The following is a 113276-nucleotide window of genomic DNA, read 5'->3' as shown; positions in this document are numbered from 1 at the left end:
ATGATCGATGGCAAGCGCGAACGCGTCGAGCTGCGCGAGGGCGACGTATTTCTGTTGCCGCCACATGTGCGTCATTCGCCACAGCGCCCTGAAGAGAACAGCGCTTGCCTCGTGATCGAACGCCAGCGGGCGCCGGGTACGATAGACGGATTCGAATGGTATTGCCTGAACTGCGATGGCCTTGTGCATCGCGTCGAGGTGCAGTTGAAGGACATCGTCGAGGATCTGCCACCGCTCTTTGCAGGGTTCTACGAATCGCGGGAAAAGCGCACATGTCCGCATTGCGGCGCCGTACACCCGGGCCGCGACGCGATATGAGCGGGTTCGGCGCCCGCTAACGGCACCGCCGGGACGCCGCTGCTAAGATCGAGCTTCACGATTCCCTGATCGACGGCGCCATCATGCATCGCTATCCTCTCAGCCAGATAGGACTGAGCCGCAATCTGAAACTCAGTCAGCTGCTCGTATTCGACCGCGTGATGGAGACCGGATCGATCCGGCGCGCCGCGACCGACATGGGCCTCACGCAGCCCGCCGTGACGAAGGTCATTCAGGAACTCGAATCGTCATTCGAAGGTGTGCTGTTCGAGCGTCATAGCCGCGGCGTCATTCCGACCGATCTCGGCCGTGTCGTCGGTCGGCGTGTCAAGTCGCTGATCGCCGAGTTTCGGCACATGTCTGAAGAACTCGACACCTTCCGCTTCGGCACGGCGGGGCACGTGGTCATCGGCACGCTGATCTCGGCGTCGGCTCATCTGTTGCCGGCTGCGATCGCGCGTTTGAAGTCGCGTGCCCCGGACGTGCTTGTCACCGTGCGGGAAGGGCCAACCGCGCAGCTCTTTCCCTTGCTTGCGACCGGCGAACTCGACATCGTCGTCGGCCGCCTGCCGGAGGTCGAGCTGCCGATTGCCGACGCATTCCCGCTCACGCATCACAAGCTCTTTGACGACTCGTTGGCCGTCGTTGTCGGCAACGGGCAGGAAATGGCTAGCGCATCGATCGGTTCGCTGCGTGATCTTGCGGACGCGCCGTGGATTCTCCCGACGATGGAGTCGCCGCTGCGCTACGCGGTGGAGCGCATGTTTCGCCAGGCAGGGCTCAAGCTGCCCGCGGATATCATCGAATCGCTTTCGGTACTGACCAATCTCGGCATCCTGCTCGAGGCTCCGCGTGTGGCCGTCATGCCGCGTGTAGCGGCCACGCGCTTCATGCGGGCTGGTTTGCTGCGCATCCTCGACATTCCCGAAAGCGGGTCGTTCGGCACCGTAGGTTATTCCGTGCGCTCCGACAAGGAGCTGAATCCGGCCTGCGAGTCGTTCGTCGAGTGCCTGCGCGAGGCTGCCAAGGCATCGGCATAGTCGCCGTGTGAGTCTGCGCCGGTGAGTTCGCTATTCCATGTTTTTATATCGGCAGCGCAAGTTTTGATTATTCAGCGCACGGAGGCACTCCTACACTGACTGCACATCAATCAGTCAGCAGGAAGGCCCATGAATGCCAACTCCCGGGCACGCGCTGCCTTACCGACGCGCCTGCGCCATTTCATCGACGGCGAATTCGTCGACGGCGCCGATACGTTTGCCAACCTGAGCCCGATCGACGGTCGGGAACTATCGCGTGTCGTTGAAGCGGACGCGGCTGCAGTCGATGCCGCCGTAAAGGCCGCGTGTCGTGCGCAGCAGGGCCCGTGGCGTCGCCTGAGCGCCGCGCAACGCGCGGACTGGCTGCATCGCATCGCCGATGGGATTCAGGCGCGTTTCGACGATTTCGTCGCGGCCGAAGTCGCCGATACGGGTCGCCCCATCACCCAGGCGCGCAGCCTGGACGTCGCACGCGGCATCGCGAACTTTCGCACGTTCGGCGATCTCGTGCGGACCGCGAGCGGCGAATTCTTCGAAACCTCGACGGCCGACGGCGAGATGCTCAACTACGTGACGCGCAAGCCCCTCGGCGTCGTCGGCGTGATTTCGCCGTGGAATCTGCCGCTGCTGCTGTTCACATGGAAGGTCGCTCCGGCGCTCGCAATGGGCAACTGCGTTGTAGCGAAGCCTTCGGAAGAGACGCCCACTTCAGCCACGCTGCTCGCGGAAGTCATGCGCGATATCGGCCTGCCGCCGGGCGTCTTTAACCTGATCCATGGTCACGGCGGCAGCGCGGCCGGCGAATGGCTCACGCGTCACGCTGGCATTGACGCAATCACGTTCACCGGCGAGTCGAAGACCGGCAGCACGATCATGAAGGCTGTGGCAGATGGCGTAAAGAACGTGTCGTTTGAACTGGGCGGCAAGAACGCGGCCGTGGTGTTTGCCGATGCGGACTTCGACGCGGCAGTGGATGGCGTGCTGCGTTCGAGCTTCACGAACGCGGGGCAGGTGTGCCTGTGTTCCGAACGGGTCTACGTCGAGCGGCCGATCTTCGAGCGCTTCGTCGCGGCGCTCAAGGAGAAGACGGAGATGTTGAAGGTCGGCTCGCCGTATGAGGCGGGCACGACGACTGGGCCGCTGATCTCGAAGGGTCATCGCGAGAAAGTGCTCGGCTATTTCAAGCTCGCCGCCGAAGAGGGCGCGACGGTTGTGACTGGCGGGGGCGTGCCGCAGTTCGGCAACGATTGCGATCACGGCGCGTTCGTTCAGCCGACGATCTGGACCGGTCTGCCCGACACCGCACGCTGCCTGACCGAGGAAATCTTCGGGCCGGTTTGCCATATCGCGCCATTCGATACCGAAGAGGAAGTGGTGCGCCGCGTAAACGATAGCGCCTACGGCCTCGCTGCCTCCGTGTGGACTACGAACCTTAGCCGCGCGCACCGCGTCGCGCCGCAATTCGAAACCGGCATCGTGTGGGTCAACGCCTGGTTCGTGCGCGATCTGCGCACGCCATTCGGCGGCGCCAAGCTCTCGGGTTTCGGTCGCGAAGGGGGGCGCCATTCCATGGACTTCTACTCCGAGCTGACCAACGTTTGCGTGAAGGTGGCGTGATGACGACCCAGCTTCAGGCACTTCAGGTCATTGCGGACACGCTCTGGCAAGCGCAGCACCAGCAGCCGTTCGGCGCAGTGCAGCCGGTTCGCGAGGCGATCGCCGCCCTCGATGGCGACCCGCTCTCCAACGCTTACCGTGTACAGCAGATCAACACGCAGCGGCAACTCGAAGGTGGCGCGCGGCTCGTCGGCCGCAAGATCGGACTGACGTCTGTGGCCGTGCAAAAACAACTCGGCGTCGATCAGCCGGACTTCGGCATGCTGTTCGATCACATGGCGTATGGCGATGGTGAAGAGATTCCGTTTGCACGCACGCAGCAGCCGAAGGTCGAGGCCGAGATCGCGCTGATTCTCGAACGCGATCTGAGCCACGAACGTCATACGATTGCAGACATCATCGGCGCAACCGCATACGCGCTGCCGGCAATCGAAGTGGTCGGCAGCCGCATCGCGCAGTGGGACATCCGCCTCGCCGACACCGTGGCCGACAACGCTTCGAGCGGCCTCTTCGTGCTCGGCAACCGGCCGGTCAAGCTCGAAGCGTTCGACGTTGTTAGCTGCGGCATGGTCATGGAGCGCGGCGCGGACCCGGTGAGCGTTGGCGCGGGCGCGGCGTGCCTCGGCAATCCGCTCAATGCCGCCGTGTGGCTCGCGAACAAGATGGTTCAGGTCGGCGCGCCGCTGCGTGCCGGCGACATCGTGCTGACCGGCGCGCTTGGCCCCATGGTTGCAGTCAATCCGGGCGACGTGTTCACCGCCCATATTCAGGGCCTCGGCGCCGTCCGGGCGCAGTTCTCCAATCAAACGGAATCGGCATCGTGAAAGACAACTCTCGACTCTCCGTTGCCGTCATCGGCTCGGGCAACATCGGCACGGATCTGATGATCAAGATCCTGCGCCACAGCAAGCATCTGGAGATGGCGGCGATGGTCGGCATCGACCCGAACTCCGATGGTCTTGCGCGTGCTGCGCGCCTCGGCGTGGCGACCACGCATGAGGGTGCGGAAGGGCTCACGCGCCTGCCGTGCTTCAACGACATCGACTTCGTGTTCGACGCGACGTCGGCCGGCGCGCATGTGAAGAACGACGCGCTGCTGCGCACGTTCAAGCCGTCGATTCGCGTGATCGACCTCACGCCCGCCGCAATCGGCCCGTACTGCGTGCCGGTCGTGAATATCGACGCTCACATTGAAGCGCTCAACGTCAACATGGTGACGTGTGGCGGCCAGGCCACGATTCCGATGGTCGCGGCGGTGTCGCGCGTCGCGAAGGTTCTCTACGCTGAAATCGTTGCGTCGATCAGCAGCAAGTCGGCGGGCCCCGGCACGCGCGCCAACATCGACGAGTTCACCGAAACGACGTCGAAGGCGATCGAAGTGGTGGGCGGCGCGGCGAAGGGCAAGGCCATCATCGTGCTGAATCCGGCCGAGCCCCCGGTCATGATGCGCGACACGGTTTATACGCTCTCCGAAATGGCCGATCGCGCGAAGGTCGAGCAGTCCATCGAAGAGATGGTCGCGAAGGTACACGCCTACGTGCCGGGCTATCGCCTGAAGCAGAAGGTGCAGTTCGACGAGATTCCCGCGAACGCGCCCTTGAATATTCCGGGCCTCGGCAAGTTCAGCGGCCTGAAGACCTCGGTGTTCCTCGAAGTGGAGGGCGCCGCGCACTATCTGCCCGCTTACGCAGGCAATCTCGACATCATGACTTCCGCCGCGCTCGCCACCGCCGAACGCATGGCGAAGACGCTTCTGAGCGTGGAGGGATAAGACCATGAGCAAGAAACTCTACATCTCCGACGTGACGCTGCGCGACGGCAGCCACGCCATCCGCCACCAGTACTCGATCCAGAACGTGCAGGACATCGCCCGCGCGCTGGACCGTGCGAAGGTGGACAGCATCGAAGTCGCTCATGGCGACGGCCTGCAGGGCTCGAGCTTCAACTACGGCTTCGGCGCGCACAGCGACCTGGAATGGATCGAAGCCGTGGCCGACGTGGTTACGCATGCGCAGATCGCCACGCTGCTCCTGCCCGGCATCGGCACGATTCACGACCTGAAGGCCGCGTACAACGCGGGCGCGCGCGTGGTGCGTATCGCCACGCACTGCACGGAGGCCGACATTTCGAAGCAGCACATCGAATACGCACGCGAACTGGGCATGGACACCGTGGGCTTCCTGATGATGAGCCACATGACCACGCCGGAAAACCTCGCCGTCGAAGCGAAGAAGATGGAAAGCTACGGCGCGACCTGCCTCTACGTGGTCGATTCGGGCGGCGCGCTCACGATGAACGACGTGCGCGACCGTTTCCGTGCCGTCAAACAGGTGCTCAAGCCCGAAACGCAAACGGGCATGCACGCGCACCACAACCTCTCGCTGGGCGTGGCGAACTCGATCGTGGCGGTGGAAGAAGGCGGCGACCGCGTCGATGCGTCGCTTGCCGGTATGGGGGCGGGCGCGGGCAATGCGCCGCTCGAGGTGTTCATCGGCGCGGCGGAACGCATGGGCTGGAATCATGGCACCGACCTCTACGCGCTGATGGACGCCGCCGACGACATCGTGCGCCCGCTGCAGGACCGCCCGGTTCGCGTGGACCGCGAAACGCTCGCGCTCGGCTATGCGGGCGTGTATTCGAGCTTCCTGCGCCACTCGGAATTGGCCGCGAAGAAGTACGACCTGAAGACGGTCGACATTCTCGTCGAACTGGGCAAGCGCCGGATGGTGGGCGGCCAGGAAGACATGATCGTCGACGTGGCGCTCGATCTGCTGGAAGCGAAGCAACGGCAGCCGGCGAGGGTGGTGGCCCAATGAATATCGAACACGCAGCACGTTATCTCGACGATGCGGCCCGCGAGGCGCGAGCCGTCGAGCAACTGAGCACCAGCACGCCATTCCCGATCGAAGACGCCTATCGAATCCAGCGAGCCTCGATCGCGCGCCGTGAGGCGCGAGGCGAGCGCACCATCGGCGTCAAGCTCGGCTTCACAAGCCGCGCGAAGATGATCCAGATGGGCGTGGACAGCCTGATCTGGGGCTGGCTGACCGACACGATGCTCGAGGAGGACGGCGCACCCGTCGATCTCGACCGCTTCATTCACCCGCGTGTGGAGCCCGAGGTGTGCTTCGTGACGAAGCGCGATATTGACCGCCCGCTCACGGCGCTCGAAGCGTATGCATACCTCGAAGCCGCTGCGCCCGCGATGGAGATCATCGACTCGCGCTACGAGGCGTTCCGCTTCACGCTCGAAGACGTGATCGCAGACAACTGTTCGAGCGCCGGCCTCGTCATCGGACCGTGGTCTCGGCGCTTCGACGGGCTGCGCAATGCGGGGGTGCTGATGCGCTTTGACGGCCGGGACGTGCAGATCGGCTCGACGGGCGCGATTCTCGGTGACCCGTTGCGCTCGATCGTGCAGGCTTCCCGTCTCGTTGCCAACGCTGAAGTTGCGCTGCCGGCTGGCTCGCTGATCATGGCGGGCGCTGCAACGGCCGCCCAGGCCCTGACGCCCGGGCTGCACGTGCAGTGCGTGATCGGCGGTCTCGGCCAGGTGGAATTCACGACGCGCCGCCACGGTTGAGCAGCGCCGGATAGACCTCAACATACGAAGCGGCGAAAGCCGGAGTTTCAGGCAATGACATTGCGAATCGACATCCATTCCCACTTCTTTCCGCCGATCACGCAGGAGGAAGCCGCGCGCTTCGACGCGCGAGACGCACCGTGGCTCGCGCTCGATGCGAGCGGTGAGACAGGCATGATTATGAGCGGCGACCGGCCGTTCCGTCCCGTGACGCGCCCGCTGTGGGATCCCGTAAGGCGCATTGAAGAGATGGACGCACTTGGCGTGGACGCGCAGGTGATGTGCGCGACGCCCATCCTGTTCGGCTATCGCTATCCGGCGCAGACGGCGCTGGAATGGGCGCAGCGCATGAACGACCGGGCGCTCGAACTGTGCGTGACGGCGCCGACCAGGCTCGTCACGCTCGCGCAAGTGCCGCTGCAGGACGTCGACCTGGCCTGCGCCGAGGCGACGCGCGCGTTTGCGGCCGGCCATCGCGGCGTACAGATCGGCAATCACGTCGGCCCAAAGGATCTCGACGACGAGAGCCTGATACGGTTTCTCACGCACTGTGCGAACGAAGGCATTCCCGTGCTCGTGCATCCATGGGACATGATGACCGACGGCCGCATGAAGAAGTGGATGCTCCCCTGGCTTGTCGCGATGCCGGCGGAGACGCAACTCGGCATTCTCTCGCTAATTCTCTCGGGCGCCTTCGAACGCATTCCGCGCTCGCTGAAGCTGTGCTTCGCGCACGGTGGCGGCAGCTTCGCCTTCTTGCTTGGCCGCGTGGACAACGCATGGCGCGAGCGCGACATCGTGCGAGAGAACTGCCCGCAGCTGCCCTCGTCGTATGTGGACCGCTTCTCGGTCGACAGCGCGGTGTTCGATCCGGGCGCATTGCAACTGCTCGTGAGCGTCATGGGCGAGGAGCGCGTGCTGCTCGGCTCCGACTATCCCTATCCGCTCGGCGAGCAGCGGATCGGCCACTTGATTGAAGCTCACCCGGGCTTCAGTGCGCGTGCCAAGGCGCTGCTGAGTGGCGAGAATGCCCAGAAGTTCTTCGGTCTGGCAGCGTTGGAGGCGGCCGCGTAACCGTACCAGTGTTCCGCAATCGAACAGGAGAGCCCCGCTATGCGGGGCTTTTCGTGCTGGGATGATCGATTGAGAAGTTCATGTTCGGATTCGTGATATGGAATCCATATAAATTTCGGGATCGAATGAAGCGCCAGGAATGCGCACATCTTCATCTTCCGTACACCGCACTATCAGTTTCTTTAATGGTGCCCCGCGCCTGATTTGATTTCCTGAATGTGTCACTACACTCGTTTTCAGCGATACGCCGATTTTGATGGCTATCCAGGGTTTCACTCTTCCAATCTGGAGACATCCCGTGAGAGACAACCATGCTCATATGAGCGACTACTTAGGCCGGCTTTGCGCCGGTCTTGCGCTCTGTCTGTTTTCAGTGGCGCCGGCCATGGCGCAATCCACATCCCCCGAAAAACTGCCCCACGTAGCGGTGCTGGCAACCGGCGGCACGATCGCGGGTACTGCGGGGAGTGAGACGCAGACAACGGGCTACAAGCCAGGCGTACTGACGGCTGACGCGCTTCTCAAATCGGTCCCGTCACTGGGCAAGATTGCACAGGTGTCCGGCGAACAGATTTCGAATGTCGGAAGCGAGAACATCACCAACGATATCCTCCTGAAACTGGCGAAGCGCGTGAATCAGCTTCTTGCTCAACCGGACATCGCGGGTGTCGTGGTGACCCACGGCACCGATACCCTCGAGGAAACGGCCTATTTTCTTGATCTTGTCGTCAAGAGCGACAAGCCTGTGGTGGTCACGGGATCGATGCGGCCGTCGACGGCCATCAGTGCCGATGGTCCGAGCAACCTCCTGCAGGCAGTCACGGTTGCCGCGTCGCCGGAGGCCCGCGGTCACGGCGTAATGATCGTGCTGAACGACCGGATCGGCTCGGCTCGCTACACCACGAAGACCAATGGCACGACGCCGGATACGTTCAAGGGAAACGACGCCGGCTACCTGGGCACGCTGGTGGACGAGGTTCCTCACTTCGAGACGTCCGTGTTGAAACGCAATACCACTGCAACGCCGTTTGACGTGTCGAAGCTCGATTCTCTGCCGGAAGTCGATATTGTCTACGGCTATCAGAATGACGGCGGTTACATGTACGACGCCGCAGTCGCTCACGGAGCAAAGGGCATTGTCGTCGCAGGCGTTGGAGCAGGCAGCGAATCGCTTCTCACTCTTCCGTCAATCAGGAAGGCGATCGCCCAAGGGGTGATTGTGGTCCGCTCTTCCCGGACAGGGGGCGGATTCATACCGGAAGATCCGGCCTATGTGGGTCTTCTCGGTGACGATCTGAACCCCCAAAAGGCCCGCATTCTCCTGATGCTCGCGCTCACGGCGACCAAAGAGCCGTCGAGCATCCAGGCAATGCTTCACGAGTTTTGAATCGCTTTCGCCGGCTGAGGGACGGTGAAGATGATTCGTTCAGGCGCGACGGTGCTGCCAAAGCACCGCCGCGCCGCGTGCCGTTCCAGGAGACCCCGGAGCCGGCCCCCGGTCCGAGCCTCAACCGGTTGGCGTACGTTGAGGCGATCTATTTCAACCTCCGCGTGACATAGTATTAGAGTTATTGATACTGACACCGGACATGCTGTTTTCTTGAATCCCACTCCCTACACTGGTTTCAGAAGGCGCAGGAGGCGCCTCGCTGATAACCAGAGTCCAGGAGACGAAAGTGAGCAAGCAGATATTGATGGAGGACGTTCCGCTGCGCGGTTTCCACTTGCGCGTGGCGTTCAGCGGTACAGGCGGACAGTTCAGCGACGGTTTCGTGCTGGGCATCATCGGCATCGCGGTGAGCATGGCTGCAGGGGCTCTTCACCTGAACGCGCTCTGGATGGGAGCACTCGGTGCGGCGTCCCTTGCCGGCCTGTTCTTTGGCAGCATGTTTGCCGGTCCCGTGGCGGACAGATACGGCCGGCGCACCATTTTCGCCTTCGACATGCTGCTCTTCGCGGTGATTTCCGCAGCGCAATTTTTTGTGACGTCGCCGACCCAGTTGCTGGTGTTGCGCGTGCTGCTTGGTCTGATTCTCGGCGCCGACTATGTCGTGAGCAAATCGCTCGTCACGGAGTTCTCACCACGCCGCTATCGTGGCCGCCTCCTGAGTGTGCTCGCAGCAGCCTGGGCGGCGGGTTACGTCTGCGCGTACCTGGCCGGGTTTGCCCTTCGCGATATCGGCCCCGACGCATGGCGGATCATGCTGGCCGCCAGTGGACTGCCGGCACTGCTGATCCTGCCGTTCCGTCTCGGCGTACCCGAGTCGCCCATGTGGCTGATGAAACGCGGCCGGAAGGACGAGGCACTGGCAATCATCCGCGCAAAGTTCGGTCCGGAAACCATCCTGCCTGCACCGGCAGCCGCGCCCCAGCGACGTCGTGGTGCCTGGTCAGAACTGTTCTCGGCCCGCTGGAGAAGAAACACGCTGGTCGGCTGCGTATTCTATACGTGCCAGGTCATTCCATACTTTGCGCTCGGAACCTTCTCTCCGAAGGTACTGCAAGCCTTGCAGGTCAAGGACGGCTTTGTCGGTGGACTTGTCTATAACGTACTGCTGTTCGCCGGAGCAATCTTTGGACTGCTGATCGTTGACAGGCTCTCGCGCCGCGCGTTTCTCATTGGCAGCTTCTATCTCGCAGCGATCGGACTGGCGGTGCTCGCTTACGCCGGATTCGGGCCGCTCGGCACGATACTCGCGTTCGGCATTTTCGCCTGCATTCTCTCGGCGGCGGCGAACCTCGAATTCGTCTATCCGCCGGAGCTTTTTCCGACCCACCTGCGCGCGTCAGGCGTCGGGCTGGCCGTTGCCTCCAGCCGGTTCGGTTCCGCGATCAGTACGTTTCTCCTGCCCGTGGCCGTGCAACAGGTTGGCATTCACGCGGCGCTCGGTGTGTGCGTGGCCGTATTGGTGTTCGGTGGCGTGTTCTGTCATTTGTTCGCACCGGAAACGGGCAAGGAAAGTCTTTCGGATATGGGTTCTGGCCAGGGCGGCAACGAGCCCGCGGTGGACGGTGCCCAGAACGTGAGCCTGCACACAGTGGGACATCGCCACTGAAACCCTGGCGTCCGGCGCTCCCACGTTGGCGCACTCATGGCAATGTCTGCTGACCGTAACTATGGGAGAGCCCATCGTGTCGCTCAACAAGCCAATTGATATGTATGCGGTGCAGGTCTTCGTCGCCGTGGCGGAGGAAGGCAGCATGTCCGGGGCGGCCGCGCGCATGGGCATCTCCCAATCGGGTGTCTCGCAGATCGTCCGCCAGCTGGAAGACGAGCTGGGGGTCGTGCTGGTCAATCGCACGACCCGTCCCCTCGCGTTGACGCCATACGGCATCGCATTGAGGAACCGCGGAGCGGTACTCAGCGAGGAGATCGCCAATCTGAAGGCGCAGGTCGTCGAAGCGGGGCGGGGAATCAAGCCTGATCTTCGCATCGGATTTGTTGACTCGTTCGCGGCCACCTGTGGCTCAGCTTTTACGAAGCGGCTGCTGGAGAAGGTATCGCAACTGTCTATCCGTACGGGATTGAGCCCGCAGCAAGGCGAGGCGCTGCTGCGGCGCGACCTGGACCTCATCGTCACGAGCGACGCGCTGATCGACGCCAATGACGTAGTGCGGTTCCGGCTCCTGTCCGAGAAGTACCTTGTCATCACGCCCCGGGATTTCCGCAAGTCGGTCCGAAGCGTGGAGGACATCCGGGCCCTGGCCGACGCATTGCCCATCGTGCGCTTTAACCGGAAGTCACAGGTCGGCATGCAGATCGAGCGCTATCTGCGTCGAATTGAGGTGCGCACACCGACCCGGCTGGAGCTCGACAACGCTGACGCGCTGACTTCGATGGTGGCCGAAGGCATCGGCTGGGCCGTGACCTCGCCGATGTGTCTGCTACAGGGTGCAGCCTACGCGGACGGGGTGACTCGCCACGTCGTCGACAGGCTGGGCCTCGAACGGTCGCTGTATCTGGTGGCGAGGCGCGACGAATACAGCGCCTTTTTCGAAGATGCATGCGATACGGCATCCGAAGTGATCGAAACATCGTTTCTCCCGCGAGTGAAAAAAGCTCTCGGTCAGGAAATTGAACAACTGATTGATGTTGGAAACAGGAACTCAAATGAACAGTCAAGCCAAAGCTGAAACGCGTATCGAGCGCGACTACGTTGGTGCAGTCGATATTCCGGTCGAGAAGTTGTATGGCGTCAACTCGGTGAGGGGCGTCGACAATCTGACGGTTTCTCCTCTCAGCATTGCCCACTATCCGGCGTTTGCGGTGGCTTTCGCGCAGTGCAAATGGGCGGCCGCGCTCGCGAATCGGGACACCGATGTCATCACGCCGGAACAAGGCGATGCAATCAGCCGTGCGTGCCAGGAAATCATCGAAGGCAAGTTTCGTGACTCACTGATCGTCGATTTGCTCGAGGGCTCGGGTGGCACGTCGACGAACATGAACTTCAACGAAGTGATCGCCAATCGGGCGCAACAGCTTTTGGGTCACGAGCCAGGCTCGTACGACGTGATCCATCCGAACGACCATGTCAACCGCTCGCAGTCCACGAACGACGTGTATCCAGCCGCGCTGAAGATTGCGACGTACGCGATGCTCGGGCCGCTCATTGCGAAAGTAGAGCAACTGGCTGAGCAGTTCGATCGCAAGACGATCGAGTTTGCCGACGTCCTTCATCTCGGCCGTACGTGTCTCCAGGATGCGCAGCCGATGCGTCTCGGTCAGCTTTTCGGCGGATATGCGTCGCTTACGCGACGTCTCGCGGAAGAACTGATGGCGGTTCGCGACAAGCTGCGTACGCTGCCGCTCGGTGGTACGGCCATCGGTACGGGCTTTGGTGCGCCGGCTGGGTATCGATCCGCTGTCTATCAACATCTCTCGGAAATCGTAGGCGTTGGCTATGTCGCGCCGGCAAACTCGTTTGACGCGATGCAGAATATGGACGTGTTCTCGCGCGTTTCAGGCGAACTTCGCACCTGTGCGGCGTCCATTGCGAAAATTGCATCGGACCTGACGGTTCTCTCCTCCGGCCCTGTGGGCGGAATTGGGGAACTGCGCCTGCCGGAGGCGCAGGCCGGCTCGTCGATCATGCCGGGCAAGGTGAATCCTGTGCTGCCGATGGCCCTGATCCAGTTGAGTTTTGCGGTTATCGGCAATGATGTCGCGGTGGCTCAGGCGGTCCAGTATGGGGAACTGGAAATCAATCACTTCGAGCCCGTGGTGGCTTCCCGTGTGTTCGACAGCATCATGCTGCTGACCAACGGCATCGAGCGGTTTGCGCAGAAGTGTGTCGCCGGCATCACCGCCGACGTTGCATGCAATGAGCGACACTTGATGGACTCGATGGCTGTGGCGACAGCGCTCGTACCAAAGCTTGGATATGCTCGTGTCAGCAAACTGGCGCGACAGTCGGTTGCGGAGGGTAGGCCACTGGTGCAGATTCTCGACGAATCTGGGCTGCTGTCGCGCGACGATACCCTGTCGCTGATCGATGTGGCCTCATACCCGGTATTTGAGCCGAGGTGATCGGCTGGCTGGCCGCGCGAGGCGGCGGCTGGCATGACAACATTCTGGATTGAACGGGAAATGATGGAAAGGGACGAATTGCTGGCACTGCTCGAGCAGCAGGACGTGCCGTTTGAATGCGAGTTCCACGAACAGGTGCTCAACATGGCGGATTCCGGAGCGCTCAAGCTGTCGCTTGACGGCGCACGCTGCAAGAATCTTCTGCTGCAGGACAAGCAGGGCGGTTTATACCTCGTGGTGACGACTGCACATAAATCGCTGGATCTGTCCGCAGTTGCGAAGACGCTGAACAGCAAGCGGCTGTCGTTTGCTTCGGCCGATCGTCTTTTTGATCTGCTTGGGGTTAGGCCTGGCTCGTTGAGCCCACTGGCCCTGGTCAATGACGGCGCTCATCATGTTCGCCTCGTGATCGACAACGACCTTGAGCACGAACGGGTCTTTCTGTTTCATCCACTCGATAGCACAGCGACGATCGCGTTGTCGAGGCGAGACCTCGAAGTCTTTCTGCAGCGCATTGGTCACGCCCCGTCGTGGCACGCCCTCGGAGAGAGACGACCGGCTTGAAGCGCCAGCTCATGCTGGCAATGCTCGCGATGTCGGGGAAGGGCAAAGCGGATCACGCTTGCCGGAATTGCCGGACCGTTATGGTGTGGTCAAGGCGCAGGCGCTGACCGCCTTGCTGGTGCCGGGCCCAGCCCGACGACCCCACTCAGCAGTCCCTCGAAATACCGCCACACTTGTTACTCCCAACCTCCGATTCCCGGTAGCAAACTACTCACGTCACCCAACGAGCGACGCGTAGCGGACGCCATCGCGCCGCAGGAATTTGCCCAATTCAGGAGGTCGCAAAAGCCATGAGTTCATCAGCCGAAAACGGAAGGAAAGGCGGACAGCCAGCCATGCTCAGTCCGCCGGTCGTCTCGTCGCAGGCGTGGGAAGAGGCGCGTCAGCAGTTGCTTGTGAAAGAAAAGGCGCTGACCCGGGCGCGAGACGCCCTGGCCGCCGAGCGCCGCCGAATGCCCTGGATGGCGGTGGAGAAGGCATACGCATTCGAAGGGCCTGCGGGCAAAGTCAGCCTGCTGGATCTGTTCGACGGCAGGCGTCAGCTGATCGTCTACCGCGCATTCTTCGAACCGGGCGTGTTCGGCTGGCCCGACCATGCCTGCCGGGGCTGCTCCATGGTGGCCGACCAGGTCGCCCACGTCGCCCATCTGAACGCCCGCGACACCACGCTCGTCTTCGTCTCGCGTGCGCCTCAGGCCGACATCGCGCGGCTGAAGGCGCGCATGGGCTGGGAGATACCGTGGTTCACCATCACGGACAGCTTCGACGCCGACTTCGGCGTGGACGAGTGGCACGGCACGAACGTGTTCTACCGCGACGGCGAGCGCGTATTGCGCACCTACTTCATCAACAATCGCGGCGATGAGCAAATGGGGGGCACCTGGAACTACCTCGACATGACGCCGCTGGGTCGCCAGGAGGTTTGGGAGGACTCGCCCGAGGGCTATCCCCAGACCCCAACCTACAAGTGGTGGAACTGGCACGACAGCTACACCGCAGACGCGCCGCCCGACAAGAAGTGGGCCGAGGTGTCGGACGCAGGCGAGGCTGCGTTCCGCAAGCAGCACAAGGACGGAACGCCTTGAGCGAAACCTGTTCGGCCGGGCATATGCCTCAAGCGGCAAGCGCTGCATCGACCGCGGCCAGGTACTGCTCGAAGCCTGCCTGCTGCAGCACGGTTCGCACGCGCGCGAGCTCGCCTCGCGCGGCTTCGTCCGCGGGGGCCTGGAGGACGCGCGCGAGCGCGCGTCCGCGCGCCGCGAACAGCTCGGCCCAGGGCAGCGGTTCGCGCTGCGTGTAGTCATCCAGTGCGTTCGCATAGCGCAGCACGCCGGCCGGATCGCGGGCCGCCAGCATCGCTTCGATCGCGTCGCGGTAGAACCAGAGATGGTTGTGTCCGACCGCACCGAGGCGCAGGAGGTCCGCGCCTTCTGCCAGCAGGCGCGTGCGCTCGTCATGCTCGTCGACCGCGCAGGCGAGGGCGCTCAGATTCTTCGGCGCGGAGAACTGCGTGCCCACCTCGCGCGAGATCGCAAGCGCCTCGCGCAGCGCCTTGATGGCTTCGCCGCGGCGTCCATCGGCGAGCCAGACACGCCCCTGCATTTCCAGGTTCTGCGCTTCGAACCGACGCGCGCCCAATTGCAGGATCACGCGCCTTTCCTGCTCCAGATGGACCTGCGTCGCCGGCATATCGCCTAGCTCGTAGCAGGCGAACACGCCGAGCGTCTCGCCCAGCAATTGCGCGCGCGGCTGCCCGATCAGCGCGGCGGCGCGCACGGCGGCAACGGCGTCTTCGCGCGCCTGCCGCGGCTCGTTCAGATAAATGCGGCTGAAGCCCTGCATCGAAAGATTGGCGACTTCGATCCGGCCGCACCCGTGCTCGCGGCTCAACGCCACGCAATCGCTGAAATGGCGGAACGCGGTCCGCATCCGGCCTTGCGCGTAGGCGGCATCGGCCAGGCCGCCGAGCGCCCGGGCCTCGGCCTCCGGCACGCCGAGGCGCCGCGCGTACTCGAGCCCGCGTTCGTGCTCGGTGCTGCAGGCATCGATCTTGCCGAGCGGAAAGTAGATATTGCCGCGCAGATAGTGAAGGCTCGCGAGCTCGGCCACCCGGTCGTCGCGTTCCGCGATCCGCTGCGCGGACTCGAGCAGATCCAGCGCTTCGTCGAGTCCTTCGCTCACCCGCAGGCCTTCCGCGAGCCCGAGCTGGCAGCGGCACAGACTGGCGTCGTCGGGGGCGGCCGCGAGCGCCGCGCGCCAGGTCGCGATCGATCCCGCGATGTCGCCAAGGTCGCGCTGGAGCTCGCCCTTGCAACAGCTCAGGGTGTGGCGGTCCGTTTCCGACTGCGCGATCTCGAGGCCCCGCTCGGCGAGTCGCAGCGCGGCCTCGAGCAGGTGGGCCGTGCGCTGCGCGAGCGCAGCGGCCAGGTAGGCCTGCGGCGCGCGTTCGTCCTCGGCGCGGTCGAGATGCTGGGCGTGCAGCGTGGGGTCGCCGTGTGCGAACCAGTCGGCCGCGCTGCGGTGCAGCTCGCGCCGGCGCGCGCGCAGCAGTGTCGAATAGGCGCTCTCCTGGATCAGTGCATGGGCGAACAGGAACTCTTCGCCCTCAGGCAGCACGAGCGCATTCGCGAGCAGGCCGTCGCAGACGTAGCCGGGGTCGTCGATGAGCCGCCGCAACAACGCGATGCCAAAACGCTGTCCGATCACGGCAGCCGCCTGGAAGGCCAGGCGGTCGCGCGGCGCGAGCCGGTCCATCCGCGCGAGCACGAGGCTGCGGATCGAGCCAGGCACCGCGTTGCCGCTGCCTTCCTCGGCGTTGCGCAAGAGCTGCTCGAGGAACAGCGGGTTGCCGCCCGCGCGCTCGATGCAGGCGAGCGCGACCCGCTGCGTCGCGTCGATGAAGTTGCCTGCGAGGCTCAGCGCTTCGTCCTGGCGCAAGGGCCCGAGGTCGATCGTCGCGAACGGGGTGTCGCGGCAGCGCGCGCGCCACGCCGCATCGATCGGATCGCCTTCCACGCGCGAGGTCGTCACGAGCAGGCCGGGGCCGTTCGCGATGCCCGAGCCGAAGGCCGAGAGATAGTCGAGCACTTCGGGCTCGGCCCAATGCAGGTCTTCGACGACGATCAGCGTGGCAGCCCGCCTGCAGGCGTCGCCGGTCAGTCTAGCGGCAAGCGCCTGCTTGCCACGCTTGCGCGCGCCGTGGTCCATGGCGTCGTAGACGGTTCGCCATTCGTCTGCGAGCGGCAGGTCGATGAGGTCGTGGAGAAACGCGAGCTGTTCGGCTTTGACGATGCCTTCGGCGGCGAGCCGCGCGGCGGCCGCGCGCCGCGCGTCGCTCGATGCGCCGGCCGGCAGGCCGAGCAGGCTGCCGGCGATCGTGTGCACGGGATCCTGCCCCTTGCCTACGCCGAAATCGAGCACGAGGCCCCGATGGATCTCGAAGCCCTGCGTCTGCGCGTAGCGGCGCATCTCGTCGACGAGACGCGTCTTGCCGATGCCCGCTTCGCCGCGCACATGGACGATGTGGCCGGCCCGCCTCGCGATGCACGCGCGGACGATTCCGTGAAACTGCTCGAGTTCGGCCTCTCGTCCGACGAAAAGGCTCTGACCCGTCTTCGCCGATTCGCCCGCCGGGTCGCTCGAAATCGCGCGCAGCCGCCACGCGCGGACCGGCGTGTCGATGCCCTTGAAGCGCTGTTCGCCGAGCGCGTCGCAGACGGCGGCGTCGCCGAGTGTGCGCGCCACGTCATCGGCAAGCCAGGTCTCGCCGGCCGCTGCGGCGACCTGGAGCCGCGCGGCCAGGTTCACCGGACTGCCGGTCACGGTGTAGTCCCGCGCGTCGACGCAGCCGAGCGCGCCGGCGACGACCTCGCCGCTCGCGATGCCGATGTGGGCCTGCAGCGTGCGCGCCGCCTGCGCGCTCAGTTGCGTCAGCGCCTCGTGGATGTCGAGCGCCGCGCGCGCCGCGCGCAGCGTGTCTGTCTCGTGAGCGCGGGGCGCGCCGAACAGCGCCATCACCGCGTCGCCGATATGCCTGTCGGTCGTGCCGCCCCAGGCGAGCACGATGCCGTCGACGAGCGCCGTGAAGCGTCCGATCAGCGCGCGCACCTCCTCCGGATCGAGCGTACGCGAGAGCGCGGTGAAGCCGCAGAGGTCGGCAAACAGGACGGTCACCTGCCTGCGTTCGTCCGCGGGGATCTCCAGCGCGTGGGGTGCGTTCGGCACTTGCGCCACGGGCAGAGCCGCGCCGGGCGGGTTCGGCGCAGCGGCAGCGAGGATCCGTTTGCGGTGGCCGAGCGACTGCACGCCGAGTTCCCGCAGATCCGCGTCGGTCAGCTGCGCGAGCAGCGAGAGATCGATATCGTTTGCCGCGAACGCGTGCGCGTACTGCTCGAGTCCCAGGGCGCGCAGCCATTGCTCAATATCCATGTTCGCCGCCTGGATCCCATGCCGGTTGCCCGATGCGAACTGCCCCGAGCCCGTCGGGGATCGTGCCGGTGAATATCCAGTGTAGGCGCGCACCACGGGCCGCGTACGGCGTTTGACAGGCTTTCCGGCGCGGACGGATACTGGATCGCTCCCCATCGCGCCTCGCGCATTCCACCGGGAATTCACGTGAAGCCGGGCAAGACCGTTACCGTCGCCGACGTCCCGCCGCGCTCGCGCGTCGCGGCGCTGCCCGGCGATCTGGCGGCCGGCGCAGTGTCGGCGCTCGTCATGCTGTGCTACGCGATGAGCCTCGGCACGATGATCTTCAGCGCCGATCTGGCCCGTTACGCCATGCTCGGCGTGCCCACGGCCCTCGTCAGCTGTATCGTCACGGCGCTCGTGATTGCCTTGACGAGTTCGATGCGCCTGAACATCGGCGGCCCGGACAGCAATGCGGCGGCGTTTCTCGCGGGTGTGGCGGCAGGCGTCGCGAGCAGCGTGCGTGCGGACGGCGGTTCCCCGCAGACGCTCCTGCTCACCGTACTGATCGCCATCGCGCTTTGTTCGATCGTGACCGGCATCGTGCTCTACGCGATCGGTTCCTCGAAGCGCAGCCGCTCGCTGCAGTTCCTGCCTTACCCGGTCCTCGGCGGTTTCCTCGCCGGCACGGGCTATCTGCTCCTCGCCGGCGCGTTTCGCGTCATGACGGGCGAGTCACTGCAATGGCGCACGCTCGCGGTGTTGACGCATCTTCACTGGCTCGCGTGGCTGCCTGCGCTCGTGGTAGGCGTGCTGGCCACGATCCTGATGCGCAGCTGGAAGCATGTTGCAGCGCTGCCGCTCACGCTGGTCTTCGGCATCGTTCTTTTCTACGTTCTGCTGCGCGCCGCGGGCCTGTCGATCGACGAAGCGCGCGCCATGGGGCTGCTGCTGCCGCGCGCGGCGCTGCGGCTCACCGGGCTACCGGGGTTGCACTTGAGCGCGCAGCTCGGGCAGGGTGGCATCGACTGGACGGCGATCGCCGCACACCTGCCGGAGAGTCTCGTGGTCACGTCGGTTTCGGCAGTCACGATCCTGATGAATTCGACGGCAATCGGCGCGGCGACGGGCGAGGAAGTCGATCTCAACCGCGAGATGCGGGCCGCGGGGCTCGCCAATCTCGCGAGCGGGCTGTTGGGCGGAATGGTCGGCTATCAGTCGTTCAATCGCTCGATGCTCAACGCGCGCGTAGGCGCGACGAGCCGGATGGCGGGCGTGTTCGCCTCGCTCGCGTGCCTTGTCGTGCTGGCGGCGTCGCCCGGTTTCGTCGCGCTCTTTCCCGTGCCGGTGCTCGTCGGCCTCCAGCTTTTCATGGGGCTGCGCCTCATCATGCAGTGGGTTGTCGGCGCCTGGGCGAAGCTCGCCTGGTACGAGTACCTGCTCGTGCCCGTCATTCTCGGCACGATCGCCGCTTGGGGCGTGCTCATCGGCGTGGGCGCAGGCGTGATTGCGGCGTGCGTGATGTTCACGCTGCTCTACGGCCGCGTGAGCTGCATACGCATGGAGTTCGACCTTCGCACCCGGACTTCGAATGTCGAGCGCAATATCGAGGAGACCGAAGCGTTGCGCGGGCTCGGCGCACAGGTGTGCGGCATGTGCCTGCAAGGGTTTCTCTTTTTCGGCACGGCCAATTCGATCCTCCAGCGCATACGAGTGCGCCTCGCCGCGCGCGATCCGGTGCGGGTTCGATTTGTCGTACTCGATTTCGCGTCGACCCAGGGCATGGACGCTTCGGTATCGATCAGCTTCGTCAAGCTGCGGCAGCTCTGCGCGGCGATGGACGCGGACCTGATCCTGACCGCGCTGCCGCCGCGCTCGCGCGATCTGCTGACGAAAACCGGCACGCTCAACCTGCGGATTCGCGAATTCGACACGCTCGATGCGGGCCTGGAGTGGGTGGAGGACCAAGTGCTCGCGTCGACCGCGCTCGCACCGAAGCCAGGTGACGACCTTCACGCGCTGCTCGCGCCGCATTTCACGGCCAGCGCGCTGAACACGCTCTCCACGCGGCTCGAAGTGCAGGATCTGCAGGCGGGCCAGGCGCTGTTTCATCGCGGGGACCCGGGCGACGCGCTGTACCTCATCGAGCGCGGGCGGGTTGCCGTTTCGCTGCCGCTCGGAAACGGGCGGTCGGTGCGGGTGCGCGTTTGCCTGCCGGGCACGGTCATCGGGGAAATGGCCGTATACACGCAGCAGCCGCGCAGCGCGGACGTGTTCGCCGAGGCGCCGACGCGGGTGCGCAGGCTGTCGCTGGCCGCGCTCGTTGCGCTCGAGCAGGACGACCCCGCAGCCGCCCAGCAGTTTCATCGCTTCCTGGTGAAGGTCATTGCGTCGCGCCTCGCCTTGGCCACCGAGGCCCTGCGCGCGGCCTACTGAGCGGTGGACGGGGGTTCGTGTCAGACTGAATTGTGCGGCGCGTCTTGCAGACCTCTTGCCGCAACGCGCTCCGTCACACCTTCATGCGGGTGATCGTCGAGCGATATCCGCGACGTTTCCGGCAAGGACATCCCGCCAACCAGTGCCAGCAGCGAGACGGCGATCAGGTAGAAAGCGGGCGAGATGTTGTTGCCCGTCGACTCGATCAGCCACGTGGCGACCAACGGCGCCGTGCCGCCGAAGATCGTATAGGCGAGGTTGTAGGTGATCGCTGAAGCCGTATAGCGCGTCCGGGTCGGAAAGATTTCGGACAGCAGTGCCGCGGTGACCACACCCGACAAGACCGCGCCGAGCGCAAGCAAGCATGCACCGGCGATCGCCGATCGAAAATCCCCTGATCCTCCCAGCGCGAAAGAGGGGTACACCGCGGCGATCAGGATGGCGCATGCCGTGAAGACGGTTTTTCGTCTTCCGACTGCGTCCGAGTAGAGGCCGGCGAGCGGGCAGATGGCCGCGGCGAATACGAGTGCGATGACCGTCACCAATAAGGCGCTGGCCCGGCTCAGATGACCGACGACCTGCAGATACGTGGCGAAGTAGGTCGTGAAGGTATAGAAGGAGAGCGCAGTCACGGACACGAAGGCACCCAGGCGCACGATCACGCTTGCCTGGGTCTTGAGCGTTTCGCGCAGTGGGGCGTGCGCCAGGTCGTGATCGTGTTCGACCGCGGCAAACGATGGCGTCTCGCCGAGGCGCGTGCGCAGATACAGACCGACCAGGCCAATAGGCGCTGCGGCGATGAAGGGGATTCTCCAGCCCCAACTGCTCATCGCCTCTGGCGACAGCATGGCGTCCAGTCCGGATGCCACCACGGCGGCGCTCGCGAACGACAGGAACGTGGAGACCGGCAGAAAGCTTCCGTATCGCGCGCGCTGGTGCTTCGGCGCGTGCTCCATCAGATACGCGCAGGCGCCGGCGTATTCTCCGCCGGCGGAAAAGCCTTGCACGCAGCGGACGATCGCGAGCAGCAAGGGGGCGAGCATGCCGACCGATGCGTAGGTCGGCAGGAAGCCGATGACCGTTGTGGCACCTGCCATGATCAAGATGGTCAGGGCGAGCGTTTTCTTGCGGCCCACCCGGTCTCCCACCACGCCGAAGAAGACGCCGCCGAGCGGCCTGAATGCAAAGGCGACGGCGAACACCGCGAAGGTCTTCATCAACGCGATCGCCGGATCGCCATTCGGAAAGAACTGGCGAGTCAGCAGTGTTGCCAGAAATCCGTACACGGCGAAATCGAACCATTCGACAAAATTGCCTACCGCAGCGGCAACGATCACCTTGCGAAGCGTCTTGGGGTCCACTTTGGGCTGATACGCTTTCATTCTCTGGCCGTCCCTTGTGCGTTGAATAAGGCGTGCGTGTCACCCTGAATGGCGAAAGCCATCAGAGGCGAGCGGTTTTACGCTGAAGTCGCACGGTGATGATTTGCACAGTTAACGCGACCAGAAATGTCGTTCCTAGAACGAAGCCGACATGATGACGCGCTGGAAGCGACATCAGAATGTGCTGTCGCGGGATGGCAAAACGACGTCGCGTTTCGAATGTTTTTTTCGACGGCGGATAACGTCAGATTTGATTCACTAGCCGGTCTCGCAATTGTCGCCGCAGCACTTTTCCAACCGGCGTTTTCGGCAGATCGTTCACGAAGACCACTTGCTTGGGCACTTTGTAGGCGGTGAGGCTCGTGCGCGCAAATTCGATGACTTCCGACTCGGCCAGCCCCGCCTCCTTTTTCACCACGAAGGTCTCGTGAACTCCGCGGCCGGGCGCGTGGTCATGGCGGTCCTGAAGGTGATCGCACCGGCAATCGTCCAGTCCGGCACGAGCTTTTTCTTCTTTCGAACGACGTAGTCGACAAGGATGGATTTCGGGAAGCTCTGCATCTCCGCCACGCGCGCGACGATCACGTGCTTGATGTCGACATGGGCGAGCGCCTGCTGGAGCGTGGCCGCGGAAACTTCCATGACTACGATCGCCCGCGCACCGGCATCCTTGATCAGATTCGCCAGTTCCGGCGCGGTGTAGAGCGGGTTGACGTTGACCACGGTGAGCCCGGCCCGGAGTGCGGCGAACATCGCGATGGGCTGTTGCAGGGAGTTTGGCAACATCAGCGCGATGCGGTCGCCGGGTGTCAGCTGAAGGTCTTTCTGGAAATAGGCGGCGAGGCGCGCGGAGTACTCGTTCAGCTCGCGATAGGTGAGATTCACGCCGAACTGATGAAAGGCGATCCGGTCGCCGAAGCGCGCGACGGCCTGTTCCAGCATAACGGCCATCGAGGGGTAGTCTTCGAGGTCGATGTCCGCCGCCACGCCAGCGGGATATTGCGAAAGCCAGGGCAAGTTTGACATTTCGTGCTCCGCTGCGGGACTGCTTCGGCGTTCGCTGCTTCTAATTTTGGAGTCCTGGCGTATTCTCGCTGCGGCTTGCCAAGTGTGCTGTAGCGCACGTACGCGCACGATCGGATGCGCGTTCCCGCGCGAAGCACGACGGCTATTCGACGGGAGCCGGCTGAACGTTGATTTCCAGAGGTTCGCCGGGCATTTGCGACGCGGGCGCGACGTCTTCTTCCGGCGTCGGCTGGGCGGTCTGAACGGCGGGCGGTGGGATGCTCTTGCCCACGACGGGCGCCTCGGCGACGGGCGCGGGCGCTCTGGGCTGCGCGCTATGGGCGCTGGTCATGCCCGTGCCGACGTTCGAGCCCGTGCTGTTCGCGCTTTTGAGGAGACCGTGCGAATCGAACAGGAACACGGCTGCGGACGAGTGGGTGTCGGCACCGGCGACCAGCGAACCGATGAACGGGATATAGCTTTCCGGATGCGGACGCGACGTCACGTAGGTGTAGACGAGCAGCGTCGAGCCGTCGTCCAGCGCGGTTTCGACCGACGCCGGCCCGAGCGCGACGATCACGTCCTGCAGCGTCGTGACGCCGTGCCTGAAGTTTGCCATCTGTTCGGGCCTGACCTCGACGCCGGCCGTTACGCAGCCGGCGAGTAGTGCGCCGCACAGCAGCCCGGTGACCACTTCGCGCTTCATGTTGTCTCGCCCCCTGACAGGAATTCTAGGACGAAGGAGACTGGCCGGCAGAAGTAAAGCGATCGGCGCCAGCCTTCAGACCACGCCGAGCCACTCTTTCAGTTGTACGGCGCGTGAGCGGCTCACCGGCACGACGCTGCGTTCGCCGTCGTCCATCACGAGGTTCACGCTGTCGTCGGCTTTGACGAGTTCGACCGCGTACGGCAGGTTGACGATGTGGCTGCGATGCACGCGCAGAAACGTATTGCTGTCGAGCCGCAACTCGAGGTCCGCGAGCGACAGGTTGGAGAGGTAGCGGTCGTCCTTCGTGACGATCGTCGTGTAGTGGCCGTCGCCCTGAAAACGCACGACGTCCTTCAGGTCGATCAGGATCACGCGGTTCTTGCGGTACACCGGAATCTTGAAGAGCCGCCGCGGCGGCGTGGGCGCGCCGGCGAGCGACTCCGCCGTGGGCTCAGCCGACGGCTCCGTCGTGAGGTCGGTGAGGTCGTAAAAAATCATGCAAGTGCCGCAGGCGCCGTTCATGTCCGACATGCGGGACACCTTGAGCATGAGAATGCGGTCGGGAATGTTGATCATCATCGCGACCGGCGGGGGCGACTTCACGGGGCAGCCGCCAACGTCGCGCGACTGCAGCAGGAAGCGCAGCTTGTCGCGGCTCTTTGCCGGGTGCAGCTGCACGACATCGATGCCGAACAGCTTGTCCTGGGCTACGCCCAGCGACTGCTCGCCCGCCGGTCCGAGAATCTGCAGCGCGACGTCGTTGAACGCGCTGACGCGCCCCTGTGCGTCGAGCCACACCACGCCGGGATTGAACTGCTCGAGGCGGTGCTGAAAGGTCTCGGCGCGGCGCGCGTCGGTGGTCGGCATGGCGTGCTCGAACGGTTTCATCCAGGGTTCTCCCCGATGCTGCCGCGGCGTTGTGCGCGGCGTCTGCGGCGGCGGGACGCTGCCTCCGTTTTATGTCCTTTCCCCTTTTCACGCAAGTTTTCCGGCACCCGGCGCAACCACGCCGCCGTTCGAGAAAACCCGTTGAATTGCTGCGTTGCATTGTGAAATCCTGAACTTCAGCGCAATGACAACAAGGTGATCAGTGTGATTCCCCGCCCATTCGAATACCACGCTCCACAAGCCTTGTCCGAGGCGTTCGCGCTGCTCGGCACACACGGCGAAACGGCGAAGCTGCTCGCGGGCGGCCATAGCCTGCTGCCGATGATGAAACTGCGCTTCGCGCAGCCCGATCATCTGATCGATCTCGGCCGGCTGGCCGAACTCAAGGGCATCCGCGAGGAAAACGGCACACTATGGATCGGCGCGATGACGACCGAGAACGAGCTGATCTGGTCCACGCTGCTGCAAGCGCGCTGTCCGCTCATCGTCGAGGGCGCGCGGCAGATCGCCGACCCGCAGGTTCGCTATCGCGGCACGCTGGGCGGCGATCTTTCGCACGGCGATCCCGGCAATGACCATCCCGCGCTGATGATCGCGCTCGATGCGTCGTTCGTGCTGCAAGGCGCGGCGGGCGAGCGCGTGGTGCCCGCGGACGATTTTTTCGTCGGCACCTATGCGACGCTGCTCGAGCCCGGCGAGATCATGACCGCCATCCGCATTCCCGTGCCGCAGCCCGGCACCGGCTATTGCTACGCGAAGCTCAAGCGCAGGACCGGCGACTTCGCGACCGCGGCGGCGGCCGTCACGTTGCGCCTCGGCGGCGGTAACGTCGAGCACGCGCGCATTGCTCTGACGAATGTCGGCGACACGGTGATTCGCGCGGTGGACGCCGAGCAGGCCCTCGTCGGCAAGCCGTTCGACGCACGCGCGCTCGACGAAGCGGCGCGGCTCGCGATGGCGGCGTGCAATCCGGTGGAGGATCTGCGCGGCGACGCCGACTACAAGCGCGCGATGACGGGAGAGATGACCCGCAGGGCGCTCAATACCGCCTACGAGCGGGCCGCGAACGCAGCACGCCCCTGACTCACGGAGAACGCGAAATGGCCAGCAAAACCATGGTGTCGTTCAGCCTCAACGGCAGCGAGGTCGACGTCGTCGTCGAGCCGCGCGAACTGCTGATTCACACGCTGCGTGAAAAGTGCCAGCACACGGGACCGCATATCGGTTGCGAGACGTCGCATTGCGGCGCCTGCACCGTCGATTTCAACGGCATGTCCGTGAAGTCGTGCACGCTGCTCACCGTGCAGGCGCAAGGCGCTGAAGTCCGCACGGTCGAAGGCCTCGCCGAAGGCGGCGCGCTGCATGCGCTGCAGGAGGGCTTCATGCAGGAGCACGGGCTGCAATGCGGATTCTGCACGCCGGGCATGCTGATGCGTGCGTACCGCTTGCTCCAGGAGAATCCCGATCCCACGGAAGTGGAAATCCGCTACTGGATGGCGGGGAACCTGTGCCGATGCACGGGCTATCAGAACATCGTGAAGGCCGTGCAATACGCGGCGCGCAAGCTGCGCGGCGAAGCGGTCGAAACCTCGCATCCGCTCATCGAAGCGGGCGCGGCACACGCGCACTGAGCGCCGGGAGACACGCCATGAACAATCCCGACGCCAATCTCGAACGTCTCGCCGCGCTCGAAGGCATGGGCTGCTCGCGCAAGCGCCGCGAGGACCCGCGCTTCATCCAGGGCAAGGGCAGCTACGTGGACGACATCAAGATGCCGGGCATGCTGTTCGGCGTGATGGTGCGCAGTCCCTACGCCCATGCGCGCGTGAAGCGCATCGACAAGTCGCGCGCGCTCGCGCATCCCGGCGTGCACGCCGTGCTCACGGCGGATGACCTCAAACCCCTCAAACTGCACTGGATGCCGACGCTCGCAGGCGACGTGCAGGCGGTGCTCGCCGACGAAAAAGTCTGCTTCCAGAACCAGGAAGTCGCCTTCGTGGTGGCCGACGACCGCTACGTCGCCGCCGATGCGGCCGAGCTCGTCGAAGTCGAGTACGAGGAACTGCCCGCGCTCGTCGATCCGATGAAGGCGCTGGAACCCGACGCGCCCGTGATTCGCGAGGACATCCGCGACAAGGACAGCGGCGCGCACGGTGCCCGAAGGCATCCTAATCATATTTTCACGTGGACGATGGGCGACCGCGACAAGACGGACCGCATGTTCGAGAACGCGGAAGTCACGGTCAAGCAGGATATCGTGTATCCGCGCGTGCATCCGTGTCCGCTCGAAACCTGCGGCTGCGTCGCGTCGTTCGACAAGGTGCGCGGCGATCTCACGGTCTACATCACGTCGCAGGCGCCTCACGTCGTGCGCACCGTGGTCGGGCTGCTGTCGTCGATTCCGGAGTCGAATATCCGCATCATTTCGCCCGACATCGGCGGCGGCTTCGGCAACAAGGTCGGCGTGTATCCGGGCTACGTGACGTCGATCGTGGCGTCCATTGTGCTCGGGCGTCCGGTCAAGTGGATCGAGTCGCGCAACGAGAACCTCTCCAGCACCGCGTTCGCACGGGACTATCACATGACGGGCGAGCTGGCCGCCGACAAGGACGGCCGCATCAAGGCGCTGCGCGTGAATGTGGTGGCCGACCACGGCGCGTTCGACGCGTGCGCCGATCCGACCAAATGGCCTGCCGGCATGTTCCATGTGTGCACGGGCTCGTATGCGATCCCCAATGCGTTCGTGAGCGTCGACGGCGTGTACACGAACAAGTTTCCGGGCGGCGTCGCCTACCGCTGCTCGTTCCGCGTGACCGAGGCCGTCTACCTGATCGAGCGGATGGTGGATGTGCTCGCGCAGAAGCTCGGCATCGACAAGGCGGAGATCCGCTTGCGCAACTTCATCGGCCGCGACCAGTTCCCGTACACGACGCCGCTTGGCCTCGAATACGATTCGGGCGACTACGAAACGGCGCTGAAAAAGGTGCTGGCCGCCGTCGATTACAACGCGCTGCGCAAGGAGCAGGCGCAGCGCCGCGCCGACCCCGATGCGGAGTGGCTCATGGGCATCGGCGTCGTAAATTTCACCGAGATCGTCGGCGCCGGGCCGTCGAAAATGTGCGACATCCTCGGCGTGGGCATGTTCGATTCATGCGAGATCCGCGTGCATCCGGACGGCTCGGCCATCGCACGCATGGGCACGATCACGCAGGGCCAGGGGCACCAGACCACCTACGCGCAGATCATTGCATCGGAAGCCGGCATTCCGGCCTCGAAAATCACGGTGGAAGAGGGCGATACCGCCACGGCGCCATATGGCCTCGGCACCTATGGCTCGCGTTCGACGCCCGTTGCGGGCGCCGCGGTGGCGCGCGCCTCGCGCAAGATTCGCGAGAAGGCGCGCCGGATCGCCGCTCATCTGCTTGAAGCGAGCCCGGACGACGTCGAGTTCGATCTGGATCGCTTCGTGCTGAAGGGCTCGCCCGATCAGTTCAAGACCGTGAAGGAGGTGGCGTGGGCCGCCTATCACAATGTTCCCGAAGGGCTGGAGATGGGCCTTGAGGCCGTCGACTATTACGATCCGCCCAACTTCACGTTCCCGTTCGGCGCCTACGTCTGTGTGCTCGACATCAACCGCTATACCGGCGAGATCCGCGTGCGCCGCTTTTACGCGCTGGACGACTGCGGCACACGGATCAACCCGATGATCATCGAGGGGCAGATTCATGGCGGCCTGACCGAAGGCTTTGCCGTCGCGCTCGGACAGGAACTGCCGTATGACGAAGCGGGCAATCTGCTCGGCGCGACGCTGCTCGACTACTTCGTGCCGACAGCCGTGGAAACGCCGCATTGGGAAACGGACTTCACGGTGACGCCTTCGCCGCATCACCCGATCGGCGCCAAGGGCGTGGCCGAATCGCCGCACGTGGGCTCGATTCCGTGCTTCACGTCGGCCGTGGTCGATGCCTTCGCGCATCTCGGCGTTACGCACATGAATATGCCGCACAACGCGTATCGCGTGTGGCAGCAGTGCCGCGAGCTTGGCTTGACGCGGCCCGTCTGAGTCGAAGCGAGAACGAATGAGGAGTCCGGAATGAAAGTCGTACTCGACAAGGCATTTCCGCTCGACGCGAGCGCGGAGCGCGCCTGGGCGCTGATGCAGGACATCGAGGCGGTGGCCGGCTGCATGCCGGGCGCGAAGATTACCGAGCGCATCGACGATACGCACTACAAAGGAACCATCACGGTGCGGCTCGGGCCGGCGACGATGGCGTTCAAGGGCGACATCGAAGTGCTCGCGCTCGACGCCGCAGCGCGCAGCCTGCATCTGCTCGGCAAGGGCACGGATTCGACCGGCAGCTCGGCGGCGACGATGGACCTCACGGCCAGCGTGCAGCCCACGGACGAGACCTGCACGCTGGCCGGCAAGAGCGAGGTGACGATGAGCGGCAAGGCCGCCGCGCTGGGTGGGCGGCTCATGGGGCCGGTGTCGGAGCAGCTGCTCAAGCAGTTCGTCGCGAACTTCTCGGCGCGTCTGAGTGCCATGGCGCCGCCGCAAACCGCCCCCGGCGCTGCCGGAAGTGCGGCCGACGAGCCGGAATCGCCGCTGGTTTCCCGGGCGGCTGGGTCGCCTGCGCAAGCCACCGAGCTGAATGGCATTGCGTTTGTCTGGGCCATCATTCGCGACTGGCTGCGCGGGCGCTTCACGCACAAGGCGCAAGGCCGCTGAGGGCCGTCATGACGTCGACCGACCGCATGCCGGATGTCCTCGCGCTGCAGGCGAAGCTGGCGGCCCACCGCTTCATCGTGGAGCGCAGCTTCGCGGCGGCACTGCTGCTCACGATGGAAATGCGCCGTCCGCTGCTGCTGGAGGGCGAGGCGGGCGTAGGCAAGACCGAGGTCGCGAAGGCGCTCTCGCGACTGCTCGACGCGCCGCTGATCCGCCTGCAATGCTATGAAGGGCTCGACGCGCACGCCGCGCTCTACGAGTGGAACTACGTCCACCAGTTGCTCGCGATCAAGCTCTTCGAGCAGGACACGCGGCCGCTGCGCGACAAGGAGCAGGACATCTTCTCCGAGCGCTATCTGCTCAAGCGCCCGCTGCTCGAAGCCATTACGACCACGCCCGCGCCCGTGCTGCTGATCGACGAAATCGACCGTACCGACGAGGCGTTCGAGGCCTACCTGCTCGAGCTGCTGTCGGATTTCCAGCTTTCGATTCCCGAGCTTGGCGTGATCCGCGCGACCGAGCGGCCTTATGTGATCCTGACCTCGAACGGCACGCGCGAGATCTCCGACGCGCTGCGCCGCCGCTGCCTCTACCAGTACGTCGACTACCCGTCGTTTCAGCGCGAACTCATGATCGTGCGGACCCAGGTGCCCGAGGTGCCGGAGGCGCTCGCGGCCCAGATCGTCGAATTCGTGCATGCGGTGCGCGAGATCGCGCTGCGCCGCAAGCCCGGCCTCGCGGAAACGCTCGACTGGGTGGCCGCGCTGCTGCGCCTCGGCGTGAGCGCGCTCGACGAAAACGGCGTGGACCGCGTGATGGATTCGCTCGCCGCGCTCGTGAAAACGCGCGAGGATCAGGCCAGCCTCACGCGGCCCGTGGTCGAAAAACTGGTGGCGGCATGCTGACCGGCATCGACAGCACGCTGCCCGGCGCAGCGCGGCACGATCTTGCCGATCGCCTCGTCGCGCGCTATGCGGGATTCGCGGGCTGGCTGCGCGCGAACGCGTTCGGCGTGACGAACGCGGACGTTGCTGCAATGCTCGAGGTGGTGCAACGCATGGGCCAGACAGAGCGCGACGTGCTGCGCTGGAGCCTGCGTGCGCTGCTGTGTGCGCGCGCGCAGGAGTGGCTGCGCTTCGACGAATTGTTCGACGCGTACTTCCTCGCGCCGAACCGGCGCAAGCTCGCCGAAACCCGCGCCGGCGGCGCCGGGCCGCTTGCGCGCGACGACACGGCCTGCGGGCCGCCCGATGCGAGCGAGGGTACGCCGGTTTCGCTCGCGGGACGCGGCAACGGCGCGGCGCAGGAAGGCGCCGCCGCGAACGAAGGCGCCACGCCGAGAGAGTCGCTGGCCCACGCGGATTTGCGCCACCTGAACGATCGCGACGAACTCTTCGCCATCGACGCCGCGATCCGCCGTTTCGCCCTGCGCCTGCGCGGCATCCAGATGCGCCGCGAGCAGCGCGCGAGTCTCGGGCGCACGCTCGATCTGCAATGGACCCTGCGGCGCAGCGTCTCGCGCGGCGGGCTGCCGGTCGAGCTCGGCTGGCGGCGCAAGCGCCGGCAACGCCCGCGCGTCGTCATGCTGCTCGACGTGAGCCGCTCGATGAGCCTCTACAGCTTCTTTTTCCTGCGGCTCGCGCGCGTGCTGAGCGGGCGTTTGCCCGACGTCCACAGCTTCATCTTCCATACGCGGCTCATCTGCGTCGACGAAGCATTGCGCGACCCCGATCCGCGCCGCGCCCAGGAGCGCCTGCACCTCATCTCGGAGGGCTGGGCCGGCGGGACGCGGATCGGCGAGAGTCTCGCCGGCTTCAATGCGCACTACGCACCGCGCCTGCTGCATGCGCGTACCGCGGTCGTGATCGTCAGCGACGGCTACGACGCCGGCGACGTGGCGCAGCTCGGCGAGTCGCTCGGCGCGATCCGGCGGCGCTGCCATTCGCTCGTCTGGATCAATCCGCTCGCCGATCGTCCCGGATTCGCACCGGTCAGCGCGGGCATGCAGGCCGCGCTGCCGCATCTCGACCTGTTCGCCGGGGCCCGCGACCTCGCGGGTCTCGAACGGATCTTTCCTCAAATTCTCGAGGCGCTGCAATGAATGTCCATGCCGAATCGAGCGAAACCCTCCCGGACGCCGCGGATCTGCTGCAGCTCGAGCAGCGGCTGATCGATGCGGGCGCACCGTTCGCCGTCGTCACCGTGATCCGTGCCGCGCCGCCAACCTCGACACACGTCGGCGCCCAGGCGCTGGTGGAGGCCGACGGCGCGCTGCATGGCTGGGTCGGCGGAGGCTGTTCACGGACGATCGTCATCGAGGCCGCGCGAGAGTCGATCCGCACGGGGCAGCCACGGCGCGTGCGGATCAGCAACGAGCCGGTGGCAGCCGAGGCCGAAGTCGAGGCGCACGCCATGCCGTGCGCGAGCAACGGCGCACTGGAGCTTTTCATCCAGCCCACCGTGCCCGCGCCGCTCGTGGCCGTGCTCGGCGCCACGCCCGCGGCGCAGGAAGCGTGTGTGCTCGCACGGCGCGTCGGGTTTCGCGCGAGCCTGGCGGCCGACGTGGCGCGCGCCGGGCAGCCGGGCGTTGACGCCGCCGCGCTGGATCGCGCCGGCACATCATTTGTGCTGATCGCGACGCAAGGTGAGCGCGATGAGGATGCGCTTGAAGCCGCGTTGCGCAGCGCCGCCGTGGCGGTGCTCCTGATCGCGAGTCACAGAAAGGCCGAGCGGTTGCGCGCAGCCATGCGCCTGCGCGGCATCGACGAGGCCCGGCTCGCGGCGCTGCACGCACCGGCGGGGCCGGCGATCCATGCGCACACGCCGCAGGAGATTGCACTGGGCGCCGTGGCGGGACTCGTCGCCGTGCGGCACGAGACGCAGGAGGTGGCCGAGGCCGCGGCGCCGCGCGCCACGATCGCCACGGAAGCCGTACCGCCCTTGCCGCCGTGCGAGGCGCTCGGCGTGCCCGTGGCAGAGGCGGAGGCGGGGTGCTACGTGAACCCCGTGTGCGGGATGAGCGTCGAGATCGCGAAGGCGAAACACGTTGTCGACTATCGCGGGCGCAAGGTGTACTTCTGCTGCGACGGCTGCAAGTCCGAGTTCGAGCGCGCCCCCGAGCGCTATCTGGACGTCGCCTCTGGCGCTGCCGGTCGCCCGGACGATCCTCCCACGGTGGCGCGATGAGCGGCGCGGCGTTTTCGGCGGTCGTGCTCGCGGCGGGCCTGTCCGCGCGCATGGAGGGGCGTCACAAGCTGTTGCTGCCGGTGGGCGGCGAGCCTGCCGTGCGGCGCGTCGTGCGCGCGATCGCTGCGGCACGACCCGAGGAGGTCGTCGTCGTGACCGGGTTCAACGCCCGGGCCGTCTTCGAAGCGCTCGACGGCCTCGACGTGCGCTTCGAGAGCAACCCGCGCTACCGGGAAGGACAGATGACGTCGGTCGCGAGCGGCGTTGCCGCGCTGCAGGCGGCGTGCGACGCGGTGATGATCTGCCTCGCCGACCAGGTGCTCCTTGAAACGGCCGACTATCGTGAGCTGATCGAGGCCTACGCGTCGATGCCGTACGGTTCGATCCTGGTGCCGATGTTCGACGGCGCACGCGGCAATCCTGTCGTGTTTGCGTCGAGCTATTGTCCCGAGGTCGTGGGCGGCCGCGTGAATCCGGGCTGCCGTAAGCTGATCGCCGAACACAGCGGCGAGGTGTTTCTCCACGAGGCGGCGCACGATCGCTTTTGCGTCGACATGGATACCCCCGCCGATTACCTGAGCGTCCTTGCGCGGGTGGAGAGCCGCACGGCACGCGTCGATCCTTGATACCCCGGCTCACGCTCGAAACGACTGGTGTGGTTGAAGCATTGTGGCGCTGCATTCACAATGGTCGCCAGGCGTTTTCCCACCGCGTGAGACGAGGTCGACTCCATGATGAACGGGCTGCAAGAGAAGTTCGCGTACGTCAACGGCATCCGCATGCACTACGTCGAAAAAGGCACGGGCCCGCTCGTGCTGCTCTGCCACGGCTGGCCGGAGTCCTGGTACGTGTGGCGCTGGCAGATCGATGCGCTGGCGGCCGCGGGCTATCGCGCGGTTGCGCCGGACCAGCGCGGATACGGGTTCAGCGACGCCCCGGAAACCATCGAGGCTTACGATATTCTGAACCTGGTCGGCGACCTGGTCGGCCTCGTCAAGGCTCTCGGCGAAGAGCGCGCGGTTCTGATCGGGCATGACTGGGGGGCTGCCGTCGCCGCTTACACTGCGCTGCTGCGCCCCGACCTGTTTCCCGTTCTCGGCCTGCTGAGCGTGCCTTACATGCCGCGACGTCCCGTGCGTCCATCGGTGCGCTTCGCGCAGATCACGCAGGAGTGTCATTTCTATCAGGACTATTTTCAGTTGCCGGGACGCGTCGAGCGCGAACTGGAAGAAGATGTCCGCCGTTCGATGCTCGGCATTCTGTACACGGCGTCGGGAGACCCGGTGGTAAACGGGCAGCCGGCCAATTTCGCGACCTTTCCGAAGTCGACTCGATTCGTGGACAACCTCACGTTGCCCGACCAGCTTCCGCCGTGGTTGACCGAGACGGATCTGCAATATTTCGTCGCTCAGTTCGAGCGGAGCGGGTTTCGTGGGCCAATCAACTGGTATCGGAATATCGATCGAAACTGGGCGCTGACCAGCTTCCTCGACGGCGCCCGGATCATGCAGCCCACGCTCTTTCTCGCGGGAGAGCTAGACGGCGTCGTGAAGATGGCCGCGAAGGATTACGACGCGCTGGAGATCAACGTTCCCAATCTCTGGAAGAAGCACCTGATTGCGAAGGCGGGTCACTGGGTGCAGCAAGAGCGTCCGGACGAGGTGAACGAGTTCATCCTGAGCTTCCTCGCCGGAACGGTTCACGCGCTGGCCTGCGGTGCAGCCGAAAGCCAGCCGAAAGCACCGGCTGGCAAGTTCCAGTAAGTCGAGGCGGAGCAGCCTTGCGCGTCAGTGTGTGGCAACGCTGACGGCGACGATTTCGTATCCGGGGTCGGCGTGCTCGGACGCCGCCTTTTCGGCTTCCTCGTATGAGACGAAGGACTTGGCCCCGCCAATCTCCGGCGCCATGCCAATATCGCCGTCCTCTGCGCAGCAGAGGTACTGCTCACCAGTCTTCACCACGTAGACAGTCGTCATGATTCCCTCCATGGTTCGCGGGGGAACTTCCAGTCTAGCAGGTCGAAACCGCGCCCGACGGCGGGCCGATTGCCTTTACGCTATCAGCTGGAACCTTCGATTCTATTCGCTTCACGATGGACGGCAACCCCTCCGTTGTTTCGAACCCAACACCGGCCTTCGTCGCCGGCAGATTTGTTCCGGATGTGCAACGATAGGCGTGCAACTCGCAGCTGTCTGAAGAGTTGGACAACCCAACGGGGAGGGTAGATGAGAGAACACGCCGAGACGCTATTCGTCGCTTCCGAAGACATTGCAACCGCGTTGAACCTGCTGGAGAGCATCGAGGTCGAGGTCGGATTCGACAGCGAGGATCCCGAGAGCATCGAGCAGGCGATTCTCGCCGTCGAGGAGGCGATCGATACTCGCCTGAAGGGCCATCGCGGCGACGCACGTGTCGAATCAGCGATCCTTCGCGTCAAGTTCGATTTCCGGTGCGCAATACTCGATCAGGCCGCATCCGATGATGAGGCCGGCAGCGTCCAAACCCTGCATTGAAAATATCGGGGAATCCGGCGCCTGCTTGATTCCAGCGGGTGATTGGCGCCGCGCTCGGCGCGCCGCCAATCACCCGGCAACGGACTTTACATGTTGTTACCCTCGCGCAGCGGACGTCCGGGCGGGCTTTGCTTATACTGCCGCGCAATTGCCACTCCTCCTCATGCTTGTCGTGCCCGCAGCGGCGGCAATGCGAATCCACCGTGACGTTCATGCTCTCTACCAAGTCCGCCCTCACCGCCGCGCTTGTCGCGGCAGCCAGTCTGTCGTTGTCCGCATGCGTTGCCCCGGGCTACTCGCCGTACGGCGCGCAGCAAGGCTACCAGGGCCAATATGCGGCGCCTGCGTACAGCCAGCCTGCTTACGCACAACCGGGCACCGTGCAGCAACCCGCCTACGCGCCGCCGCCCGCGCCGCAACAGCCGTATGACACGCAAAGCAACGGTCAGTACGGTGCGCAGTACAACTCGCAATACGGCAACCAATATGGCACGCAGTACGGCACGATCTCGAGCATCCGGCCGTTGAGTAACGCCACGGGGGCTTCGGGCATCGCCGGAACCGTGGTCGGCGCGCTGGTTGGCGGCGTGCTCGGCAATCAGGTGGGCGGTGGCCACGGCCGCGACGCCGCGACCGTCATCGGCGCGCTCGGCGGCGCTTATGCAGGCAACCAGATCGGCCAGCAGATGGGCCAGCCCGCAGGATTCCAGATCGACGTACAGCTGAGCGACGGCTCGACCCGCGCGTTCAACGTGCCGACGCCCGGCGACCTGCGCCCGGGCGACCGCGTGCAGGTCAACGGCAGCCAGCTGGCGCGCTACTAATTCCGGTCGATGTTGCATACCTGAAGGTGTCCTGACTATCTCGCTGGCGTCGAGCAGGAAAGTTGGCGAGCGCCATACCGTGGCTTGTCCGAGGAGCGATGTTACGCAAGCTGACAGAAAGCTTTCTTGAGCAGGTGCCAGTTTTCACTTCTGTCAGGTCCGCAAAAGATCCTCAAGTGTTGTGAGCTCCATGCCGATATGCCGGTCGTAGTCGCAGCGGTATCACCCACCGCGCGACTACCCGCAGTCACAAAAAAGCTCACATTTGGGGACAGAATTGGGCAAATTCCGGATCAGTACTATCCTGACCGCAGTGCTGACGCTGCTGGTCGTCTTGATTGGCGTCAGCAACCTCATGGCCCTCAAGGGGGTGCGTGAAACTGCGGCCTCTGTCGAGGCGATGAGCCAGGCGACCGTCGAGGTGACCGACGTGACCGAGGCGTTTGCCGCCACGCAACGCGCTCGCGTGTCGATCTCGGCCGCACAGAGCGCGGCCCAGATCGGTCAAACCGCGGTGGCAAAGAACTTGACGGAGACCGTCGACGCCCGGCTAGCGCAGGGCCAGGCGCGCATCGAGGCGTTCGCGAAGATTCCGCGCTCCGATCCGGACGACCGGGAACTCGCCCGCCGTATCGTCGAGACCTACAACGCGCTGAACGATTGCGTGCGCAACGAACAGAAGGCGCTCGCGGCCAACGACATGGCCACCTTCAATCACATCAGCGCGATCGAAAGCATCGCGGCATCGCGCGCGTTCAACGACGAGATGGACAAGTTCGTCAAACGCGCCACCAAACGCGGCCACGCGGCAAAAGAGGCCGCGAATGACACGACGTCGTTCCTCCAGATCATGATTGCGGCCTGCCTCGTTATCACCGTGGTGGTCGCGGTGGCCGCGCGCCGGGCGCTGTCCCGCGTCGTTCAGAAACCGCTGCAGGCCCTGGGCGAGCATCTGGACCGCGTCGCCCAGGGCGACCTGACCGCGCGCATCGGCGAACACGGCCACAACGAAATCGGCATGCTTGCCTCGGCTGCGAAGCGCATGCAGGAAAGCCTCGTTGGCGTGATCGGCACCGTGCTGGCGTCGACCGTGTCGGTCAGCACGGCTTCGAAGCAGATCGCGGCGGGCAATCTCGACCTGTCGTCGCGCACGGAGCAGCAGGCCGCGTCGCTGCAGGAGACGGCCGCGTCCATGGAAGAACTCACGTCGACGGTGCAGCAGAGCGCCTCGAACGCGCAGCATGCGAACGATCTCGCGGCGTCGGCGTCGGAAGCGGCGGGTAGGGGCGGCGCGGTGGTCTCCGAGGTGGTGGACACGATGAAATCCATCAACGAGTCGTCGCGCAAGATCGTCGACATCATCGGCGTGATCGACGGTATCGCCTTCCAGACCAATATTCTTGCGCTCAACGCCGCCGTCGAGGCGGCGCGCGCCGGCGAGCAGGGACGCGGCTTCGCTGTGGTGGCCTCCGAGGTTCGCAGTCTCGCGCAGCGCTCGGCGGCTGCCGCAAAGGAAATCAAGGCGCTGATCGACGACTCGGTCTCTAGAGTCGACACAGGCAGCGCACTGGTGGCGCGCGCCGGTTCGACGATGTCGGAAATCGTCGAGAGCGTGGGGCGCGTGACCGGCATCATGGCCGAGATTTCAGCGGCCACCCATGAGCAGACGGAGGGTATCGAACAGGTCAACCGCGCGATCACCCAGATCGACGAAGCGACGCAACAGAACGCGGCGCTCGTCGAGCAGGCGTCGGCGGCGGCGCAATCCATGCAGGATCAGGCGCGGCTGCTCGAAAGGACGGTGAGCGTGTTTCACCTCGCCGCCTGAGCGATGACACCGCTGCGCTCGCTCAGCGGGCGAGCGCAGCGGGAGTGCGAATAAACCAGGGTTCTAGAGCGGTTCTTCGTGTGAAGCGGAAGGACCGACGTATTCGTAACGCGCGGTGTTCACGTGCGAGATGCGAAGCTCGACAGGCTCCTGGTGATACGAGTACGCAATGCGCCGCACTTCGAGCAACGGCGTACCGGGCGCCACCTCGAGGAGTTCACTCTCGAACTCGTTGGCGGTCGCGACGCGCAACCGCTCTTCGGTCCCGACCACGTTGATGTGGAACGCGTCCTGGTAGAAGTTGTAAAGCGTGCTGGGCCGCTCGCGCAACGCGGCTTCGGTCAGCCCCGCGAAACGCTCCTCGGCCACGGTGATGCTGTCGATCATGACCGTCTCGCCATGCAGCGCCAGGCGGTTCACGAACGAGAAGACCCGCGCGTTCGGTACGATGCCGAGAATCGCGGCGACTTCGCGCGTCGCCTTGGCCTTCGTGAACGACACGAGGCTCACCGTGGGATAGCTCTTCTCGCCGTCCTGGCGCACGACCCGGAAAAACCGGAAGAAATAGCGATCGCGCTGGTGTTGCGCGACGAACGTGCCGAGTCCCTGATGACGCACGAGAATGTTGTCCGCCACGAGTTCGTCGATCGCCTTGCGCAGCGTCCCGATCGACACGCCAAAGCGCTCGGACAGGCGCTTCTCCGAAGGTATCGCCTCGCCGCCTTTCCATTCCTTCGCCGACAGCGCGGCGAGGATCCCGTTTTTCACTTCCTTGTATCGCGTTCCCCCGATGACGGGCGTGCTTGCCGCGCCCGCCGCGTGGGCTGCGCCGTTCTTCAGCGTGTTCATGGCGGTGTTCCCCCTTCCTTGTACGTTCCGGACTTTGACGCGATTTTACTTCATCTGGCTTATCCAACACATATAGATGATATGGTTGACATGGATGAATGAGCTGTCTATGATGCGCAGCATGGCCACGCGCCAGACCCCCCGTGAACAAAACTGGAGACACTCAGATGAGCCAGGCAGCTCAAGCAGCACAGCAGGCTGATTCAACGGCGGCCCATGCCGATCCGGCGCGCAGGACGATTCACATCGTGCTGCACGAGGCGAAGGACACGGTCGGTGTCGCGGTCGTCGAGGGCATCAAGGCGGGCACGCAGCTGAACGCGTGGATCATGGACGAGGACGAAATCGTCACGGTCCCGGCGAAGCAGGACATTCCGATCGGTCACAAGGTGGCGCTCAAGGACATGGCCGTGGGCGACACCGTCTACAAGTACGGCGTCGATATCGGCAAGGTCGTGGCGCCCATCAAGGCGGGTGAGCACGCTCACGTTCACAACATCAAGACGAAGCGCTGGTAAGGCGCAGGCGAGCCAGCCAGTCGAACCCCTCCCATTCAGAGAGAGACACCATGAGCGTGATTGACCAGAACACCATTTTCCGCGGCTATCGCCGCTCGAACGGCCGCGTCGGCGTGCGCAACCACGTCATCATCCTGCCCGTCGACGACCTGTCGAACGCCGCCGCGCAAGCGGTCGAGCACAACATCAAGGGCACCATGGCGCTGCCGCATCCGTACGGCCGCCTCCAGTTCGGCGCAGACCTCGACCTGCATTTCCGTACGCTGATCGGCGCGGGCTGCAACCCGAACGTCGCCGGCGTGATCGTCATCGGGATCGAGGAAGGCTGGACCAAGCGCGTGGTGGACGGCATCGCGAAGTCGGGCAAGCCGGTGATGGGCTTCGGCATCGAACTGCACGGCGACCATGACACGATCATGCGCGCCTCGAAGGCCGCCAAGGAAATGGTGCAGTGGGCGACGACGCTCGAGCGCGAGGAATGCCCGATTTCCGATCTGTGGGTGTCGACCAAGTGCGGCGAGTCGGATACGACATCGGGCTGCGGCGCGAACCCGACGGTCGGCAATGCGTTCGACAAGCTCTACGGACTCGGCACGACGCTCGTGTTCGGCGAGACCTCGGAGCTGACGGGCGGCGAGCAGATCGTTGCGGCGCGCTGCGCGAACGATCAGGTGCGCGAGCGCTTCCAGTTCATGTTCGACCGCTATCAGGACATGATCAACCGCTGGAAGACCGACGATCTCTCCGAGTCGCAGCCGACGAAGGGCAACATCGCAGGCGGCCTGACCACGATCGAGGAAAAGGCGCTCGGCAATATCCAGAAGATCGGCAAGAAGTGCCGCGTGGACGGCGTGCTCGACAAGGCCGAGGAGCCGACGCATGCGGGCCTGTGGTTCATGGACTCGTCGTCGGCGGCGGCGGAGATGGTGACGCTGTGCGCGGCCTCGGGTTTCGCCGTGCACTTCTTCCCGACAGGGCAGGGCAACGTGATCGGCAATCCGATCGTGCCGGTCATCAAGATCTGCGCGAATCCGCGCACGGTGCGCACGATGAGCGAGCACGTCGACGTCGATGTGTCGGGCTTGCTGCAGCGCGAGCAGAACCTCGATCAGGCCGGCGACAAGCTGCTCGAATCGATGCTCGCAACGGCGAACGGCCGCTGGACCGCGGCGGAAACGCTGGGCCATCGCGAGTTCGTGCTCACGCGTCTGTTCGAAAGCGCCTGATCCGCGCAGGCAACACCCCGCAAGCCCGCCTGAGCGGCGGGCATTGCGAACGCAGTTTCCCCGCAGTTCCATCACAGTTGCGCGCACCGCGGCGCAAAGCGCCGTGCAGACACGGCCACAAAACCGGACCACGGAAGTCCGCCCACGGTGCGCGAAGCTGTATCACCAGGCAGCAGCGAGTGGAGGAGACACCACCTTGCGCGTGCTCAGACATCTCTATGCCCAGGTCCTGATCGGACTTGCGGCCGGTATTCTCGTCGGCTATTTCTGGCCGCACTTCGGCGTTGAAATGAAACCATTGGGCGACACGTTCATTCGCCTGATCAAGATGCTCATTACGCTGGTGATTTTCTGCACCGTGTCGCTCGGTATTGCACGGATGGAAAACCTCAAGCATGTCGGGCGAGTGGGCGTCAAGACGATCGTCTATTTCGAAGCCGTGACGACGCTCGCGCTGGTCATCGGTCTGGTGGTGGCGAACGTGCTGCATCCGGGCGAAGGCCTCAATATCGATCCGGCTACGCTCGACACGCAGGCCGTGAGCCACTACGTGAGCGAAGCGCATGCCGCGGCGTCACAAAGCATCCTCGAAGAGATCGTGCCGAACTCGGTAGTCGGTGCGTTCGCGCACGGCAACCTGTTGCAGGTGCTGCTGTTCTCGGTGCTGTTCGGCGTGGCATTGTCGATCATGTCGCGCAACAGCCGGTTCCTGTCGCGCGTGATCGAGCAGAGCGGCGAGGCGCTCATGCGTATCGTCGAGATGATCATGCGGCTCGCGCCGCTCGGTGCGTTCGGCGCCATGGCGTTCACGGTGGGCAAGTATGGCATCGGTACGTTGCAGCAGCTCGGTCTGCTGATCGTCTGTTTCTATCTCACCAGTATCCTGTTCATCGTCCTGGTGCTCGGCACGATCTGCCGTTGGGCCGGCGTCGGTTTGTGGCCGCTGCTCAACTATCTGCGCGAGGAACTGCTGATCGTGCTCGGCACCTCGACCACGGAATCGGTGCTGCCGCGCCTGATGGACAAACTCGAGCGCCTCGGCTGCCCGAAGCCCATCGTCGGTCTCGTGCTGCCGACAGGCTACTCGTTCAATCTCGACGGCGCGGCCATCTATCTCACGATGACGTCGCTTTTCATCGCCCAGGCCACCAACACGCATCTGTCACTGCTGCAGCAGCTCGGCCTGCTCGCCATCCTGCTGCTGACGTCCAAGGGCGGCGCGGGCGTTGCGGGCGCGGCGCTGGTGGCGCTCACGGCCACGCTCTCCACCCACAACATCATTCCGGTTGCCGGCATCACGCTGATCATCGGCATCGACCGCGTGCTCAACGAAATTCGCGCGATCGTCAACATGATCGGCAACGCGGTGGCGACGATCGTGGTCGCGCGCTGGGAGGGTGTGTTCGACGCCGAGGCGGCGCGCAAGGTGCTGGCCGCGCCGCGCGCCGCTCAAGGCGTGAGTGATGCGGAGTCCGAAACGGCCGGCAGCGTCAACGAAAGCAAGCCACGCGCTTACGCACAGGAACGCCCAAATTGAAGAGCGATCGCAAGAAAATCGTCATCAGCGAGTTCATGGATGCGTCGGCGGTGGATTCGCTGCGGCGTCATTTCGACGTGTACGCACACGCGTCGCTCGTCGACGAACCCGAGCGGCTGCGCAGTCTGCTGGCGGACGCCGACGCGCTGATCGTGCGCAACCGCACACAGGTCACCGCCGCGCTGCTGGACGACGCGCCGCGCATGTCGGTGGTCGGGCGGCTCGGCGTCGGGCTGGACAATATCGCGCTCGGCGTATGCAGGGAACGCGGCGTGCAGGTGTTTCCGGCAACGGGCGCCAACGCGGCAGCCGTGGCCGAGTATGTGATCGCCACGTCGCTGATGCTGCTGCGCGGCGCGTACCTGTCGAGCGCGGCTGTTGCACAGGGGCAGTGGCCGCGCACCGCGCTCTCGAACGGGCGCGAAGCGGCTGGCGGCACGATGGCCGTGATCGGTTTTGGCGGCATCGGGCGGCTCGTCGCGCAGCTGGCGCGAGGTATCGGCATGCAGGTAGTGGGCTTTGATCCGCAGATTCCGGCGGATGCGGCCTGCTGGCAGGAGACGGGCACCCGGGGCATGTCGTTCGACGACGCGCTGCGCGCTGCCGACGTCGTGACTGTTCACGTGCCGCTCGTCGAGAGCACGCACAATCTGCTCGGCCCGGCGCAACTGCAGATGCTCGAACCGCATGCAGTCCTGATCAATACGTCGCGAGGCGGCGTGATCGACGAAAGCGCGCTGGCCGAAGCGCTGACGCAAGGCCGCCTGGGCGGCGCCGCGCTCGATGTGTTCGCTGACGAACCGCTCAAGGCGGGTTCGCCGCTTGCGGACGTGCCCAATCTGATCCTCACGCCGCATATTGCGGGCTTGACCGTGCAGTCGAACGAGCGCGTCAGCACGCTGGTCGCGTCGCGCGTGATGGATGCGTTGCTCGCGGGCGAGCATGACTCAACGAAAACGAAGGAACTCTGACATGACGCGGATCTCGTCCGGTGATCTTCACGACCTCGCCACGTGCACGATGCTTGCCGCGGGCGCCACGCCGCGCACGGCCCAGGCCACCGCGCGCGCGCTCGTCTACGCCGACGAACGCGGCCTGTCTTCGCACGGCGTCGCGCGTTTGCCGATGTATGTCGCGCAGTTGCGCAACGGCCGTGTCGACGCGAAGGCCAGCCCGTCGGTCGTCGAATCGCGCAATGCCGCGGTGTTGATCGACGCGGCGGACGGCATGGCGTTTCCGGCTTGCGAACTGGCTGTCGAAACGCTCGTGAAGCGCGCGCGGGAACACGGCAGCGCGGTCGTGAGCGTGACGCGCAGCCACCACCTTGGCGCGGGCGCGTGGCATCTGGAGCCGGTCGGCGCGGCCGGCATGGTGGGGCTTGCATTCAGCAACACGCCCGCAGCGATGCCGGCGTGGGGAGGGCGGCATGCCGTATTCGGCACCAATCCCGTGGCGGCCGTGTTTCCGCGCCGCGACGGCAAGCCGCTGATGATCGATCTGTCGTTGTCCAATGTCGCGCGCGGCAAGATCATGGTGGCCGCGCGCGAAGGCAAGCCAATTCCCGAGGGTTGGGCGACTTCGCGCGACGGCCGGCCGACAACCGATGCGAAGGCCGCGCTGGAAGGCATGATGCTGCCGTTCGGCGGGGCGAAAGGGGCGATGCTCGCGCTCATGGTCGAATTGCTCGCCGCCGCGCTGGCGGGGGCGAACTTCGGCTACGAGGCGGGTTCGTTCCTGACCGAAGAGGGCGAGAAGTCGCGCGTGGGCCACCTGTTCTGGGCGATCGATCCGGGTGCGCTGGCGGGCAATGCCGCCTATCTTGCGCGCGTCGAGGCGTTGATCGAAGTGATGCTGCAGGACGCCGATGTACGGTTGCCGGGGCGACGACGGGCCGGTCTCGCCGATACTGCTGCGCGCGACGGCATCGACATTCCCGACGCCCTGCTCAATCAGTTGAGAACGTTGGCGGCGTGAGCGCGTGCGGCGATCGCCGGATGGGTCAGGCCGCCGTGAAGTAACTCTTGATCGCGTCGGTGAATGCGGTACGGCTGTGCCTCGCGCGTTCGAGCAAGCCAACGTGGCGCCGCACGTCGACGCCGTCGAGCGACATGACGCGGATGGCGCGATCGTTGGCGAAGTCGACGTTGGCGAGTTCAGGAACGATCGAAATGCCGAAGCCCTGGCGCACCAGCGCGACGATCGCTTCGACGGAGTTCAGCTCCATCGCTTCGTTGACTTCGACCTTGCACTGATCGAGCACATTCTGCACGAGGTGTCCGGTCCATGTGCTGCGGTCGAAGCGCATGAACGGCGCATGGCGGAGGATGTCGTCTTGCTGCGGCGGCAAATCGAAGTGCGGGGCCGTTGGCATGATGAGGATCATCGGTTCCGAATACAGAGGTGTCCAAAGGAGTGTGGACGCGAGGGGATGCGGAGACTGCGTGACGACCGCCGCATCGAGTTCGCCGACTTCGACCTGGTGCGCAAAATCGCTGGACATGCCGGCGAGCAGATGCACATCGAGGCGAGGATGGTGTTGGCGTATTGACCATAAGGCATCGGCGAATGCGCCCATCAGCGCGGAGACGAGTGCGCCGATCACGACCGTTCCCGACATTTCGTCGCCGCCGGCGGCGACCTCGAGAAGTTCGTAGCGGCGAACGATTTCCTCGATCTCGGGAATGAGTGCGCGGCCAACGGGATTCAGCACGGCAGCGCGTGCGTTGCGGTCAAAAAGCTGAACATTGAGATCGCTTTCGAGCGCGCGAATCTGCAGGCCGATGGCAGCCGCCGTGAGGCCGACCTTGTTGCCGGCGGCGGCAAAGGTGCCACATCGCGCGACGGAGAGAAATATTTTGAGGGTGCGAATGGATGGCATTGCTCGCGTTTCGCGGAGAAGACATGCTCGCTTCGATCCCTGAAATTTTACGCAACCTAAAGTATTTCCTGGTCTCAGGAAAACCATTACTGCGTTTATCTTTAGCAAGCCGCAAGCGACAATGGACGCAGCAGCGCGGCCAGATTTTCTGGGCCGGCGCAGTCAATGCATCCCCCGCATGCCCCCCACAACCCTGAACGTCGCTCCGGGATCCTTCATCAATGACAGCCTGGTTGAATGCGCAAATCGCCGCTGGCGCCATCGGAATCGGTGTCAGTTCGATCGCAGTGGCGGGAGCGGTCGTGGCGATCGCGTATCTGGTCTACGGGCTGACGGGTTTTGGTTCGTCGATCGTTGCCATACCGTTGCTCACGCAACTGGTGCCTCTGCGCACGGCAACACCTGTGATGCTGGTGCTGGATCTCGTTGCCGGGATGCTCGTGGGCATGCGCAACCTTCAGTTTGTTCAGACCCAGGAACTCAAAAGGCTCGGGCCATGGTTGTGCATCGGGCTTCTGCTGGGCGTGAGCGTGCTGGTTTGCGTGCCGGAAAAGCCGCTCGAACTCATTCTTGGCGTGTGCCTTTTGGCCTACTCGCTCTGGAAGGTCATGTCCCGTGGCGAATTTCGTGAGATCGGCGGACGCTGGGCCCTGCCATTGGGCTTCTTTGGCGGATGCCTCACAGCAGTATTCGGTACCGGCGGCCCGGTTTACACGATTTATCTGGCCGGCCGTTTGCGCGATCCCGACCAGCGACGTGCAACGATCAGCATACTCATTACCGCCACGGCGATCGCCCGGCTCATTCTCTTCTCCGTTTCCGGACTCTATCGAAACCCGGCTGTCCTCCCGCTCGCCAGCTTTCTGTTGCCTTGCGGCGCGGTGGGATTGTTCGCCGGTGCGAGGCTGCGCAGCGCCATTTCGGCGCAACGCGTCCTCACGCTTCTCTGGATCGTTCTTATCGTCGCGGCAGTCAATTTGATCATTCGTTCCGTACCGGCGTTGTTCGGCTAGGCCACTTCGTTACCCATGCCGGTTCACACCCGATTCCACTTGAACAAGGAGTAGACGATGATTCACGCGGTGTTGCATGAGCGCGAAGACACGGTTGGCGTTGCCGTGGTCGAGGGCATCAAGGCGGGCCTGGCGTTGAACGCCTGGATCATGGATGACGACAAGGTAGTCGCGATCGTCGCCCAGCAGGACATTCCGATCGGTCACAAGGTGGCGCTCAAGGACATGGCCGTGGGCGACACCGTCTACAAGTACGGCGTCGATATCGGCAAGGTCGTGGCGCCCATCAAGGCGGGCGAGCACGCTCACGTTCACAACATCAAGACGAAGCGCTGGTAAAAGCGGCAATCAAGATTGAATGCATGAGACGGCCTGGAAATATTCGCCCGGCAGAGGCGATCTCCAGGTTGTTGCCACAACTGGTCAGAGTGCCGGGTCTGCGCGGCCCGGCAACTTTCTCGTCAACGTCGCGTGCACGCGGCGTGAGGCGAGATCAAGGAGACACCATGTTGCGTCGTTTTTGCAGGCACATTTATGTCCAGGTCCTGATCGCCATCCTGATCGGGATCGCCGTCGGACATTTCTTCCCGACGTTCGCCCAGTCCCTGAAGCCGTTATCGGATGCGTTCATTCGTCTGATCAAGATGATTACGCCGCCGTTGATCTTCACCACGATCGTATGCGGCGCCTCGCAGATCGGCGAGATGCGCACGCTGGGCCGTATCGCGGGCAAGACCATTATCTATTTCGAGGTGGTGACCACGCTGGCCTTGCTGATCGGCATGTTGATGGTGAACCTGATTGGCCCGGGTGTCGGCATGAATATCCAGCCAGGCACCGCCGATGTACACGTGCTGGCGCAATTTCAAACGGAAGTGCATCACGGCGGCGGCCTCACGGGCTTTTTCCTCAACATCATTCCTTCGAGTTTCCTGAGTCCGTTTGCTTCGGGCGACATGCTGCAGATCGTCGTGATTGCCTGCTTGTTCGCGGTGGGCTTGTCGTATATCGGCGAGAAGGGGCAGCCGGTCCTGACGTTCTTCGACGCGGTGTCGGCGGTGCTCTTCAGGATTGTGGGCTTCATCATGAAGCTCGCACCGCTCGGCGCGTTGGGGGCGATGGGCTTTGCAGTCGGGAAATACGGACTGTCGGCATTGAATTCGCTCGGCATGCTGCTCATCACGATCTACGTGGCGACGATCTTTTTCCTCGTGGTCGTGCTGGGCACCATCTGCCGGATGAGCGGTTTCAGCCTCCTTCGGCTGGTCAATTATTTGAAGGGAGAGATTCTGCTCGTGCTTGCCACGACGTCGTCTGAATCGGTGTTCCCGCAATTGATCCGCAAGCTCGAAGGCATGGGGTGCCCGAAACAGGTCGTCGGTATCGTGATGCCGATGGGCTATTCGTTCAACCTCGACGGGACCTGTGTGGCGCAGGTGATTTGCGCGATGTTTATCGCGCAGGCCTATAACGTGCCGCTGTCATGGACAGACCAGATCGGGCTGATGGTGCTCTCGATGATCAGCTCGAAAGGCGCAGCTGGCGTATCGGGCGCAGGTTTCGTCACGCTGCTCGCCACGCTCACGGCGTTCAAGCAGATTCCCATTGAAGGCGCGGCCCTCATTCTTGGGGTGGACCGTTTCATTTCGGAAGTGCGCGCCGTCACCAACATGATCGGGAACGCCGTTGCCACGCTCGTGGTGTCCGGACTCGAAAAGGAACGCGACAACGCGCAAATGGCCACCGTGCTGAAGCTGCGGCGCGTGCGCGGCGAGGCATAGGAAACCTTTAGCTGAACGCCAGAATTATTCGATTTTTCTTGACGATGAATTGTTGAACAATCGATGTACGAAATCCGTTCAATCGTACTGCGTCAGCAGCTATTCGAGAGGCATCGTGGATACCGACAAACTTCGAGTCAGAGTCTGGAGAAGTGTTACGCGTGGGCTCGTCACTTACGAGGTCCCGCGTTACGAAAGTCAAACGGTCCTGGACGTCGTGACGTTCATTCAGCGGCAACTGCAGCCCGACCTCGCATACCGGTTCGCGTGCCGCGTGGGCATGTGCGGATCCTGTGCGATGAACGTCAACGGCAAGGCGCGCTGGACCTGCCGCACGCACGTGTCGAAAGTCGCGGTGAACGACGAACTGGAGATCGCGCCGCTCTCCAATCTGCCCGTCATCAAGGACCTCGTGACCGACATGAGCGACTTCTTCGACAAGTGGAGCCGGGCCAAGGGGCAGTTTTCGGGTAGCCGCTCGCGCCACGACGATTTCGCGAGAGTGAGTCCCGAGAGCGCGCAACGAAAGGCGGCGGACGCCGGGATCGAGTGCATAGGTTGTGGCGTGTGCTATTCGTCCTGCGACGTCGTGACGTGGCGCCCGGATTATCTGGGGCCCGCCGCGCTGAACCGTGCGTGGACGCTCGTCAACGACGAACGCGACACGCAAACGCTCGAACGTCTGCGCGCCGTCGCTGGCGACGCGGGCTGTCACTCGTGTCATACCCAGGCCACGTGTACGGAGCGTTGCCCCAAGCAGCTCTCGCCGACAGCGGGCATTGCCGGCCTCAAGCGGATGACGATGAAGGCCGCGCGCGAAGGAGACCTGTAATGCAAGCCCTCTCTCTTCGCACTCAGGCTCGTCTTTGGTACTGGCAGCGCATGAGCGCGACGGTACTTGCGCTCTGCGTGTTCGTTCATCTCGGCGTCATCATCTGCGCCGTCCATAGCGGCTTGAGCGCATCGGCCATTCTCGGCCGCACGCGCGGAAATCTGTGGTTTGGCGCCTTCTATACGGTATTTGTGATGGCGTGTGCGGTCCACGTGCCTATCGGCCTGCTCAGAATCTCAGAGGAGTGGCTGCACTGGCGCGGAAAGGCTGCACAGGTCGCCTGTCTCGCATTTTCCGCTGGCCTCGCGCTGATGGGTTTGCGCGCCGTTTATGGAGTCGTATCGTGATGCGAAAGAACGACTATCGCGCCCGCACGCATCCTGCCTGGTGGGCCTTTCTCGTGCATCGTCTTTCCGGTCTGGCGCTGGCCTTGTTCCTGCCGGTTCACTTCTGGGCGCTCGGCCATGCCATTACGGGCGAGGCTTCTCTCGATGGCTTTCTTCGTGTGACCGACCAGCCGCTTTTCAAGTTTGGCGAATGGGGACTCGTGGTCCTGCTCTCGCTTCACATGATGGGGGGGATTCGTCTCTTGCTGATTGAATTTCTGCCGTGGACCGGCTTGAGAAAGAACTGGCTCGCCTTCGGTTTGGGGGCAAGCACCTGTACGGGCCTGGCTTTCCTGCTCGCGCTCGTGCATTAGCCCCGTATAGCGGAAATCCACGCTGCACGACAGCCCCGCAACTTTTTACCAATCCGGATGAGACGGCCATGAAACTCGATCTCGACGTCGTCGAGGAAGCCTCGAAGGAACTGTATATCCGCGCCCTCAAGTTGCTCCCGCCCGACGTGAAAGAGGGCATTGAAAGGCTTTCCGCCAGCGAAACGTCGCCGGTCGCGCAGCGGGTTCTCGAAACGATGCGGACCAATATCCGTGTCGCCGAAGATACGGAGAACCTGCTTTGCCAGGACACGGGCATCCCGATTTACAATGTCGCGCTTGGGCGCAACGTCGAGTTCGACGGCTTCGCATTGAAGGCGGCGATTCGCAAAGGGTGCGAGCGCGCCACGAAGGAACACCCGCTGCGTTCGTCGGTCGTGCATCCGCTCACGCGCAAGAACAATCACACGTCGTGCGGCATCGAGGTGCCCGTCATTCACGTCGACTTCACGGACGAGAACGAGACCGCAACCATCGAGATGGTGCCGAAAGGCAGCGGCTCGGAGAACAACTCTTTCCTGAAGATGGCCGTGCCCGCCGAGGGTATCGATGCGATCAAGATGTTTGTCGTCGACTGTGTGATCTCGGCAGGCGGCAAAACGTGTCCGCCGACGATCGTGGGCGTAGGTCTCGGCGGCACGTCCGATCTATCCATCGCGCTAGCCAAACGTGCCGCGACGCGCGCGCTGGGCACCACGTGCGCCGACCCCGAAGGCGCGGCACTCGAACGCGAATTGACTGAGGCCGTGAACCGTCTCGGTGTCGGCCCGCAGGGTCTCGGGGGCGATAGCACGGCGTTTGCGGTGCATATCGAACTGGCGTCGACGCACATCACGATGAATCCCATTGCGGTCAACATGCAGTGTCATTCGGCGCGGCGCGCGAAGGCGCTGCTTACCACAGACGGTCTCACTTACGGATTCTGAAATGGCTCACTACGACCTCTATACGCCTGTCGACGAGTCGCAGATCCGCAAGCTGCGCGTGAACGATACGGTGACCTTGCATCAGACGCTGTTCGGCATCCGCGACGCCACGCAGATCCATCTGTTCGACAAGGGGCGCACGACGGAATTCGACCTGCGCGGGCACGCGGTCATTCACACGGCGCCCAACGTGCGCAAGGTCGCTCCAAGCAGCGAATTCCCGGCGGGATATCAACCGGTCTGCATCGGCACGACCACGTCGGACCGCATGGAACGCTTCACGCGTCCGCTGATGGAGCAGTACGGCGTACGCATGATCGTTGGAAAGGGCGGCTTGCGCGAAGGATCGAAGTCGGCGTTCCAGGATCTGGGCGGCGTCTACCTGGCGATTATCGGCGGCACGGCGGCGCTCGAAACGACATGGATCGAGAAGATCGAAGCCGTCGATCTGGACGACCTCAATCCGGAGTCGCTCTGGAAATTCAGGATCAAGGGCTTCGGCCCGCTGCTCGTGGCCATGGACAGTCACGGCGGCAGCCTGTACGACGAAGTCAGGGGCGACACCGCCTCGCGACGGGCCGACGTTCTCGAAAGCCTTGGAGTACCGACAAAATGAATATCGAGCGCGTCAAGACGGATATCCTGATTCTCGGCTCGGGCGGCGCCGGTCTCTTTGCCGCGCTGCACGCGCACAAGCAGGCGCCGGACCTCTCGATCACGGTTGCCGTGAAAGGGCTGCTCGGGAAATGCGGCTGCACACGCATGGTGCAGGGTGGCTATAACGTCGCTCTGGCGCCCGGCGATTCGGTCGAGCGTCACTTCATGGACACGATTGAGGGGAGCAAATGGTTGTCCAACCAGGACCTCGCCTGGGCGTTGGTGAGCACGGCGGTCGAGCGCGTGCGCGAGCTCGAAAACGAGCTCGGCTGCTTTTTCGACCGTAACCCCGACGGGTCGATTCACCAGAAGGCGTTCGCGGGTCAGACGTTCGACAGAACGGTCCACAAGGGCGACCTGACCGGCATCGAGATCATCAACCGCCTGGCCGAGCAGGTGTGGAGCCGCGGCATCCATCGCCTCGAAGAGCATCGGGCCATCGAATTGATCAAGACGCGCGACGGCAAGCATGTCGCGGGCGTGTTGATGATCGACATGCGCACGGGCCGGTTCGTATTCGTGCAGGCGAGAGCGGTGCTGCTCGCAACGGGCGGCGGGCCGACGATGTACAAGTTCCATACGCCGTCGGGGGACAAAAGCTGCGACGGACTCGCGATGGCGCTGCGCGCGGGCCTCACGCTGCGCGATATGGAAATGGTGCAGTTTCATCCTACGGGTCTGCTTGCCGGCAGTCACACGCGGATGACCGGAACCGTGCTCGAAGAAGGACTCCGCGGGGCAGGGGGGTACTTGCTGAACGGCTCGAAAGAGCGGTTCATGGATCGCTATGACAAGCGCGGCGAACGCGCCACGCGCGACATCGTTTCGCGCGGCATCTATTCGGAAATGCGTGCGGGGCGGACTTCGCCCAATGGCGGCGTGTACATCCAGATGAGCCACCTGGGCCCGGACAAGGTGCGCACGCAGTTCAAGGGCATGGTGGAACGTTGCGCGGACTGCGGATTCGATCTCGCGGGCGGGCTCGTCGAAGTGGTGCCGACCGCGCATTACATGATGGGCGGCGTGACGTTCCACACCGACTGCGGCACCGAGTTGAGTGGACTCTTCGCGGCGGGAGAGGACACGGGTGGCGTGCACGGAGCGAACCGGCTGGGTGGCAACGGCGTGGCGAACTCCACGGTGTTCGGCGGCATCGCAGGCGACAACATGGCGAGGTGGGTCAAAGCGCAAGGTGAATATCGCGAACCCGATTCGCTTGCCATCGAAGGTGCCATCAAGGAAGCCGAAGTCCCTTTCTCCAAGAACGGAAAAGGCCTGGAGAGCATCCGGGAAGCGCTCTACGAATGCATGTGGACGCATGTCGGGATCATTCGCGATCGCGACGGGCTCTTGCGGGCACGCCAGGTCCTGGCCGAACTTCACGAACGGTTGATGCTCACCGGCGTGGTGGACGGCGATCGCGCATTCAGCGCGCAGTGGCACGACTGGCTGAACCTGAAGAATCTGATTGCAGTTAGCCAGATCATCACCGAGGCAGCCCTATCCCGCGAGAATTCGCGGGGCGCGCATTTCCGTGAGGATTATCCGGAAGCCGGCGATCTGGAGAGGTCCGCTTACACGACGATTCGCAAAAGTGGAGGAGAGGTCGAGATCAAACAGGAGCCAGTGACATTTAGCCGGGTACGGCCGGGAGAAACGATTCTTTGCGAGCAGATGGCGCAATGAGGGGTGCCGCGTGGCAAGCGCATTTCCGGAAACTGCTTCGCTGTCCACCTTGAATCGAGCCACGGCCGATCCACACTATTTCAAACGGAGACAACGCAATGCCCCCCAAATTCGTTCGCACGCTTCGGCGCGGGCTCGTGCTCGCTGCCGCACTTTCCGCTGCCCTGCAAGTGCAGTCGGCCGCTCATGCAGAAGACGCGTGGCCTTCCCAGCCGATCCGGATCATCGTTCCCTTCTCTGCCGGCGGGTCGACCGATGTGCTGGCCCGCACGATCGGCCAGGGATTGGGGACGCTCTGGAAGCAGTCCGTGGTGATCGACAATCGGCCCGGCGCGGGTGGCATGATCGCCGCCGAAGTCGAAGCGAAGTCTTCGCCTGACGGCTACACATTGATGCTGGCTTCGGGGAGCATGTTCACCGTCAATCAGTACATCTACAAAAAACTCCCTTATACGGCCAAGGATTTCAGCTATATCACGACGGTGGCGAGTAATCCGATGGTCGTTGCCGTGGCGCCCTCGCTGCCCATTTCGAATGTGAAGGAGCTGATCGCCTACGGGAAAACGCAACATCCCAAGCTGAACTTTGGTTCAGCCGGTATCGGCAGCCAGGTTCACATGGCCGACGAAGCGTTCTCGGGCGCGGCGGGCATTCCGATGGTTCACGTGCCCTATAAGGGCGAGGTGCTTGCGCTGAACGATCTGATGGCGGACCGCGTGCAGGTCGTGTTGCCCAACATCGCTGCGGCCATGCCCTTCATGAAGGGCAAGACGATCAAGGTGCTCGCCGTGACCGGCGACCACCGCTCAGCTGCGTGGCCCGATATTCCGACTGTGAGCGAAGCCGGCTTGCCCGGTTTCAATGTGACCGGCTGGTTCGCACTCGTGGCGCCGGCGGGCACGCCCGCGAACGTCATCAACAAGATTCAGCAAGATACCGTGAAGGTGCTCGCACAGCCCGCCACGCGCCAGCACCTGGCCGTGCTCGGTATGGACCCGGTAGGCGACACGCCTGCCCAACTTCAGGCCAGGATCGCCACGGAATCGGCGAAATGGCAAAAGGTCGTCAGCGCGAGCCATATCGGCGCGAATTGAACTTGATCGTTGATTGCTGTTGTTGCGAAGCCCGCCGGATGCGACGTCCCGGCGGGCTTTTTCATTTGCTTGGCTGATTATCGGCCCCGTATCGCAAGCGCGGCGGCCGAGCCGAGGTCAGGACTGAATCGGACGACGATTGACGGCCGCTTTCAGATCGCTGATGTCGTCGTGCAACTCGAGCATCCAGCGTGCGGTAGCGGCGATCTGGCGTTGAATGCGTTCGAAGGTATCAGGGGAAGTGCGAACGGGCGAGGAGGGGGTATTCACGAGCAACGGGTTTTCAGTTAGGTAGTAACCCGTATTGTACTAGCGTTGAAGCGAACAGGTGATCGCACATGACCGATGCTATGGCCTGCTTACAACAAAATCCCGGGCGGTATTACGCCAACCGGATCGACTTTACCGCCCGGACAGTTTGCAGCCGAGCGGTCTTTCTACTGCCCCGTTAAATCGCTGCTGGCCCGGGGCATTTCGGCGCGCGCTCCACCCTGGCGCACGCGTTCTTTCTTGTTCGCGCGGCGGCGGTTTCGTTGTGCCGATAGCGTGACCATCACGACGAGCAACAGCGATGTAATGAGGAATCCGCAGCTGATGGGCCGCTCGATGAAAATGGACATATTGCCGTGCGAAATGAGCAGCGCGCGGCGAAAGTTCTCCTCGATCATCGGTCCGAGGACGAAGCCAAGCAAGATAGGCGCGACTGAAAAGCCAAGGTAATTGAACACGGTGCCGATCAAGCCGAACGCCAGGACTTGCCACACCTCGAAAAGGCTGTTCTGGGTGCTGAATACGCCAACGGCAATAAAGAACATCGCAGAGGGAAACAGATACCGATAAGGCAGTCTGAGCAATTTGACCCACACGCCGATCATCGGCACATTGAGCAGCACGAGAAGAATATTGCCGATCCAGAAGCTAGCAATGAGGCCCCAGAAGATATCGGGGTGCTCCGAGATCAACTGTGGGCCAGGCGTAATGCCCTGAATAATGAGCGCACCGAGAATCAGCGCCATCACCGGGTCGCCGGGTATGCCGAGGCTCATCGTCGGAATGAAATCGACCTGCGTTTTCGAGTGCGATGACGCTTCGGGCGCCGCGACGCCGGCGATCACGCCCGTGCCGAACGCCTGGGGATTCTTTGAGAGCTTGCGCTCCAGCGCATAGGCCACGAACGTCGTGATCGTCGGGCCGGTTCCCGGCATGGCGCCGAACAGCGCGCCCACGGCCGTTCCTCGTGTCATTGGCCAGAAGGTGGCTTTGAGTTCCTCGCGCGTGGGGCGCATGTCCTTGAAGCGCACGCTCAGCGACTTGCTCGATACCTGCATTCTGTTGACGTTGCACAGGAAGTCGGCCACGCCAAAGAGCCCCATCGCGATCGCAACCAGTTCGAGCCCGTCGTTCATGTCGGTCAGGCCAAACGTGAAGCGGAACGTGCCCGTATTGACATCGGTGCCGGCCATGCCGCAAAGCAAGCCGAAAAGCGTCATGGCGATGCCTTTGAGCGCCGAGCCTCTCGACATTGTCGAGCCGGCGAGCAGACCCAGCAGCATGACGGAGAAGATCTCCGAGGGGCCAAACTTGAAGGCCATTGCCGTGAGCAATGGCGAAGCAAAAATCATCAGGATGATGCCGGTCGACGCCGCGAAGAACGAACTCAACATCGTGATGCCGAGCGCCGCGCCGCCTCTGCCGGCCTTTGCCATGGGATACCCGTCGAGACAGGTGATCGCATGCGGAGGGTGAGAAGGCAGATTGAGCAGAATGGCGCCGATTGCGCCGCCGTATTGAGATCCGTAGAAAATGCCGGCGAGCATCAGGATCGCCGGTACAGGGTGCATGACATAGGTCAGCGGCAACAGGATGGAGATTGCCGACAGCGCGCCCATGCCCGGCAACACGCCCACCATGTTGCCCACTAGAACGCCAAAGAACGACCACATCAGGTTGGTGCCTTGAAGCGCAACCGAGAAGCCGTAAAAGAGGTCGTGCAAGGATTGTTCGATCATGTTGCTCACTATCCCCAGGCGAATGGCGCCAGCTGAAGTTTTAGCGCCCATGAGAAGACAACGAGGGCGATCGCGCACATGACGATCGACAACGCGGCTGCGCGAAACAGGGTATTGGTTCGGTCTCCGAGCGCGGAAATGAAGACGATCGCGAAGGTGGCGGGAATCAGGCCGCCGTACTTGCCGAGCAGGATGAAGGCGAGCGTGCCCGTGATAATGCAAATGGCGCCACGCAGGTCGGGCAGCCGCGCATGCGCATCCGCCGTGTTCGAAGCGGGTTTGGGCAGATCCTTCGCCGAGAGCGCGATCAGAATGCCGACGACAGCCAGAAGCGTGCCCACGGCGACGGGAAAGAAACCCGCCCCCATGCTCGTCAGCGATCCCACGTCATAGGACAAGCCGGCGTACGCGGCGCTTGCGCCGATCACGACCATCAGTGCGCCGGCGTAGTAATCCTTGCTGAAAGAAACTCTGAGGTTCAACGCACACCTCCGCCGCCTGAGCGATTGACATCCGCAGCGCAGCCCGGCGCATGAAGTCTGGAGAGCGAGGTCCGGCAAGGTTGCCCGGCCCATGTGCGGCCGGGCAGAAGGTAGCACTACGAATCGAAGTTTGCTGTTTAGCCGGCGCGGGCCCGCAGGGAGCGTCGCCTGTCCGACACAGTCATACAACTCATATGTATGAGTCGCAATGTAATGTGTTAGCCTTCGGATTGCCATCAGGGAAAACATGGGTGTCGGCGCATCGCGCGCGAGACGAAGCAATTCTTTCGTCGACTTCAAGAATTACTGACTTTTCGCGTTGATAGATGACGCGATTAATCCACTCGACACCCATTTAATGCGGGAATCAACACGTCTTGAACAGGAGATATCGCAATGTCGATTGCATGCCGCGGCGCTGACGCGCTGGTAAAGGCGTTGTCCAAAGCAGGGGTGAAGCATGTCTTCACCTTGTCGGGCAACCACATCATGCCGGTGTTCGACGCTTGCATTGGCGCGGGTATCGAGTTGTTCCACACGCGCCATGAGGCCGCGGCCGTGCATATGGCGGACGCCTATGCGCGCTTGACCGGCAAGGTCGGCGTGGCGCTGGTGACCGGCGGTCCCGGTCATGCCAACGCGGTTTCGGCGCTCTATACGGCGCAGATGGCGGAGTCGCCCGTTCTGCTGCTCTCCGGGCATGCACCGCACGACCAGTTGGGCATGGGCGCATTTCAGGAGATGCGGCAGGCGGATGTCGCGGCGCCGCTCGTGAAGATGGCCGCCACCGCACAACATCCGGACACCCTCGTCGATGAACTGGTCCACGCGATGCGCACCGCGCAGTCGGGGCGGCCCGGGCCCGTTCACCTGAGCCTGCCAACGGACGTATTGGAGGGCGCGGCGCACATGCCCGCTGAAATGCATGCCGAAAGCTTTATGCCTGCGAGGCAGATGCTTGACGATACAACGGCCAGGCGCCTCGTCTCGAGCCTCGCCGACGCGTCGCGCCCGCTGATCCTCGTGGGGCCGGCGTGCATGACGCGCGCGGGCCGCGAGCGCACGGACACGCTTGCGGCGGCGCTCGGCATTCCGGTCATCGGCATGGAGAGTCCGCGAGGCATCAACGATCCGCGTCTGGGGGCGTTCGCCGAGGTTCTGGCGCAGGCCGACCGCGTGATGCTGATCGGCAAGCGGATGGATTTCACGCTGGCGTTCGGGAAATCGCCCGCGTTTGCGCCGGGTTGCACGTTTGTCCAGGTCGACCCGGAGCCGCAGGAGATTGCACGCACGCGCCGCGCGGTGGGTGAGCGTTTGATCGGCACGGCGGTGGCGGATAGTTTCCCCGCGCTCGAAATGCTGGCTACCGTTTCCCTCCATGCCCACAAGTGCGATGAACGTTGGGCGCGCGACGTGCAGGGCGCGATTGGATGGCGGCCCGAGCAATGGCGCACGGCATCATCGTCGCTCGAAAGACGGGTGCATCCTGTTCAGGCGCTCGCGCCGTTCCAGGCGTTGCTCGACAGCCATCCCGACGCGGTTTTCGTCTCCGATGGCGGCGAATTCGGGCAGTGGGCGCAAGCCTGCCTGCGCGCACCGCATCGCGTGATCAACGGCGTCGCCGGGGCGATCGGCGCCGCGCTGCCGTTCGCACTGGCCGCGCGCGTTGCGCATCCTGATGCGCCCGTCGTCGCCGTGATGGGGGACGGCACGTTCGGCTTTCATGCGGCGGAAATGGATACCGCCGTGCGCTACGGACTACCCTTCGTGGCCGTGGTCGGCAACGACGCGCGCTGGAACGCCGAGTATCAGATCCAGTTGCGCACTTATGGCCCCGAGCGGCTGATCGGCTGCGAGCTGCTGCCTGCACGCTACGATCGGGTGACCGAAGCCTTCGGCGGAGCGGGCGCGCTCGTCGAGCGTGCGGACGACATGGACGACGCGATCGAACGGGCGCAGGCTGCGCAGAGCGCGAAGCTGCCAGCCTGCGTGAACATCATGATCGAGGGGGTTGCCGCGCCATCTTTCAAACGGCGCGTGCCTGAAGTTGCACCGCCGGGGCGCTAAGTCGGGATGTTCGCAAACGGACCGGTGACGCCTGCGCGCTGCGCGGGCTACTGCGCGATCTGCTGACGCTGATATTCGCCGTGCTTCATTTGCATGTAGTCGGCGCGGCTGACCTCGTGCAGTTGCCGCGGATACTGCTCGGTCGCGTCGAACCACTCGGTGAGGCGTTTGTCGAGGCTGGCGGCGGGCGGGCTGGCAAGCGCATCGAGATACGCTTGAATGGCGAGGTAATAGCGCATGGTATTGCGTTCGACCAGACCGCGCACGCCGCCGATGTATCGCGTCTCGTTCGACGACGGATCGCGGGTCGTGGAAAAGCCGACTTTATCGCTGCCTATCGTCGCCAGATAGGCTTTCATGGCAAGCCGGCCCGCCGTGCCGTAACCGTAGGCGTAAGTCAGATGAATAAAGGTGCGATCGTCACCCACGGGTATGGCCTCCAGCACGATCCGGTAGTCCTTCGTGCTCAGCGGACCCGTGGCGGCGGAGAGCTCCACGCGAAGATAGTCAGGGCTACTCACTGCCTGATGCCAGGTGAATTGCACGCGGTAGGATGAGGAAAGCGATTCCTCGGTTTTCTTGCCGATATTCACCGCGAGAACCGTACCGCTCGCGCTGGTCGAGGCATGGCAGTACTTGATGTTCAAGTGCAGGATCAGCACGTCGCACCAGTTGGCAGGCCCTTGAGTCGGGTGGTTGAGCGTGTCGTTGACCGTCGCGAAAGGGAAGTTGACCACCCCGTAAATATCGCCTTTGAGTGCCGATGGTAACTCCTGGGATTCGAGGTACAGCGGCCGCTGAAACTGGTTTTCCGCGAGTGGCTGCGTGAGACTCTGGTACTTTTCGCGTAGGCTCGTCGCCCTGGCGTCCGCCTGCGCGAAAGCGCCCTGGCCCAGCAAACAGAGCGCCGCGGTCATCACGGCCATCCACCACTGGCGCGTGCGCCGGATGCCTGATGTGAATCTGGCAAGCGTCCTCATGGCCTTCCTCCCGCTTTGACTCAGTGTGAGCTGCATCGATCCGACTACCCATTTGGGTGGTGTGCGCCGCCTGTCCTTCTGTCATTGTGAACCCACGATCAGCAGGAGACCTGAAATGGAAACGACATCCTCGAGCGCAAATCCTTTAATGGCTCTCTCGGACGGTCTGGCCGACATTGTCGCGCGAGTCGGACAGAGCGTCGTGGCAATCCATGGCCGGCATCGCATGCCGTCGAGTGGGGTAATCTGGCGCCATGGCGTCGTCGTGACGGCTGCCCACACGATCCGGCGTGAGGAGGGAATCGACATCACCTTGGCCGACGGTCGTACGGTCGCCGCAGTCCTCGCAGGCCAGGATCCGGGCACCGACCTCGCCGTGCTGAAGCTGGACGGCGTGGACCTGGACCCAGTCGAGTCCGGCGATGCTCGCTCACTGAAGCCGGGTCATCTGGCGCTCGCCGTCGCGCGTACGGACGAACTCGGCATCAGCGCTGATTTTGGCGTGATCGGCAGCACGGGTGGTCCCTGGCGCACCTGGAGAGGCGGGCAGCTCGACGCATTCGTGCGACTGGACGGCGGTCTGCGCCCGGGTTTCTCGGGCGCGGCCCTCGCCGATATGCGCGGCCAGGTCGTGGGCATCTGCACGTCGGGACTGATGCGCAGCGCCGGCATGGTGATTCCCGCGATGACGGTGGAGCGCGTCGCCGATGAACTGCTGGCCAAGGGGCGCGTCTCACGGGGCTACCTTGGCGTCGGCACGCAGCAGGTCAGCCTGCCGAACGCATGGGTGGACAAAATGAACCTGTCGTTCAATAGCGGATTGCTGATCAGTTCGCTTGCGCCGGGCGGTCCCGCGGAACAGGCCGGTGTGCTCATCGGCGATGTGCTGATCGAACTGGGCGGCCAGCCTTGCCGCGACATGGGCGACCTGCACGCCGCGCTGGGCTCGACGGGCATCGGGCAGCCGTTGCCAGTGACGTTGATCCGGGGCGGCGAGCGCCACGCGTGCACGGTAACCGTGGGCGAACGGCCTCAACGGCATGCATGCAGGTGAGGTGCGGGACGCGGCAATATGTCGGACGGAAAGATGGAATACATGGGGCCGGTGCGGGTCGCGCTCATTGCGGCATCGCCGCAGGTGCGCGCAAGCCTGCAAACGATCGTCGAGGCGGACCCGGCACTCGCGTTGCTGGGTAGCGCCGCCGACGCCGAAACGCTCGCCGCTGACCTGGCCGGTTCGGTGCCGGATGTCGTCTTGGCCGACATCGAACCGGAGGCGGGCGACGCGCTCAAGACGCTAGTCGACCCTGGCCGCGCGCCACCGGCGCTGGTCCTGTTGCTCGACGACCCGGATAGCGACGCGTTCCTCGACGAACTGCCCACCGATGCGACGGCGATCCTGTCGCGCGACGTGACGCCCGCCGAAATCGTCGCGGCCATCGAAGCCGCCGCCGCCGGCCTGTGCGTGCTGTCGCCCGACATCCTCGCAAGGCTGCTGGCCGGACGAAAACCGTTGCGCCAGACGGCATCCGGCGGGCCGTTCGAAGCCTTGTCGCTACGGGAGATCGAGGTGTTGGCGATGCTCGCCGACGGACTCGGCAACAAGGAGATCGCCCGGCAACTCGACATCTCGGACAACACGGTGAAATCCCACCTCTCGTCGATCTTCGGCAAACTCGGCGCGACTAATCGCACCGAAGCGGTGATGCTCGGTATGCGGCACGGATACATCATGGTGTAGACGGACCACGACCGCCCCTGCGATAAAAGCGGCACGGACAGCGCTCAAGAAACCTTCAGGCTGCCGATAACACACGGATAGGGCGTTATTCGGCGGCTGAGCTGCCACTGACTACGGCGAGAGAGATTCCGTGCAGATTCAACCCATTACCGCGACGACGTCTACGACGACTGCCTACGGCACCGGCGCGCAGGCTTCGACGAGCGGCGCAGGCAACGGCGCTTCCTCGGGCGCGGCATCGTCGAATTCGAATGACAACAGCACGACGAGTTCGTCGACGAGCGCGTCCAGTAGCGGCACCACGTCGACTTCGACTTCGACGCAAAGCACCTCGGCCTCTTCGAAGGCGGGCGGCGGCGGGGGAGGCGGCGCAGCATCCTCCAGCAGTTCGTCATCGAGCGAACTCGACGAATTGAATGCGCTCATCGCGTCGCTTCAGGCGCAGCTCGCGCAGGTGTCGTCGCAGACCTCGGGCGCCGCAGCGCAAGGGTCGAACTCGGGCGAGATCAGCCAGATCAAGGCGCAGATCCAGAGTGCGCAAAGCGCGTTGAGCTCGGCGTCGCAATCGGACGCGAGCCAGGTCAGCCAGATCGCGTCGCAACTGGCGAGCGTGCAGAGTTCGCTGGCGCAGTTGATGGTCTCGAGCGGCAAAACCACGGGGCTGGTCTCCACGACGGCGTGAGCGGAGCGGGGCGGCCTGCTTCGGTCAGCCCGTCAGTGGTCGAGCGCAACGGCGGCCCTGCTTGCTACTATCGTCGGCGCCAATAACGGAGCCGACTGTGACCAACCCAACTCTCCACCTCTACGCCGACGCCCAGTACGCCAGTCCCTATGCGATGTCCGTCTTCGTCGCCCTGCACGAGAAGGCGCTCGCGTTCGAGCTTTCGACTGTCGATCTCGCAAAGAACGAAAACCAGCAGCCGGAATTCGCGGCGATGTCGCTCACGCGGCGCGTGCCGACCTTGATCCACGATGGCTTCGCGCTCTCGGAATCCTCGGCGATCACGGAGTATCTGGACGAAACCTTTCCCGGCGTGGCGCTGTATCCGGCGGATAGCCAACAGCGCGCCCGCGCGCGCCAGCTGCAGGCGTGGCTGCGCAGCGATCTCATGCCGATCCGCCAGGAGCGCTCGACCGAGGTCGTGTTTTACGGCCCGACCACGGCGCCGCTTTCCCGCGCGGCGCAACTCGCGGCAGAGAAGCTCTTCGCGATGGCCGACGCGCTGCTCGCGCAAGGCGAAAAGCACCTTTTCGGCGCATGGTCCATTGCCGACGTGGACCTGGCGTTGATGCTGAACCGGCTGGTGCTGAACGGGGATCCGGTGCCGCATCGGCTGGCGCAGTACGCCCTCTCGCAGTGGCGGAGGCCTTCCGTGCAGCGCTGGCTCACGCTCGAGCGGCCGCCGCTCTGAGGCTGCGTCGCCGCGAAGGGCTGGCGGATGCTGACCGGATGGCGTTCACCCAAGCCTCAGAAAATCGAGCGGCCGGTGCGCGTCGTCAACCACTCCAGCGCCAGCGAGCCCACGAGCGAATTCCCCGTTGCGTCGAGGCCCGGCGACCACACGCACACCGCGAACTCGCCCGGCAGCACCGCGATGATCCCGCCGCCCACACCGCTCTTCGCAGGCAAGCCCACGCGGTAGACGAAGTCGCCGGCCGCGTCGTAGGTGCCGCAGGTCAGCATCAGCGCAGAAAGGCGCTTGGCCGAACTCGCGTCGAGCACGGGTTCGCCGCTCGCGGGCGAAACGCCGCCGTTCGCCAGAAAGAGCGCCGCGCGCGCCAGTTCCACGCAGCTCATTGAGATCGCGCACTGGCGGCAATACGCGTCGATCACGGTATCGGCGCGCATCTCCAGGTTGCCGAAGCTCGCGATGAAATGCGCCATCGCGCGGTTGCGCTCGGCGTGCGCGAGTTCCGACTGCGCGACGCGGAGGTCGTAGCCGATGCCGGGCTCGCCCGCAAGCCGCCGCATGAAATCGACGAGCGCGGTTTCGGCCTGCACGAAGCGGCGGCATAGCACGTCGGTCACGACCAGCGCGCCCGCGTTGATGAACGGGTTGCGCGGCTTGCCCGCCTCGAATTCGAGCTGCACGAGCGAGTTGAATGCCGTGCCGGAAGGCTCGCGGCCCACGCGCTGCCAGAGCGCGTCGCCGAGCAGCTGGAACGCGAGCGTGCAGGCGAACAGCTTCGAAATGCTCTGGATGGAAAAGCGCACGTCGGCGTCGCCGGTGCGGTACACCTGGCCGTCCACCGTCACGATAGCCATGCCGAAGTGATCGGGGCGCACTGTGGCGAGTTCGGGAATGTAGTCGGCGACGCGGCCTGTGCCGATATACGGCTGCAGGTCGCGATGGATGGCGTCGAGGGTAGGCGTGTAGTCGAACGTGTGATTCATGGGAGGGAGCCGTGCAGTCGCGGCGGGGCGCCCGCCGCGGTCCCCGCGATTGTAGCGGCTCGCGCTTGCCGCCACGGCTTCATTGCGCGCCTTGACCGAACCTCGCCGGTCAATGCGCCCCCGCCGCGCCGCCGCCGCCTCCGCCCTTCGTCGACTTCGTGATCCAGATGAGCGGAATGATCACGAGAAAGATGATCGCCGAGATATAGAAAATGTCGTTCAGCCCCATCATGGCGGCCTGCGTGGTGAGCTGAAAGTCGAACAGCGCGCGTGCGGAGGGCTCGCTCAAATTCAGCACCTTCTGGGTCTGATCTATCGCCTGCACGAAGGTCGGGTTGTTGACCGAGGCCTGCTCCGTGAGCCGCGCGTGATGCAGGATCGTGCGGTTGTTCCATGCGTTGGTCGCGATCGAGGTGCCCACCGCGCCGCAGAACACGCGCACGAAATTCGAGAGGCCCGCCGCCGCGGGCACGCGGCTCGGCGGCTGCCCCGCGAGAATGATCGCCGTGAGCGGCACGAAGAAGAGCGCCATGGGGATGCCTTGCAGCAGCGTGGGCAGCACGAGATGGAAGGTGTCGATTTCGATCACGTACTGCGAACGCATGTAGAACACCCCCGCGAACATCACGAACGCGATCGTCGCGATGATGCGCGCGTCGGAGCGCGGCAACAGGCGCCCCACAACAGGCGAGAGCAGCAGCGCGAAGATGCCTAGCGGCGCGGTCACGAGGCCCGCGTCCACCGAGCGGTAATTCAGATACTCCTGCATCCACTGCGGTAATAACACGAGATTGCCGAAGAACACGGCATAGGCCACGGAAATCGCAATCGTGCCGCCGAGAAAGTTCCGTTGTCCGAACAAACGTAAATCGACGATCGGATGTTCCTCGGTGAGCTCCCAGACGAGAAAGAACGCAAAGCTGATGAGCGCGACGAGGCCGAGCGTGACGATCACGGGCGAGTTGAACCAGTCGAGATCCTTGCCTTTATCCAGCATGATCTGGAGCGAGGCGACCCAGGCGATCAGCAGGCCGAGGCCCACCACGTCGATAGGCGGTTTGCGCGTGGCAGATTCGCGGTTACGGTAGATCGACCACGTCACAAAAGCCGCGAAAAAACCCACTGGGATGTTGATATAGAAGATCCACGCCCAGTTGTAGCTATCCGTGATCCAGCCGCCGAGCGCCGGTCCCGCGATCGGGCCGACGGTCGTCGTCATCGCCCAGAACGCTAGCGCGCTCGCGGATTTGTCCTTGGGCCAGGAGCCGAGCAGGATGGCCTGCGAGAGCGGAATGAGCGGGCCGGCCACGGCGCCTTGCAGCACGCGCGCAATCAGCAGGAAAGGCAGGGTCGGTGCGATGCCGCACAGCCACGACGCCAGCACGAACGAGAGGATCGAGGTGATGAAGAGGCGCACCTGACCAAAGCGCTGCGTGAGCCAGCCGGTGAGCGGAATGGAAACGGCGTTGGCCGCCGCGAACACGGTGATGACCCACGTGCCTTCGTCCACGGAAACGCCCATGTCGCCGGAGATGGTCGGAATGGCGACGTTGGCGATCGACGTGTCGAGCACGTTCATGAAGGTCGCGAGCGAGACCGCGATGGTGCCGAGGACCAGACGGCCTCCCTGGAGCGGAGGCGGCGGCGCAGGCGGCGCCGATGATGCGGCGGGCTGGTTCAAGCATGTTCTCCGCGTATTCGGTTTGCGGCAAAGGATACCTGTAATCGCCTTTTGTCATCGCCAGCCGCGGAGCATCCTCATGCTGCGCAGGGTCATGGGGCTTGCGAATGGCTTTCGCGCGCGATCGGGCTGCTGACGCGGCTTTAGGTAACGCCGGGAAATGGAGTCTTTCGTACACGCGGTGCGCGGCGAGCGTATCCTTGCGCCTGCCGTGCGCCGCGCAAAAAGCGTGCGCTGGAGACACAATACGAACGTCAGTACAGGGGAGGTCCGATCATGAGCTGGGAAGCATTCGAAGGGGGCTGGCGTCTGGCGCCGGCCGACGGCGCCGCTCGCGCGCTCGTCGTGCTGCTGCACGGCGTAGGCAGCAACGCACAGGACCTCACGCCGCTCGCCGACGTGTGGCGCGATGCGCTGCCCGGCGTCGCGTTCACGTCGCTCGATGGCAGCGAACCCTTCGACGGCGGCTTTGGCGGACGCCAGTGGTTCAGTCTGCGCGACATCAGCGAGAGCAACCGCGAGGCGCGCGTCGTTGCCGCCTCGCAGGCGCTCGAGCGGCGGCTCGACGCCGAACTTGCCCACTGGGGGCTCGGCCACGACGCGCTCGCCCTGGTGGGCTTCTCGCAAGGCTCGATCATGTCGCTCTACCACACGGCCACGCAGCCGGCGGGCGCGGCGGCCGTGGTCGCCTATGCGGGCCGGCTCGTCACGCCCGTGGTCGCGAAAAGCCGCACGGTGCTCACGCTCGTGCACGGCGAGGACGACGAAGTGATTCCGGCGACCGAACTGGAGCGCGCCGCCGCCGCGTTCAGCGACGCGGGATTCGCGGTCACCGCTTTCGCGCTGCCGGGCGTGGGCCACACGATCACGCCGCAGGGCGTCATGCTCGGGCGCGACGCGCTGGTGCGCTCGCTCGCGCGCAGCTGATCGCGAGACTCATCCGATCGCTGGCGGCGACGAGTTCAGTCCCCGTTAATCGACATGCATCGACATGCATCGGCGGATCAAATCGGTACAAATTGGCAGTCGCATAAGCCCGCAGTGTCGTATTTCGGCCATATTTTCCGGATGAGCTTTGCAGTTGTTTTTGGACCGGCTAAAGTTCGCGCCGGTCGCGGCCGTTAATACGGGGAGTCGCCGCGACCTTATGGGCCGCGTAGGCCCGTTCCGCCCGGCGCGCGGCTAGTTCGCGCTGCCTGGACGAGGCCGCCATCGGGAATGCCATCCGGCGGCGCGTCGTCTGCCGGGTCGCCAAAAAGAACCGAACTTCAGACCAATATGGCCCGAGCCAAGCCGCATTCCATTTTTTCCAAGAGGCTGTTCCGCCAGGACGTGGCGCTCGATCTCGGTACGGCCAATACGCTCATCTACACCGCCGACAAGGGCATCGTGCTGAACCAGCCCTCCGTGGTCTGCTTCGAGCGGCGCGCGGGCGCGAACGAGACAACGGTGGCCGCGGTGGGCCGCGAGGCGAAGGACCTGCTCGGCCGCACGCCGGCCAACCTCGAGACGGTGCGGCCGCTTTCGCACGGCGTGATCGCCAATTTTTCCGCTGCGGAACACATGATGCGCCGCTTCGTGGCGATGGCGCAGCCGCGCCGTCTGCTCGGCCGCCGTGCGGCATTCACGGTGTGCGTGCCGGCGGGCGCGACGCGCGTCGAGCGCCGCGCGATTCGCGAGGCGGCCTTCGCGGCGGGCGCGGCGAGCGTGAACCTCATCGGCGAGTCGCTGGCTTCGGCGCTCGGTGCGGGTTTGCCGGTGCATGCGGCAACGGGCTCGATGGTCGTGGATATCGGCGGCGGCACGACGGAAGTGGGCATTGTCGCGCTGGGCGGCGTGGCGTGCAGCGGCTCGGTGCGCGTGGGCGGCGACCAGTTCGACCGCGCCATCGTCGATCACGTGCGCACGCTCTATGGTGTCGTGCTGGGCGACCAGACCGCCGAACACGTGAAAAAAACAATTGGCTGCGCGCTCTACGGCGAACCCATCGAACGCATCCGCGCGACCGGGCGCAGCATGGAAGACGGTCTGCCGCGCACGGTCGAGATCACGAGCCACGACGTGGTGGACGCGCTGGCTGCGCCGTTGCGCGTGGTGATCAACGCGGTGCGGCAGGTGCTCGAGACGGCGCCCGCCGAACTCGTCACCGATATCGCCGATAGCGGCATCGTGCTCACGGGCGGCGGCTCGCTGCTCGGCAGGCTCGACCAGTGCCTCGCCGCCGAGCTTGGCGTGGTCGTGCGGGTGGCCGACGAGCCGCTCACCTGCGCGGTGCGCGGCGCGGGCGCGGCGGCCTCGCTCATGAGCGAGCACGCGTTCGAAATGGTCGAATAACGGCGCAAGCCGGCGCTCGAGGCAACGCCGCTTCGCCAGGGCGCCGGCGTGCCGGGTGTTCGCGCCGCGGGCGTGGGACAATACGCCACTTTGCCGGCGCGCGCTGCGATGGACTACCCGTAGGCCGTTGTCCGTTGCAACGCGCCGCTGTCCCGTTGTCTCCACATCGTCCAGCCGTGAATCCAGCCGCTTTTCCGGCCCCCGGTACGTTCATCGAACTACCCGGCGGCCTGCCCATGCCCTATGTCGAACGGGGCGCGGGCGAACTCCTCCTCTTCGTGCACGGCTCGCTTTGCGATTTCCGCTACTGGCAGCCGCAGCTGGCCGGCCTCGCGCAGCAATATCACTGTGTATCGGTGAGTCTCACGCACTACTGGCCCGCCGGGGACGCTGCGCGCGGCCAGCCTTTCAGCTGGCGGCAGCATGCGGATGAACTCGCGGCGTTCGTCGAAGCCCTGGGCGCCGGCCCGGCGCACGTGATCGGGCATTCGCGCGGCGGCCTCGTGTCATTCCAGTTCGCGCGGCGCCATCCGCAGCACGTGCGCACGCTCACGCTTGCCGATCCGGGCGGGCCGGTCCAGCAGCCGGGCCAGACGCTCGCCACGCTGCCCGAGACCGTCAACGCGCTGCGCGCCCGCGTCGTGGCGCTGATCGAGTCGGGCCAGGTGGACGCGGGGCTGGAGTTGTTCGTCGATTCGGTGAGCCGCCCCGGCTTCTGGGCAAGGAGCACGCATGCGTTTCGCCGCATGGCTACCGACAACGCGCACACGCTTGGACCGCAGTTTCAGGATCCGCTGCCTGCGTACACGCGCGAGCAGGCCGCCGAGGTGCGATGCCCCGTGCTGCTGATCGACGGTGAGCTGAGTCCGGAAGTGTTTCACCGGGCCGTGGCCGCGCTCGAAGCATGGCTGCCCGATGCGCGCCGCGCGAGTGTGGCGGGCGCATCGCATGGGATGAATCTGGCGCGGCCCGGGGCGTTCAACGAGTTGATCGATCGCTTCGTGAGCGGCTACGGGCGCTGAAGCGCGCCGATGCAAAAAGGGCGGCCGTGCGAGAGAACTGAACCCGCGGCCGCCCTTTTAATTGCTGCGAGAAATATCGCAGTCCGAACGACGCTCGCTTAGTCGCGGCCGTGCGCGTGGGCGTCGAGTTTGTGCTCTGCAGCCTCGCCGACGAGGCCCGCGTAGTAGAGGTGCACGCCGATCGCGAGCGAATCGTTGCGGATTTCGTGGAAGGCCTTCCATGCTTTCACCGGATCCTTGAACACGAGATAGTGCGCTTCCTGCGAAACGAGGCGGGCGACCTGGTGCAGGCCGTGGCCGTTGAGCGCGTCCACGAGGTGATCCAGGCTGCGGTGCGTGCGCGCGTCGGTGCGCGGATACAGCATGTGCAGCACGGCCACGCGTTCGCTGGCGAGCGCGGCCGAAAGTGCGACCACGATGTCCTGGTGATTGAGTGCCGTGACAACGGCGCCCTCTGCTTGTTCGTCTTCTGCGAACAGGGTGTCGACCGAGATGTTCATCTGTTGCTTCCTTACGTTTTGCTTTAAGCGCGTGTGGCGGTGAAAAAAGCCCGCCGGTGACAGCGGGCTAGATTACAAAATGCAAGTAATGGAAAACCCTTGCATGTCAAGCAGTATCGCAAAGATGGGGTGCGACATGTTGCGCTGCAAGAGCAAAATATTGTTGCAGGAATCGGCGTTAAGGAACCCGCAAGCTTGGCAGTGTTGCGAGCTTGAAGAGGGATTGTTGCTGGCTGCGCTATCAATCGATGCTGCACCGCGCCGTAGAATGCGGCAAGCGGTCGCAGCGATGCCGGCCTTTCCGGCGGCTGCGTCCTGTTGCGCGAGGTTTTGCGCGAAGCGAAGTATTGCGATGTAGCAGCAATTCAAGGACACGAAATGATCGATTCGAAGACACACGCCACGCTCACGATCCCCGGCCACGCTGAAGGCGTTCAGTTGCCGGTCTACAAGGGCACCACAGGCCCGGACGTGATCGACATCCGCAAGCTGTACGGCCAGACCGGCATGTTCACGTATGACCCGGGCTTCATGTCCACGGCGGCGTGCAACTCGGCGATCACCTATATCGACGGCGACAAGGGCGAGCTGCTCTATCGCGGCTACCCGATAGACAACCTCGCGCAAAACGCCGACTTCCTCGAAAGCTGCTACCTCCTGCTCAAGGGCGAGTTGCCCACGCAGGAGCAGAAAGACGAATTCGTGGCCTCGGTGACGAACCACACGATGGTTCACGAGCAGATGCACTTCTTTTTCCGGGGGTTCCGCCGTGACGCACATCCGATGGCGATTCTGGTGGCGGCGGTCGGCGCGCTGTCCGCGTTCTATCACGACTCGCTCGACATCAACAACCCGAAGCATCGCGAGGTGTCGGCGATCCGCATGATCGCGAAGCTGCCGACGCTGGTCGCCATGGCGTACAAGTACTCGATCGGCCAGCCGTTCGTGTATCCGCAGAACGACCTCTCGTACAGCGCGAACTTCATGCGCATGATGTTCTCCGCGCCGAGCGAGGAGTACAAGGTCAACGACGTGCTCGTGCGCGCGCTCGACCGTATCCTCATCCTGCACGCCGACCACGAGCAGAACGCTTCGACCTCGACGGTGCGTCTGGCCGGTTCGTCGGGTGCGAATCCGTTCGCGTGTATCGCGGCCGGTATCGCTTGCCTGTGGGGCCCGGCGCACGGCGGCGCGAACGAAGCCGCGCTGAACATGCTCGAAGAAATCGGCTCGGTCGATAACATCCCGAAGTTCATCGAGCAGGTGAAGGACAAGAACTCGGGCGTGAAGCTGATGGGCTTCGGCCACCGCGTGTACAAGAACTACGACCCGCGTGCGAAGCTCATGCGCGAGACGTGCTACGAAGTGCTCAACGAACTGGGCCTGCACGACGATCCGCTCTTCAAGCTTGCCATGCAGCTCGAGAAGATCGCGCTGGAAGACGAATACTTCGTGTCGCGCAAGCTGTATCCGAACGTCGACTTCTACTCGGGCATCGTGCAGCGCGCGCTGGGCATCCCGACCTCGATGTTCACCTGCATCTTCGCGATGGCGCGTACGGTGGGCTGGATCGCGCAGTGGAACGAGATGATCGCCGACCCCGAGCAGAAGATCGGCCGTCCGCGCCAGCTCTTCATCGGCGAAACGCCGCGCGTGGCGTTGCCGATTTCGCAACGCTGATCCCCCAGCGCGCGCCGCTTCTGGCGCGCGAGTGCATTGCCTGCACGGGCGCCCGCACGTTACATCGTGCCGGCGCCCGCAATTTTTCCGCGCACGTTCCTTGCTCGCGCCGCGATTTGCCACCGATTTCGCGCGTAACACTCGCATATTCTTCGCGCATTCGCCGCCAACGCGTGCGCTGAAGCCACTACAATCAATCGCAAGCGAACCGTACCGTAACCCTTTGCATGGGACCCAGGAGGCAAGCAATGCAGGATCCTGAAACACTCGGTGGCGTCACGCGCTCAAGCGGCGTGGATCATCCCGACCAGGACGCGCGGGAAACCGACGGCGCGTTCATCGCGCCCGAAACGCCCGAGGTCGCAAGCGCCGACCAGCATGTGCTGAAGTCGGGCGGCACCTTCATCGTCAACGATCCGCTCGGCGACATCACCGGCATCGACGACGGCCTCTTCGTCAACGACACGCGTGTGCTCTCGTCGCTGCGCCTCACTTTCGGCGGACGCGTGCCCTCGCTGCTCTCGGGCAGCGTGAGCAGCGACAACGCCGTGTTCACGGCCCACCTGACCAATCGTCCGCTGCCGCCGCTCGGCGGCAGCACCACGCCCGAAGGCGTGATTCACGTGCAGCGCGAGCGCGTGCTCTCCGGCACGATGATGACCGAGGCCATCGAACTCACGAACTACGGCACCGAAGACGCCGTGGTGCCGCTTTCCATCTCGTTCGCGAGCGACTTTCGCGACATGTTCGAAGTGCGCGGCCTGAAGCGCGAGAAACGCGGCACGCTCAAGCCGCCGCGCGTCGAAGATGGCGAAGTACGGCTCGAGTACATCGGCCTCGACAAGGTGGCGCGGCGCGTGCGTATCGAGTTCTCGCCCACGCCGAACAAACTCCTCGCCGATCGCGCCGACTTCACGGTCGACCTGCCCGCGCAGGCCTGCGTCTCGATCTATCTCACGGTAGCGATCGAAGTCGAGGCCATGCCCGACGCCGCGCCCGGAACGCAGAGCGCGGGCATCTTCCAGCCGCCCCATTGCCTCGCGAACTCGCAGGAGCAGCGCGTGGGCCGCGCCGCTGTGCGCGCCGCGCTGGTCGACTCACATATCGTGATGCGCGAACGGCGTCGCGCGGCGGCGGCCTTGCGTTCGAGCAATCCGCTCTTCAATGCGTGGATCAACCGCTCGATTGCCGATCTGGGTCTTCTCACCACCGACCTGCCGACCGGTCCGTATCCGTATGCGGGCATTCCGTGGTTCTCCACGCCGTTCGGCCGCGACGCGGTCATCACCTCGCTGCAAACGCTGTGGCTCACGCCCGCGCTCGCGCGCGGCGTGCTGCGTTTTCTCGCGGAACATCAGGCGCGCGAGGATTCGGCGTTCCGCGACGCGGCGGTCGGCAAGATCATGCACGAAATGCGTAAGAGCGAGATGGCCGCCACGGGCGAAGTGCCGTTCGCGCTCTACTACGGCGGGGTGGACACCACGCCGCTCTTCGTCGTGCTGGCGGGCGCTTATGTCGAACGCACGGGCGACGTCTCGCTGATCGACGATTTGTGGCCAGCGCTGGAACGCGCGGCGGCCTGGGTCGCAGGTGTATGCGACCGCAACAAACTCGGTCTGCTCGACTACCGGCGCGAATCGGAAGGCGGGCTCGCGAACCAGGGCTGGAAGGACAGCCACGACTCCGTCTTCCATGCGGACGGCCGTTTCCCCGACGGCCCGATCGCGCTCGTCGAAGTGCAGGCGTACGCGAGCGCGGCGTTCGAAACGATGTCGCGTTTCGCCACGCATCGCGGCCAGGTGGAAGACGCTGCGCGCTACGCCGCGCGCGCCGCTAAAATCCGCCGCTGCGTGGAAGAGAAGTTCTGGATGCCGGAGTCGGAGTTCTACGGTATTGCGCTCGATGGCCACGGCGATCTTTGCCGCGTGCTCGCGTCGAACGCGGGACATCTGCTCGCCTTCGGGCTGCCCCAGGAAGAGCGTGGCCGCGCCGTGGCGGAAGTGCTCGAATCGGCGCTGTTTCATACGGGCTGGGGCGTGCGGACGCTCGCGGCGGGCCAGGCGCGTTTCAACCCCATGGCGTACCACAACGGCTCGGTCTGGCCGCACGACAACGCGCTGTGTGCGCGCGGTCTCGCGCGCTATGGCCGCAAGGCGGCAGCGGTGCGCCTCTTGCAGGCGCTGTTCGAGGCCGCGGTGACGTTCGACATGCGTCTGCCCGAACTCTTCTGCGGGTTCCCGCGCAGGCGCGGCGAGCCGCCCACGGCGTATCCGGTGGCCTGCCTGCCGCAAGCCTGGGCCGCGGGCTCGCCGTTCATGATGCTCGAAGCGTGTCTTGGCGTGACGATCGACGCGACGCGCAACGAAGTGCGTGTCGAGCAGCCCATGCTGCCCGAAGGCATCGACTGGCTCGAAGTGGGCGATCTGCGCGTGGGCAAGCATACGGTGACGCTCATGTTCCGCCGTGTGGACGGCAAGGTTGTGGCATCGGCCGATCGCAGCGACGTGAAGGTCGTCGCGTTGCTGTGAGTCTGGGCGCGGGCTTTCAAAGCCCGCGCCTGGCTCGTCTATTCCTTACTTGCCGGGCGCGTGTTCGAAGCGCTCCAGCGTGAACTGCGGCGCGATGTAACCCGTCTCGACGCCCATCGTGTTGACGATGCGCGGGGCGTCGAATTTCCTTAGTTGTGCCAGCTGTTCCGGCGTGCCGATGCCCAGTTGCCTGAGTACTTCCACGACGGTGGCATGGAGCGCGGTCAATTCGCCGTCCTCGATCTTCACCGCGATACCCAATGCCGGGCCGCCCGTGTGCGGCGCGGTCGCCGCGCTGGCGCGCACGCCAATCGCATAACTGCCCGCCGCGCCGAGCTTGCCGACGAGCGCGCCTTCGAACGCGTGCATGAGCGCCGTGCAGAAGCGGCCTTCGCCGGCCACGAGTTCCGGATACGACGTCATCGCGCGATAGATGTGGGCGAGCGCCTGCGTGCGCGAGGCGGTCGCGGCCGATCCTGGCAAAGCCGCGCGGTCCTGCGCATCGGCGAGCTTCATGAACAGGCGGGCGAGCCGGTCGAGCGGGAAGGCCGGGGTGGGCAGATTGCAGCCGTCGATGCCCCACTCGACGTCCGTCTCGGGAAGATCGCAAACCTCGGCCACGACGCGCTTCACATGTTGCTGCAAGGGGTGCGAAGGCAGATGGTAGTCGGCCAGCGCCGCGCCGATCGCGCGCGCGCCCGCGAGCATGCCCGCGTGCTTGCCCGAGCAGTTGCTGCACACCGCGCCCGGCGTGAAGTCGCGCTTGATCCATGCCTTGTAGACGGCGTCGGAGAGTGGCGCATGGCCGCCGCAACGCAGGTCCGATTCCGCAGCGGACACCTTGGCGAGCATCGCGCGCGTCCGCTCGATATGGCGGTCCTCGCTGCTATGCGAGGCGCACATGAGCGCGAGATCGGCGTCGTCAAAGTGAAAGCGTTCGAGCGCGCCTGTTTCGGCCACGGCGAGCGCCTGCGCGGGCTTGGCCGCCGAGCGCACGAGCGTCATGCGATGCGGCTCGCCGAGCGCGTAGAGCAGGCGGCCTTGGGCGTCGACCACGGCAATGTGGGCGATATGCGTGGTTTCGATGACACCGCCGCGCAGGACTTTCACGGCGGGTTGGGGGGCGCTCGTCGTCATGGTGCGTCTGCCTTGGGTCTCGGATGGGATTGCGCTGCGCGGTCGATGTGCGATTCTAATCCGCGCATTCGGGTTAGCGCATTTGCCGGGCGACGCGGCACGCCGCGAGATCCCAGGCGCCGCTGCCGACCGTCTTCAGCAGCACAGGTCTGCCGTCATGCGCCGCGCCGTTTGCCACAGCGGAGCCGATCGTGCGCACGTTCGCCCAGTCGACGCCGGCCTGCAGCAGGTCGCCGGCTTCTTCGCGCGCGGCTGCGAGATCGTCGACGAACACGCGGCTCGCACGCACCGTGCCCTGGGCGATTTCGGCCGCGTCCGGCGTGAAGGCGCCCACGCCGATCACGAGCCGGTCCTGGCTCGCTGCGTCGTCGTACACGGGCGTCTTGCTCGTCGTCGCGGCGATGACCACATCGACTTCTTGCGGTACCGCACCGTGCGCGGGCGTCACGTCCACGCCGGACTGCGCGAAGTGGGCGCGCAATGCCGCTTCGGACGCTTCGGTCCGACCTTTCACGTAGAGCGTCGCCGCCGGATAGAGCGCGCCGATCGCCTCGGCATGAAAACGCGCCTGCTGTCCGGTGCCGATCACCAGAAACGCGCGCGGCGCGCCGGGGTGAAAGAGCCGCACACCCAGCATGGAGAGCGCCGCGGTGCGCCGCCCGGTCACGGTCGGGCCGTCGAGGATGAACTCCGGCTGCCCCGTCGCGCCATGGCACACCGTCACCGCGCCGAAGATGGTCGGCATGCCGAGCGCCGTGTTGGCCGGGCACACGCTCACGAGCTTGTGGATGGCGATGTCCTCGGCGCTGGCGGGCATCGAGAGCATGACGCCGTTGCCCTTGAGCGGCACGCCCGTGCGCACGGGCGCGTGAATGCGGCCCGCGTCGTGGTCCTGCGCGGCCGTGGCGAGGGCGTCGAGCAGCACGCCGAAGTCGAGCAGGCGCGCCGTGGCGGCTGCGTCGTAAATCGCGATGGGCTCCATCGAATCTTCTCTCCTGATGAATGAGGCGTGGGTGTGGCGGCGTGCGTTCCGGCCGCCTCAAAAGCGGTCGATGCGAAACGGCGCGAGATTGACGGCGGGCGTCTCGCGCGTCATCAATTGTGCGACGAGTTCGCCGCTGAGCGGCCCGAGCGTGAGGCCCAGATGCTGATGGCCGGTCGCGACGAACACATTCCGTGCGCCGGGCATCTCGCCGATCATCGGCAGATAGTCGGGCAGCGTGGGGCGCTCGCCGTACCAGCGGCTTGCGACCTGGACCGCGGGCGCGCCGGGAAAGAGCGTCTGAAATTGCGTGGCGAGCAGATCGGCGCGGCGCCAGTCGGGCGCGCCGCGCGCGCCGAGCTCGACGGTGCCGGCAAGCCGGATGCCTTGCGCCATCGGGTTACAGGTGAAGCCGCGCTCGACGAAGCTCACGGGCACGCTCAGCGTGTCTTGCAAGGGTGCGCCGAGCTGGACGTGATAGCCGCGCTCGTTAGTGAGCGGAATCCTTGCGCCGAGCTGCTGCGCGAGTTCGGCGCTGCGCGAGCCGGCCGCGATCAGCACCTTGGCTGCTGGGTGCGTTGCGCCGTTCAGCGTGACGCCGATACGGCCATCGGGCAGGGCGCGCAAGGCATCGACGGCAGCGCGCGTGAATCTCGCGCCCGCTGCGAGCGCCGCCTCGAAAATACGCTCGACGACCTGCTGCGGATTCGTGACCGAAGCCATGCCGGGAAAGTAGCGCGCATGGCTGATATGCGGCGTGAGCGACGGCAGATAGTCGCGCCGCACCTGCTCAGCCGTGAGATTTTCGTAGCGCACGCCGTGCCGGTCGAGTAGGTCGAGTTGCGCGCATTCCGTTGCGTGCGCAACGGGTTGCTCGAACACGTAGAGCGAGCCGATGTCGCGAAAGAGGTCGGCGGCGATGTGCCGATCCAGCAAACGACGCCAGGCCTGCGCCGCGCCAGTCACGAGACTCGCGAGCGCACGCGTATTGCGCCGGAAGCGCGGGCGCTGCGCCTGCGCGGCGAACTCCAGCACCCACGGCGCCATGCGCGGCAGGCTGCGCTTGTGCAGGCGCAGCGGGCTGTCGCGGCGCAGCAGCATGCGGGGCAGGCCGGCCATCGTCTCGGGGCTCGCGAGCGGCGCGACATGGTCGACCGCGATCAGGCCCGCGTTGCCGAACGAGCAGCCCGAACCGGGCTGGGCGCTATCGACGATATGCACGCGCACGCCACGCTGCGCCAGATTGAGCGCGGCGCAGACACCGATGATGCCCGCACCGATGACGACGACGTCTTCCATGTCAGTCTCGCGACGAAGAAGTGATTTCCTTCGATGCTAACCTAACTATTTCCTATAGGAAACTTTTTTCTGATCGTATATTTCGCGTGCCCGATCGCCGATCAGCCTTGCCCTTGCAAGGCGTTGTAGGCGCCCGCCTGCTCGAGCAGCCACGCGCGGAAGCGTTCCAGTGGCTTGCCGTGGCTGAGTTCGGTGGGATAGACGAAGTAGTAGCCGCCATCGGCAATCGCCGGGGCTTCGAACGGGATGACGACGCCAAACCGCTCGAGCTGGCCTTCCACGAAGAACTTCGGCACGAGCGCCACGCCGAGGCCGGCGGCGGCCGCTGCGATCAGCATTGTGTGCAGCTCGTAGCGCACGCCGTGCATGGTGGCGTTGTCTTCCACGCCGAGGTCGGAGAACCAGCGCGTCCATGCGTCGGGGCGCGTCGTGGAGTGCAGCAGCGGGTAGGCGAGCAGTTCATGCGCCTTCTTGATGGGGCGCGCGAGCAGCGACGGCGAACAGACGGGCACCACTTCCTCGCCGAACAGAAAGTCGGACGACGTGCCGGGCCAGGTGGGCTTGCCGTAGTGGATCGCGGCTTCGAAATGCGATTCCTCGAACGAAAACGTCTCGGTGCGCACGCCCATGTTCACGCGCACGTCGGGCGTGCGGTCGTAGAAGTCCTTGAGGCGCGGTATCAGCCACTCGGACGCGAAGGTCGGCAGCACGGCGAGTTCCAGATAACCGCCGCCGCTGCCGTGCGCGATGATGGAGAGCGTGTCGCGATCGAGGTTTTCGAGCGCACGGCGCACCTGGGTGCTATAGAGCCGGCCCGCGCGCGTGAGCACGACCCGCTGTTTGGCGCGCACGAAAAGGCGCACGCCGAGATTCGATTCGAGCGTGGCGATCTGGCGCGAGACCGCACTTTCGGTGAGGAACAGCTCCTTGGCGGCGTGAGTGAAGCTCTCGTGCCGCGCCGCGGCTTCGAAGGCCGTCAGCGCGCCGATGTTCGGGATCTTGAACTTGCGCATGTTAATTCCATAAACTCATCAAGTGACAATTTAATCTCGCTTTACGCGGTGCGCAACCATTTGAATAATGCGTTTTACGTATAGTTGGCCGAAGCCAATGGCCAGAGGCCCGTTTGATGGCCGCTGCGAGGCGGTCGTTTCCTGTGAGATTGGTGATGCGCAATTCGAACGTAGAACGCTTGTTGTCCGCGCTGCTGGGCCGCGAGAAAACCGAAACCCTCTTTGCAACGCTGAACTTTCCGTCGATGCTCGGCGACTGGGAAAGCGGCACCGTCACGCGCGCCGAACTCGCCCAGGCGATGAACATGGCGCTGTTCGAAGACCTGCTGGAGCGCTCGCCCAACGGCCGCACGTACACGACCGATACGGTGGCGCAGGGCGGCGCGGTGTACTTCGACCATGGCGCGCTGCGCACGGTGCGCTGGGCGCAGAACGGCGCGCTGCCGCCCGGCGAAGCGGCGTTCACGCGTATTCTGCGTCCGCTCGGCTTTCGCCTGAATGGCCGCTATCCGCTGGACAAGCTCGGCATGACGGGGCGCGCCTATGCTCACGAAGACGCGCCCGACGAGATCGCGCAGTTCTTCGTGAGCGAACTGCACCCCGAGCGCTTTTCGGCGGCGTTCCAGCAAGCCGTGACGAACGTGGTGGGCGCGTCGAAAGATCCGCTCACGCCGCTTGCCATGGCACAGCTCTCAGAACTCGAACGCGACGGCTCGCTGCCGCTCGATGCAGCGCTGCAGCTGCTGCCCGTGATCGTCGGGGCATTCGCGCGGCAGCACGATGTGCCGTCTATTTCGGACTACGAGACATTGCTGCAGGAATCCGCGGAAATGGCGTGGATCGCAACGGAAGGCAACGCCTTCAATCACGCGACCGACCGCGTGGAAGACGTCTTCCGGCTTTCGGACGACGAGAAGGCCAAGGGGCGTCCGATGAAGCCCAGCGTCGAGACCTCGCGCTCGGGCCGCGTGTTCCAGACGGCGTATCGCGCCGACACCGTGAAGCGCGAGTTCCGCGCGGCGGACGGCCAGCGCGTGACGCGCGAGGTGCCGGGCTCGTTCTACGAGTTCATCACGCGCAAGCGCACGTTCGATCAGGTCACGCGGCGCTGGCAGACCGATTTGCGCTTCGACGCGGGTAACGCCACCGGCATCTTCAAGATGACCGCGAACGCTGCGTAAGCTTGAAGGTTCAAACGCCCGGCGCGCCGTCCTGCGTGTCCGGGTGCGGTTCGTTGATGAGCCAGAGGACTTCCGCGTCTTCATCGCTCGTGGAGACGGCCGCATGCCCCGTGCGGCTGTCGAAATAGAGGCTGTCGCCGGCTTCGAGATGCGTCGGCGCGTAAAGCTCGGAGTAGAGGCAAACCGAGCCGCTCAGTATGAAGAGAAATTCTTCGCCTTCATGCCGGCCCCATTCCGTGAACTCGTCCAGTGAGTGCGCCGTCACGCGAATGCGAAACGGGTGCATCGCCTTGTGGGCGAGTTCCGTTGCCAGCAACTCCATCTGATAGCAGCCGGCCGCATGCTGCTGCCCGCCGCCCTTGCGGGTGAGTGCGCGTCGTCCGCTCGCGCGCGGTCTGGGCGCCGAGCCGAACAGTTCGCCGAGGTCGATCTTCAGGCCGTGAACGATCTTCTGCAGCACGTCGAACGTTGGCGACATGACGCCGTTTTCCACCTTCGAGAGCGTGGAGCGCGACACGCCGCACACGCGGCTGGCGGCCTCGAGCGTGTAATCCTGCTTCAGCCGGGCCGCCTTGACGCGCTTGCCCAGCTCCGCCGAAGCGTTCTCGGCGGGCTTGAGGGACGGGGTTTCCATTCGGGAACTCGGGGTGCTCGCTGATGGTTCGCGGGTGTTCGTATCGTACTCTATGTTTCCGATCATAACATTGGCGTATCGCGCGACGCTTGTTGCGTCATGCCGCATTTAACAAGCATGGCTAAGTAAATTGTCCGCCCGGAAGTTGATGATTTCTGACGCAAACCCAGACGGCGCAAGGCACGGCGCGCGCACAAGCCGCGCTCGCATGACACCCACGCACAAGCGGGCATCTCGGCGTTATCGGGTATTTCCCAATGCCTGCGAGGCCGCGTCACGCGTTGCCGTATTCCCCGCGTGGACGGGCTTGATGAGAAAAGCGCATTACGTGGTGATTAGATTTCGTTTGATGCCGCCGGAACCGCTGCCGACAATCCGTTCACGTCCCCGCCGTGCTGCGGTGCTGGACGAATCCTGTGCGTCGAAGGTCCGCGCGACCGTTCGGACGCATCACGTTCCGGCTCCATCCAGATTCCGAAGGAATATCGCATGTCTCCTCGTTTCCTCGCTTCTCGTCGTGGCTGCGCGATCGCAGCGTCGTTGATGTTGGTTGCCGGCGCGGTGAGCGCGCAGGAAATGGTCGTGAAGATCGGCGTGGCCAGCCCGCTCACGGGCGGCGGCGCAGCGTATGGCAAGGACATCGAGAACGGTGTGCGTCTGGCCGTGGACGAAGCCAACGCCGCGCATCCCACCATCGGCGGCAAGCCGGTCAAGTTCGTAATCGACTCGCAGGATGACCAGAGCGATCCGCGCATTGGCGTGCAGGTGGCGCAGCAACTCGTGGACGACAACGTGGCCGTCGTGATCGGCCACTTCAATTCGGGCACGACGCTGCCGGCCTCGAAGATCTACGCGAAGGCGGGCATTCCGATGATCACGCCGGCCGCCACCAATCCGGCCATCACCCAAAGCGGCGCGCCGACCATCTACCGCGTGATCGCCACCGACTCGCAAAACGCCGGCAACGCGGGCAACTATGCGGCGACGGTGACGAAGGCGAAGCGCATTGCCATCATCGACGACCGCACGGCCTTCGGCCAGGGCGAAGCCGACGAGTTCGAGAAGGCCGTGAAGGCGAGCGGCGGCACGATCGTCGCGCGCGAGTTCACGAACGACAAGGCGGTGGATTTCAGCGCCCAGCTCACGAGCATCAAGCGCACGAGTCCGGATCTCGTGTTCTTCGGCGGCCTCGACGCGCAGGCCGCCATGATCGTCAAGCGCATGCGCCAGCTTGGCCTGAAGGCGCAATTCCTCGCGGGCGGCGGCGTCATGGACGCGAACTTCATCAAGCTCGCCGGCGATTCCGCCGATGGCGCTTCGGTGTGGGAATACGGCCAGCCGCTCGGCACGCTGCCCAAGGGTCGAGGCTTCGAAGCGAAGTTCAAGCAGAAGTACGGCATCGACATGCTCGCCTACGCGCCGTTCGCCTATGACGCGGCGTGGGTCGCGATCACGGCGATGGAGAAGGCCGGCTCGGCGACGCCGGCGCAGTACAACGCCGCGCTGAAGGCCACGAACTACGACGGCATTACGGGCAAGATCGCCTTCAATGCCCAGGGCGACCTGAAGAGCCCGAGTTCGACGCTGTATCAGGTCAAAAACGTGGCGTGGGTGCCGGTCACGACGCGAACCGCGGACTGAGATCACTCGCCTCTGCTACCTTGAAGGGCGCCGGCACGGCCGGCGCCCAATGCATTGTTTCCAATAGGAAATCGAGGGTCCGCCAGCAGGGCGGCCTCATGCCATTTTCATGGCGGAAAGCCGGGCGGGAGCGATACACGCGGCATGGCGAAATTCCCGTGGATTTTCGTGTTGTCGCCGCCAAATTGCGCGTGTATAGTTTCCTAAAGTAGCAATGTTTCGTATCGGAAATTTTTAAGGGATTCTACCTATGAAAGCCTCCTCCATCCTCTCGGATCTCGGTATTTCCCAGCTCGCGGAAGCGGGCGACATCGCCGTGCATTCGCCGATCAACGGCGAACTGATCGGCCGCGTCGCGAGCCAGTCGGCAGCCGACGTCGACGCCGCGCTGGCGAAGGCACAGGAGGCGTTCAAGAGCTGGCGCAACGTGCCCGCGCCGCGCCGCGGCGAACTCGTGCGCCTGCTCGGCAACAAGTTGCGCGAGCAGAAGCGCGCGCTCGGCAGCCTCGTCTCGCTGGAAACCGGCAAGATCTTCCAGGAAGGCCTCGGCGAAGTGCAGGAAATGATCGACATCTGCGACTTCGCGGTCGGCCTCTCGCGTCAGCTTTACGGTCTGACCATTGCTTCGGAGCGTCCCGGCCACCGCATGGCCGAATCGTGGCATCCGATGGGCGTGTGTACCGTCATTTCCGCGTTCAATTTCCCGGTCGCCGTGTGGTCGTGGAACGCCGCGCTCGCGCTCGTGTGCGGCAACGCCGTGGTCTGGAAGCCTTCGGAAAAAACGCCGCTCACCGCGGTTGCCGTCAACAAGATCATGCAGGACGTGTTGAAGGAATTCGGCGATGCGCCCGAAGGCCTCACGAGCCTCGTGGTCGGTGGCCGTGAAGTGGGGGCGAAGCTCGTGGCGGATCCGCGCTCGAACATCGTGAGCGCAACGGGCAGCACCGAAATGGGCCGCACCGTCGGCGTCGAGGTCGCGCGCCGCTTCGGCCGCTCGCTGCTCGAACTGGGCGGCAACAACGCAGGCATCGTCTCCGCGACTGCCGATCTCGAACTCGCACTGCGCGGCATCCTGTTCTCGGCGGTCGGCACGGCCGGCCAGCGCTGCACGTCGCTGCGCCGCCTGTTCGTGCACGAGAGCGTGTACGACAAGGCAGTCGAGCGCCTGAAGACGCTCTACGGCAAGGTCGTGATCGGCAATCCGCTGGAACAGGGCACGCTGATGGGGCCGCTCATCGACGAGCAGTCGTTCGCCCGCATGCAGTCGGCGCTCGAGCAGGCAAAGCGCGAGGGCGGCAAGGTGTTCGGCGGCGAGCGCCACGCGGTGGCGGGCAACGAGAAGGGCTTTTACGTGCGCCCGGCGATCGTCGAGATGCCGTCGCAAACCGAAGTGGTCTTGAAGGAAACCTTCGCGCCGATTCTCTACGTCCTCAAGTACAGCGACTTCGGCGACGCCATCGATGCGAACAACGCTGCCCACCATGGCCTGTCGTCGTGCGTATTCACGACGGACCTGCGCGAGAGCGAGCGCTTCACGTCGGCCGCGGGCAGCGATTGCGGCATTGCGAACGTGAACATCGGGCCGAGCGGCGCGGAGATCGGCGGCGCGTTCGGCGGCGAGAAGGAAACGGGCGGCGGGCGCGAGTCGGGCTCCGACGCGTGGAAGGCTTACATGCGCCGCGCGACCAATACGGTCAACTATTCGTCGGCGCTGCCGCTCGCACAGGGCATCGATTTCAACGTCGAATAAGCGCGTTTGGCGTAGTTGAGCAGACATGACCGGGCGCACGGTGCACCCGGTCGATGGATCGATTCGCGCAAACCCAATCCATGCGCGCCGCAGTTATCCGCAATCTGGAGCAAGTCGTGAGTTCTCAAGTCGTTATCGTTGGCGGCGGGGTAATCGGTAGTTCTATTGCTTACTTTCTGCGCGCAGCCGACCCAACGGTTTCCGTCACCGTGTTCGAGCGCGACCCGAGTTATGCGCGCTCGTCGTCGGCGCTTTCGGCCGCGTCGATCCGGCAGCAGTTTTCCACGCCGTTGTCGATCCAGATGTCGCTGTTCGGCATCGAGTTTCTGCGCGGCATTGGCGAGCGGCTCGAAGTGAACGGCAGTCGTCCGTCGATCGATCTGCACGAGGGCGGCTATCTTTTCCTCGCCACGGAAGCGGGCGATGCGACGCTGCGCGAGAATCACGCGCTGCAAACGCGTCTTGGCGCGGACATCGAACTCATGTCGCGCGACGCGTTGCACGCGAAGTTTCCCTGGCTCAACGTCGAGGATCTCGCAAGCGGCGCATATGGCCGCAGCGGCGAGGGCTGGTTCGACGGCTACGGCCTCGTGCAGGCGTTGCGCAAGAAGGCGCAGTCGCTCGGCGCGCGCTATGTGCCGGCCGATGTGACCGGCGTCGTGCGCAGTGGCCGCAAGGTCACGCACGTGATCGCGAGCGACGGCGAACGCCATGCGTGCGACACGCTCGTGAACGCAGCCGGCGCGTGGGCGCGCAAGCTCGCGGAAATGATGGACATCGACATTCCGGTCTATGCGCGCCGCCGCAGCATTTTCAACGTGTCGTCGCCCGCGCGGCTCGCCGCGTGCCCGTTGCTGATCGATCCGTCCGGCGTGTATTTCCGCCCCGAGGGCAACACGTACATCACCGGAACGTCGCCGAGCGCGGACAACGACCCCAACGACCTGCCACTCGACGAAGTCGATCACGCCATCTTCGACGACGTGATCTGGCCCACGCTTGCGCACCGCGTGCCGGGATTCGAGGCGCTGCGCGTGGAGAACTGCTGGTCCGGCTATTACGAGTACAACGTGCTCGACCAGAACGCCATCATTGGTTATCACCCGGCCATCGACAATTGCGTGTTTGCCAATGGTTTTAGCGGGCACGGACTGCAGCAGGGGCCCGCAACCGGGCGCGGCGTGAGCGAACTGATCCTCAACGGCCGGTACGCGACGCTCGATCTGTCTTCGCTCGACTGGTCGCGCGTACTGGAAAATCGGCCGATCGTCGAAAAGAACGTCGTGTGACCGCGGGTAGTCAGGCCGCGCAAAAAGAGCCCGTGAATTCACGGGCTTTTTCATTGCGCGATGGCTTGATGAGCAAACCGCATGACGTGGTGATTAGATTTCGTTTGATACGCCCGTGAGGGCTGACCACAATCGAAGCTTGTCCGTTGCCGCGCTTAACCGCCATCGACTCCATGTCCGCCATGTACGATTTCACCGCGCCCTTTCAGCATCCCGCCGGTTCGCCCATTCGCGAGCTGTTCAAGTACCTGGGAGAGCCAGGCATGATTTCCTTCGCTGGCGGCTATCCCGCCAGCGACCTGTTCGACGCCGATGGACTGCAGGCGGCAGCGGCTCAGGCATGGCAGGCTTCCACGCGCTGCCTGCAATATGGCCCGACCGACGGTTTGCCCGAATTGAAAACGCAGCTGCTCGCGCTGATGGCGCGCCGCGGTGTGACCTGCGCGCCTGAGGAGATGGTCGTCACCACAGGGTCGCAGCAAGGCCTTGACCTCTTGTTGCGCGTGTTGCTCAATGCGGGCGACACGGCCTTGACCGAGCAGCCCGCCTATCCGGCCACACTGCAGGCGCTCCGACTCCAGCAGGCGCATGTCGTGACGGTGCCGGTCGACGGCGACGGTCTCGACGTGGACGAACTCGCCGCGCGGCTCGCTTCGGGCGCGATTGACCGGCCCAGGCTGCTCTACACGGTGCCGACCTTCGCGAATCCCACCGGGGCCACGCTCACGCGCGAGCGGCGCCTTGCGCTCTTGCGTCTCGCGGTTCAATACCGCTTCGTGATCGTCGAGGACGATCCGTACGGCGATCTGCGTTTCGCAGGCAACGCGGTGCCGTCGATGCTGGCGCTGGCAAGCGAAGTGCCGGGCGCGCGCGCTTGGGTCGTGCACTTCTCGAGTCTTTCGAAAGTCGTTGCGCCCGGCTTGCGCGTAGGCTGGACCGTCGCGCCCGCCGAAATCGCGCGGCGCTGCGTGATCGCCAAGCAGACCGTCGACCTGTGCAGTACGCCGTGGACCCAGGCAATCGCCGCGCACTACCTGGCGGCGGGCTCGCTCGAACGGCATCTTCCGCACATCACGCAAGCGTATCGGCGCAAATGCGAAGCGCTTTGCGATGACTTGCGCGCGCAATTCGGCGACGAAATCGCGTTTCATCAACCGGAAGGCGGCATGTTCGTGTGGGCGCGTATTCCGGGTGTCGCGATCGATGCGCTCTTGCCGAATGCAATTGCGAACAAGGTGATTTTTGTTCCGGGCAAGGCGTTTTTCGCTGACGAGCCCGACCCCGCGTCGCTGCGCCTTTCGTTCGCCGCGCCGAACGTGGATCAGATTCGCGAAGGCGTGGCGCGTTTGAAGCGGGCCGCGCATGCCACGCAAACGGCGGACGTGACGTCGGCACCTGTTTGAAATTCGCGCGATTCAAGTTCCGCGCGTTTCTCGTTGCGCAACCGACTGCGCAAGCTCGACGAAGCGCTCCACGCACGTCGAGGTGAACGGCTCGATCCACGAGACAGTCTGGTCGAGTGCCTTCTTGCGCGCATGCACGCTGCCGCTCGGCACGGCGGCGACGAGCGGCTCGCGCGCGACCACGAGCGAGCACAACCCGTCTTCTTGCGCGTTCGCTGCCGACCAGCCAAAGCCGATATCGAGTGCGCCCTCGACGATCTGCCGATGCTGGCTCGCGGTGGCGGTCACGGCGATCGGAATCTACCTCTCCTGCTAATACTTCGGCGGCAGCCTCGGCTCCGTGTTGCCGATTCCCGCATGGCACCGCTGGGGCTGGACGGGGTGCGTGGCGTTCGTCATGGGCGCTCAGACGCTGGTCGGGCTGCCCGTGTTCGCGTTCAGGCGGCCGGAGCGCGCCGCCGCACGGAGCGACGCGCGCGGAGCGCCAGGGCAATCGCCTGGTTGACAGTCCAAATATTGGCTTCCTATTATGCATACAACGTTGCACACAAATGGATATGCAAAATTGTGTGGCGTACGCATCGTGCATCTACGGGATTACCCTTATTGGAGAGGTCATCATGGTTCGGCTGTCTCGCATTACCCGTCAAGCTTTCGTCGGCCTGGTTGCAGTGAGTTGCGTGCTCGCGAGCGCGTCGTCTCGCGCGGAGGACGCGAGCGCGTGGCAAAGCGTGAAGAAAGCAGGTGTTCTGCGCTGCGGCGCCGCGGTTGCGCCCCCGTACGTGATGCGCGACGCGAAAACTGGCCAGTACAGCGGCTTTTTCTCGGACCTGTGCCGCGACTTCGGGCAGAATGTTCTCAAGGTCAAGGTCGAATTCGTCGACACGTCGTGGGACAACATCGTCGCGGGTCTGCAATCCGACAAATGGGACCTCTCGCTTGCGCTGAACGACACGCCTGAGCGCGAGAAAGCGATCTCGTTCTCGGTGCCCGCCACCGACTACAACGTCTCGCTGGTCTACAACAAGAACAACCCGAAGATTCCGAAGGGCGCGCACAGCGTCGCCGATATCGACAAACCCGGGATGACGATTGCGGTCATGTCGGGCACGTCCCAGGACAAGGCGATCTCCGCTGCCATCAAGCAAGCGCAAATCATGCGTCTGCCGGGCAACGACGAGACGCGTCTCGCGTTGATGTCGAAGCGCGCCGATCTGCTCGCGGACGCGAACATCACCAACATGCTGCTGACCGAGGAGCACCCGGAGTGGGCGGTTGCGATTCAGCCTAATCCGCCGCTGGCGCAGCAAGCGGTCTCGTTCGGCGTGCGCAAGGAGACGTCGAAAGCCGATCTCGCCGTGCTCAACGACTTTCTGAACGCGCAGGTCAAGTCGGGGGCGGTCAACCGTCTCATCAGGACTTCCGTCCAGTCGATGCTCGTGACCAGTAAGTAATCACACTGGTTTGGTGCCGCGGCGCTTGCGCGCGACGTGCGGCATCCGGCACACGTTCCGAAACATTCCGCTGCTGGAAGGCCGCCGCGCGCGCGTGCGCGCGCCGCGGCCTTTTTTGCATTTCGATGCCCGCCGCATGCCGCCGTCTGCACGGTCCCGGTGTTTTCCCTGGAAATCCCGCATCTCTCATTGACGGTCGAATTTTGGGCTTCTAGTATGTGTACAACGTTGCACACATATAGATGCGCAAGATTGTGTGTTCCAGGTGAGGAGGTGACGGCGCCAGCCGCACTGGACCGATCGACAAAGCAGATTCGATTCACATATCGCGTGCTTCCGCACGCGCCCCGCTGGAGAGATTTCATGTTGTCAATGCGAACCATGGCTGCCCAACCCAACATTGCACCGACCGTCCTGAACTTCTCGCCGTCGACGACGGGTGAGTTCGTCCAATTCGAGAACGTCTATAAGCGCTACGGCGAAAACCTCGTCGTCATGGACCGCATGAGCTTCGACATGCGCGCAGACGACAGGCTCGTGATCATCGGCCCGAGCGGCAGCGGCAAGAGTTCGCTCCTGCGCGTGATGATGGGCCTCGAAGGCATTCAGGGCGGACAGATCGGCTTTCAGGGCAAGCCGTACATCTACGGCGAGGACACCGGGCGGTCGAAGCGTATCGATGCAAAGCTGCAGAAGCAGATCGGCATGGTTTTTCAGCATTACACGCTGTTTCCGCATCTCTCCGTGCTCGGCAACCTCGTTCTTGCGCCGGTGAAAGTCGGCGGCCTCTCGAAAGCCCAGGCCACTGAGCGCGCCCGCATGTATCTGGCGCGTCTGGGCCTGGAGAGCAAACTCCGCGCCTATCCGAGCCAGCTCTCCGGTGGCCAGAAACAGCGTGTCGCCATTGCGCGGGCGCTCATGCTGGAGCCGAAGCTGATGCTGTTCGACGAAGTGACCTCGGCGCTCGACCCGGAAATGGTCATTGAAGTGCAGAACGTGATGCTCCAGCTCGCGGAGCAGAAGATGGCGATGATCATCGTGACGCACGACATGCACTTCGCCCGCGATATCGCCACGCGCGTCGTGTTCTGCGCGGGCGGGAAGATCGTGGAGCAGGGCGCGCCGGATGAGATGTTCAAGTGTCCGAAGGAAGCGCGCACGCGCGAGTTTCTCGAGAAAGTTCTGCATCTCGACTGAGGGCGGCTATGAACTACCAGTTTGATTTTCATTTCCTGCAAGGGAGCCTCGGGTCCCTGCTTGACGGACTGCGGGTGACGGTCGAGCTTGCCCTCGCGTCCAACATCATGGGCCTCGTGCTCGGCTTTTTCCTGTGCCTGCTGGTCATGAGCCGTTGGGCGATCGTGCGCTGGCCCGCGCAGCTTTTCATCGAATTCTTTCGTTGCACGCCCGCGCTGCTGCAAATCGTGTGGTTCTTCTACTGCATCCCGATGATGGTCGATGTGTTCATCGACCCCATCGTGATGGGCATCCTGGCATTGGGCCTGAACCTGACGGCATTCAATGCGGAAGCGTATCGCGCAGGCGTTCAGGCGGTGCCGAAGGAACACCTCGACGCATGCGTCGCGCTCGGCCTGAAGCCGTGGCAACGCACCTTCTATGTGGTCCTGCCGCAAGCGCTTCGTAGCTCGATGCCCGTTCTCATGACCAACGGCATTGGGAGCCTGCAGCAAAGCGCGCTCGTCGCGATCGTGGCGGTGGCGGATCTCATGTACGTGGGCAAGAGTCTGGCGACGCAAGCCTATCGGCCGCTCGAAACCTACACGGTCGTGGCGCTCATCTACTTTGCGCTTTCGCTGCCGATCGCGCGGCTCGTTCACGTGATCGAGCGACGTCAGGAACTGGCCCATCAGCGCTAGGGAGAAGACCATGAACCTCGATTTCGCTTCCGTGCTGCCGTACTGGCTGGTCCTACTCAAAGGATTGGGGCTGACGCTCGCGTTCACGAGCAGTTGCGCTGTGATCGGCAGCCTTGCCGGTTTCGTGTTGAGCCTGCTGCGCATGTCCTCGTCGCGGTGGATGAAAGCGGCAACGACGCTCTATGTCGAATTCTTTCGCGGAACGCCGCTGCTCATTCAGCTCTTCTGGGTGTTCTTCTGTTTCCCAGTCGTTTTCAGGATTCCGATTCCGCCTTACCTCTCGGTCGTGATTTCGCTGACGTTGTATATGGCGGCGATCACGAGCGAGACGTTTCGCGGGGCGCTGAAGTCGATTTCCTCGGAGCAGCATGACGCGTGCATTGCGCTCAGTCTCACGCCGCAGGCGAAGATTCTCTATGTGATCTTTCCGCAAGCGCTGTTGCGCGCCGTTCCGCCGTTGCTCTCGAACGTCGTGAGCCTGTTCAAGGAGAGTGCGCTCATCTCGTCCGTGGGTGTCGCCGATCTGATGTTCGTCGGGCAGAACATTTCGACCAGCACGGCACGGCCAGTCGAATTCTTGACCACGGTTGCAATGATCTATTTCCTTGTCGCTTTCCCGCTGACCCGTCTGGTCGGCGTGGTCGAGACAAAATTTCTCAGGCGTTTTGCGTACTGAACCCCAACCATTCCATCGTGAAGCGGAGATTCAAATGCAGATGAAAGGCATCCTGCCGGCGCTCGTTACGCCGTTCAATGCGTCCGGTGCAGTCGACCACGACACCCTAGCGAATATCCTCGAGTTTCAGCTGAAGGCCGGCGTCAACGGCTTCGTGCCGCTTGGTTCGACGGGCGAATATTATGCCCTGACGCACGACGAGCGCCGCGCCATCCTCAAGACGGTGCGCGAAGTCGTGGGCGAACGCGGGACGCTCATCGGCGGCGCGAACGGCTCGTCCACACGCGAAGTCATCGAGCAGACGCGACTCGTCCGCGACGCCGGCTACACGAACGTTCTTATTGCGCCGCCGTACTATGCGCTGCCGTCGCAGGAAGAATTGATTGGGCATTACGCCGCGATTCTCGAAGCCGTGCCGGACGTCAACGTGATTCTTTATAACTATCCGGTCCGCACGAACGTGGAAGTCGGTTTCGGCGTTCTCGACGCCTTCAAGGATCACCCGCGCGTCGTCGGCATCAAGGAGAGCAGTGGCAACCTGCTGCGCGCCATCGAAATCGGCGAGAAGTACAAGGATCACTACCAGCTCTCTTGCGGTTCGGACGATCAGGCGCTCGACTTCTTCCTGTGGGGCGCCACGAGCTGGATTTGCGGACCGGCGAATTGTTTCGTCAAGCCGGTCGTCGACTTCTACAATAAGTTCGAGGCCGGCGATATTCGCGGTGCGCAAAACGTCATGCGCTCGCTCTTCCCGGTCATGGCCACGATGGAAGCCGGCAAGTTCGTGCAGAAGGTGAAGTACGGCTGCGAACTCGCAGGCTTCAAGGTGGGCGCCGCGCGCATGCCGCTGATGCCGCTGACCGACGCAGAAAAGGCCGCGTTCCGCGCGGTATTCGAAGCCGCTCAGGCCTAACCCGCACGCCGGCGCCTGGGCGGCGCCGGCTCACACGTTCCGGTGGAAAACCGACAATGACGCGACATAGCTTCAAGTGCATCGAAGGTCACACGGAAGGCATGCCGGTACGGATGGTCATCGAGGGCGCGCCGTCGCTCGCGGGGCGCGCGATGGCCGAGCGGCGCGAGGACTTCGTCGGGCGATACGACTGGATTCGCCGTGCGCTCATGCTGGAGCCGCGCGGCCACTCGCACATGTCGGGCACGCTGCTGTATGCCCCGGTGTCCGCCAATGCCGATATGAGCCTGCTCTTCATCGAAACCTCGGGGAGCCTGCCGATGTGCGGACATGCGTCCATCGGCTCGATCTCGTTCGCGCTGGAAGCCGGTTTGGTGAAGCCGAAAGCGCCGGGTACGGTGGTTGTCGACGTGCCCGCCGGGCAACTGAGCGCGCGCTACGAACAGGGCGGAAATCGCGTGACGTCGGTGCGTTTTACGAATGTGCCCAGTTTCCTGCTCCATCGCGACGTGGAAGTCGTGCATCCGAAGTTGGGCAAGCTCGTGCTCGATATTGCCTACGGCGGCAACTTCTATCCGATCGTGGAAGTCCAGCAGAATTTCCCCGGATGCGAGCATTTCAATCCGCAGCAGTTGCTCGAATGGGGCCGTGACATGCAGGCGCTGTTGAACGAAACCATGCAAGTCGTTCATCCGGACAATCCGCTCATTCGCGGCGTGAAGCACTGCATGTGGACGGGTGCACCGCTTTCCGGCGAAGCTCACGCACGCGCCGTGGTCATTGCCGGCGAGAGTCTGATCGACCGTTCGCCCTGCGGGACCGGCACCTCTGCGCGCGTTGCACAACGGTATGCGCGTGGGTTGCTCGAAGCACGGCAGGCTTTCAGGCATCAAAGTCTGATCGGCAGTTGTTTCATCGGGCGCGTCGAATCGACGACCCGGCTCGACAGCGGTATCGACGCCGTCTGCCCCAGCGTCGAAGGGCGCGCGTGGATCACCGGTCGCTCGGAACACTACGTGGACGACGATCATCCCTATGCATTGGGCTTTGACCTTCAGGAGTTCGCCAGGTGAGCGCCGTACCTCTCGAATCCGCAGTGATTGAACGCAACGCGGCGCCGCGCGAGTCGGCCGTTGTCATTGGCGGCGGTATCGTTGGCGTGTGCTGTGCGCTGTATCTGCAGCGCGGCGGCTATGCGGTCACGCTCATCGATCCCGAAGCGCCGGGTAACAGCACCGCCAAATGGAGCTGCGGGCAGATGGCGGTGAGCGAAGTCATTCCGCTGTCCAAGCCCGGCATTCTCATGAAGATTCCCGGCTGGCTCATGGACCAGAAGGGACCGTTGGCGCTGCGGCCGAGCGCGTTGCCTGGCATCATCCCCTGGTTTGTCCGTTTTCTCATGTGCGCGCGACACGCGAAGATCGTCGATATCGCCAACGCCATGGCGACACTCACGCACGAAGTCTACGCGGATTACGCGCCGCTGCTCGACGCCTGCGAAGACAAGGCGCTCATGGGCGAGCGCCCCATTCTGGAAGTATTCGACGACCCGAAAGGCATCGAGCACGAGCAGCCGCATCTGGCGTTGCGCGAGTCACTCGGCTTCAAGGCGAAACGGTTGAACGCCAAAGACGTCGGCGACCTCGAGCCGGCGCTCGCAGGCAAGTTTTCTCATGGGCTGCTCTTCGCGGACTGGCGTTCCGTGCGCGACACCATGGGATTCATCGCCGCGCTCACCGACAGTTTCATTGCACGAGGCGGCCGCCGGATCAGAACGGAAGCGAGCCGTATCGATGAGGCGAACGGCAGGGCGACCGGCGTCACGCTCACGAACGGCGAGTGCGTGGCAGCCCGGCACGTGGTGGTTGCCGCCGGCACGGGCGCGCGGCGCTTCTTCGGTGCTCTCGGCGTGAGCGTGCCGCTCGAGGGCATCGCAGGGTACCAGGTCGTGGTTGCCGACCCCGGCGTCGAGATGCGCCACTCGACCATCTACGCCGATGGCGGGTTTTGCTTCACGCCGATGACGCGCGGCCTGCAGATTGGCGGGACCATCGAATTCGCCGGGCAGGGCGCCGCGCCCAATTTCAAACGGGCCGACATCATTCTCGAGAAGGCGAAACGCGTGCTGCCCGAACTGCGCACCGCGAACGTCGAATATGGCGTGGGCTATCGTCCCTTCCTGCCGGACACGAAGCCGGTTATCGACCGCTCGCGCAGGCTCGAAAACGTCTTCATGGCTTTCGGTCATGGCCAGCTCGGCCTCACCCTCGGCGCGACGACGGGAAGGCTGATCGCCGACATGGTTGCGGGCCGCCCCACAAGGCAGGATCTCGCGCCGTTCAGCGCGTACCGGTTCTAGCGGGTAGCGTTCGACGTCAAACTCATCACATTGCGCAAACAATATCGGGTTGAATATGAAATCGTACGAAAAGCTCTTCATCGATGGCCGCTGGGTCGCGCCGGTGCACAACGGCAGCTTCGAAACGGTCGATCCGTGCACCGAGCAAGTCATTGCGAAAGTTGCGGCCGCAACAGCTGAAGACGTCGATCTTGCCGTCAAGGCCGCGCGCAAGGCGTTCGACGAAGGCCCATGGTCGCGCATGAGCGGCGCCGAGCGTGCGGCTGTCCTGCGCCGCATCGGCAAAGGCATTCGCGACCGCCTGCAGGCGTTGGCCGAAATCGAAGTGCGCGACAACGGCAAGCCGCTGCCGGAGGCGCTGTGGGATCTGGGCGATGCGGCGGGCTGCTTCGACTTCTACGCTGGCCTCGCGGAGAAACTCGATGAGCATGCCGAAACGACTATCGCACTCCCCGATGACCGCTTCAGTTCGGTTGCGCGCAAGGAACCCGTTGGGGTGGCCGGCGCCATCATTCCCTGGAACTTTCCGCTGCTGATGGCCGCGTGGAAAGTGGCGCCCGCGCTGGCCGCGGGTTGCACGATGGTGCTCAAGCCCTCGGAGCTCACGCCGCTTACGGCGCTCGAGCTTGCGGATATCGCGGCAGCGGCGGACCTGCCGCCGGGCGTCCTGAACGTCATCACCGGGTTGGGCCAGGACGCCGGCGCGCCGCTGAGCGAGCATCCCGCAGTCGACAAGCTCGCCTTTACCGGCAGCGTGCCCACCGGCAGCCGCATCATGCAGGCCGCGGCGCGCGACATCAAGAACGTCAGTCTCGAACTGGGCGGCAAGTCGCCGTTCATCGTCTTCGACGACAGCGATATCGAGGCGGCTGTCGAATGGATCATGTTCGGCATATTCTGGAATCAGGGCGAGGTGTGCTCGGCCACCTCGCGCGTGCTGGTGCAGCGCGGCATCTATACAAAGCTGCTCGATCGCCTGAAAGAGGCGACGCAGAAAATCACCATCGGCAGCGGTTTGCAGGATGGCGTGCTGCTCGGGCCACTTGTCAGCAAGGGCCAGTACGACAAGGTGCGGCATGCGGTCGAGCGTGGCGTGGAAGAGGGGGCGCGGCTCGTGACCGGCGGTGGGCGGCCCAAACATCTCGAGAAGGGCTTTTTCATGGAGCCGGTTGTTTTCGCCGACGTGCCCGAGACCAGCTGGGTCTGGACTGAAGAGATTTTTGGCCCGGTCGTTTGTGTCCGACCCTTTGATGACGAGACGGAAGCCGTACGTTCTGCCAACGATTCACGCTTCGGCCTTGGCGCGGCCGTGATGTCGCGCGACAGCGAGCGCTGCGAGCGCGTGGCGCGCAAACTGCGGGCAGGTATTGTCTGGATCAACTGCTCGCAGCCGACCTTCACGGAGGCGCCGTGGGGCGGCTACAAGCAGAGCGGCATCGGGCGCGAACTGGGGGAGTGGGGGTTGAACAACTACCTCGAAACCAAGCAGATTACGCGGTACGGCAGCGACAAGCCGTGGGGCTGGTACATCAAGTAAGGCAGATCGAACATGCGCTGGAAAAAGACACTTCAACTCGTGGATGTGCACTGCGAAGGCGAGATCGGCAAAGTCATCACTGGGGGCGTCGTGGGCATCCCCGGTGAGACCATGCTCGACAAGATGAATTACCTCAACGAGGTGGACGACAGCCTGCGCAGGCTCGTCGTACTCGAACCGCGAGGCTGCCTCCAGATGTCTGTCAATCTGCTGCTGCCGCCCACGCGGCCCGAGGCCCACGCGGGCTTTATCGTGCTGCAGGCGGACAAGGCCCATCCGATGTCCGGAAGCAATGCCATCTGCGTCGTGACGGCCTTGCTCGAACTCGGCATGGTCGAAATGCAGGAGCCCGAAACGACCATTGTGCTCGACACGCCTGCCGGTCTCGTCACGGCTCGCGCAACGTGCCGGGACGGCCGCTGCACGGGCGTCGCGCTCGACATGGTGCCGTCGTTCGTCGAACGGCTCGACTTCGGCATCGACACTGCGCAGTTCGGGACGATTCGCGCCGATATCGCATATGGCGGCGTCTATTACGCGCTCATCGACGTCGGGCAGGTCGGGCTGACGATTGCCCCGGAGAACGCACGCGCGCTGGCCGAGCTGGGCGTGTCGCTCAAGGACGTGATCAACCAGCAGATCGAGATTCAGCATCCGCTATACCCGCAAATCAACGAAGTCGCCTATGTCATGTTCCGCAACCGCGTGAGCGACGAGCTGTATCAAACCTGCACGACTTTGCCTCCCGGCCGCGTCGATCGCTCGCCGTGCGGCACCGGAAGCTCGGCGAACCTCGCGACACTCGCCGCCCGCGGATTGGCAGACGTCGGCACGAAATTGAAGTCGCGCTCGACAATTGGGGGCGAATTCTCCGTGCAGTTGCTCGGCAAAACGGAAGTCGGCGGCCGGCCCGCGGTTTTGCCGCGTGTGCAGGGCCGCGCGTGGCTGTACGGCATCCAGCAGATCGGGGTTGACCCCGACGACCCGCTGGCGGCGGGATTCATGCTCAGCGACACGTGGGGCGCGGGATTTCCGAAGGTCTGAGGCGAGGGGCGGGCAATGTTAAACTCCAAAGCACGCCCGCTTTACCGGGCCTACGACGACGGCGGGAAGACCATGAGCAAAGCGACCAACGAGGCAGAGGCGGGTGTCCGCCGCCATGGCGGGCGATACATCTACGAAGAGCTGCGCAGACAGATCCTGACGCTGCAACTCAAACCTGGCGCGCCGCTGGACGAGGTATCGCTCGCGGAGCAATTCGGCCTTTCGCGTTCGCCCGTTCGTGACGCACTCGCCCGGCTCATTAGCGAGGGGCTCGTCACGATCCTCCCGAATCGCACGACGCTCGTGACGCCGCTGGAAATCGAAGAATTTCCGAAGTACGTATCGGCGCTCGATCTCATTCAGCGCGCGGTGACCCGGCTCGCCGCGCTACATCGTACGCAAGAGGACCTCGCGATCCTCAACAAGGCCGACGCCGCGTATATGAAGGCGGTCGAGAGCGGCGATGCCGAGGTGTTGACCGAGCGGAACAAGCAGCTGCACATGGCCATCGCGCATGCGGCAAACAATCCCTATTTCGTGGGGTATTACGAACGGCTGCTGGGCGAGGGGCAACGTCTGACGCATCTGCACTTCGACTACACGGTGACCTCGCCTCACGCGACCAGGCTGGGCAATGACCATAGCGAGATCATCGACGCCATTGCGCGAAAGGACGCCGATCTGGCCGAGAAGCTCGCACACGAACACACGATGCTCTTCCAGAAGCGGTTCCTCGATTACATGCGCCAGAACATGACGGAATCGATCGCCATTGTGTGATTCGCGGCGTCGAAGCGGGGCCTGGGAAATGGGATCGCCGCCATGCACTTCCAAAAGGAGTAACCGTGGAATTGACCGACTTCGACACACTGACTTTTGACTGCTACGGCACGTTGATCGACTGGGAAAGCGGCATCTTCGCTGGCCTCAAGCCCCTGATCGAACGGGCCAGGACGCCGCTGTCGAGAGACCAGATTCTGGAGGCGCATGCGCGCCACGAGTCGTCGCAGCAGAAATACACGCCGGCCAAGCGATACCAGGAACTGCTGCCCGTCGTCTACAAGCGACTGGCCGAGGAATGGGGACTGCCGTTCACGCACGAGGAGTGCATGGCATACGGTCGGTCAGTGCGGGACTGGCCGGCATTCGAGGACACCGTAGCCGCGCTGCAGTATCTGAAAAAGCACTACAAGCTGGCCATCCTCTCCAACGTCGACAACGAGACGTTCAGCTACAGCAACGCAAGGTTGCAGGTAGCGTTCGACGCGATTTTCACGGCGGAAGATATCGGCTCGTACAAGCCAGCGCCGCGAAACTTCGAATACATGCTCGAGAAACTGGGTGAGCGTGGCATCAAGAAGGAAGCAATCCTTCACACTGCCGAAAGTCTTTTCCACGACCACAGGCCTGCCAGTGAGTTTGGTCTGGCGTCGTGCTGGATTTACCGCCGTCATTCGCAACCGGGCTTTGGCGCGACCATGAATCCCGGCTGGCAGCCGAACGTCGCCTTTCGCTTCAACAGCATGGCGGACCTTGCGAAGGCGCATCAGGACGCCGCGGCGAAAAAGTAAGGCGGTATGGATGCCCACGCCTGACGAACAAGAATCGCTGAGAGCACGTCTTGCGCAGGCGCGCCGGCTACTGGCGCTTGCGCAATCGGGCTTGCACTACGCGACGAGCCCGTTCGACCAGGAACGGTACACGGAAATCGCCAGCATCGCGCATCAGCAACTCGCGGAAATGGCGTCCATGCAAACTAGCGATGTCGCCGCGCTCTTTGCTTTCGAAACGGGATACGCGAATCCTAAACTCGATGTCAGATGCGCCGTCTTCAATCCGTCCGGTCAGATCCTTCTCGTGCGAGAGGCCGCGGATGGTTTGTGGTCCCTGCCCGGCGGCTGGGCCGACGTAGGCGTTTCGCCTGCCGAGAACGCGGCAAGAGAGGCTCGTGAAGAAAGCGGCTACACGGTGAAGATCGTTCGGCTGCTGGCCGTGTGGGACATGCTCAAGCACGGACATCCGCCTTCCGTGTTTCACATCTGGAAGCTGGTTTTCCTTGGGGAAATCGTGCGCGCGGGGAAAATATCCGGAGCCGAAACCGACGCCGTTCAGTTCTTCGATATCGATAACCTTCCAGACTTGTCGCAAGGCCGGATTCTGCCGGAACAAATTCGACGACTGGACGCACTGCGCAATAACAGTGACCTTGAATTCGACTGAAGTTTCTTTTTGAAGCCGGGGCGGCACCTAACGGTGACGCTTTCAGGCGGCGCCGGGATGCTCGGTACTGACTGTTGCCAGGCGGCTGCCGGCAAATGGGTCCTGCCGCCAGTCCACGCTCGGGGTTTTCACGGGCTGCTGTTCGGTTATCTCGCCGATTGCAAAATGCTCGAGCGACTGCCCTGCGCTTGTCGCCTGCACCACCCACCGCGGGGCGTCGCCATTGCCGTCCCACGTGTGGCCAGCCGCATCCCGGTAACGTGCTGCGCGCAATTGCGCGGCGTCTGCGGCAATTGACGCAGCAATATCATCCGGTTCGATACCAAATTCGGCCATCCGACGCCGCAGATAGGCCACGATGCTTTCGCGTTTTCGTTCGTCCATTTCTAGTTGTGCTTTGCTCTGAATGCAACTCTTGAGCAGAATATAGCGCAAGTCGCGTGCCGCCAGGATATCACAGCTTGAACGGGCGTCCCTGGCGGCGGTAGCGAAAGGCCTGGCGGGAATCAGGTGTTGAGCTTCTGGGCGCGCTCGGCTTCATGTTCTGCGGCCCGTTCCTCCGCATGCTTTTTCGCAACGTGATGTCCCACGATGCAGCCGCCAACGGCTCCAGCAACGGCGTGGTGGCCCGCATAATGTCCGGCTACGCCCCCCACGACAGCGCCTTTGAGGCAGCCGGCGGCATGTGCGGTTCCGGCTGCCGCCAGTCCTAAAGTGGCAGCCGCGGCAAGCATCCTGATTCGATTATTGACGTTCATGATAAACACTTGTGTGAAATATTAGCTTCGGACCGCCTCAATAACCCCGGCGCCCATTGTCGTGCCAGTCACGCTCACGCCATTGGTGTTCGCGCCGCTCGTGTTCCCGCCATTCGTGTTCCCGCCACTGACGCGCGCGCCAGTCATCATCGCCGCGCCAGGCCACCGCGACCGGAGCAGGCGCATAGGCAGCGGGCGGCGGAGCAACGTACACCGGTTCAGCCGGGGCGTACGCGGCTCCCGGCAGGTTGACACCCACGGCCAGATCGACATGCGCAAACGCCGCGCTCGAAGCGGCCAGTGCGGCCGCGCCCAGTACCACGCCGAGAATCGTCCTTTTCATTTCACTACTCCTCCGCACGTGTCGTGCGTTTCTGGTAAGCACGGTTCGGAGTGTAGGCGGCGGGCCCGGACACAGGTGCAACGGCGGTGCGAGTTTCGTAACGGCGCGTTATTTCGAGTGTTCCGATACGTAAAAAAAGCGCGGACGCTCATTCACAGCGTTCCGCGCTAGCGGGTACCACGAGGAGGAAGGGTCTAGCGGACAAGGAACCCGTACGTCAGCGGGTCGCGCTCGTCCACAATCCAGGTCGCGAAACCGCACACGAACGCATTACCTTCGACTTCCGGAATCACTGCCTTGAAGACGCCGACGGTCGTCTCGCTGAGCACGCGTCCTTTGAAAACCGTGCCGATAATGGACTCGTTCACGAGGGTCTCGCCTTTGCCGAGTTCGCCACGCAGGTACAACTGGGCGACGCGTCCACCCGTGCCGGAGCCGGTCGGTGAGCGGTCCACTTCGCGGTCCGCGAACACGCAGCAGTTGGCTTGCGTCGAGCCTTCGTGTCGCGCTGCATTGGCGATGATGGTCCCGTAAATGTGGTTGATTTCGGGGATATCGGGATGCTCGACAGGGTAGGCCTTGTTCGCGGCTTCCTTCACCTCTGCGCCGAAGCGGATGAGTTCCTCGACCGACGACTCGCGCACGGCGAGGCCATGCGGCTGACCGTCGGTATAGAAATAAAACGCACCGCCGAACGCGATGTCGCCCTTCACCGTGCCAAAGGACGGCGTCTCGACAGTCACATCCCGCTTCCAGATGAACGAGGGGACATTCACGAATCGCACATTGCCGGCGTGTTCGCCATCCCACTGAACGAACGCTTCGATAAAGCCACAGGGAGCGTCGATGCCGACACGCGTTTCCGGAACACGGCGTTGGACCCAGCCAAGCTCGACCGCTGCGGTGGACAGCGCGATCACGCCGTGTCCGCAGTGGTCGCTATAGCCCTCGTTGTGGAGGAAGATGATGCCAAAGTCGGCGGTGGGGCTGACCGGTTCGGTCAGGTAGCCACCGTACATGTCGGCGTGACCGCGCGGCTCGAACATCAACGCGGTGCGGATTTCGTCGGCGTTTTCCTTCAGCCACGCACGACGCTTCACAATCGTATCGCCGGGCAGGCGAGGCAATCCGCTGGTGACGATACGGAATGCTTCGCCGCCGGTATGAACTTCGACGGTCGATATGGTACGAGTAGTCTTCATGATGTCTTTGCGCTATTGGCTTACTGACCGTACGGAACCGGCAGGCCGTCCTTGATGATGTAGACGGTCGTGGGCGCGCCCACGAGGTCGCCGTTTGCATCGAAAGAGTAAGTGCCCGCGACGCCCTTGTAGTCGGTCTTCACCAACTGGGCGACAAGCCTGGCCTTATCGGTGGTGGTGCCGGCCTTGACCATTGCGTCGGCGAGCAGTTTCACGCCGTCGTAGTAGTTGACGGCATAGACCTGTGTGTCGGTGTGGTAGGTGTCCTTGTACTTCTTCAGGAAGTCACGGCCCGCTGCAGTCTTGTCCAGCGCGACGCCACCCTGCGCGCAGTACACGATCGACGCGGCTTCGCCCGCCACCTTGCCCATGTCGGCCGAGCAGATGCCATCGCCGCCCAGCAACTTCGCGCGCAATCCGCGCGCGCGCATCTGCTTGGCCATGGGGGCGCCCTGAGCGGCGTATCCGCCGAAGAAGATGACGTCGGGGTTCTTCGCCTTGATGGTGGTAAGGATGCCCAGGAAGTCGGTCGCCGCCGAGTTGGTGAACTCCCGGTCGACGATCTGGATGCCGTTCGCTTTCGCCTCTTTGATGAACTGCTCCGCCACCCCTTGCCCATAGGCCGTGCGGTCGTCGATCACTGCTGCAGTTTTCGCCTTCAACGTCTTTGCGGCGAACTGGCCCATCGTGCCGCCCAACTGCTCGTCGCTTGCGCCGATACGGAAGATGTTCTTGAAGCCTTGTTTTGTCAGCGCCGGATTCGAGGCAACGGGGAGCATCGGAATACCGGCGGTGTTATAGACACGCGATGCCGGAATCGCCACGCCGGAGTTGTACGGACCCATGACGGCAACCACGCCGCTGTCGACGAGCTTTTGCGCGACCTGAACGCCGACCTTCGGGTCTGCCTGGTCGTCTTCCGAGTCCAGTTTGAAGGTCACCTTCTTGCCGTCGACCGTCACGCCGCTCTTGTTCAGTTCGTCGATGGCGAGGCGGGCGCCATTTTCGTTGTCCTTGCCGTTCGGCGCCTGCGGGCCCGTTAGTGGCGCCGAGTGACCGATGGTGACGACAGTTTGAGCATGGGCGGTGAGGCAGAAGCCGGCGGCCGTGAGGACGGCGAGGGTGGTGGCGAGGTGGCGCATGATGTCTCCAGATTATTGGACTGCCAGTCGGATGCGAACTTGAATTGCTGCCGTGACGGCGCAGCGCCGTCACGAACGTCGACGCTTAGCGCAGGGCGTCGCGTGCGACCCGGCATGCCGCCAGGTCCCATGCTGCACAGCCTACGCTCTTGAAGAGAATGGGTTTCGTCGCGTGAAATTCCCCGGCGAGGGCTTTGGCCAGCGGGGAAACGGCGTGCCAGTCCACGTTGGCCTGGATGAGGTCCCCGGCTTCGTGTTTTGCGCCGACGGGGTCATCGACCACCAAAGCACTGCCGTCAACGGTTTGGCTGGAAATTTCGGCCGCGTCGGGCGTGAACGCGCCGACGCCCACGACCAGGCGGCCCGTGCGTGCGGACTCCGTATACACCGGCGTTTTGCTGGTCGTCAGCGTGATGACGACGTCTGCGGTCTCCGGAATGGCGTCGCTTTCGAGCGCGGTGAGATTCGGCGCTGCCGCGCAATTGCGTGCGACGAATGCGTGCGCATCGGCCTGCGAACGGCCCTTTGCCCGCAACTGCGCCTCCGGGAAGATGGCCGCGAGGGCTTCCGCGTGATTGGCAGCCTGTTTGCCTGTCCCGATGATGATGATTTCCTGCGGAGGCGCCTGGTGCAGGGTCTGGATGCCGAGTGCCGTCACAGCCGCCGTGCGGCGTCCCGTTACGGTCGGTCCGTCGAGCACGAAAAGCATCTCGCCCGTAAACGCATCGCATGCGATGACCTGGCCGTGAATGGTCGGCAGTTGCCGACTGGAGTTGGTCGGGCAGACGTTGACCAGCTTGTGAATGGCGATGTCCGGCGCGCTCGCCGGCATGGACAGCATCAAGCCGCCTTGCTGGATGGGGATGGCCAGACGCTCGGGGCTGACGACCTTGCCCGCACTGTATTCGACGACGGTCCCGGCCAGCACGCGTACGAGAAGGCGGTAGTCCAGCAGTGAAGCCGTCGCGGCCGCGTCGAAGTTTCGGATGTCGCGTGAGGTCATTCGGAAGCCTTGGGTTCTGGGGGTCGAAAAGCGGATGCATGCGGCCAGGCGGGTTTCTGGCTTCAGTCCGGCCAATTTCTCGGGCTCGGTGTGGAACGAATCTATACCACTGGTGGGTGACTGGCAAGCCAATTTGTGTCGATATGGCGTCGCTGTGGGCTTTTATTGGACCAAAATGGCTTGCATGGACTGGTCGAATAGAGAAAAGTGGTTCGGGTTTTCCCGATTTCTCGCGTGGATATGCCGTCACGGGCTTCAGGACGGAGTCGCGAAAGTGGTATATTTTAGAACCACCTCACGACGCACCGAGAACTCACGATGGCATCCGCCCGCTTCGAACTTGAAGGCAACTTTCGGCCACTGCAGATTTACGAGCAGGTGTCGGAAAAGATCCGGGCCGAGATCCGCAGCGGCCGATTCCTGCCGGATGCCCGGCTGCCTTCGGAGCGCGAACTGGCCACGCTCTTTGGCGTTGGGCGGCCTGCCGTGCGCGAAGCCATCGGGCAATTGCAAAACGAGGGCCTCGTTGTCACGAAGCGCAACTCGGGCACTTACGTGGCATCCACGGCCAACCAGATTCTTGCCGCAGCGCCGGGCGTGGAAACGCAGACGGGGGAATTCGCATCGGACTTCAGCCCGTCGGCTACGCTCGACGTGCGTCTGATTCTCGAGCCCGCAATTGCAAGGCGAGCGGCAGCACGCAAACAGCGAGACCGGCTGGCCGAGCACTATCTGGACCAGATGGAGACGTTGACGGACGTGGCGACGCCCGAAGAGCGAGCGCTGTGGAACAACAGCGACAGGCTCTTTCATCGTCAACTGGCGGTGATGACAGGCGATGTGTTGCTGGCGAAGCTCGCGGAAGAAATCGCATCGACCATGGACCAGTCGCTGTGGAAGCGGCTCAAGGACGACGGGATTTATGATCCGGCTCGCATTCGACTGTACGTTGCGGAGCATCGGCTGATTTACGAAGCCATTGTCTGCGGAGACGCCGATGCGGCGGCGTTTTATGTCGAGCAGCATATTCATCGGGTGCAAAGAGATATCACGCCGCAGTAAATGTGTTTGTCGCGGCTGTCGGCAGCGTCATCGAAACGACATCCAGGCAACATGGTTCGTTCACTGTTTCAACAAATTCCTGGTCGACACTGGTGCTTTTGGCTTACACAGCAGAGGTGAACGATGTCGACGAAGGTCCGCAGCTATCTCTCCCCGACGCTGGTTTTACTCGCGCTCGACTGGCCAGAAGGGGCGACACGTGCCGACTTCCTGGGTTTTGCCATAGAGCGGGCCCCGGGTTTCACGAGCCCGGACGGAAAATCGCATGAGGCGAGCAGCTGGCTCCCTAATCGAATCACGTTCAACGGCCCGGTGCCGGATGGGAAGCCTGATGCGCCTTCGAACATCGCGCCGATTCAAAAATTCATGTGGTGGGACGCGCGTATCGAGGAGGCCGACAGGGGCAAGCAGTTCAAGTACACCGTCTATCCGGTAGTCGGTACGCCGGACAATGTGAATGTGCTGAACGCAGAGGCGAGTTCGGTTGAGGTCACGCTTCCGGCGCATATCGAAGACGGCGTCGGCACCTGGTTCAACCGTGCGGTGGTGAGCTCACAGGCTTTTGCACGACAGGTGAAGGCCATGGGAATCGATCCGCATACCGCGCCGCCGGCCGCAGAGGCGCTTGAACTTCGCACGTGGCTCGCGAACGACATGCAGCTCGTGTTCAAGGAAATATTTCTGGACGCGTCGCGCGCTGCAGCAGCCGTCTATCACCTGACCGACCCGCTTTGGGCGATCCCGGCGTTCAAGGAGTTTGGGACCGCTCACGGCAAAGCCAATGTTGCCGTCGTATACGACTCGCACCTGGTTCGCGAAAAAGGTAAAGCTCCCGCACCATCGCCCAATCAACCCGCAGTCGATGCACTGAGCGGCGTCGTGACGTTCTGCGCTCGTGACAAGACGCATATCATGCACGACAAGCTCATCGTGACGGATAGGGGCGATCGGCAAGGTAACCCGGCATTCGTCGTGGCGGGGTCTGCGAACTTCACGACGGAAGGCATTACGGAACAGGCCAACGTGCTTCACCTGTTCGATTCGGTTGATCTCGCGAAACTGTACGACGACAGAACGAAAGCCATCGCGAGCAATCCGCCGATCAACCAGACCGCTGAACTCACGAATGGCTGGTCTGATCCCGTGTCGGTGGGAAGCGCAGCTGTGCGTGTTTGCTTCTCTCCGGAAACGAAAACCAGACGTATCCAGATCGATACCATCGTTGAAGCGATAGGAAAGGCGCAGCATTCCGTCCTGTTTTGCCTCTTCATGCCGACAGACGAACCGCTTCGCGACGCCTGCTTTGCCGCTGGCGACAAGGGGCTCATGATGTTCGGCCTCGTCAACAACATTAGCGAAAAGTCCGCTGAGAATGCGCAAGAGGCGCAAAAAGCGGGAGAAGCGGTGAGTACGACTGCGCTGGCAAATCTCGCGCTCTATCATCGAAGCAAGGAAAACCGCGACGTCATCGACGCATCGTATTTTTCTCCGGCAACCGTGCCCGAAGGATTCGAACCCGAACTGCGGCTCTTTCCTGGCGAAGTCGCGCCCAGTTACGCTCCGGTCATCATCCACCACAAGTTCATTGTGATCGACGCCGAGGGAGACAATCCGATTGTCTACACGGGCTCGGCCAACATGAGCAACAACTCCGAGCATTTCAACGACGAGAATCTGCTCGAAATAAAAGACACGCGAATTGCCGGCATTTACCTCGCTGAATTCATGCGGTTATACGAGCACTATCGTGCTCGCGCCGTTGGCATCGAGGAGCAGCAGCATAGAACCCTGCAGCGGCTGTTGCTGCAGCCCGACCGCAAGTGGGCCGACAAGTATTACAAGGCGAATAGTCCGGAGGAGAAGGCGCGCATTGCCTTGGCATCGGATCCGGCCAGTTGATGCAATCGCTTCAGTCACCGCGCACGCCTCGCACGCCGCGGGCGTTGCGCGTTGCCAGCCGCCCATTCAGGACGCGCGCTCAGCGTTGCCACGAGCTCACGCATCGTATTCTTGACCTTGAGGACGGCGTTGCTCACGAGCGGCGTGTCTTTCCAGCAAAGCGAGAGATCGCGCCGAAACAGGCTGTGATTGAGTTGCGCCAGCTTCAATTTGCCCTCGTCCAGTTCGACGTGAGCCGCAGTCCAGGGGAGAACGGTCACGCCGAGCTTGGCCATCACCGCGGCGAATAACAATGCCGTCGAGCTGGCCTCGAAAAGAATCTTGCATGCCAGGCCCTTTTCGCGCAGCGCCCACTCGACGCGGCTGCGAATGGTGTTTGGCGCACTTGGCAGCACCATCGGCATCGTCGCGAGCGCGCTCAAGGCAATCGGCTCTCGAGGAAGCTCGAACTCGGGCCAGGCAATCAGATACAAGGCCTCGGACAGCAGGTGTTCGGCCTGGATGCCGTGGGTTTCCACGGCATCTGCAACGATTGCCAGGTCCACGCGTCCACCTGCAATCAGGTTGTGCAAATCGGCGGTAGGTGCCTCGATGAGTTCGATCACGATTCCCGGATAGCGCGCTCGCACAGCCTGCGCGAGCGGGATGGCGAGCACTCGGGAGGTGCTCGAAGGCAGCCCGACCGAAACCTTGCCCTCGGGAGATTCGGCGTCTTGCCGCAAGAGTTCGCCAGTGCGGTCGGCCTGCCGCAGCAGTTCCAGTGCATGGCGATGCAGCGTTTTTCCGGACGCCGTTGGTGCAACGCCCTGAGTGCTTCGCTCGAGCAGCTGGGTGCCGAGTTCGCTTTCCAGATTGCGTATCTGCTGGCTGACGGCAGGCTGGGCGACGTGAAGCGCCTCGCTCGCGCGCGTCACATTGCCGTATTCCACGACCTTCACGAAGTACCGCAATTGTCTCAGGTCCACGCCGACTCTCCTGTCTCGCCATAAGAAATTGTTCTCGCGCGAGAGGAATATCATATTTTTCATGGATGGTGTCGCTTCTTATACTCGCCTCACATAACCGTCGCCGAACGACGCACTTTCAAGCCCGGACGGTCGATACAAACGGAGACGAGCATGCAGAAAACCCTTGTGCCAGCCTCAAACGAAGTGAGGGCGCGGCGCACGCCGCTTTCGCGGGAGCAGATAGGCGGCTTCTGGGCGGTTTACCTCGGTTGGGTTCTCGACGGCGTGGACTCCGTGATCTACGCACTGGTGCTTGTTCCCGCGCTCACAGAACTGCTTCCCCTTTCCGGCATCGAGCCGACGCCCGGCAATCTCGGCATGTACGGCTCGATTCTGTTTGCCTTGTTCCTTATCGGCTGGGGCATGTCGTTCATCTGGGGGCCGCTCGCTGACCGCTACGGGCGTGTGCGAACGCTCGCGGCCAGCATTCTGATTTACTCGATTTTCACGGGCGCCGCGGCCTTCGCGCACAACGTGTGGGAACTCGGGGTGTTCCGTCTGATTGCAGGCATCGGCGTTGGCGGTGAGTGGGCGCTTGCCGGCACGTACATCGCAGAGAGTTGGCCCGAAGACCGCCGAAAGATGGGCGCGGGCTACCTGCAAACCGGCTACTACCTGGGGTTCTTTATCGCCGCGTGGCTCAACTACACCGTCGGCGCCCAATACGGCTGGCGCGCCATGTTCCTTTGCGGTCTGGCGCCGGCGATCCTCGCCATCTTCACCGTATTCAAGGTGAAGGAACCCGGGAAGTGGAACCGGGAATCCGCGCGCCATTCTGCACGCGCTCAACACGCGGTGTCGCCACTGCGACTGATATTCGCTCCTGAGTTTCGGCGGCGCACCATCACCAGCGCCGCGCTCGTCGGTGTGGCAATCGTGGGGCTGTGGGCCGGCTCCGTCTATGAGGCGAGTGCCGTCGTGAGTCTCGCGACGCGCGCCGGACTCAGTAAAGTCGACGCGATTCACCTTGCGTCGGTGGGGGCGGCCATTCTGTCCGTTGGCACGATTATCGGCTGTCTGGTCGCGCCGTATCTCGCGGAAAAAGTGGGGCGCAGAACGGCTCTCGGTCTGTATTTCGTGGGGATGGCGGGCGCTATCGTGCTGGCGTTCGGATGGGCATTCTATCTGCCAGACGGGCTGCGTCTATTCATGGCGTCTCTTGCTTTGCTGGGATTCTTCGGCGGAAACTTCGCGATTTTCTCGCTGTGGCTGCCGGAACAGTACCCAACGCGCATCCGCGCGACGGCATTCGCGTTCAATGCTTCGGTAGGCCGATTCATTGGCGCAGGGGTCAATTTCGTCCTCGCCGCCGCGATTAACTGGCAGGGCTCGCTGGGCACGCCGGTCGCCTGGACGGCGGCGGCCTTCGGTTTAGGCATTCTCATCCTGCCTTTTGCTACCGAGACGCGCCACGCGCGCCTTCCGGAGTAATCTTGGCTGGAACATAAAAGTAGCAACTGGAGACATCGTATGAAAGCGTTGGAGAAAATCAGGGTCGTCGATTTGACGCGCGCGCTCTCGGGCCCGTTTTGCGCAATGGTGCTGGCCGACCTCGGTGCTGACGTCATCAAGGTTGAATCCGGTCCTGACGGCGACATGAGCCGCGCCTGGGGACCGTTCGATCGCGGCATTAGTACGTACTACTTGTCGTGCAACCGGAACAAGCGAGCACTGTGCATCGACATGCGCGATCCGCGTGGACTGGACGCAGTAAAACGCCTGATCGAAAAGGCCGACGTTGTGCTCGAGAACTTCAAGCCAGGCACCATGGAGAAAATGGGCTTGGGGTACGACGTGTTGCATGAGCGTAATCCGGGCCTCGTCATGGCGAGCATCAGCGGATTTGGCGACTCCGGCCCGCTCAAGGATTGGCCGGGTTTTGACCAGATTGCGCAAGGCTATTCGGGTCTCATGAGTCTCACTGGATTCCCGGAAGGCGAGCCGACACGTACGGGCACGGCCATCGGCGACCTGAGTTCCGGCCTTTGGCTGACCATTGCGGTGATTTCCGCGCTCTTCGAACGCGAGCGGACGGGGCAGGGCCAGCATGTCAGCACCTCGTTGCTCGCCAGTCTGGTCGGGCTGCTGAGCGTGCATGCGCAACGCTATCTGAGCCTCGGCGACGTTCCGGCGCGCACGGGCAATGCGCACTCGGTCATCGCCCCGTACGGGGTGTTCGAGACCGCGGACGGCCCGCTCAATATCGCTCCGATCACGACGGAGATGTGGCGTCGGTTGTGTCAACTTCTCGACCTCCCGCAATTGCCGGGCGATCCGCGTTTTGCGACCAACGAAGCGCGCGTGGCCAATCGTGGCGAGTTGAAGGAAATCATCGAGCGCCGACTGAAGACGAGGGGAAAACGCGAGTGGACGGCGTTATTTGTCGATGCCGGATTGCCCGCCGGACCCATCAACACGCTCGAGGAGGTGTTCGCCGATGCACAGGTCCAGCACTGTGGTCTGGTTGAAGCGGTGCAACATCGAATCCTCGGAGAAGTGCGCCAGGTCCCCACGCCCTTGTTCAATGCATCGAAGGAGGGCGAGCCGGCTGCTCGCGAAGCGACACGCCATGCGCCGCCTGCGCTGGGTGAGCACTCGGTAGAAGTCTTGCGCGAGACTGGCTTTAGCGAATCGGAACTCTATGAGCTACTCTCCGCGGGTGTGCTTTATCAAATTCCCCGCGTGCCGGCGCAAGAGTCACAGCGCGGTCTGACGCAACATGTGGAGTAACGAAATGAGTGCGATTGCGCCGGAAGAATGCGTGAAGGTCACCACTGAAATCATTGAAGGGCGCATTGGAAAGGTGGTCTTTCGCAACGCTTCCAGACACCATGCCTTGAATGCGGAATTGCTGGGCGCACTCGAGGATCAACTGACAGACCTGGCATCGAAGGGCGTGCCCGTAGTGCTCTTGACGAGCGGCGTGGGCGAGAAGGTCTGGAGCGCGGGTCACGACCTCGGTGAACTCGAGGCCGACCACGACCCGATTGCCTGGGGTAAGCCACTGGAGCGCGTGCTACGGCAGGTGCGCGCGTATCCGGGCGTGGTCATGGCAATGGTGTCGGGTTCCGTATGGGGCGGGGCAGTCGACCTCGTGATGAGCTGCGACCTTGTCGTCGCCGACACGACGGTGCGCTTTGCCATGACGCCGGCGAACATCGGTCTGCCGTACAGCACGAGCGGTTTGCTCCGGTTCATCAACAACCTGCCGATCCATATCCTGAAGGAGATGTTCTTCTGCGCACGACCGCTCGAAGCCGAGGAAGCCGAGCGCCACGGCGTGCTCAACCGCGTGGTTCAGCCAGCCGACGTCGAGGCGGTTGCCCTGCATATGGCCACGGAGATTGCGACCAAAGCGCCGTTGGCAATTGCTGCGGTCAAGGAGCAATTGCGAATTCTCGAAGATGTCGTGCCGGTGCCTGTCGATGCGATGGAGAGAATCGCGGAGCTTCGCAGGGCGGCGTGCGCCGGCGACGACATGAGGGAAGGGCTGGAGGCATTCGCGCAGCGACGTTCACCGGAGTTTCGCGGTCGATAAGTCTCTCGGGAATGCGCCTGGCGTCCAAACGCTGCGACAAGGAGCGCGAGCGCGGTCAATGGCTCACGGACTAAAAATCCAGCGTGAATTGAGGCGACTCGTTACTGGAAGCTTCTCCGGCGTGTTGGAGGTTGCCGGCCTTGACTCCCAGCAGCCGGATGGATTTAACAAGTTCGACTCTTTTCAGGCACTCAGTCGCCGCGCGCCGCAACGCTTTCGCGTCATCAATAGGCTCAGGAAGCGTGACGTCACGCGTGACTGTCTTGAAGTCGTTGAAGCGCAGCTTGATGCCGATCTTCCTGGCCAAATAGCCTTTTCGCTGGAGGTCGAGCGCCACCTGTTCGCATAGGCGGGTAAACGCTGCGCCCAGTTCCTGTCGGTGCCGTACCGCGTGTAGATCGCGCTCGAATGTGGTCTCGCGACTCATCGAGACGGGCTCGCTATATGTCACCACCGGCCTGTCATCCAGTCCATTTGAGACTCTGCGAAGCCACGCCCCGTAGCTTCGTCCAAAGTGCTCGACGAGCCAGCGCTCGTCGCGCGCAGCGATCTCACCGATGGTCGTTATGCCAAAAGACGCAAGCTTGGCGGCCGCCTTGGGGCCGACGCCGTTGATCTTGTTCGCGGCCATTGGCCAAATCCTCGATTGCACGTCCTCTAGCGTCACGATTGTGATGCCGTCCGGCTTCTGCATATCGGAGCACAGCTTCGCAAGCAGCTTGTTTGGCGCGATGCCGACAGAGCATGTGAGATTGGTGGCTTCGAAGACGGCGGACTTCAACTTGCGCGCGATGACCTCTGAATCGCCATCCGTGAGTGAAACATCTGCGTAGACCTCGTCGATGCCAACGTCTTCCATGCTCGAACTGATTGACCGGACGGCATCCTTGAACAGTCGCGAGTACGTTCGGTAGAGGTCAAAATTCACTGGAAGGAGAATTGCATCCGGCGCTAACCGGGCGGCCTTCATGGCGGGCATTCCGGAATGAACGCCGAGCGCGCGAGCCTCGTAGGTCGCGGTCGTGAGGACGCCTCTGCCCACATAGTCGCGTAGCCGAGAGAACTCGCGTGTGCCGTCCGGCTTCGTTCGTGGCGCATCCGAGCGACGACCGGCGACCACCATGGGTTCGCCTCGTAGTTCGGGATACTGCGAAAGTTCACACGACGCAAAGAATGCGTCCATGTCGATGTGGGCTATGCGCCGATCATCTGGCATGCCTTGGTACTCAAAAATAGCGTTCGATGACTCCGCGCGACCGACACGCTACTCGTCAGCAGTATTCCGGGAGGAGCAGCGGGACAACGACACATTGCGTTTTACGGATATTCCTGGAACTGTACATTTATACAGTAACTTTGTCAGGATGCTGAATCTGATTCGGAGATATTTTTTTGAGTGCGGAAGTGTTCGCAAACGTCTTTTCCGCGGACGGCGCCGCTCTGACTGCGGAATCCAAAAAAAAAGCCCGCCGGCGTGGCGGGCTGCTGCGACGAGGCCTTAAAACAGCCTCTCATCATGTCAGTCCTGGCGCGGGTGATAACGCCGGTAGACGCTCCAGATCGCCACGGCGGCGATCACGATAACGGCCGTGAGAATAAGCATGTTCAGTCCTCCGGTTGCTTGCCTGTTTCGTCATGCCTCCATGCTACGGAGCATGCGTGCGCGCGAGGAGTGGCGCGACGTCGCGAATGGAGTACCTGGTCGAATTCCGGTCCGCTACCAAATTCAGGCTTCAGACGTCATCAGGGGCGAGGGTTCGCGAGCAGGCCCCGAATTGCATGGCATCGACCCTCAGGTTTACTTTGCATGCGAACTACCCATATACTTCGCATGCAAACTAAATTTCAGGAGAGCACCATGAGCGCGGAAATTCACGTCGATCAAGCCGACGGCATTCTGACGATTACGCTTGCCCGACCGGACAAGAAGAATGCACTGACGAACGAGATGTATGGCACGCTGGCAGACATCATCGAGAACGCAGAGCGCGACAGCCATGTCCGCGTATTGCTGATGCAAGGGGACGGAGACATGTTTACCGCGGGCAACGATGTGGGCGAGTTCGCAGCCATTGCGTCGGGTAAGGGGCCCAGTGAGCGACATGTGCATCGCTTTTTGCACGCCCTCGCGAAGTCGACTGTGCCCATCATCGCTGCGGTCCAGGGCAAGGCGGTCGGTATCGGCACCACGCTTCTACTGCACTGCGACTACGTCCTGCTCGCGCCAGACGCGGAACTGATCACCCCGTTCGTCAATCTCGCGCTCGTCCCCGAGGCGGCGTCCAGCTACCTGCTTCCGCTGCGCGTCGGCCACGTGCGGGCCTTCGAAATGTTTGCGCTGGGCGAGCCGCTCGACGCGCAAACCGCTGTCGCGTGGGGCCTTGCCAACAAGGTCTGCGCAAAGGATCAACTACGCGACGATGCACGCAGGATGGCCGAAAGAATCGCCGCCAAGCCGGCCGGTTCTCTGAGCGCCATGAAAAAGCTGATGCGCGAAGCCGAAACGCTGGTTGCGCAAATGGACAGCGAGAGCGCGAAGTTTCAGGAGCGGCTGACGAGCGCCGAGGCGAGGGAGGCATTCGCGGCCTTTGCCGAGAAACGCAAGCCGGACTTCTCGAGGGTTGCCCAGCACTAGCCAGTGCCTTGCTGACCGGCCACGGTCGAGGTTACGCGTCGCCGTCTTCGGCGAGCGGAAACCTGGTCTGCAGGCTGGTCAGCCACCGCGCCACGACGTCGATTTCCGCTTCCGTAAATCCTTCGGTCAATCTGGCGTTCAGGTCTTTCATGCGAAGCTTCGATTTTTGGCGCGCAGTACGTCCTGCCTCCGTCAACCACAGACGCGACACCCGGCCATCGGTCTCGTCAGCCCGACGTTCGATTAACCCCGCCTTTTCTGTCCGGTCAGCGAGACCGCTCATGCCTGGTGCGCCCAAATCCAGCGCAGCAGCGGCTTCGCTCATGAGTGCGCCGTTGCGATCGCCCAAAAAAAACAGCAGCCCCGCCTGGGCTGCCGTGACGCCGCCGCCGGCTGCGCGTGTTTGCGACCACCGTTGCAGCCGGCGCTGTCCGACATTCAATAGATAGACGAGGCGATGTTTCATTTCCGCGCAGATAAAAATGTGCGATTTAGTTCGCGTGCGAATTATATCATGCGCTGATCGGCACATTCGAAGGGGCGTGTATAAGTTCAGCGGCTTCCGGTTAAAGGAATGGCAAAATGTTCCCGATCGCGCGCGTCACGTAGGTTTCCTTCTCTCCCACTGGCGCTGCATGGTGAATCACGCTGCGCGCAGCCTCGATGCCGGCGAGGCGCGCGATCACCCAGGCCGCGAGATAGTGCGATGCGAGACACCCGCCCGCCGTCGCGACATTCCCACTGGCCACGAACGGCTGATTGAGCACGGGTACACCCGCCTCTTCGACCCACGGCGTGGTGGTCAGGTCCGTGCATGCGGAAACGTCCTGCAGCAGGCCCAGCTTCGCAAGTATCAGCGTGCCGGAGCACTGCGCACCAAGCAGCTGGCGCGTTGGGTCGAGCCTGAGTTGCGACATCAGCGCGGGATCGGCGGCGACGTCGCGCGTGCGGACTCCACTGCCGACCAACACCGCGTCGGCTTCGCATGCGTCGTTCAGCGACACTTGCGCCTCCAGCACGAGGCCATTCATTGAACGCACAGTGGACGCCGGGCTGGCAATCGAAACCCGCCAGTCGGGTTGCCGGACCCGGTTGAGGAGGTTGAATGCGATCAGCGAGTCGAGTTCGTTGAAGCCTTCGAAGGTCAGGATGGCGATGTGCATGGCGCCCTCATACGGTGGAAGAGGTTGTGTCGAGCCATGGTAGGGCCGACAATCAATACAATCAAATTATTGTCATGGATACATTGGGCCATGCCGGAACCCCGCTACAAACCGCTGGTCGATCGGCTCGCCGTCGAAATCCGTGCGGGCCGTCTGCGTCCCGGCACGCGTCTGCCCACGCACCGCGAACTGGCTGCGCGCGAGGGCCTGGCACTGGTCACGGCAACGCGTGTCTATGCGGAGCTGCAGGCGATGGGGCTCGTCAGCGGCGAAACCGGCCGCGGCACGTTCGTCAAGGAGCCGCTGCCCCGCGGACAAGGCGTCGATCTGCATGCGTGGAGCGCGGACGCC

Annotated in this window: 110 protein-coding genes (2 of these 110 running past the window's edge); 77 read left to right on the top strand and 33 right to left on the bottom strand. The window is 63.7% G+C overall.

The genetic code is table 11. The features are described from left to right. The 14 genes from M3A49_RS00820 to M3A49_RS00755 all read left to right on the top strand — a co-directional run. Positions 1–318, top strand: partial view of a 3-hydroxyanthranilate 3,4-dioxygenase gene (locus M3A49_RS00820; protein ID WP_266227100.1) — the 3' portion only. It extends 210 nt beyond the left edge of the window; the window shows 318 of its 528 coding nt (coding positions 211–528); its start codon lies beyond the left edge, outside the window; it ends in the stop codon at positions 316–318. Between the two features lie 83 nt (positions 319–401). Next, on the top strand, positions 402–1358 hold the full coding sequence (locus tag M3A49_RS00815; protein ID WP_266227099.1) for a LysR substrate-binding domain-containing protein: 957 nt from the start codon (positions 402–404) through the stop codon (positions 1356–1358). A gap of 129 nt (positions 1359–1487) precedes the next feature. Continuing rightward, entirely contained in the window at positions 1488–2975 is a 1488-nt protein-coding gene (locus tag M3A49_RS00810; protein WP_266227098.1) for a 2-hydroxymuconic semialdehyde dehydrogenase, read from the top strand. Then, positions 2975–3799 carry a fumarylacetoacetate hydrolase family protein gene (locus M3A49_RS00805; RefSeq protein WP_266227097.1) on the top strand — a complete coding sequence of 275 codons (825 nt, stop codon included), beginning with the start codon at positions 2975–2977 and terminating at the stop codon, positions 3797–3799. The genes M3A49_RS00810 and M3A49_RS00805 overlap by 1 nt, the downstream gene beginning before the upstream one ends. Continuing rightward, positions 3793–4746: an acetaldehyde dehydrogenase (acetylating) gene (locus tag M3A49_RS00800; RefSeq protein WP_266227333.1), complete on the top strand. Its 954-nt coding sequence runs from the start codon at positions 3793–3795 to the stop codon at positions 4744–4746. Before M3A49_RS00805 ends, M3A49_RS00800 begins: the two co-directional genes overlap by 7 nt. Before the next feature lie 4 nt (positions 4747–4750). Next, positions 4751–5791: a 4-hydroxy-2-oxovalerate aldolase gene (gene dmpG / locus M3A49_RS00795; protein ID WP_266227096.1), complete on the top strand. Its 1041-nt coding sequence runs from the start codon at positions 4751–4753 to the stop codon at positions 5789–5791. Further along, positions 5788–6558: a 2-keto-4-pentenoate hydratase gene (locus tag M3A49_RS00790; protein ID WP_266227095.1), complete on the top strand. Its 771-nt coding sequence runs from the start codon at positions 5788–5790 to the stop codon at positions 6556–6558. The genes dmpG and M3A49_RS00790 overlap by 4 nt, the downstream gene beginning before the upstream one ends. Positions 6559–6612: 54 nt before the next feature. After that, positions 6613–7632 carry an amidohydrolase family protein gene (locus M3A49_RS00785; protein WP_266227094.1) on the top strand — a complete coding sequence of 340 codons (1020 nt, stop codon included), beginning with the start codon at positions 6613–6615 and terminating at the stop codon, positions 7630–7632. A 298-nt stretch (positions 7633–7930) separates the two neighbouring features. Then, complete coding sequence (locus M3A49_RS00780) at positions 7931–9019, top strand: asparaginase (protein ID WP_323182912.1); 1089 nt, start codon at positions 7931–7933, stop codon at positions 9017–9019. Positions 9020–9326: 307 nt separating this feature from the next. Continuing rightward, positions 9327–10688 carry an MFS transporter gene (locus tag M3A49_RS00775; RefSeq protein ID WP_266227331.1) on the top strand — a complete coding sequence of 454 codons (1362 nt, stop codon included), beginning with the start codon at positions 9327–9329 and terminating at the stop codon, positions 10686–10688. 76 nt (positions 10689–10764) lie between these two features. Next, the gene (locus tag M3A49_RS00770) at positions 10765–11766 is read left to right on the top strand and encodes a LysR family transcriptional regulator (protein WP_254355393.1); all 1002 of its coding nucleotides are present in this window, start codon (positions 10765–10767) and stop codon (positions 11764–11766) included. Further along, positions 11744–13159, top strand: coding sequence for an aspartate ammonia-lyase (locus tag M3A49_RS00765; RefSeq protein ID WP_266227093.1), 1416 nt, complete (start codon positions 11744–11746; stop codon positions 13157–13159). Before M3A49_RS00770 ends, M3A49_RS00765 begins: the two co-directional genes overlap by 23 nt. A gap of 33 nt (positions 13160–13192) precedes the next feature. Then, on the top strand, positions 13193–13723 hold the full coding sequence (locus M3A49_RS00760; RefSeq protein ID WP_266227092.1) for a prolyl-tRNA synthetase associated domain-containing protein: 531 nt from the start codon (positions 13193–13195) through the stop codon (positions 13721–13723). A gap of 290 nt (positions 13724–14013) precedes the next feature. Next, positions 14014–14808 carry a DUF899 domain-containing protein gene (locus M3A49_RS00755; protein WP_266227091.1) on the top strand — a complete coding sequence of 265 codons (795 nt, stop codon included), beginning with the start codon at positions 14014–14016 and terminating at the stop codon, positions 14806–14808. 28 nt (positions 14809–14836) lie between these two features. Here the strand turns inward: M3A49_RS00755 and M3A49_RS00750 are convergent, their stop codons facing one another. Beyond that, the gene (locus tag M3A49_RS00750; RefSeq protein ID WP_266227090.1) at positions 14837–18151 is read right to left on the bottom strand and encodes an adenylate/guanylate cyclase domain-containing protein; all 3315 of its coding nucleotides are present in this window, start codon (positions 18149–18151) and stop codon (positions 14837–14839) included. A 186-nt stretch (positions 18152–18337) separates the two neighbouring features. Here M3A49_RS00750 and M3A49_RS00745 point away from each other — a divergent pair, with 186 nt between their 5' ends. Beyond that, on the top strand, positions 18338–20566 hold the full coding sequence (locus M3A49_RS00745) for a SulP family inorganic anion transporter (RefSeq protein WP_266227089.1): 2229 nt from the start codon (positions 18338–18340) through the stop codon (positions 20564–20566). A 20-nt stretch (positions 20567–20586) separates the two neighbouring features. On the opposite strand, the gene M3A49_RS00740 is transcribed toward M3A49_RS00745, so the two are convergent. From M3A49_RS00740 to M3A49_RS00720, 5 genes are all read right to left on the bottom strand, one after another. Continuing rightward, positions 20587–21948 (bottom strand): MFS transporter, encoded by a 1362-nt coding sequence (locus M3A49_RS00740; RefSeq protein ID WP_266227088.1) that lies wholly within the window; start codon positions 21946–21948, stop codon positions 20587–20589. Positions 21949–22192: 244 nt separating this feature from the next. Then, a complete protein-coding gene (locus M3A49_RS00735) occupies positions 22193–22366 on the bottom strand; it encodes an AMP-binding enzyme (protein ID WP_266227087.1) in 174 nt (57 codons plus the stop codon). Beyond that, positions 22360–22974, bottom strand: a complete 615-nt coding sequence (locus tag M3A49_RS00730; RefSeq protein ID WP_266227086.1) for an AMP-binding protein — start codon at positions 22972–22974, stop codon at positions 22360–22362. The genes M3A49_RS00735 and M3A49_RS00730 overlap by 7 nt, the downstream gene beginning before the upstream one ends. A 142-nt stretch (positions 22975–23116) precedes the next feature. Beyond that, on the bottom strand, positions 23117–23659 hold the full coding sequence (locus M3A49_RS00725; protein ID WP_266227085.1) for a hypothetical protein: 543 nt from the start codon (positions 23657–23659) through the stop codon (positions 23117–23119). A 75-nt stretch (positions 23660–23734) separates the two neighbouring features. Further along, positions 23735–24550: a LytTR family DNA-binding domain-containing protein gene (locus M3A49_RS00720; protein WP_254355384.1), complete on the bottom strand. Its 816-nt coding sequence runs from the start codon at positions 24548–24550 to the stop codon at positions 23735–23737. Positions 24551–24754: 204 nt separating this feature from the next. Here M3A49_RS00720 and M3A49_RS00715 point away from each other — a divergent pair, with 204 nt between their 5' ends. From M3A49_RS00715 to M3A49_RS00675, 9 genes are all read left to right on the top strand, one after another. Beyond that, complete coding sequence (locus tag M3A49_RS00715) at positions 24755–25633, top strand: FAD binding domain-containing protein (protein ID WP_266227084.1); 879 nt, start codon at positions 24755–24757, stop codon at positions 25631–25633. Positions 25634–25650: 17 nt separating this feature from the next. Continuing rightward, positions 25651–26181, top strand: coding sequence for a (2Fe-2S)-binding protein (locus M3A49_RS00710; RefSeq protein ID WP_266227083.1), 531 nt, complete (start codon positions 25651–25653; stop codon positions 26179–26181). A gap of 17 nt (positions 26182–26198) precedes the next feature. Continuing rightward, on the top strand, positions 26199–28613 hold the full coding sequence (locus M3A49_RS00705; RefSeq protein WP_254355381.1) for an aerobic carbon-monoxide dehydrogenase large subunit: 2415 nt from the start codon (positions 26199–26201) through the stop codon (positions 28611–28613). Positions 28614–28643: 30 nt separating this feature from the next. Then, entirely contained in the window at positions 28644–29279 is a 636-nt protein-coding gene (locus tag M3A49_RS00700) for an SRPBCC family protein (RefSeq protein ID WP_266227082.1), read from the top strand. An 8-nt stretch (positions 29280–29287) separates the two neighbouring features. Further along, positions 29288–30184 carry an AAA family ATPase gene (locus M3A49_RS00695; protein ID WP_266227081.1) on the top strand — a complete coding sequence of 299 codons (897 nt, stop codon included), beginning with the start codon at positions 29288–29290 and terminating at the stop codon, positions 30182–30184. Beyond that, positions 30178–31380 carry a vWA domain-containing protein gene (locus M3A49_RS00690; RefSeq protein ID WP_266227080.1) on the top strand — a complete coding sequence of 401 codons (1203 nt, stop codon included), beginning with the start codon at positions 30178–30180 and terminating at the stop codon, positions 31378–31380. The genes M3A49_RS00695 and M3A49_RS00690 overlap by 7 nt, the downstream gene beginning before the upstream one ends. After that, positions 31377–32465: an XdhC family protein gene (locus M3A49_RS00685; RefSeq protein WP_266227079.1), complete on the top strand. Its 1089-nt coding sequence runs from the start codon at positions 31377–31379 to the stop codon at positions 32463–32465. Before M3A49_RS00690 ends, M3A49_RS00685 begins: the two co-directional genes overlap by 4 nt. Beyond that, positions 32462–33091 carry a nucleotidyltransferase family protein gene (locus tag M3A49_RS00680; protein ID WP_266227078.1) on the top strand — a complete coding sequence of 210 codons (630 nt, stop codon included), beginning with the start codon at positions 32462–32464 and terminating at the stop codon, positions 33089–33091. Before M3A49_RS00685 ends, M3A49_RS00680 begins: the two co-directional genes overlap by 4 nt. Before the next feature lie 105 nt (positions 33092–33196). Further along, the gene (locus M3A49_RS00675) at positions 33197–34228 is read left to right on the top strand and encodes an alpha/beta fold hydrolase (RefSeq protein ID WP_266227077.1); all 1032 of its coding nucleotides are present in this window, start codon (positions 33197–33199) and stop codon (positions 34226–34228) included. Between the two features lie 24 nt (positions 34229–34252). Here the strand turns inward: M3A49_RS00675 and M3A49_RS00670 are convergent, their stop codons facing one another. Beyond that, positions 34253–34441 carry a hypothetical protein gene (locus M3A49_RS00670; RefSeq protein WP_028203473.1) on the bottom strand — a complete coding sequence of 63 codons (189 nt, stop codon included), beginning with the start codon at positions 34439–34441 and terminating at the stop codon, positions 34253–34255. A 303-nt stretch (positions 34442–34744) separates the two neighbouring features. On the opposite strand from M3A49_RS00670, the gene M3A49_RS00665 reads away from it, so the two are divergent. The 3 genes from M3A49_RS00665 to M3A49_RS42475 all read left to right on the top strand — a co-directional run bounded on the left by M3A49_RS00665 (position 34745) and on the right by M3A49_RS42475 (position 37630). Next, positions 34745–34978, top strand: a complete 234-nt coding sequence (locus M3A49_RS00665; RefSeq protein WP_266227076.1) for a hypothetical protein — start codon at positions 34745–34747, stop codon at positions 34976–34978. A gap of 212 nt (positions 34979–35190) precedes the next feature. Then, complete coding sequence (locus tag M3A49_RS00660; protein WP_375541754.1) at positions 35191–35802, top strand: glycine zipper 2TM domain-containing protein; 612 nt, start codon at positions 35191–35193, stop codon at positions 35800–35802. Between the two features lie 277 nt (positions 35803–36079). Continuing rightward, a complete protein-coding gene (locus M3A49_RS42475; RefSeq protein WP_323182911.1) occupies positions 36080–37630 on the top strand; it encodes a methyl-accepting chemotaxis protein in 1551 nt (516 codons plus the stop codon). Between the two features lie 63 nt (positions 37631–37693). Here M3A49_RS42475 and M3A49_RS00645 read toward each other — a convergent pair whose 3' ends face one another. After that, the gene (locus M3A49_RS00645; protein ID WP_266227075.1) at positions 37694–38479 is read right to left on the bottom strand and encodes a GntR family transcriptional regulator; all 786 of its coding nucleotides are present in this window, start codon (positions 38477–38479) and stop codon (positions 37694–37696) included. 167 nt (positions 38480–38646) lie between these two features. On the opposite strand from M3A49_RS00645, the gene M3A49_RS00640 reads away from it, so the two are divergent. The 5 genes from M3A49_RS00640 to M3A49_RS00620 all read left to right on the top strand — a co-directional run bounded on the left by M3A49_RS00640 (position 38647) and on the right by M3A49_RS00620 (position 43734). Then, on the top strand, positions 38647–38997 hold the full coding sequence (locus tag M3A49_RS00640; protein WP_281282595.1) for a UxaA family hydrolase: 351 nt from the start codon (positions 38647–38649) through the stop codon (positions 38995–38997). A 50-nt stretch (positions 38998–39047) separates the two neighbouring features. Beyond that, positions 39048–40223, top strand: coding sequence for a UxaA family hydrolase (locus M3A49_RS00635; RefSeq protein WP_028203478.1), 1176 nt, complete (start codon positions 39048–39050; stop codon positions 40221–40223). 196 nt (positions 40224–40419) lie between these two features. Then, entirely contained in the window at positions 40420–41760 is a 1341-nt protein-coding gene (gene dctA, locus M3A49_RS00630; RefSeq protein ID WP_416338893.1) for a C4-dicarboxylate transporter DctA, read from the top strand. Next, positions 41757–42731 (top strand): hydroxyacid dehydrogenase, encoded by a 975-nt coding sequence (locus M3A49_RS00625; RefSeq protein WP_266227074.1) that lies wholly within the window; start codon positions 41757–41759, stop codon positions 42729–42731. Before dctA (M3A49_RS00630) ends, M3A49_RS00625 begins: the two co-directional genes overlap by 4 nt. A 1-nt stretch (position 42732) precedes the next feature. Next, on the top strand, positions 42733–43734 hold the full coding sequence (locus M3A49_RS00620) for an Ldh family oxidoreductase (protein WP_266227073.1): 1002 nt from the start codon (positions 42733–42735) through the stop codon (positions 43732–43734). 25 nt (positions 43735–43759) lie between these two features. Here the strand turns inward: M3A49_RS00620 and M3A49_RS00615 are convergent, their stop codons facing one another. Beyond that, the gene (locus M3A49_RS00615; protein WP_266227072.1) at positions 43760–44638 is read right to left on the bottom strand and encodes a LysR family transcriptional regulator; all 879 of its coding nucleotides are present in this window, start codon (positions 44636–44638) and stop codon (positions 43760–43762) included. Positions 44639–44661: 23 nt separating this feature from the next. Between M3A49_RS00615 and M3A49_RS00610 the strand changes: the two genes are divergently transcribed. The 11 genes from M3A49_RS00610 (at position 44662) to M3A49_RS00560 (ending at position 53345) form a co-directional block, all read left to right on the top strand. After that, positions 44662–44835, top strand: coding sequence for a hypothetical protein (locus tag M3A49_RS00610; RefSeq protein WP_266227071.1), 174 nt, complete (start codon positions 44662–44664; stop codon positions 44833–44835). Between the two features lie 24 nt (positions 44836–44859). Further along, positions 44860–45651, top strand: coding sequence for a sulfite exporter TauE/SafE family protein (locus tag M3A49_RS00605; protein ID WP_266227070.1), 792 nt, complete (start codon positions 44860–44862; stop codon positions 45649–45651). 57 nt (positions 45652–45708) lie between these two features. Further along, positions 45709–45990, top strand: a complete 282-nt coding sequence (locus M3A49_RS00600) for a UxaA family hydrolase (RefSeq protein WP_133180037.1) — start codon at positions 45709–45711, stop codon at positions 45988–45990. A 167-nt stretch (positions 45991–46157) separates the two neighbouring features. Continuing rightward, entirely contained in the window at positions 46158–47432 is a 1275-nt protein-coding gene (gene dctA / locus M3A49_RS00595; protein ID WP_254355364.1) for a C4-dicarboxylate transporter DctA, read from the top strand. A gap of 115 nt (positions 47433–47547) precedes the next feature. Continuing rightward, positions 47548–48264, top strand: coding sequence for a succinate dehydrogenase/fumarate reductase iron-sulfur subunit (locus M3A49_RS00590; RefSeq protein WP_266227069.1), 717 nt, complete (start codon positions 47548–47550; stop codon positions 48262–48264). Then, on the top strand, positions 48264–48611 hold the full coding sequence (locus M3A49_RS00585) for a succinate dehydrogenase (protein WP_266227068.1): 348 nt from the start codon (positions 48264–48266) through the stop codon (positions 48609–48611). The genes M3A49_RS00590 and M3A49_RS00585 overlap by 1 nt, the downstream gene beginning before the upstream one ends. Then, entirely contained in the window at positions 48611–48964 is a 354-nt protein-coding gene (gene sdhC, locus M3A49_RS00580) for a succinate dehydrogenase, cytochrome b556 subunit (RefSeq protein ID WP_254355405.1), read from the top strand. Before M3A49_RS00585 ends, sdhC begins: the two co-directional genes overlap by 1 nt. Positions 48965–49032: 68 nt before the next feature. Continuing rightward, a complete protein-coding gene (locus tag M3A49_RS00575; RefSeq protein ID WP_266227067.1) occupies positions 49033–49908 on the top strand; it encodes a fumarate hydratase in 876 nt (291 codons plus the stop codon). A 1-nt stretch (position 49909) separates the two neighbouring features. Then, positions 49910–50524, top strand: coding sequence for a fumarate hydratase C-terminal domain-containing protein (locus M3A49_RS00570; protein ID WP_266227066.1), 615 nt, complete (start codon positions 49910–49912; stop codon positions 50522–50524). Further along, positions 50521–52251 carry an L-aspartate oxidase gene (locus M3A49_RS00565; protein ID WP_266227065.1) on the top strand — a complete coding sequence of 577 codons (1731 nt, stop codon included), beginning with the start codon at positions 50521–50523 and terminating at the stop codon, positions 52249–52251. Before M3A49_RS00570 ends, M3A49_RS00565 begins: the two co-directional genes overlap by 4 nt. Before the next feature lie 98 nt (positions 52252–52349). Beyond that, complete coding sequence (locus M3A49_RS00560; protein ID WP_266227064.1) at positions 52350–53345, top strand: Bug family tripartite tricarboxylate transporter substrate binding protein; 996 nt, start codon at positions 52350–52352, stop codon at positions 53343–53345. Between the two features lie 117 nt (positions 53346–53462). On the opposite strand, the gene M3A49_RS00555 is transcribed toward M3A49_RS00560, so the two are convergent. From M3A49_RS00555 to M3A49_RS00545, 3 genes are all read right to left on the bottom strand, one after another. Further along, the gene (locus M3A49_RS00555; protein ID WP_266227063.1) at positions 53463–53621 is read right to left on the bottom strand and encodes a hypothetical protein; all 159 of its coding nucleotides are present in this window, start codon (positions 53619–53621) and stop codon (positions 53463–53465) included. Between the two features lie 161 nt (positions 53622–53782). Beyond that, complete coding sequence (locus tag M3A49_RS00550) at positions 53783–55354, bottom strand: tripartite tricarboxylate transporter permease (RefSeq protein WP_266227062.1); 1572 nt, start codon at positions 55352–55354, stop codon at positions 53783–53785. An 8-nt stretch (positions 55355–55362) separates the two neighbouring features. After that, complete coding sequence (locus tag M3A49_RS00545; protein ID WP_266227329.1) at positions 55363–55788, bottom strand: tripartite tricarboxylate transporter TctB family protein; 426 nt, start codon at positions 55786–55788, stop codon at positions 55363–55365. A gap of 444 nt (positions 55789–56232) precedes the next feature. Between M3A49_RS00545 and M3A49_RS00540 the strand changes: the two genes are divergently transcribed. Further along, positions 56233–57903 (top strand): thiamine pyrophosphate-binding protein, encoded by a 1671-nt coding sequence (locus tag M3A49_RS00540; protein WP_266227061.1) that lies wholly within the window; start codon positions 56233–56235, stop codon positions 57901–57903. 47 nt (positions 57904–57950) lie between these two features. Here M3A49_RS00540 and M3A49_RS00535 read toward each other — a convergent pair whose 3' ends face one another. Next, entirely contained in the window at positions 57951–58829 is an 879-nt protein-coding gene (locus M3A49_RS00535) for a hypothetical protein (RefSeq protein ID WP_416338903.1), read from the bottom strand. 202 nt (positions 58830–59031) lie between these two features. Between M3A49_RS00535 and M3A49_RS00530 the strand changes: the two genes are divergently transcribed. Next, complete coding sequence (locus M3A49_RS00530) at positions 59032–59937, top strand: S1C family serine protease (protein WP_323182929.1); 906 nt, start codon at positions 59032–59034, stop codon at positions 59935–59937. Positions 59938–59955: 18 nt separating this feature from the next. Then, positions 59956–60624, top strand: a complete 669-nt coding sequence (locus M3A49_RS00525) for a response regulator transcription factor (RefSeq protein ID WP_266227058.1) — start codon at positions 59956–59958, stop codon at positions 60622–60624. A gap of 174 nt (positions 60625–60798) precedes the next feature. On the opposite strand, the gene M3A49_RS00520 is transcribed toward M3A49_RS00525, so the two are convergent. Further along, positions 60799–61050, bottom strand: coding sequence for a hypothetical protein (locus tag M3A49_RS00520; RefSeq protein WP_254355354.1), 252 nt, complete (start codon positions 61048–61050; stop codon positions 60799–60801). Here M3A49_RS00520 and M3A49_RS00515 point away from each other — a divergent pair. Continuing rightward, a complete protein-coding gene (locus tag M3A49_RS00515) occupies positions 61037–61306 on the top strand; it encodes a hypothetical protein (protein ID WP_266227057.1) in 270 nt (89 codons plus the stop codon). The genes M3A49_RS00520 and M3A49_RS00515 overlap by 14 nt on opposite strands. A 97-nt stretch (positions 61307–61403) precedes the next feature. Then, positions 61404–62036, top strand: coding sequence for a glutathione transferase (gene yfcF, locus M3A49_RS00510; protein ID WP_266227056.1), 633 nt, complete (start codon positions 61404–61406; stop codon positions 62034–62036). A gap of 56 nt (positions 62037–62092) precedes the next feature. On the opposite strand, the gene M3A49_RS00505 is transcribed toward yfcF, so the two are convergent. Further along, entirely contained in the window at positions 62093–63019 is a 927-nt protein-coding gene (locus tag M3A49_RS00505; RefSeq protein WP_266227055.1) for a glutaminase, read from the bottom strand. 109 nt (positions 63020–63128) lie between these two features. Continuing rightward, complete coding sequence (locus tag M3A49_RS00500; protein WP_266227054.1) at positions 63129–64700, bottom strand: DHA2 family efflux MFS transporter permease subunit; 1572 nt, start codon at positions 64698–64700, stop codon at positions 63129–63131. A 276-nt stretch (positions 64701–64976) separates the two neighbouring features. On the opposite strand from M3A49_RS00500, the gene M3A49_RS00495 reads away from it, so the two are divergent. The 3 genes from M3A49_RS00495 (at position 64977) to M3A49_RS00485 (ending at position 68056) form a co-directional block, all read left to right on the top strand. After that, entirely contained in the window at positions 64977–65627 is a 651-nt protein-coding gene (locus M3A49_RS00495; protein WP_266227053.1) for an alpha/beta hydrolase, read from the top strand. Positions 65628–65978: 351 nt separating this feature from the next. Then, the gene (locus M3A49_RS00490; protein ID WP_266227052.1) at positions 65979–67034 is read left to right on the top strand and encodes a rod shape-determining protein; all 1056 of its coding nucleotides are present in this window, start codon (positions 65979–65981) and stop codon (positions 67032–67034) included. Between the two features lie 236 nt (positions 67035–67270). Next, positions 67271–68056: an alpha/beta fold hydrolase gene (locus tag M3A49_RS00485; protein WP_266227328.1), complete on the top strand. Its 786-nt coding sequence runs from the start codon at positions 67271–67273 to the stop codon at positions 68054–68056. A gap of 98 nt (positions 68057–68154) precedes the next feature. On the opposite strand, the gene M3A49_RS00480 is transcribed toward M3A49_RS00485, so the two are convergent. Beyond that, positions 68155–68556 carry a hypothetical protein gene (locus M3A49_RS00480; protein ID WP_028203504.1) on the bottom strand — a complete coding sequence of 134 codons (402 nt, stop codon included), beginning with the start codon at positions 68554–68556 and terminating at the stop codon, positions 68155–68157. A 378-nt stretch (positions 68557–68934) separates the two neighbouring features. Here M3A49_RS00480 and gltA point away from each other — a divergent pair, with 378 nt between their 5' ends. Beyond that, on the top strand, positions 68935–70236 hold the full coding sequence (gene gltA, locus M3A49_RS00475; RefSeq protein ID WP_254355347.1) for a citrate synthase: 1302 nt from the start codon (positions 68935–68937) through the stop codon (positions 70234–70236). 248 nt (positions 70237–70484) lie between these two features. Further along, a complete protein-coding gene (locus tag M3A49_RS00470; RefSeq protein WP_266227051.1) occupies positions 70485–72764 on the top strand; it encodes an amylo-alpha-1,6-glucosidase in 2280 nt (759 codons plus the stop codon). Between the two features lie 45 nt (positions 72765–72809). On the opposite strand, the gene M3A49_RS00465 is transcribed toward M3A49_RS00470, so the two are convergent. From M3A49_RS00465 to M3A49_RS00450, 4 genes are all read right to left on the bottom strand, one after another. Then, a complete protein-coding gene (locus tag M3A49_RS00465; RefSeq protein ID WP_266227050.1) occupies positions 72810–73901 on the bottom strand; it encodes an asparaginase in 1092 nt (363 codons plus the stop codon). A gap of 73 nt (positions 73902–73974) precedes the next feature. Beyond that, positions 73975–74883: a bifunctional Delta(1)-pyrroline-2-carboxylate/Delta(1)-piperideine-2-carboxylate reductase gene (lhpI, locus tag M3A49_RS00460; RefSeq protein ID WP_266227049.1), complete on the bottom strand. Its 909-nt coding sequence runs from the start codon at positions 74881–74883 to the stop codon at positions 73975–73977. 57 nt (positions 74884–74940) lie between these two features. Next, on the bottom strand, positions 74941–76182 hold the full coding sequence (locus tag M3A49_RS00455; protein WP_266227048.1) for an NAD(P)/FAD-dependent oxidoreductase: 1242 nt from the start codon (positions 76180–76182) through the stop codon (positions 74941–74943). A 101-nt stretch (positions 76183–76283) separates the two neighbouring features. Beyond that, positions 76284–77195, bottom strand: coding sequence for a LysR family transcriptional regulator (locus M3A49_RS00450; protein WP_028203510.1), 912 nt, complete (start codon positions 77193–77195; stop codon positions 76284–76286). Between the two features lie 155 nt (positions 77196–77350). Between M3A49_RS00450 and M3A49_RS00445 the strand changes: the two genes are divergently transcribed. Continuing rightward, the gene (locus M3A49_RS00445) at positions 77351–78376 is read left to right on the top strand and encodes a DUF1338 domain-containing protein (protein WP_266227047.1); all 1026 of its coding nucleotides are present in this window, start codon (positions 77351–77353) and stop codon (positions 78374–78376) included. Between the two features lie 10 nt (positions 78377–78386). On the opposite strand, the gene M3A49_RS00440 is transcribed toward M3A49_RS00445, so the two are convergent. After that, on the bottom strand, positions 78387–79010 hold the full coding sequence (locus M3A49_RS00440) for a helix-turn-helix domain-containing protein (protein ID WP_266227046.1): 624 nt from the start codon (positions 79008–79010) through the stop codon (positions 78387–78389). Between the two features lie 489 nt (positions 79011–79499). Between M3A49_RS00440 and M3A49_RS00435 the strand changes: the two genes are divergently transcribed. The 4 genes from M3A49_RS00435 to M3A49_RS00420 all read left to right on the top strand — a co-directional run bounded on the left by M3A49_RS00435 (position 79500) and on the right by M3A49_RS00420 (position 85093). Continuing rightward, positions 79500–80651: a branched-chain amino acid ABC transporter substrate-binding protein gene (locus tag M3A49_RS00435; RefSeq protein ID WP_266227045.1), complete on the top strand. Its 1152-nt coding sequence runs from the start codon at positions 79500–79502 to the stop codon at positions 80649–80651. A gap of 250 nt (positions 80652–80901) precedes the next feature. Next, positions 80902–82401 (top strand): aldehyde dehydrogenase family protein, encoded by a 1500-nt coding sequence (locus tag M3A49_RS00430; protein ID WP_266227044.1) that lies wholly within the window; start codon positions 80902–80904, stop codon positions 82399–82401. A gap of 116 nt (positions 82402–82517) precedes the next feature. Then, positions 82518–83690, top strand: coding sequence for an NAD(P)/FAD-dependent oxidoreductase (locus tag M3A49_RS00425; protein WP_254355336.1), 1173 nt, complete (start codon positions 82518–82520; stop codon positions 83688–83690). Between the two features lie 182 nt (positions 83691–83872). Next, complete coding sequence (locus tag M3A49_RS00420; protein WP_254355335.1) at positions 83873–85093, top strand: PLP-dependent aminotransferase family protein; 1221 nt, start codon at positions 83873–83875, stop codon at positions 85091–85093. A gap of 12 nt (positions 85094–85105) precedes the next feature. Here M3A49_RS00420 and M3A49_RS00415 read toward each other — a convergent pair whose 3' ends face one another. After that, on the bottom strand, positions 85106–85381 hold the full coding sequence (locus tag M3A49_RS00415) for a hypothetical protein (protein ID WP_254355334.1): 276 nt from the start codon (positions 85379–85381) through the stop codon (positions 85106–85108). Positions 85382–85713: 332 nt separating this feature from the next. Between M3A49_RS00415 and M3A49_RS00405 the strand changes: the two genes are divergently transcribed. The 12 genes from M3A49_RS00405 to M3A49_RS00350 all read left to right on the top strand — a co-directional run bounded on the left by M3A49_RS00405 (position 85714) and on the right by M3A49_RS00350 (position 97173). Beyond that, on the top strand, positions 85714–86547 hold the full coding sequence (locus M3A49_RS00405; RefSeq protein WP_266227043.1) for a substrate-binding periplasmic protein: 834 nt from the start codon (positions 85714–85716) through the stop codon (positions 86545–86547). Positions 86548–86910: 363 nt separating this feature from the next. Next, complete coding sequence (locus M3A49_RS00400) at positions 86911–87744, top strand: amino acid ABC transporter ATP-binding protein (RefSeq protein WP_266227042.1); 834 nt, start codon at positions 86911–86913, stop codon at positions 87742–87744. Between the two features lie 8 nt (positions 87745–87752). Continuing rightward, entirely contained in the window at positions 87753–88424 is a 672-nt protein-coding gene (locus M3A49_RS00395) for an amino acid ABC transporter permease (protein WP_028203519.1), read from the top strand. A 10-nt stretch (positions 88425–88434) separates the two neighbouring features. Beyond that, positions 88435–89100, top strand: coding sequence for an amino acid ABC transporter permease (locus M3A49_RS00390; protein WP_254355331.1), 666 nt, complete (start codon positions 88435–88437; stop codon positions 89098–89100). Between the two features lie 34 nt (positions 89101–89134). Beyond that, a complete protein-coding gene (locus tag M3A49_RS00385; protein WP_254355330.1) occupies positions 89135–90013 on the top strand; it encodes a dihydrodipicolinate synthase family protein in 879 nt (292 codons plus the stop codon). Positions 90014–90069: 56 nt separating this feature from the next. Next, positions 90070–91086: a 4-hydroxyproline epimerase gene (locus M3A49_RS00380; protein ID WP_266227041.1), complete on the top strand. Its 1017-nt coding sequence runs from the start codon at positions 90070–90072 to the stop codon at positions 91084–91086. Then, positions 91083–92372: an NAD(P)/FAD-dependent oxidoreductase gene (locus tag M3A49_RS00375; protein ID WP_266227040.1), complete on the top strand. Its 1290-nt coding sequence runs from the start codon at positions 91083–91085 to the stop codon at positions 92370–92372. Before M3A49_RS00380 ends, M3A49_RS00375 begins: the two co-directional genes overlap by 4 nt. A 55-nt stretch (positions 92373–92427) precedes the next feature. Continuing rightward, positions 92428–93909, top strand: coding sequence for an aldehyde dehydrogenase family protein (locus M3A49_RS00370; RefSeq protein WP_254355327.1), 1482 nt, complete (start codon positions 92428–92430; stop codon positions 93907–93909). Between the two features lie 12 nt (positions 93910–93921). Beyond that, positions 93922–94953 carry a proline racemase family protein gene (locus tag M3A49_RS00365; RefSeq protein WP_254355326.1) on the top strand — a complete coding sequence of 344 codons (1032 nt, stop codon included), beginning with the start codon at positions 93922–93924 and terminating at the stop codon, positions 94951–94953. Positions 94954–94968: 15 nt separating this feature from the next. After that, on the top strand, positions 94969–95733 hold the full coding sequence (locus tag M3A49_RS00360; protein WP_266227039.1) for a GntR family transcriptional regulator: 765 nt from the start codon (positions 94969–94971) through the stop codon (positions 95731–95733). Between the two features lie 65 nt (positions 95734–95798). Continuing rightward, a complete protein-coding gene (locus tag M3A49_RS00355) occupies positions 95799–96524 on the top strand; it encodes a haloacid dehalogenase type II (protein WP_266227327.1) in 726 nt (241 codons plus the stop codon). 10 nt (positions 96525–96534) lie between these two features. Next, positions 96535–97173, top strand: coding sequence for an NUDIX hydrolase (locus M3A49_RS00350; protein WP_254355323.1), 639 nt, complete (start codon positions 96535–96537; stop codon positions 97171–97173). 42 nt (positions 97174–97215) lie between these two features. Here the strand turns inward: M3A49_RS00350 and M3A49_RS00345 are convergent, their stop codons facing one another. The 6 genes from M3A49_RS00345 to lhpI (M3A49_RS00320) form a co-directional block, all read right to left on the bottom strand. Then, on the bottom strand, positions 97216–97557 hold the full coding sequence (locus M3A49_RS00345) for an H-NS family nucleoid-associated regulatory protein (RefSeq protein ID WP_254355322.1): 342 nt from the start codon (positions 97555–97557) through the stop codon (positions 97216–97218). 122 nt (positions 97558–97679) lie between these two features. Beyond that, positions 97680–97931 (bottom strand): hypothetical protein, encoded by a 252-nt coding sequence (locus M3A49_RS00340; RefSeq protein ID WP_081771614.1) that lies wholly within the window; start codon positions 97929–97931, stop codon positions 97680–97682. A 37-nt stretch (positions 97932–97968) separates the two neighbouring features. Beyond that, positions 97969–98274: a hypothetical protein gene (locus M3A49_RS00335; RefSeq protein ID WP_028203531.1), complete on the bottom strand. Its 306-nt coding sequence runs from the start codon at positions 98272–98274 to the stop codon at positions 97969–97971. A 194-nt stretch (positions 98275–98468) separates the two neighbouring features. Further along, positions 98469–99476, bottom strand: a complete 1008-nt coding sequence (gene lhpH / locus M3A49_RS00330) for a trans-3-hydroxy-L-proline dehydratase (RefSeq protein WP_266227038.1) — start codon at positions 99474–99476, stop codon at positions 98469–98471. A 20-nt stretch (positions 99477–99496) separates the two neighbouring features. Continuing rightward, positions 99497–100618 carry a branched-chain amino acid ABC transporter substrate-binding protein gene (locus M3A49_RS00325; RefSeq protein WP_266227037.1) on the bottom strand — a complete coding sequence of 374 codons (1122 nt, stop codon included), beginning with the start codon at positions 100616–100618 and terminating at the stop codon, positions 99497–99499. Positions 100619–100703: 85 nt separating this feature from the next. Continuing rightward, positions 100704–101621, bottom strand: a complete 918-nt coding sequence (lhpI, locus tag M3A49_RS00320; RefSeq protein ID WP_254355319.1) for a bifunctional Delta(1)-pyrroline-2-carboxylate/Delta(1)-piperideine-2-carboxylate reductase — start codon at positions 101619–101621, stop codon at positions 100704–100706. Positions 101622–101939: 318 nt separating this feature from the next. Here lhpI (M3A49_RS00320) and M3A49_RS00315 point away from each other — a divergent pair, with 318 nt between their 5' ends. Together M3A49_RS00315 and M3A49_RS00310 are read left to right on the top strand one after the other, a co-directional pair. Next, positions 101940–102683: a FadR/GntR family transcriptional regulator gene (locus M3A49_RS00315; protein WP_266227036.1), complete on the top strand. Its 744-nt coding sequence runs from the start codon at positions 101940–101942 to the stop codon at positions 102681–102683. Positions 102684–102806: 123 nt separating this feature from the next. Continuing rightward, on the top strand, positions 102807–104582 hold the full coding sequence (locus M3A49_RS00310) for a phospholipase D-like domain-containing protein (RefSeq protein ID WP_266227035.1): 1776 nt from the start codon (positions 102807–102809) through the stop codon (positions 104580–104582). A gap of 14 nt (positions 104583–104596) precedes the next feature. Here the strand turns inward: M3A49_RS00310 and M3A49_RS00305 are convergent, their stop codons facing one another. Beyond that, positions 104597–105547, bottom strand: a complete 951-nt coding sequence (locus M3A49_RS00305) for a LysR substrate-binding domain-containing protein (RefSeq protein ID WP_266227034.1) — start codon at positions 105545–105547, stop codon at positions 104597–104599. 153 nt (positions 105548–105700) lie between these two features. Here M3A49_RS00305 and M3A49_RS00300 point away from each other — a divergent pair, with 153 nt between their 5' ends. Genes M3A49_RS00300 through scpB form a run of 3 tightly spaced genes read left to right on the top strand, consistent with a single transcriptional unit; the run spans position 105701 to position 109127 of the window. Continuing rightward, positions 105701–107020: an MFS transporter gene (locus M3A49_RS00300; protein WP_266227033.1), complete on the top strand. Its 1320-nt coding sequence runs from the start codon at positions 105701–105703 to the stop codon at positions 107018–107020. A gap of 39 nt (positions 107021–107059) precedes the next feature. Then, entirely contained in the window at positions 107060–108319 is a 1260-nt protein-coding gene (locus M3A49_RS00295) for a CaiB/BaiF CoA transferase family protein (RefSeq protein WP_266227032.1), read from the top strand. A 4-nt stretch (positions 108320–108323) separates the two neighbouring features. Beyond that, on the top strand, positions 108324–109127 hold the full coding sequence (scpB, locus tag M3A49_RS00290) for a methylmalonyl-CoA decarboxylase (RefSeq protein ID WP_266227031.1): 804 nt from the start codon (positions 108324–108326) through the stop codon (positions 109125–109127). A gap of 70 nt (positions 109128–109197) precedes the next feature. On the opposite strand, the gene dinB is transcribed toward scpB, so the two are convergent. Beyond that, positions 109198–110343 carry a DNA polymerase IV gene (gene dinB, locus M3A49_RS00285; protein WP_266227030.1) on the bottom strand — a complete coding sequence of 382 codons (1146 nt, stop codon included), beginning with the start codon at positions 110341–110343 and terminating at the stop codon, positions 109198–109200. Between the two features lie 642 nt (positions 110344–110985). On the opposite strand from dinB, the gene M3A49_RS00280 reads away from it, so the two are divergent. Further along, positions 110986–111762 carry an enoyl-CoA hydratase-related protein gene (locus tag M3A49_RS00280; RefSeq protein ID WP_266227029.1) on the top strand — a complete coding sequence of 259 codons (777 nt, stop codon included), beginning with the start codon at positions 110986–110988 and terminating at the stop codon, positions 111760–111762. Positions 111763–111793: 31 nt separating this feature from the next. On the opposite strand, the gene M3A49_RS00275 is transcribed toward M3A49_RS00280, so the two are convergent. Beyond that, complete coding sequence (locus tag M3A49_RS00275; RefSeq protein WP_266227028.1) at positions 111794–112228, bottom strand: MarR family winged helix-turn-helix transcriptional regulator; 435 nt, start codon at positions 112226–112228, stop codon at positions 111794–111796. Between the two features lie 100 nt (positions 112229–112328). Next, positions 112329–112925 carry a DJ-1/PfpI family protein gene (locus tag M3A49_RS00270; RefSeq protein ID WP_266227027.1) on the bottom strand — a complete coding sequence of 199 codons (597 nt, stop codon included), beginning with the start codon at positions 112923–112925 and terminating at the stop codon, positions 112329–112331. Between the two features lie 90 nt (positions 112926–113015). On the opposite strand from M3A49_RS00270, the gene M3A49_RS00265 reads away from it, so the two are divergent. After that, positions 113016–113276, top strand: the beginning of a protein-coding gene (locus M3A49_RS00265; protein WP_266227026.1) for a PLP-dependent aminotransferase family protein. The gene runs 1071 nt beyond the window's last position; the window shows 261 of its 1332 coding nt (coding positions 1–261); the start codon lies at positions 113016–113018; the stop codon falls past the right edge of the window.

The sequence above is a fragment of the Paraburkholderia sp. CNPSo 3076 genome, from assembly GCF_026343935.1.
GTDB classification, from domain to species: Bacteria; Pseudomonadota; Gammaproteobacteria; order Burkholderiales; family Burkholderiaceae; genus Paraburkholderia; species Paraburkholderia nodosa.
This window is presented reverse-complemented; position numbering and strand designations above follow the sequence as displayed.

Excerpts from the sequence above, each read along its gene's own strand:
- M3A49_RS00815 (WP_266227099.1), top strand. The coding sequence starts at position 402 with ATGCATCGCTATCCTCTCAGCCAGATAGGACTGAGCCGCAATCTGAAA.
- M3A49_RS00810 (WP_266227098.1), top strand. The coding sequence starts at position 1,488 with ATGAATGCCAACTCCCGGGCACGCGCTGCCTTACCGACGCGCCTGCGC.
- M3A49_RS00805 (WP_266227097.1), top strand. The coding sequence starts at position 2,975 with ATGACGACCCAGCTTCAGGCACTTCAGGTCATTGCGGACACGCTCTGG.
- dmpG (WP_266227096.1), top strand. The coding sequence starts at position 4,751 with ATGAGCAAGAAACTCTACATCTCCGACGTGACGCTGCGCGACGGCAGC.
- M3A49_RS00790 (WP_266227095.1), top strand. The coding sequence starts at position 5,788 with ATGAATATCGAACACGCAGCACGTTATCTCGACGATGCGGCCCGCGAG.
- M3A49_RS00785 (WP_266227094.1), top strand. The coding sequence starts at position 6,613 with ATGACATTGCGAATCGACATCCATTCCCACTTCTTTCCGCCGATCACG.
- M3A49_RS00775 (WP_266227331.1), top strand. The coding sequence starts at position 9,327 with ATGGAGGACGTTCCGCTGCGCGGTTTCCACTTGCGCGTGGCGTTCAGC.
- M3A49_RS00765 (WP_266227093.1), top strand. The coding sequence starts at position 11,744 with ATGAACAGTCAAGCCAAAGCTGAAACGCGTATCGAGCGCGACTACGTT.
- M3A49_RS00760 (WP_266227092.1), top strand. The coding sequence starts at position 13,193 with ATGACAACATTCTGGATTGAACGGGAAATGATGGAAAGGGACGAATTG.
- M3A49_RS00755 (WP_266227091.1), top strand. The coding sequence starts at position 14,014 with ATGAGTTCATCAGCCGAAAACGGAAGGAAAGGCGGACAGCCAGCCATG.
- M3A49_RS00750 (WP_266227090.1), bottom strand. The coding sequence starts at position 18,151 with ATGGATATTGAGCAATGGCTGCGCGCCCTGGGACTCGAGCAGTACGCG.
- M3A49_RS00740 (WP_266227088.1), bottom strand. The coding sequence starts at position 21,948 with ATGAAAGCGTATCAGCCCAAAGTGGACCCCAAGACGCTTCGCAAGGTG.
- M3A49_RS00730 (WP_266227086.1), bottom strand. The coding sequence starts at position 22,974 with ATGTCAAACTTGCCCTGGCTTTCGCAATATCCCGCTGGCGTGGCGGCG.
- M3A49_RS00725 (WP_266227085.1), bottom strand. The coding sequence starts at position 23,659 with ATGAAGCGCGAAGTGGTCACCGGGCTGCTGTGCGGCGCACTACTCGCC.
- M3A49_RS00720 (WP_254355384.1), bottom strand. The coding sequence starts at position 24,550 with ATGAAACCGTTCGAGCACGCCATGCCGACCACCGACGCGCGCCGCGCC.
- M3A49_RS00710 (WP_266227083.1), top strand. The coding sequence starts at position 25,651 with ATGGCCAGCAAAACCATGGTGTCGTTCAGCCTCAACGGCAGCGAGGTC.
- M3A49_RS00705 (WP_254355381.1), top strand. The coding sequence starts at position 26,199 with ATGAACAATCCCGACGCCAATCTCGAACGTCTCGCCGCGCTCGAAGGC.
- M3A49_RS00700 (WP_266227082.1), top strand. The coding sequence starts at position 28,644 with ATGAAAGTCGTACTCGACAAGGCATTTCCGCTCGACGCGAGCGCGGAG.
- M3A49_RS00695 (WP_266227081.1), top strand. The coding sequence starts at position 29,288 with ATGACGTCGACCGACCGCATGCCGGATGTCCTCGCGCTGCAGGCGAAG.
- M3A49_RS00690 (WP_266227080.1), top strand. The coding sequence starts at position 30,178 with ATGCTGACCGGCATCGACAGCACGCTGCCCGGCGCAGCGCGGCACGAT.
- M3A49_RS00685 (WP_266227079.1), top strand. The coding sequence starts at position 31,377 with ATGAATGTCCATGCCGAATCGAGCGAAACCCTCCCGGACGCCGCGGAT.
- M3A49_RS00680 (WP_266227078.1), top strand. The coding sequence starts at position 32,462 with ATGAGCGGCGCGGCGTTTTCGGCGGTCGTGCTCGCGGCGGGCCTGTCC.
- M3A49_RS00675 (WP_266227077.1), top strand. The coding sequence starts at position 33,197 with ATGATGAACGGGCTGCAAGAGAAGTTCGCGTACGTCAACGGCATCCGC.
- M3A49_RS00670 (WP_028203473.1), bottom strand. The coding sequence starts at position 34,441 with ATGACGACTGTCTACGTGGTGAAGACTGGTGAGCAGTACCTCTGCTGC.
- M3A49_RS00660 (WP_375541754.1), top strand. The coding sequence starts at position 35,191 with ATGCTCTCTACCAAGTCCGCCCTCACCGCCGCGCTTGTCGCGGCAGCC.
- M3A49_RS00645 (WP_266227075.1), bottom strand. The coding sequence starts at position 38,479 with ATGAACACGCTGAAGAACGGCGCAGCCCACGCGGCGGGCGCGGCAAGC.
- M3A49_RS00640 (WP_281282595.1), top strand. The coding sequence starts at position 38,647 with ATGAGCCAGGCAGCTCAAGCAGCACAGCAGGCTGATTCAACGGCGGCC.
- M3A49_RS00635 (WP_028203478.1), top strand. The coding sequence starts at position 39,048 with ATGAGCGTGATTGACCAGAACACCATTTTCCGCGGCTATCGCCGCTCG.
- M3A49_RS00620 (WP_266227073.1), top strand. The coding sequence starts at position 42,733 with ATGACGCGGATCTCGTCCGGTGATCTTCACGACCTCGCCACGTGCACG.
- M3A49_RS00615 (WP_266227072.1), bottom strand. The coding sequence starts at position 44,638 with ATGCCATCCATTCGCACCCTCAAAATATTTCTCTCCGTCGCGCGATGT.
- M3A49_RS00610 (WP_266227071.1), top strand. The coding sequence starts at position 44,662 with ATGCTCGCTTCGATCCCTGAAATTTTACGCAACCTAAAGTATTTCCTG.
- M3A49_RS00605 (WP_266227070.1), top strand. The coding sequence starts at position 44,860 with ATGACAGCCTGGTTGAATGCGCAAATCGCCGCTGGCGCCATCGGAATC.
- M3A49_RS00600 (WP_133180037.1), top strand. The coding sequence starts at position 45,709 with ATGATTCACGCGGTGTTGCATGAGCGCGAAGACACGGTTGGCGTTGCC.
- dctA (WP_254355364.1), top strand. The coding sequence starts at position 46,158 with ATGTTGCGTCGTTTTTGCAGGCACATTTATGTCCAGGTCCTGATCGCC.
- M3A49_RS00585 (WP_266227068.1), top strand. The coding sequence starts at position 48,264 with ATGCAAGCCCTCTCTCTTCGCACTCAGGCTCGTCTTTGGTACTGGCAG.
- sdhC (WP_254355405.1), top strand. The coding sequence starts at position 48,611 with ATGCGAAAGAACGACTATCGCGCCCGCACGCATCCTGCCTGGTGGGCC.
- M3A49_RS00575 (WP_266227067.1), top strand. The coding sequence starts at position 49,033 with ATGAAACTCGATCTCGACGTCGTCGAGGAAGCCTCGAAGGAACTGTAT.
- M3A49_RS00570 (WP_266227066.1), top strand. The coding sequence starts at position 49,910 with ATGGCTCACTACGACCTCTATACGCCTGTCGACGAGTCGCAGATCCGC.
- M3A49_RS00565 (WP_266227065.1), top strand. The coding sequence starts at position 50,521 with ATGAATATCGAGCGCGTCAAGACGGATATCCTGATTCTCGGCTCGGGC.
- M3A49_RS00560 (WP_266227064.1), top strand. The coding sequence starts at position 52,350 with ATGCCCCCCAAATTCGTTCGCACGCTTCGGCGCGGGCTCGTGCTCGCT.
- M3A49_RS00550 (WP_266227062.1), bottom strand. The coding sequence starts at position 55,354 with ATGATCGAACAATCCTTGCACGACCTCTTTTACGGCTTCTCGGTTGCG.
- M3A49_RS00545 (WP_266227329.1), bottom strand. The coding sequence starts at position 55,788 with ATGGTCGTGATCGGCGCAAGCGCCGCGTACGCCGGCTTGTCCTATGAC.
- M3A49_RS00540 (WP_266227061.1), top strand. The coding sequence starts at position 56,233 with ATGTCGATTGCATGCCGCGGCGCTGACGCGCTGGTAAAGGCGTTGTCC.
- M3A49_RS00535 (WP_416338903.1), bottom strand. The coding sequence starts at position 58,829 with ATGGCCGTGATGACCGCGGCGCTCTGTTTGCTGGGCCAGGGCGCTTTC.
- M3A49_RS00530 (WP_323182929.1), top strand. The coding sequence starts at position 59,032 with ATGGCTCTCTCGGACGGTCTGGCCGACATTGTCGCGCGAGTCGGACAG.
- M3A49_RS00525 (WP_266227058.1), top strand. The coding sequence starts at position 59,956 with ATGTCGGACGGAAAGATGGAATACATGGGGCCGGTGCGGGTCGCGCTC.
- M3A49_RS00520 (WP_254355354.1), bottom strand. The coding sequence starts at position 61,050 with ATGAGCGCATTCAATTCGTCGAGTTCGCTCGATGACGAACTGCTGGAG.
- M3A49_RS00505 (WP_266227055.1), bottom strand. The coding sequence starts at position 63,019 with ATGAATCACACGTTCGACTACACGCCTACCCTCGACGCCATCCATCGC.
- M3A49_RS00495 (WP_266227053.1), top strand. The coding sequence starts at position 64,977 with ATGAGCTGGGAAGCATTCGAAGGGGGCTGGCGTCTGGCGCCGGCCGAC.
- M3A49_RS00490 (WP_266227052.1), top strand. The coding sequence starts at position 65,979 with ATGGCCCGAGCCAAGCCGCATTCCATTTTTTCCAAGAGGCTGTTCCGC.
- M3A49_RS00485 (WP_266227328.1), top strand. The coding sequence starts at position 67,271 with ATGCCCTATGTCGAACGGGGCGCGGGCGAACTCCTCCTCTTCGTGCAC.
- M3A49_RS00480 (WP_028203504.1), bottom strand. The coding sequence starts at position 68,556 with ATGAACATCTCGGTCGACACCCTGTTCGCAGAAGACGAACAAGCAGAG.
- gltA (WP_254355347.1), top strand. The coding sequence starts at position 68,935 with ATGATCGATTCGAAGACACACGCCACGCTCACGATCCCCGGCCACGCT.
- M3A49_RS00470 (WP_266227051.1), top strand. The coding sequence starts at position 70,485 with ATGCAGGATCCTGAAACACTCGGTGGCGTCACGCGCTCAAGCGGCGTG.
- M3A49_RS00465 (WP_266227050.1), bottom strand. The coding sequence starts at position 73,901 with ATGACGACGAGCGCCCCCCAACCCGCCGTGAAAGTCCTGCGCGGCGGT.
- lhpI (WP_266227049.1), bottom strand. The coding sequence starts at position 74,883 with ATGGAGCCCATCGCGATTTACGACGCAGCCGCCACGGCGCGCCTGCTC.
- M3A49_RS00455 (WP_266227048.1), bottom strand. The coding sequence starts at position 76,182 with ATGGAAGACGTCGTCGTCATCGGTGCGGGCATCATCGGTGTCTGCGCC.
- M3A49_RS00450 (WP_028203510.1), bottom strand. The coding sequence starts at position 77,195 with ATGCGCAAGTTCAAGATCCCGAACATCGGCGCGCTGACGGCCTTCGAA.
- M3A49_RS00445 (WP_266227047.1), top strand. The coding sequence starts at position 77,351 with ATGCGCAATTCGAACGTAGAACGCTTGTTGTCCGCGCTGCTGGGCCGC.
- M3A49_RS00440 (WP_266227046.1), bottom strand. The coding sequence starts at position 79,010 with ATGGAAACCCCGTCCCTCAAGCCCGCCGAGAACGCTTCGGCGGAGCTG.
- M3A49_RS00435 (WP_266227045.1), top strand. The coding sequence starts at position 79,500 with ATGTCTCCTCGTTTCCTCGCTTCTCGTCGTGGCTGCGCGATCGCAGCG.
- M3A49_RS00430 (WP_266227044.1), top strand. The coding sequence starts at position 80,902 with ATGAAAGCCTCCTCCATCCTCTCGGATCTCGGTATTTCCCAGCTCGCG.
- M3A49_RS00420 (WP_254355335.1), top strand. The coding sequence starts at position 83,873 with ATGTACGATTTCACCGCGCCCTTTCAGCATCCCGCCGGTTCGCCCATT.
- M3A49_RS00405 (WP_266227043.1), top strand. The coding sequence starts at position 85,714 with ATGGTTCGGCTGTCTCGCATTACCCGTCAAGCTTTCGTCGGCCTGGTT.
- M3A49_RS00400 (WP_266227042.1), top strand. The coding sequence starts at position 86,911 with ATGTTGTCAATGCGAACCATGGCTGCCCAACCCAACATTGCACCGACC.
- M3A49_RS00395 (WP_028203519.1), top strand. The coding sequence starts at position 87,753 with ATGAACTACCAGTTTGATTTTCATTTCCTGCAAGGGAGCCTCGGGTCC.
- M3A49_RS00390 (WP_254355331.1), top strand. The coding sequence starts at position 88,435 with ATGAACCTCGATTTCGCTTCCGTGCTGCCGTACTGGCTGGTCCTACTC.
- M3A49_RS00385 (WP_254355330.1), top strand. The coding sequence starts at position 89,135 with ATGCAGATGAAAGGCATCCTGCCGGCGCTCGTTACGCCGTTCAATGCG.
- M3A49_RS00380 (WP_266227041.1), top strand. The coding sequence starts at position 90,070 with ATGACGCGACATAGCTTCAAGTGCATCGAAGGTCACACGGAAGGCATG.
- M3A49_RS00370 (WP_254355327.1), top strand. The coding sequence starts at position 92,428 with ATGAAATCGTACGAAAAGCTCTTCATCGATGGCCGCTGGGTCGCGCCG.
- M3A49_RS00365 (WP_254355326.1), top strand. The coding sequence starts at position 93,922 with ATGCGCTGGAAAAAGACACTTCAACTCGTGGATGTGCACTGCGAAGGC.
- M3A49_RS00360 (WP_266227039.1), top strand. The coding sequence starts at position 94,969 with ATGTTAAACTCCAAAGCACGCCCGCTTTACCGGGCCTACGACGACGGC.
- M3A49_RS00350 (WP_254355323.1), top strand. The coding sequence starts at position 96,535 with ATGCCCACGCCTGACGAACAAGAATCGCTGAGAGCACGTCTTGCGCAG.
- M3A49_RS00345 (WP_254355322.1), bottom strand. The coding sequence starts at position 97,557 with ATGGACGAACGAAAACGCGAAAGCATCGTGGCCTATCTGCGGCGTCGG.
- M3A49_RS00340 (WP_081771614.1), bottom strand. The coding sequence starts at position 97,931 with ATGAACGTCAATAATCGAATCAGGATGCTTGCCGCGGCTGCCACTTTA.
- M3A49_RS00335 (WP_028203531.1), bottom strand. The coding sequence starts at position 98,274 with ATGAAAAGGACGATTCTCGGCGTGGTACTGGGCGCGGCCGCACTGGCC.
- lhpH (WP_266227038.1), bottom strand. The coding sequence starts at position 99,476 with ATGAAGACTACTCGTACCATATCGACCGTCGAAGTTCATACCGGCGGC.
- M3A49_RS00325 (WP_266227037.1), bottom strand. The coding sequence starts at position 100,618 with ATGCGCCACCTCGCCACCACCCTCGCCGTCCTCACGGCCGCCGGCTTC.
- lhpI (WP_254355319.1), bottom strand. The coding sequence starts at position 101,621 with ATGACCTCACGCGACATCCGAAACTTCGACGCGGCCGCGACGGCTTCA.
- M3A49_RS00315 (WP_266227036.1), top strand. The coding sequence starts at position 101,940 with ATGGCATCCGCCCGCTTCGAACTTGAAGGCAACTTTCGGCCACTGCAG.
- M3A49_RS00310 (WP_266227035.1), top strand. The coding sequence starts at position 102,807 with ATGTCGACGAAGGTCCGCAGCTATCTCTCCCCGACGCTGGTTTTACTC.
- M3A49_RS00300 (WP_266227033.1), top strand. The coding sequence starts at position 105,701 with ATGCAGAAAACCCTTGTGCCAGCCTCAAACGAAGTGAGGGCGCGGCGC.
- M3A49_RS00295 (WP_266227032.1), top strand. The coding sequence starts at position 107,060 with ATGAAAGCGTTGGAGAAAATCAGGGTCGTCGATTTGACGCGCGCGCTC.
- scpB (WP_266227031.1), top strand. The coding sequence starts at position 108,324 with ATGAGTGCGATTGCGCCGGAAGAATGCGTGAAGGTCACCACTGAAATC.
- dinB (WP_266227030.1), bottom strand. The coding sequence starts at position 110,343 with ATGCCAGATGATCGGCGCATAGCCCACATCGACATGGACGCATTCTTT.
- M3A49_RS00280 (WP_266227029.1), top strand. The coding sequence starts at position 110,986 with ATGAGCGCGGAAATTCACGTCGATCAAGCCGACGGCATTCTGACGATT.
- M3A49_RS00275 (WP_266227028.1), bottom strand. The coding sequence starts at position 112,228 with ATGAAACATCGCCTCGTCTATCTATTGAATGTCGGACAGCGCCGGCTG.
- M3A49_RS00270 (WP_266227027.1), bottom strand. The coding sequence starts at position 112,925 with ATGCACATCGCCATCCTGACCTTCGAAGGCTTCAACGAACTCGACTCG.